The organism is Tumidithrix helvetica PCC 7403 (assembly GCF_965232925.1).
GTDB classification, from domain to species: Bacteria; Cyanobacteriota; Cyanobacteriia; order Pseudanabaenales; family Pseudanabaenaceae; genus Tumidithrix; species Tumidithrix helvetica.
This window is the reverse complement of sequence record NZ_CBDDRA010000007.1, coordinates 1-113,886: the sequence shown is the minus strand read 5'-3', so window position 1 is coordinate 113,886 and position 113,886 is coordinate 1. Positions and strand designations below refer to the sequence as shown.

The 113,886-nt window shown below is 45.4% G+C and carries 113 protein-coding genes, 2 tRNA genes and 3 pseudogenes; 55 read left to right on the top strand and 63 right to left on the bottom strand.

The genetic code is table 11. From position 1 onward, the window contains the following. Positions 1–3: 3 nt before the first annotated feature. The 4 genes from ACP2WE_RS08795 to ACP2WE_RS08780 all read right to left on the bottom strand — a co-directional run bounded on the left by ACP2WE_RS08795 (position 4) and on the right by ACP2WE_RS08780 (position 4,212). A complete protein-coding gene (locus tag ACP2WE_RS08795; protein WP_425215176.1) occupies positions 4–522 on the bottom strand; it encodes a hypothetical protein in 519 nt (172 codons plus the stop codon). A 63-nt stretch (positions 523–585) separates the two neighbouring features. Continuing rightward, complete coding sequence (locus ACP2WE_RS08790; RefSeq protein WP_425215175.1) at positions 586–2,211, bottom strand: FAD-dependent thymidylate synthase; 1,626 nt, start codon at positions 2,209–2,211, stop codon at positions 586–588. A gap of 122 nt (positions 2,212–2,333) precedes the next feature. Continuing rightward, positions 2,334–3,566, bottom strand: a complete 1,233-nt coding sequence (trpB, locus tag ACP2WE_RS08785) for a tryptophan synthase subunit beta (RefSeq protein ID WP_425215174.1) — start codon at positions 3,564–3,566, stop codon at positions 2,334–2,336. A 94-nt stretch (positions 3,567–3,660) separates the two neighbouring features. Next, positions 3,661–4,212 carry a type IV pilin-like G/H family protein gene (locus tag ACP2WE_RS08780; RefSeq protein ID WP_425215173.1) on the bottom strand — a complete coding sequence of 184 codons (552 nt, stop codon included), beginning with the start codon at positions 4,210–4,212 and terminating at the stop codon, positions 3,661–3,663. A gap of 275 nt (positions 4,213–4,487) precedes the next feature. Between ACP2WE_RS08780 and ACP2WE_RS08775 the strand changes: the two genes are divergently transcribed. From ACP2WE_RS08775 to ACP2WE_RS08700, 16 genes are all read left to right on the top strand, one after another. Continuing rightward, positions 4,488–6,461, top strand: a complete 1,974-nt coding sequence (locus ACP2WE_RS08775) for a cation:proton antiporter (protein ID WP_425215172.1) — start codon at positions 4,488–4,490, stop codon at positions 6,459–6,461. A 434-nt stretch (positions 6,462–6,895) separates the two neighbouring features. Next, positions 6,896–8,125, top strand: a complete 1,230-nt coding sequence (locus tag ACP2WE_RS08770) for an ABC transporter substrate-binding protein (RefSeq protein ID WP_425215171.1) — start codon at positions 6,896–6,898, stop codon at positions 8,123–8,125. Between the two features lie 15 nt (positions 8,126–8,140). Beyond that, positions 8,141–9,631 carry a phenylacetate--CoA ligase family protein gene (locus tag ACP2WE_RS08765; RefSeq protein WP_425215170.1) on the top strand — a complete coding sequence of 497 codons (1,491 nt, stop codon included), beginning with the start codon at positions 8,141–8,143 and terminating at the stop codon, positions 9,629–9,631. A 289-nt stretch (positions 9,632–9,920) separates the two neighbouring features. Continuing rightward, positions 9,921–11,558 (top strand): hybrid sensor histidine kinase/response regulator, encoded by a 1,638-nt coding sequence (locus tag ACP2WE_RS08760; protein WP_425215169.1) that lies wholly within the window; start codon positions 9,921–9,923, stop codon positions 11,556–11,558. 10 nt (positions 11,559–11,568) lie between these two features. After that, positions 11,569–12,717, top strand: coding sequence for an FIST signal transduction protein (locus ACP2WE_RS08755; protein ID WP_425215168.1), 1,149 nt, complete (start codon positions 11,569–11,571; stop codon positions 12,715–12,717). A 6-nt stretch (positions 12,718–12,723) separates the two neighbouring features. After that, on the top strand, positions 12,724–13,713 hold the full coding sequence (locus ACP2WE_RS08750; protein WP_425215167.1) for a sensor histidine kinase: 990 nt from the start codon (positions 12,724–12,726) through the stop codon (positions 13,711–13,713). Between the two features lie 255 nt (positions 13,714–13,968). Then, positions 13,969–15,204: a diguanylate cyclase domain-containing protein gene (locus ACP2WE_RS08745; protein ID WP_425215166.1), complete on the top strand. Its 1,236-nt coding sequence runs from the start codon at positions 13,969–13,971 to the stop codon at positions 15,202–15,204. Positions 15,205–15,315: 111 nt separating this feature from the next. Further along, the gene (locus ACP2WE_RS08740; RefSeq protein ID WP_425215165.1) at positions 15,316–16,392 is read left to right on the top strand and encodes a diguanylate cyclase domain-containing protein; all 1,077 of its coding nucleotides are present in this window, start codon (positions 15,316–15,318) and stop codon (positions 16,390–16,392) included. Between the two features lie 364 nt (positions 16,393–16,756). Continuing rightward, positions 16,757–17,104: a hypothetical protein gene (locus ACP2WE_RS08735; RefSeq protein ID WP_425215164.1), complete on the top strand. Its 348-nt coding sequence runs from the start codon at positions 16,757–16,759 to the stop codon at positions 17,102–17,104. 526 nt (positions 17,105–17,630) lie between these two features. Beyond that, positions 17,631–18,131 carry a DUF2231 domain-containing protein gene (locus ACP2WE_RS08730; protein WP_425215272.1) on the top strand — a complete coding sequence of 167 codons (501 nt, stop codon included), beginning with the start codon at positions 17,631–17,633 and terminating at the stop codon, positions 18,129–18,131. After that, the gene (locus ACP2WE_RS08725) at positions 18,128–18,733 is read left to right on the top strand and encodes a DUF2231 domain-containing protein (RefSeq protein WP_425215163.1); all 606 of its coding nucleotides are present in this window, start codon (positions 18,128–18,130) and stop codon (positions 18,731–18,733) included. Before ACP2WE_RS08730 ends, ACP2WE_RS08725 begins: the two co-directional genes overlap by 4 nt. Before the next feature lie 8 nt (positions 18,734–18,741). Further along, a complete protein-coding gene (locus tag ACP2WE_RS08720; protein ID WP_425215162.1) occupies positions 18,742–19,659 on the top strand; it encodes a cytochrome c oxidase subunit II in 918 nt (305 codons plus the stop codon). Continuing rightward, entirely contained in the window at positions 19,656–21,338 is a 1,683-nt protein-coding gene (gene ctaD, locus ACP2WE_RS08715; protein WP_425215161.1) for a cytochrome c oxidase subunit I, read from the top strand. Before ACP2WE_RS08720 ends, ctaD begins: the two co-directional genes overlap by 4 nt. Continuing rightward, on the top strand, positions 21,325–21,948 hold the full coding sequence (locus tag ACP2WE_RS08710; RefSeq protein WP_425215160.1) for a cytochrome c oxidase subunit 3: 624 nt from the start codon (positions 21,325–21,327) through the stop codon (positions 21,946–21,948). The genes ctaD and ACP2WE_RS08710 overlap by 14 nt, the downstream gene beginning before the upstream one ends. Before the next feature lie 273 nt (positions 21,949–22,221). Beyond that, positions 22,222–23,733 carry a GMC oxidoreductase gene (locus ACP2WE_RS08705; RefSeq protein ID WP_425215159.1) on the top strand — a complete coding sequence of 504 codons (1,512 nt, stop codon included), beginning with the start codon at positions 22,222–22,224 and terminating at the stop codon, positions 23,731–23,733. Positions 23,734–23,846: 113 nt separating this feature from the next. Then, the gene (locus ACP2WE_RS08700) at positions 23,847–24,104 is read left to right on the top strand and encodes a SinI family restriction endonuclease (protein ID WP_425215158.1); all 258 of its coding nucleotides are present in this window, start codon (positions 23,847–23,849) and stop codon (positions 24,102–24,104) included. 216 nt (positions 24,105–24,320) lie between these two features. Here the strand turns inward: ACP2WE_RS08700 and ACP2WE_RS08695 are convergent, their stop codons facing one another. Continuing rightward, on the bottom strand, positions 24,321–24,962 hold the full coding sequence (locus ACP2WE_RS08695) for a restriction endonuclease subunit R (protein WP_425215157.1): 642 nt from the start codon (positions 24,960–24,962) through the stop codon (positions 24,321–24,323). A 236-nt stretch (positions 24,963–25,198) separates the two neighbouring features. Here ACP2WE_RS08695 and ACP2WE_RS08690 point away from each other — a divergent pair, with 236 nt between their 5' ends. The 6 genes from ACP2WE_RS08690 (at position 25,199) to ACP2WE_RS08665 (ending at position 29,659) form a co-directional block, all read left to right on the top strand. Then, positions 25,199–25,459 carry a RelB antitoxin-like protein gene (locus ACP2WE_RS08690; protein ID WP_425215156.1) on the top strand — a complete coding sequence of 87 codons (261 nt, stop codon included), beginning with the start codon at positions 25,199–25,201 and terminating at the stop codon, positions 25,457–25,459. Then, positions 25,456–25,734 carry a type II toxin-antitoxin system RelE family toxin gene (locus ACP2WE_RS08685; protein ID WP_425215155.1) on the top strand — a complete coding sequence of 93 codons (279 nt, stop codon included), beginning with the start codon at positions 25,456–25,458 and terminating at the stop codon, positions 25,732–25,734. The genes ACP2WE_RS08690 and ACP2WE_RS08685 overlap by 4 nt, the downstream gene beginning before the upstream one ends. 328 nt (positions 25,735–26,062) lie before the next feature. After that, positions 26,063–26,869 carry a nitrate ABC transporter permease gene (gene ntrB, locus ACP2WE_RS08680; RefSeq protein ID WP_425215271.1) on the top strand — a complete coding sequence of 269 codons (807 nt, stop codon included), beginning with the start codon at positions 26,063–26,065 and terminating at the stop codon, positions 26,867–26,869. 15 nt (positions 26,870–26,884) lie between these two features. After that, positions 26,885–28,285, top strand: coding sequence for a CmpA/NrtA family ABC transporter substrate-binding protein (locus ACP2WE_RS08675; protein WP_425215154.1), 1,401 nt, complete (start codon positions 26,885–26,887; stop codon positions 28,283–28,285). A gap of 20 nt (positions 28,286–28,305) precedes the next feature. Further along, positions 28,306–29,124: an ABC transporter ATP-binding protein gene (locus tag ACP2WE_RS08670; RefSeq protein WP_425215153.1), complete on the top strand. Its 819-nt coding sequence runs from the start codon at positions 28,306–28,308 to the stop codon at positions 29,122–29,124. 88 nt (positions 29,125–29,212) lie between these two features. Beyond that, a complete protein-coding gene (locus ACP2WE_RS08665; RefSeq protein WP_425215152.1) occupies positions 29,213–29,659 on the top strand; it encodes a hypothetical protein in 447 nt (148 codons plus the stop codon). Between the two features lie 294 nt (positions 29,660–29,953). Here the strand turns inward: ACP2WE_RS08665 and ACP2WE_RS08660 are convergent, their stop codons facing one another. The 3 genes from ACP2WE_RS08660 to ACP2WE_RS08650 are packed head-to-tail and all read right to left on the bottom strand — an operon-like array spanning position 29,954 to position 30,616. Further along, positions 29,954–30,250: a hypothetical protein gene (locus ACP2WE_RS08660; protein ID WP_425215151.1), complete on the bottom strand. Its 297-nt coding sequence runs from the start codon at positions 30,248–30,250 to the stop codon at positions 29,954–29,956. 3 nt (positions 30,251–30,253) lie between these two features. Further along, positions 30,254–30,460 (bottom strand): hypothetical protein, encoded by a 207-nt coding sequence (locus ACP2WE_RS08655; RefSeq protein WP_425215150.1) that lies wholly within the window; start codon positions 30,458–30,460, stop codon positions 30,254–30,256. 9 nt (positions 30,461–30,469) lie between these two features. Next, entirely contained in the window at positions 30,470–30,616 is a 147-nt protein-coding gene (locus tag ACP2WE_RS08650; RefSeq protein WP_425215149.1) for a hypothetical protein, read from the bottom strand. A 102-nt stretch (positions 30,617–30,718) separates the two neighbouring features. On the opposite strand from ACP2WE_RS08650, the gene gor reads away from it, so the two are divergent. Continuing rightward, positions 30,719–32,074, top strand: a complete 1,356-nt coding sequence (gene gor, locus ACP2WE_RS08645) for a glutathione-disulfide reductase (RefSeq protein WP_425215148.1) — start codon at positions 30,719–30,721, stop codon at positions 32,072–32,074. A 37-nt stretch (positions 32,075–32,111) separates the two neighbouring features. Here the strand turns inward: gor and ACP2WE_RS08640 are convergent, their stop codons facing one another. Together ACP2WE_RS08640 and tsf are read right to left on the bottom strand one after the other, a co-directional pair. Next, positions 32,112–32,702: a hypothetical protein gene (locus ACP2WE_RS08640; RefSeq protein ID WP_425215147.1), complete on the bottom strand. Its 591-nt coding sequence runs from the start codon at positions 32,700–32,702 to the stop codon at positions 32,112–32,114. Positions 32,703–32,738: 36 nt separating this feature from the next. Next, a complete protein-coding gene (gene tsf, locus ACP2WE_RS08635; protein ID WP_425215146.1) occupies positions 32,739–33,368 on the bottom strand; it encodes a translation elongation factor Ts in 630 nt (209 codons plus the stop codon). A gap of 329 nt (positions 33,369–33,697) precedes the next feature. Between tsf and ACP2WE_RS08630 the strand changes: the two genes are divergently transcribed. Next, positions 33,698–34,231 (top strand): CAP domain-containing protein, encoded by a 534-nt coding sequence (locus ACP2WE_RS08630; RefSeq protein ID WP_425215145.1) that lies wholly within the window; start codon positions 33,698–33,700, stop codon positions 34,229–34,231. 131 nt (positions 34,232–34,362) lie between these two features. Then, complete coding sequence (gene rpsN / locus ACP2WE_RS08625) at positions 34,363–34,668, top strand: 30S ribosomal protein S14 (RefSeq protein WP_330483521.1); 306 nt, start codon at positions 34,363–34,365, stop codon at positions 34,666–34,668. A gap of 416 nt (positions 34,669–35,084) precedes the next feature. On the opposite strand, the gene ACP2WE_RS08620 is transcribed toward rpsN, so the two are convergent. Both ACP2WE_RS08620 and ACP2WE_RS08615 read right to left on the bottom strand, forming a co-directional pair. Then, complete coding sequence (locus tag ACP2WE_RS08620) at positions 35,085–35,417, bottom strand: hypothetical protein (RefSeq protein WP_425215144.1); 333 nt, start codon at positions 35,415–35,417, stop codon at positions 35,085–35,087. A gap of 23 nt (positions 35,418–35,440) precedes the next feature. Further along, positions 35,441–35,815: a hypothetical protein gene (locus ACP2WE_RS08615; protein ID WP_425215143.1), complete on the bottom strand. Its 375-nt coding sequence runs from the start codon at positions 35,813–35,815 to the stop codon at positions 35,441–35,443. Between the two features lie 484 nt (positions 35,816–36,299). Between ACP2WE_RS08615 and ACP2WE_RS08610 the strand changes: the two genes are divergently transcribed. Further along, positions 36,300–36,437 carry a hypothetical protein gene (locus tag ACP2WE_RS08610; RefSeq protein WP_425215142.1) on the top strand — a complete coding sequence of 46 codons (138 nt, stop codon included), beginning with the start codon at positions 36,300–36,302 and terminating at the stop codon, positions 36,435–36,437. A 69-nt stretch (positions 36,438–36,506) separates the two neighbouring features. Here the strand turns inward: ACP2WE_RS08610 and ACP2WE_RS08605 are convergent. Beyond that, a tRNA-Leu gene (locus tag ACP2WE_RS08605) sits at positions 36,507–36,587 on the bottom strand. A gap of 175 nt (positions 36,588–36,762) precedes the next feature. Between ACP2WE_RS08605 and ACP2WE_RS08600 the strand changes: the two genes are divergently transcribed. Continuing rightward, positions 36,763–37,179: a hypothetical protein gene (locus ACP2WE_RS08600; protein WP_425215141.1), complete on the top strand. Its 417-nt coding sequence runs from the start codon at positions 36,763–36,765 to the stop codon at positions 37,177–37,179. A 43-nt stretch (positions 37,180–37,222) separates the two neighbouring features. Next, on the top strand, positions 37,223–38,518 hold the full coding sequence (locus ACP2WE_RS08595; RefSeq protein ID WP_425215140.1) for an aldehyde dehydrogenase family protein: 1,296 nt from the start codon (positions 37,223–37,225) through the stop codon (positions 38,516–38,518). Positions 38,519–38,585: 67 nt separating this feature from the next. Here ACP2WE_RS08595 and ACP2WE_RS08590 read toward each other — a convergent pair whose 3' ends face one another. After that, a complete protein-coding gene (locus tag ACP2WE_RS08590) occupies positions 38,586–38,864 on the bottom strand; it encodes a glutaredoxin family protein (protein ID WP_425215139.1) in 279 nt (92 codons plus the stop codon). A 360-nt stretch (positions 38,865–39,224) separates the two neighbouring features. Here ACP2WE_RS08590 and ACP2WE_RS08585 point away from each other — a divergent pair, with 360 nt between their 5' ends. Continuing rightward, positions 39,225–40,103 carry a M23 family metallopeptidase gene (locus ACP2WE_RS08585; RefSeq protein ID WP_425215138.1) on the top strand — a complete coding sequence of 293 codons (879 nt, stop codon included), beginning with the start codon at positions 39,225–39,227 and terminating at the stop codon, positions 40,101–40,103. A gap of 95 nt (positions 40,104–40,198) precedes the next feature. After that, complete coding sequence (locus ACP2WE_RS08580; protein ID WP_425215137.1) at positions 40,199–40,804, top strand: Uma2 family endonuclease; 606 nt, start codon at positions 40,199–40,201, stop codon at positions 40,802–40,804. A gap of 81 nt (positions 40,805–40,885) precedes the next feature. On the opposite strand, the gene ACP2WE_RS08575 is transcribed toward ACP2WE_RS08580, so the two are convergent. The 4 genes from ACP2WE_RS08575 to ACP2WE_RS08560 form a co-directional block, all read right to left on the bottom strand. Further along, positions 40,886–41,272: an ASCH domain-containing protein gene (locus ACP2WE_RS08575; RefSeq protein ID WP_425215136.1), complete on the bottom strand. Its 387-nt coding sequence runs from the start codon at positions 41,270–41,272 to the stop codon at positions 40,886–40,888. Positions 41,273–41,283: 11 nt separating this feature from the next. Further along, positions 41,284–41,847, bottom strand: coding sequence for an OsmC family protein (locus tag ACP2WE_RS08570; protein ID WP_425215135.1), 564 nt, complete (start codon positions 41,845–41,847; stop codon positions 41,284–41,286). A gap of 133 nt (positions 41,848–41,980) precedes the next feature. Beyond that, positions 41,981–42,940 carry a hypothetical protein gene (locus tag ACP2WE_RS08565; protein ID WP_425215134.1) on the bottom strand — a complete coding sequence of 320 codons (960 nt, stop codon included), beginning with the start codon at positions 42,938–42,940 and terminating at the stop codon, positions 41,981–41,983. Between the two features lie 52 nt (positions 42,941–42,992). Next, on the bottom strand, positions 42,993–43,988 hold the full coding sequence (locus tag ACP2WE_RS08560) for a homocysteine S-methyltransferase family protein (RefSeq protein WP_425215133.1): 996 nt from the start codon (positions 43,986–43,988) through the stop codon (positions 42,993–42,995). 16 nt (positions 43,989–44,004) lie between these two features. Between ACP2WE_RS08560 and ACP2WE_RS08555 the strand changes: the two genes are divergently transcribed. Next, entirely contained in the window at positions 44,005–44,220 is a 216-nt protein-coding gene (locus ACP2WE_RS08555) for a hypothetical protein (RefSeq protein ID WP_425215132.1), read from the top strand. Here ACP2WE_RS08555 and ACP2WE_RS08550 read toward each other — a convergent pair. From ACP2WE_RS08550 to ACP2WE_RS08535, 4 genes are all read right to left on the bottom strand, one after another. Further along, positions 44,165–44,830 carry a GNAT family N-acetyltransferase gene (locus ACP2WE_RS08550; RefSeq protein WP_425215131.1) on the bottom strand — a complete coding sequence of 222 codons (666 nt, stop codon included), beginning with the start codon at positions 44,828–44,830 and terminating at the stop codon, positions 44,165–44,167. The genes ACP2WE_RS08555 and ACP2WE_RS08550 overlap by 56 nt on opposite strands. A gap of 145 nt (positions 44,831–44,975) precedes the next feature. Continuing rightward, positions 44,976–45,503, bottom strand: coding sequence for a DUF4242 domain-containing protein (locus ACP2WE_RS08545; protein ID WP_425215130.1), 528 nt, complete (start codon positions 45,501–45,503; stop codon positions 44,976–44,978). A 19-nt stretch (positions 45,504–45,522) separates the two neighbouring features. Beyond that, positions 45,523–48,792 carry an ATP-binding protein gene (locus tag ACP2WE_RS08540; RefSeq protein WP_425215129.1) on the bottom strand — a complete coding sequence of 1,090 codons (3,270 nt, stop codon included), beginning with the start codon at positions 48,790–48,792 and terminating at the stop codon, positions 45,523–45,525. 100 nt (positions 48,793–48,892) lie between these two features. Beyond that, entirely contained in the window at positions 48,893–49,051 is a 159-nt protein-coding gene (locus ACP2WE_RS08535; protein ID WP_425215128.1) for a DUF1016 N-terminal domain-containing protein, read from the bottom strand. A gap of 105 nt (positions 49,052–49,156) precedes the next feature. Here ACP2WE_RS08535 and ACP2WE_RS08530 point away from each other — a divergent pair. Further along, positions 49,157–49,276: pseudogene (locus ACP2WE_RS08530) on the top strand (IS4 family transposase); the annotation flags it as partial. A gap of 76 nt (positions 49,277–49,352) precedes the next feature. Here the strand turns inward: ACP2WE_RS08530 and ACP2WE_RS08525 are convergent. Both ACP2WE_RS08525 and ACP2WE_RS08520 read right to left on the bottom strand, forming a co-directional pair. Then, a complete protein-coding gene (locus ACP2WE_RS08525) occupies positions 49,353–49,853 on the bottom strand; it encodes a GNAT family N-acetyltransferase (RefSeq protein WP_425215127.1) in 501 nt (166 codons plus the stop codon). 321 nt (positions 49,854–50,174) lie between these two features. Continuing rightward, positions 50,175–51,137, bottom strand: coding sequence for an NAD-dependent epimerase/dehydratase family protein (locus ACP2WE_RS08520; RefSeq protein WP_425215126.1), 963 nt, complete (start codon positions 51,135–51,137; stop codon positions 50,175–50,177). 134 nt (positions 51,138–51,271) lie between these two features. Between ACP2WE_RS08520 and ACP2WE_RS08515 the strand changes: the two genes are divergently transcribed. Next, entirely contained in the window at positions 51,272–51,811 is a 540-nt protein-coding gene (locus tag ACP2WE_RS08515; protein WP_425215270.1) for a PadR family transcriptional regulator, read from the top strand. A gap of 72 nt (positions 51,812–51,883) precedes the next feature. After that, complete coding sequence (locus ACP2WE_RS08510; RefSeq protein ID WP_425215125.1) at positions 51,884–52,441, top strand: TetR/AcrR family transcriptional regulator; 558 nt, start codon at positions 51,884–51,886, stop codon at positions 52,439–52,441. 58 nt (positions 52,442–52,499) lie between these two features. On the opposite strand, the gene ACP2WE_RS08505 is transcribed toward ACP2WE_RS08510, so the two are convergent. The 8 genes from ACP2WE_RS08505 to ACP2WE_RS08470 form a co-directional block, all read right to left on the bottom strand. After that, the gene (locus ACP2WE_RS08505) at positions 52,500–53,372 is read right to left on the bottom strand and encodes a DUF4388 domain-containing protein (protein ID WP_425215124.1); all 873 of its coding nucleotides are present in this window, start codon (positions 53,370–53,372) and stop codon (positions 52,500–52,502) included. 80 nt (positions 53,373–53,452) lie between these two features. Next, entirely contained in the window at positions 53,453–53,995 is a 543-nt protein-coding gene (locus tag ACP2WE_RS08500; RefSeq protein ID WP_425215123.1) for a GTP-binding protein, read from the bottom strand. A gap of 188 nt (positions 53,996–54,183) precedes the next feature. Beyond that, positions 54,184–54,555: a roadblock/LC7 domain-containing protein gene (locus tag ACP2WE_RS08495; protein WP_425215122.1), complete on the bottom strand. Its 372-nt coding sequence runs from the start codon at positions 54,553–54,555 to the stop codon at positions 54,184–54,186. A gap of 139 nt (positions 54,556–54,694) precedes the next feature. Next, a complete protein-coding gene (locus ACP2WE_RS08490) occupies positions 54,695–55,150 on the bottom strand; it encodes a hypothetical protein (protein ID WP_425215121.1) in 456 nt (151 codons plus the stop codon). 371 nt (positions 55,151–55,521) lie between these two features. After that, positions 55,522–56,208, bottom strand: a complete 687-nt coding sequence (locus ACP2WE_RS08485) for an esterase/lipase family protein (protein ID WP_425215120.1) — start codon at positions 56,206–56,208, stop codon at positions 55,522–55,524. Between the two features lie 17 nt (positions 56,209–56,225). Next, complete coding sequence (locus ACP2WE_RS08480; RefSeq protein WP_425215119.1) at positions 56,226–57,767, bottom strand: diguanylate cyclase; 1,542 nt, start codon at positions 57,765–57,767, stop codon at positions 56,226–56,228. 225 nt (positions 57,768–57,992) lie between these two features. Next, positions 57,993–58,874 carry a hypothetical protein gene (locus tag ACP2WE_RS08475; protein ID WP_425215118.1) on the bottom strand — a complete coding sequence of 294 codons (882 nt, stop codon included), beginning with the start codon at positions 58,872–58,874 and terminating at the stop codon, positions 57,993–57,995. A 187-nt stretch (positions 58,875–59,061) separates the two neighbouring features. Further along, complete coding sequence (locus ACP2WE_RS08470; RefSeq protein ID WP_425215117.1) at positions 59,062–59,517, bottom strand: SRPBCC family protein; 456 nt, start codon at positions 59,515–59,517, stop codon at positions 59,062–59,064. A 110-nt stretch (positions 59,518–59,627) separates the two neighbouring features. Between ACP2WE_RS08470 and ACP2WE_RS08465 the strand changes: the two genes are divergently transcribed. Together ACP2WE_RS08465 and ACP2WE_RS08460 are read left to right on the top strand one after the other, a co-directional pair. Continuing rightward, the gene (locus ACP2WE_RS08465) at positions 59,628–61,232 is read left to right on the top strand and encodes a DUF2157 domain-containing protein (RefSeq protein ID WP_425215116.1); all 1,605 of its coding nucleotides are present in this window, start codon (positions 59,628–59,630) and stop codon (positions 61,230–61,232) included. Continuing rightward, positions 61,229–61,921 (top strand): GDYXXLXY domain-containing protein, encoded by a 693-nt coding sequence (locus ACP2WE_RS08460; RefSeq protein WP_425215115.1) that lies wholly within the window; start codon positions 61,229–61,231, stop codon positions 61,919–61,921. The genes ACP2WE_RS08465 and ACP2WE_RS08460 overlap by 4 nt, the downstream gene beginning before the upstream one ends. Before the next feature lie 5 nt (positions 61,922–61,926). Here the strand turns inward: ACP2WE_RS08460 and ACP2WE_RS08455 are convergent, their stop codons facing one another. The 3 genes from ACP2WE_RS08455 to ACP2WE_RS08445 all read right to left on the bottom strand — a co-directional run bounded on the left by ACP2WE_RS08455 (position 61,927) and on the right by ACP2WE_RS08445 (position 66,071). Next, the gene (locus ACP2WE_RS08455) at positions 61,927–62,331 is read right to left on the bottom strand and encodes an MAPEG family protein (RefSeq protein WP_425215114.1); all 405 of its coding nucleotides are present in this window, start codon (positions 62,329–62,331) and stop codon (positions 61,927–61,929) included. A gap of 99 nt (positions 62,332–62,430) precedes the next feature. Next, positions 62,431–64,560 carry an NAD(P)/FAD-dependent oxidoreductase gene (locus ACP2WE_RS08450; RefSeq protein WP_425215113.1) on the bottom strand — a complete coding sequence of 710 codons (2,130 nt, stop codon included), beginning with the start codon at positions 64,558–64,560 and terminating at the stop codon, positions 62,431–62,433. Between the two features lie 80 nt (positions 64,561–64,640). After that, positions 64,641–66,071 (bottom strand): class I SAM-dependent methyltransferase, encoded by a 1,431-nt coding sequence (locus tag ACP2WE_RS08445; RefSeq protein ID WP_425215112.1) that lies wholly within the window; start codon positions 66,069–66,071, stop codon positions 64,641–64,643. 61 nt (positions 66,072–66,132) lie between these two features. Here ACP2WE_RS08445 and ACP2WE_RS08440 point away from each other — a divergent pair, with 61 nt between their 5' ends. Then, on the top strand, positions 66,133–67,281 hold the full coding sequence (locus ACP2WE_RS08440; protein ID WP_425215111.1) for an endonuclease NucS domain-containing protein: 1,149 nt from the start codon (positions 66,133–66,135) through the stop codon (positions 67,279–67,281). A 47-nt stretch (positions 67,282–67,328) separates the two neighbouring features. Here the strand turns inward: ACP2WE_RS08440 and ACP2WE_RS08435 are convergent, their stop codons facing one another. The 3 genes from ACP2WE_RS08435 to ACP2WE_RS08425 form a co-directional block, all read right to left on the bottom strand. After that, on the bottom strand, positions 67,329–67,955 hold the full coding sequence (locus ACP2WE_RS08435) for a Uma2 family endonuclease (protein ID WP_425215110.1): 627 nt from the start codon (positions 67,953–67,955) through the stop codon (positions 67,329–67,331). Between the two features lie 164 nt (positions 67,956–68,119). Further along, positions 68,120–68,875, bottom strand: a complete 756-nt coding sequence (locus tag ACP2WE_RS08430) for an ABC transporter ATP-binding protein (RefSeq protein WP_425215109.1) — start codon at positions 68,873–68,875, stop codon at positions 68,120–68,122. A gap of 98 nt (positions 68,876–68,973) precedes the next feature. Next, on the bottom strand, positions 68,974–70,257 hold the full coding sequence (locus ACP2WE_RS08425; protein WP_425215108.1) for an ABC transporter permease: 1,284 nt from the start codon (positions 70,255–70,257) through the stop codon (positions 68,974–68,976). A gap of 575 nt (positions 70,258–70,832) precedes the next feature. Here ACP2WE_RS08425 and ACP2WE_RS08420 point away from each other — a divergent pair. Further along, entirely contained in the window at positions 70,833–71,393 is a 561-nt protein-coding gene (locus tag ACP2WE_RS08420) for a hypothetical protein (RefSeq protein WP_425215107.1), read from the top strand. Then, positions 71,387–72,253, top strand: a complete 867-nt coding sequence (locus tag ACP2WE_RS08415) for a carbohydrate ABC transporter permease (RefSeq protein ID WP_425215106.1) — start codon at positions 71,387–71,389, stop codon at positions 72,251–72,253. The genes ACP2WE_RS08420 and ACP2WE_RS08415 overlap by 7 nt, the downstream gene beginning before the upstream one ends. A gap of 17 nt (positions 72,254–72,270) precedes the next feature. Here the strand turns inward: ACP2WE_RS08415 and ACP2WE_RS08410 are convergent, their stop codons facing one another. Then, positions 72,271–74,097, bottom strand: coding sequence for a R3H domain-containing nucleic acid-binding protein (locus tag ACP2WE_RS08410; RefSeq protein WP_425215105.1), 1,827 nt, complete (start codon positions 74,095–74,097; stop codon positions 72,271–72,273). 111 nt (positions 74,098–74,208) lie between these two features. Then, complete coding sequence (locus ACP2WE_RS08405; protein ID WP_425215104.1) at positions 74,209–75,327, bottom strand: Light dependent period protein LdpA domain-containing protein; 1,119 nt, start codon at positions 75,325–75,327, stop codon at positions 74,209–74,211. A gap of 75 nt (positions 75,328–75,402) precedes the next feature. Between ACP2WE_RS08405 and ACP2WE_RS08400 the strand changes: the two genes are divergently transcribed. Continuing rightward, positions 75,403–76,248 (top strand): 3'(2'),5'-bisphosphate nucleotidase CysQ family protein, encoded by an 846-nt coding sequence (locus tag ACP2WE_RS08400; protein ID WP_425215103.1) that lies wholly within the window; start codon positions 75,403–75,405, stop codon positions 76,246–76,248. 19 nt (positions 76,249–76,267) lie between these two features. Here ACP2WE_RS08400 and ACP2WE_RS08395 read toward each other — a convergent pair whose 3' ends face one another. The 3 genes from ACP2WE_RS08395 to ACP2WE_RS08385 form a co-directional block, all read right to left on the bottom strand. Next, the gene (locus tag ACP2WE_RS08395) at positions 76,268–76,888 is read right to left on the bottom strand and encodes a hypothetical protein (RefSeq protein ID WP_425215102.1); all 621 of its coding nucleotides are present in this window, start codon (positions 76,886–76,888) and stop codon (positions 76,268–76,270) included. Between the two features lie 66 nt (positions 76,889–76,954). After that, positions 76,955–78,892 carry a DNA topoisomerase (ATP-hydrolyzing) subunit B gene (gene gyrB, locus ACP2WE_RS08390; RefSeq protein ID WP_425215101.1) on the bottom strand — a complete coding sequence of 646 codons (1,938 nt, stop codon included), beginning with the start codon at positions 78,890–78,892 and terminating at the stop codon, positions 76,955–76,957. An 85-nt stretch (positions 78,893–78,977) separates the two neighbouring features. Continuing rightward, positions 78,978–79,154 (bottom strand): hypothetical protein, encoded by a 177-nt coding sequence (locus ACP2WE_RS08385; RefSeq protein WP_425215100.1) that lies wholly within the window; start codon positions 79,152–79,154, stop codon positions 78,978–78,980. Here ACP2WE_RS08385 and ACP2WE_RS08380 point away from each other — a divergent pair. After that, the gene (locus tag ACP2WE_RS08380; protein ID WP_425215099.1) at positions 79,153–79,389 is read left to right on the top strand and encodes a methyltransferase domain-containing protein; all 237 of its coding nucleotides are present in this window, start codon (positions 79,153–79,155) and stop codon (positions 79,387–79,389) included. The genes ACP2WE_RS08385 and ACP2WE_RS08380 overlap by 2 nt on opposite strands. Here the strand turns inward: ACP2WE_RS08380 and ilvC are convergent. Beyond that, a complete protein-coding gene (gene ilvC / locus ACP2WE_RS08375; protein ID WP_425215098.1) occupies positions 79,386–80,381 on the bottom strand; it encodes a ketol-acid reductoisomerase in 996 nt (331 codons plus the stop codon). The two genes, ACP2WE_RS08380 and ilvC, sit on opposite strands and share 4 nt — an antisense overlap. Positions 80,382–80,600: 219 nt before the next feature. Between ilvC and ACP2WE_RS08370 the strand changes: the two genes are divergently transcribed. Both ACP2WE_RS08370 and ACP2WE_RS08365 read left to right on the top strand, forming a co-directional pair. After that, positions 80,601–81,023 (top strand): cupin domain-containing protein, encoded by a 423-nt coding sequence (locus ACP2WE_RS08370; protein ID WP_425215097.1) that lies wholly within the window; start codon positions 80,601–80,603, stop codon positions 81,021–81,023. Between the two features lie 200 nt (positions 81,024–81,223). Next, the gene (locus tag ACP2WE_RS08365) at positions 81,224–82,351 is read left to right on the top strand and encodes a DegT/DnrJ/EryC1/StrS family aminotransferase (protein ID WP_425215096.1); all 1,128 of its coding nucleotides are present in this window, start codon (positions 81,224–81,226) and stop codon (positions 82,349–82,351) included. A 42-nt stretch (positions 82,352–82,393) separates the two neighbouring features. Here the strand turns inward: ACP2WE_RS08365 and ACP2WE_RS08360 are convergent, their stop codons facing one another. The 9 genes from ACP2WE_RS08360 to trxA all read right to left on the bottom strand — a co-directional run bounded on the left by ACP2WE_RS08360 (position 82,394) and on the right by trxA (position 93,092). Beyond that, positions 82,394–85,915 (bottom strand): CHASE4 domain-containing protein, encoded by a 3,522-nt coding sequence (locus tag ACP2WE_RS08360; RefSeq protein ID WP_425215095.1) that lies wholly within the window; start codon positions 85,913–85,915, stop codon positions 82,394–82,396. A 243-nt stretch (positions 85,916–86,158) separates the two neighbouring features. Then, positions 86,159–87,040 carry a 6-carboxytetrahydropterin synthase gene (locus ACP2WE_RS08355; RefSeq protein ID WP_425215094.1) on the bottom strand — a complete coding sequence of 294 codons (882 nt, stop codon included), beginning with the start codon at positions 87,038–87,040 and terminating at the stop codon, positions 86,159–86,161. Between the two features lie 108 nt (positions 87,041–87,148). Further along, complete coding sequence (gene ccmN, locus ACP2WE_RS08350; protein WP_425215093.1) at positions 87,149–87,973, bottom strand: beta-carboxysome scaffolding protein CcmN; 825 nt, start codon at positions 87,971–87,973, stop codon at positions 87,149–87,151. A 48-nt stretch (positions 87,974–88,021) separates the two neighbouring features. Further along, positions 88,022–90,082, bottom strand: coding sequence for a beta-carboxysome scaffolding protein CcmM (ccmM, locus tag ACP2WE_RS08345; protein ID WP_425215092.1), 2,061 nt, complete (start codon positions 90,080–90,082; stop codon positions 88,022–88,024). 344 nt (positions 90,083–90,426) lie between these two features. Then, a complete protein-coding gene (gene ccmL / locus ACP2WE_RS08340) occupies positions 90,427–90,729 on the bottom strand; it encodes a beta-carboxysome shell vertex protein CcmL (protein ID WP_425215091.1) in 303 nt (100 codons plus the stop codon). Positions 90,730–90,860: 131 nt separating this feature from the next. Then, positions 90,861–91,202: a carbon dioxide-concentrating mechanism protein CcmK gene (locus ACP2WE_RS08335; protein ID WP_330483802.1), complete on the bottom strand. Its 342-nt coding sequence runs from the start codon at positions 91,200–91,202 to the stop codon at positions 90,861–90,863. Between the two features lie 124 nt (positions 91,203–91,326). After that, positions 91,327–91,635 carry a carbon dioxide-concentrating mechanism protein CcmK gene (locus tag ACP2WE_RS08330; protein ID WP_330483803.1) on the bottom strand — a complete coding sequence of 103 codons (309 nt, stop codon included), beginning with the start codon at positions 91,633–91,635 and terminating at the stop codon, positions 91,327–91,329. A gap of 518 nt (positions 91,636–92,153) precedes the next feature. Then, the gene (gene pyrR / locus ACP2WE_RS08325; protein ID WP_425215090.1) at positions 92,154–92,702 is read right to left on the bottom strand and encodes a bifunctional pyr operon transcriptional regulator/uracil phosphoribosyltransferase PyrR; all 549 of its coding nucleotides are present in this window, start codon (positions 92,700–92,702) and stop codon (positions 92,154–92,156) included. Between the two features lie 66 nt (positions 92,703–92,768). Then, positions 92,769–93,092: a thioredoxin gene (gene trxA, locus ACP2WE_RS08320; RefSeq protein WP_330483805.1), complete on the bottom strand. Its 324-nt coding sequence runs from the start codon at positions 93,090–93,092 to the stop codon at positions 92,769–92,771. 471 nt (positions 93,093–93,563) lie between these two features. Here trxA and ACP2WE_RS08315 point away from each other — a divergent pair, with 471 nt between their 5' ends. From ACP2WE_RS08315 to ACP2WE_RS08305, 3 genes are all read left to right on the top strand, one after another. Beyond that, complete coding sequence (locus ACP2WE_RS08315; RefSeq protein ID WP_425215089.1) at positions 93,564–94,886, top strand: AmpG family muropeptide MFS transporter; 1,323 nt, start codon at positions 93,564–93,566, stop codon at positions 94,884–94,886. Positions 94,887–94,983: 97 nt separating this feature from the next. After that, positions 94,984–95,748: an ABC transporter ATP-binding protein gene (locus tag ACP2WE_RS08310; protein ID WP_425215088.1), complete on the top strand. Its 765-nt coding sequence runs from the start codon at positions 94,984–94,986 to the stop codon at positions 95,746–95,748. A 75-nt stretch (positions 95,749–95,823) separates the two neighbouring features. Continuing rightward, entirely contained in the window at positions 95,824–96,102 is a 279-nt protein-coding gene (locus ACP2WE_RS08305; RefSeq protein WP_425215087.1) for a peptidase, read from the top strand. Positions 96,103–96,232: 130 nt separating this feature from the next. On the opposite strand, the gene ACP2WE_RS08300 is transcribed toward ACP2WE_RS08305, so the two are convergent. After that, positions 96,233–97,324 carry a glycerate kinase gene (locus ACP2WE_RS08300; RefSeq protein ID WP_425215086.1) on the bottom strand — a complete coding sequence of 364 codons (1,092 nt, stop codon included), beginning with the start codon at positions 97,322–97,324 and terminating at the stop codon, positions 96,233–96,235. A gap of 62 nt (positions 97,325–97,386) precedes the next feature. Here ACP2WE_RS08300 and ACP2WE_RS08295 point away from each other — a divergent pair, with 62 nt between their 5' ends. Next, on the top strand, positions 97,387–97,848 hold the full coding sequence (locus tag ACP2WE_RS08295; RefSeq protein WP_425215085.1) for a hypothetical protein: 462 nt from the start codon (positions 97,387–97,389) through the stop codon (positions 97,846–97,848). A gap of 34 nt (positions 97,849–97,882) precedes the next feature. On the opposite strand, the gene ACP2WE_RS08290 is transcribed toward ACP2WE_RS08295, so the two are convergent. After that, positions 97,883–98,506: a TetR/AcrR family transcriptional regulator gene (locus ACP2WE_RS08290; protein ID WP_425215084.1), complete on the bottom strand. Its 624-nt coding sequence runs from the start codon at positions 98,504–98,506 to the stop codon at positions 97,883–97,885. A gap of 318 nt (positions 98,507–98,824) precedes the next feature. On the opposite strand from ACP2WE_RS08290, the gene ACP2WE_RS08285 reads away from it, so the two are divergent. Then, entirely contained in the window at positions 98,825–99,196 is a 372-nt protein-coding gene (locus ACP2WE_RS08285) for a nuclear transport factor 2 family protein (RefSeq protein WP_425215083.1), read from the top strand. Here ACP2WE_RS08285 and ACP2WE_RS08280 read toward each other — a convergent pair. Beyond that, positions 99,193–99,597, bottom strand: coding sequence for a Fur family transcriptional regulator (locus tag ACP2WE_RS08280; RefSeq protein ID WP_425215082.1), 405 nt, complete (start codon positions 99,595–99,597; stop codon positions 99,193–99,195). The genes ACP2WE_RS08285 and ACP2WE_RS08280 overlap by 4 nt on opposite strands. Before the next feature lie 310 nt (positions 99,598–99,907). Here ACP2WE_RS08280 and ACP2WE_RS08275 point away from each other — a divergent pair, with 310 nt between their 5' ends. Continuing rightward, positions 99,908–100,204, top strand: coding sequence for a transposase (locus tag ACP2WE_RS08275; protein WP_425215269.1), 297 nt, complete (start codon positions 99,908–99,910; stop codon positions 100,202–100,204). After that, complete coding sequence (locus ACP2WE_RS08270; RefSeq protein WP_425215081.1) at positions 100,197–100,511, top strand: transposase; 315 nt, start codon at positions 100,197–100,199, stop codon at positions 100,509–100,511. The genes ACP2WE_RS08275 and ACP2WE_RS08270 overlap by 8 nt, the downstream gene beginning before the upstream one ends. Before the next feature lie 29 nt (positions 100,512–100,540). Here ACP2WE_RS08270 and ACP2WE_RS08265 read toward each other — a convergent pair whose 3' ends face one another. Both ACP2WE_RS08265 and cax read right to left on the bottom strand, forming a co-directional pair. Next, positions 100,541–101,773, bottom strand: coding sequence for a DUF2252 domain-containing protein (locus ACP2WE_RS08265; protein ID WP_425215080.1), 1,233 nt, complete (start codon positions 101,771–101,773; stop codon positions 100,541–100,543). A gap of 56 nt (positions 101,774–101,829) precedes the next feature. Further along, positions 101,830–102,918, bottom strand: coding sequence for a calcium/proton exchanger (gene cax, locus ACP2WE_RS08260; protein WP_425215079.1), 1,089 nt, complete (start codon positions 102,916–102,918; stop codon positions 101,830–101,832). A gap of 249 nt (positions 102,919–103,167) precedes the next feature. Between cax and trpA the strand changes: the two genes are divergently transcribed. The 3 genes from trpA to ACP2WE_RS08245 all read left to right on the top strand — a co-directional run bounded on the left by trpA (position 103,168) and on the right by ACP2WE_RS08245 (position 105,291). Beyond that, entirely contained in the window at positions 103,168–103,959 is a 792-nt protein-coding gene (gene trpA, locus ACP2WE_RS08255) for a tryptophan synthase subunit alpha (protein WP_425215078.1), read from the top strand. Positions 103,960–103,961: 2 nt separating this feature from the next. Further along, a complete protein-coding gene (locus ACP2WE_RS08250) occupies positions 103,962–105,149 on the top strand; it encodes a F420-0:Gamma-glutamyl ligase (protein ID WP_425215077.1) in 1,188 nt (395 codons plus the stop codon). Between the two features lie 70 nt (positions 105,150–105,219). Beyond that, a tRNA-Met gene (locus tag ACP2WE_RS08245) sits at positions 105,220–105,291 on the top strand. Positions 105,292–105,335: 44 nt separating this feature from the next. Here ACP2WE_RS08245 and ACP2WE_RS08240 read toward each other — a convergent pair. The 5 genes and pseudogenes from ACP2WE_RS08240 to ACP2WE_RS08220 all read right to left on the bottom strand — a co-directional run. Beyond that, on the bottom strand, positions 105,336–106,409 hold the full coding sequence (locus ACP2WE_RS08240; RefSeq protein WP_425215076.1) for a cupin-like domain-containing protein: 1,074 nt from the start codon (positions 106,407–106,409) through the stop codon (positions 105,336–105,338). Between the two features lie 335 nt (positions 106,410–106,744). Then, positions 106,745–108,595 (bottom strand): mechanosensitive ion channel family protein, encoded by a 1,851-nt coding sequence (locus tag ACP2WE_RS08235; protein WP_425215075.1) that lies wholly within the window; start codon positions 108,593–108,595, stop codon positions 106,745–106,747. A gap of 63 nt (positions 108,596–108,658) precedes the next feature. Then, entirely contained in the window at positions 108,659–111,379 is a 2,721-nt protein-coding gene (locus ACP2WE_RS08230; RefSeq protein WP_425215074.1) for an MGH1-like glycoside hydrolase domain-containing protein, read from the bottom strand. A gap of 163 nt (positions 111,380–111,542) precedes the next feature. Further along, positions 111,543–112,106 carry an NADPH-dependent FMN reductase gene (locus ACP2WE_RS08225; protein ID WP_425215073.1) on the bottom strand — a complete coding sequence of 188 codons (564 nt, stop codon included), beginning with the start codon at positions 112,104–112,106 and terminating at the stop codon, positions 111,543–111,545. A gap of 180 nt (positions 112,107–112,286) precedes the next feature. Next, positions 112,287–112,532 (bottom strand): annotated as a pseudogene (locus tag ACP2WE_RS08220) (VOC family protein); the annotation flags it as partial. A gap of 218 nt (positions 112,533–112,750) precedes the next feature. Between ACP2WE_RS08220 and ACP2WE_RS08215 the strand changes: the two are divergent. Further along, on the top strand, positions 112,751–113,056 hold the full coding sequence (locus ACP2WE_RS08215; RefSeq protein ID WP_425215072.1) for a helix-turn-helix domain-containing protein: 306 nt from the start codon (positions 112,751–112,753) through the stop codon (positions 113,054–113,056). Continuing rightward, positions 113,053–113,579 (top strand): annotated as a pseudogene (locus ACP2WE_RS08210) (transposase); the annotation flags it as partial. The gene ACP2WE_RS08215 and the pseudogene ACP2WE_RS08210, both read left to right, overlap by 4 nt. Between the last annotated feature and the right edge of the window lie 307 nt (positions 113,580–113,886).

The window sequence follows — 113,886 nt, the reverse complement described above, 5'->3', positions numbered from 1 at the left end:
GCCTCAATCCCACCAATAGGAAATAATCACAGCATCCCTGTCCTTGCCATGTTTAACATCTTCACCCCATAGCGCTCCCTGCAATCGCAGCGATATGTAGTTACGAAATTTCCTGTCAGCATCTTCATGACTCCCATCGCAAATATCCACCGCATCGGCGCGCCATTTTTTCCCAAGGTCTAGCAACTGAGACACAATCGTATCTTGGTTTTCAGCCAAAACATATAACGTGTCCGCTGGGTAAGGGATGAAATGAATCATACTCGTTTCGGGCATGGGGCGATAGTTTGCCATTGCCAACAGTGTGTCCAGTACGCCATGAAAGCTTAGACCATTTTTATCCGTCGCGTAGATGGGTTTGGAGAACAAAAAGCTATGCCATAAGTTAGGATGACTCGCTAGGTCAGCAATCACTTCCTGTCCGTCAAACTCATTAAATTGACGCTGCCACACCAGTGCGGCAATCAGCTCTTGAGGAGCGTAAGACTGTGCGAGAAGTCCAATTTTTTCTAGGTCAAGCATGGGATTTTGTCCTGCCTATTTTTCTCAAATCCGCGATCGCAAGCAATATGCTTACGTCCCATCTTAACTCTGCAAAATCCCCAATTTTGTATCAAGGCGTTGCTCGGATGCTAAGCGCTCTAGATCGTAGTCATTCAGATCTACAAAGCTCATATTTACCACCAATGTGGGATGTACAGCCAAAATTTGGCGATACATCTCTTGAGCAACAGTTCGATAGGTAGAATGCCCTTGCCGCGCACTGCGTAACTCAATCAGGTGGTAGGCTTCGCGCAGATTTAATCTGATCCGCCACCGCACCCGAAACGCTAAAGGCACAACATACTGTGCGGCTTCGGGCAAACTTGCGCGAATTAACTCCGTTGTCTCGGCTGCATACTCTAGTGCTTTGCGATAGGGCTCTGCTAGCTGGGATTCCTCTAACTCAGGGGGAACGATATAGCCATGACGAACGGTGTAATCTTGACGCTCTTGCGTGAGCACGCGATGGCGATGCAGATCGCGGTAAGAACCCAGATCGGCTAATAGGTCGAAGGTATAGTAGGTTTCCTCAAAGGCACGCCCAGGACGATGGAACCGCGAACTGCGATCGCCTACATAGCCTTGAATGATTTCTACTCGTTCTGCCACTGACAGGTTTGCTACATATTCGTTAATCTGCGCCAAGGTCAAATCCGTATGGGGATAGAGGATCGCAGCAACGGTCTTTACCTCTGCCGCTGGATCGTATTCCACCAGTTGAACCGTAGAGGATTCAGCCGTCTCAGTTTGTTTGGGGAGTTTTTGGGCGAGTTGAGCAGTCTGTTGGCGATTTGTGGATAAATAATGGGCATACTTTGCGCCGCGTTCCGTTTTAGAGCGTTTGACAAAAGAGGGGATCACGCAATCTAGCTCTTGCTGCATCGCGCTTCCAAGCTGGCGAACCTCTGCACGGGGCGAGGCAGACATCTTTGTGAGTAGGTATTCAAAGGAACGTCCGTTCCCAAACAGACCCACGTTTGTCAATGTCGCCATCGGGAGTAATCCGCGCAACAAATCTAAGGCTTTTGCCCTTGTCGCACTGTTGTAAGCCCGCTCTGAAGTCGCCTCATCCTTGGGCGTACAGGATTTCACCCAAACCACCAACGGATCGATCAGCGCAGTGTAGGTATCAAATAAATGGTCTAATGTCGCTTCATACCGCTCGGCATGGGGCGATGCCATAATCGATGGTTCGCGATAATAGCGATAGCGATCGTTCACTTTGCGGTTAAATGGAACGTACCTCGTCGATTTCTCTAAGGGAGAAATTCCTAAGCGGCTATCTTCGATCGCTTTGGCAGCAATATTACTAATTCCTTCGCAGGCAATATGTGCCCCGCCCAGTTCAGCAACGGAGTCATCACCGTAACCTATGAGAACGCGTTCGTAAAAAGCCTCTGCTTGTTGAATCGCCACCAATTGATCGTTGTTTTTTTCTCCAATTCCACCCACAATGCGATCGAAGCTCGACTCATCGGCATGAATAAACTCATCTAGCAAGATCCGCCGCAAGCTTTTATCGGTGCGACTGTAACGCGAGAATAAGGCTCCTTTGACGACTTCGGGTAAGTTGCGCAAACAGAAAACAGGCTTGTCTGTATTCGTGACAAAGGGTTGTAGTAAAGAGCTTTCTTGCTCGGTTAGTCGGGTTTCCCAAAATTCGGTCATATCAACTTAATTTTTTTACTTACCATTTATCAAGGATGAGAATGTAGAGTTTGCCAGCATTGGTATTAAAGAACCGATCGCACAATTTCACGAAGATGTTCCATTCGATCGTTGATGCCGATTTATTCCAACTTTAAGTGCTGAATCACTGTATTAACATCCTTATCGCCGCGTCCAGAGCAGTTGAGCACAATGCGCTTGTCGGCAGTGAGTTGAGGGCAGAGCGTTTCTAGATAAGCGATCGCATGGGCAGTCTCTAGGGCAGGGATAATTCCTTCTAGCTGAGATAGACGTTGGAAAGCGGCTAAGGCTTCGGCATCGGTGACGCTATAGTACTCGGCTCTGCCAGCATCCTTGAGATAGCTATGTTCTGGACCAACACCTGGATAATCTAAGCCCGCACTAATAGAATGGGCTTCTTGCACTTGACCGTCGCTATCTTGGAGTAAATAGCTCATGGCTCCATGCAAAACTCCGACTCTACCGTGGGTCAAGGTGGCAGCATGTTTCTCGGTATCTACCCCCTCTCCTGCGGCTTCAACTCCAATCAAGCGCACTGTCTTTTCATCTACGAACTCATGGAACAAGCCCATGGCATTAGAACCACCGCCAACGCAGGCAAGTAGAATATCTGGCAATCCACCCCATTTTTCTAGGCATTGCTTTCTAGTTTCGCGACCGATCACGGCATGAAAATCGCGCACCAGCATGGGATAGGGATGAGGGCCTGCTACGGAACCGAGGATATAGTGGGTTGTTTCTACATTCGTCACCCAGTCGCGAATGGCTTCTGAGGTGGCATCCTTAAGCGTAGCTGTGCCAGACGAGACAGGACGAACTTCAGCACCCATCAAACGCATCCGAAATACGTTCAAGGCTTGACGCTCCATATCTTGTACGCCCATGTAAATGACGCAATCGAGTCCAAATCTGGCGCAAACCGTAGCCGTGGCAACCCCATGTTGACCTGCGCCCGTTTCGGCAATAATGCGTTTTTTACCCATGCGGCAAGCCAATAATGCTTGCGCCAAGGCGTTGTTAATTTTATGAGCGCCAGTATGGTTTAAATCTTCACGCTTCAGATAAATTTGGGCAGTACCATAGTGAGCCGTGAGCCGTTCGGCAAAATATAAAGGGCTAGGCCTGCCCACATAATCGCGCAAATAACCATCTAGCTCTTGTGTAAAACTCGCATCATTTTGGTAAAACTTCGCCGCTGTTTCCAGTTCGCTCAGCGCACTCATGAGGGTCTCTGGTACGTATTTCCCACCAAAAACACCAAATCGCCCTAGCGCATCGGGACGGCTAGCAAGGGAGTTGGGCTGAGCATTGGTTTTGAGTGGTGTCTGAGTCATGGAAGTTTAGCGCGAGGTATTTATGAGATGTGACTGTAGCTAGGATAGCAAATAGAGCAATCGAAAAAATCTACCCTAGACGATTGTCATCAGCCTAATTTGCTACAGATGAGCCAGCAGGGCAAGTCAGTACATCTGTGGCTGATTTAGGGGTAGGAGAAACTTCAGGTGGGGTTTGAGAGGGCTGATCGGTTTCACAGACAATGCCGATTGACACCTCGTTAGCAGCTTCTCCAACCACAAATACCGAAGCTGTAAAACTTTTTAGATCGGGCTTTTTGGCAGTTGCAGTGATTTTGACCTGTTTGGGTTTGACCTCAGCGATCTCATACTTATAGCGCTCAGAATCTTTAATACCTAACCCAATCTCATCTACTCTACTGGCAAACTTATTTTTTTCAAGAAAAACGGCTTGTTGTCCTCGCATTATGGACTTGGTGTAAGTCTTGCCCTCAGATTCGATCGCTTTCTTGGCAAGATTTGGTACTTCATCTGGTTTAGTTGCAGAGGTAGTGGATGCTGTGGCTGGACTAGATGCTGTGGTTGGACTAGATGTGGAGGTGGTCGTAGTTGTAGGAGTACAAGCGGTGGATAGCGCGAGCGCTGCGATCGCTAGTAAGCTCATTCTAAAGTAATTTTTATGCATAGATTTTACGTAATTCACTGTAAAAATATTGTGAATTATAGACGGAAATCTTTGCGTTCATTAAAATCTCACAATCAATTGAGGATTTCGCCACTTCTGCGCGCAACCTTAGAAAGTTGGCAAAATGAATCGCAATCAGATATGTTAAGGCTACATAACTCGACCAAGTTCGCCCGTCTAAGTTAGTCTCGCCATAACAACCATCCCTAAAATTGTTTTTTTAATGAATTGATTGACTGCCTCAGCCTAATGACCAAATACCTACGCACAGACTGATGGAAGGGTCTTTTGCTCTCACATTGCTAATTATCACCTCAATTGGGGCTGGTGTTTTAGCACAGGTGGTGGCTAACTTTTTTAGAGTGCCAAGCATTGTATTTTTGCTGATTTTTGGCGTGGCTTTGGGGGGGAATGGCTTAAATATCATTCATCCTCGCTTGCTGGGCGATGGGCTTGAAGTCATTGTCTCGCTCTCGGTCGCGCTGATTTTATTTGAGGGGGGACTAAATTTACAACTGCGAGAACTGAGCAAGGTCTCGGCAAGTCTCCGCAATCTGGTTACGGTGGGGGCTTTAATTACCCTGGTGGGGGGTGGCGTTGCCGCCCATTGGTTGAGCGAATTTCCTTGGCCGATCGCGTTTTTATATGCGGCTTTGGTGGTGGTTACGGGACCAACTGTGATCAACCCAATTTTACAAGAGGTGGGGCTCGAACGACGACTCGCCACGATTCTTGAGGGTGAGGGGGTGCTGATCGATGCCCTTGGTGCTGTGCTTGCCGTGGTGGTCTTAGATGTGGTCCTGAATGTTGACGCCAATGCTTCAGAGGTGGTGCGAGGCTTGGTGGTGCGGCTTGGCATTGGTGGTGCGATCGGCGGAGCAGGGGGATGGTTTCTGAGCCAGTTTTTAAAGCGATCGCAGTTTCTTGCCGAAGATACCAAAAGTTCGGTCGTAGTTGCCGCTGTCTTGGGGCTATTTGGGTTAGCGCAAATGATTCAAAGCGAATCGGGGCTGTTAACGGCGGTACTTGCAGGAATTGTTGTCCGAGCCTCTGCGATTCCCGATCAGAGGCTGTTGTTAAAGTTTAAAAGTCAGTTAACCGTACTGACCGTATCCGTTCTATTCGTGCTGTTGGCAGCTAATCTCTCGATTCCGAGTTTATTTGCGCTGGGATGGGGTGGCGTACAGACGGTGTTGCTGATGATGTTGGTAGTTCGACCGCTGAATATTTTGGTCTGCACTTGGAATAGCAGTTTTAGTTGGCGGCAAAAAGCGTTCATGGCTTGGTGCGCGCCTAGAGGGATTGTGGCAGCTTCGGTAGCTTCTTTATTTGCGATTTTGCTAACCGATCGCGGCGTTAATGGCGGAGACTCGATCAAAGCACTGGTGTTTCTCACGATCGCCATGACCGTGTTTTTGCAAGGCTTAACGGCAAAATGGATCGCCAAGTTATTGCGACTGAGCGAACTGGAGACTACAGGATTGGTGATTGTTGGCAGTAACCCGATTGGAGTTTTGGTGGCGCGACTCTTTCAAAATAACGGACAGCGGGTAGCGCTGGTCGATACCAGTGCCGAATCCTGTAAATTGGCGATCGCCCAGAATATTCCTGCCTTTGTCAGTAACGGTTTCGATGCCAAAGCCTTGGCAGAGGCAGGGCTAGATTCGGTCGGAACTTTCTTGGCTTTGACGGTGAATACCGATATCAATTTGGTGATTTCGCAGTTGGTTGTGGAAGAATTTCGTCCGCCTAAGGTTTTTGCTGTCTATGTGAAAGATGGGGATAAAAAGGAAGTCAATGGTTCCGAGATTCAGCAGGCATTTGGCAACCGCGTTCCGATCAAGACTTGGAACCAGTATGTCAGCCAAAGAGAAATTCGCATCGGTGAAGTTACGCTTGAAATAGAAGAACTCGATCGACAACTCAGCCGCTTTAACCAACTATTTAACACTGGAACCATACTCCCTCTCTTGTTTGAACGAAAGGAACGCCTGCAAATCGTCCCTGCAAATATTACTTGGGAAAATGGCGATCGGATTATCTATCTAATGCATACCCCTAGAGTTCTTCTCCCGACTAATTCCGAACCTTCTAGTCTTGAGCCCGAGCAATTGACAGAACTAGAGAATAACGAAGTCACGATAGAAGTTAAACCCGAAGCGATACCTTTAGTACCTAAGACCCTCGATTTAAATCGCGATCGCGACTATCTAAATATGGCAAGAGAGGTTCTAAAAAAGTTAAAATAACGCTATGCCTTCTATCGTGACCTCCAAATTTCTATTGCAAAATTAGTTCGCGATGCTGTCGCAGTTTGCTTCGCAAACTGCGACAGCATCGCGAAGCCTTAGAAGCATATATTGAAGCATCGTTAATTTCCGATCTCATATAGCAGTCCTAAATGATTTGAGCGTAGGGGCAATTCATGAATTGCCCCTACGCTCAATGCAGAGGNAAGAATCTTTTAATAGCGATCCTAAATCATATGTGATTTAGGATCGCTATATAGTAGCCGTCAGGTAAATTTGGACATCTACATGTGGATAATTACCTTGCGTAGCAAGGCTTTCAAAAAAGCTAATCGCTAATCGCTGAATGCTAACTGCTATAATTTAAAGCCTTGCAGCCAGAGCATCCTAAAATAATCTTTTACGCTTGGTGAAAATAACCTAGTGCATAAAAGATGTCTCGCTTTGTAATCTCAGCCTACCGACGTTTTCAATATTTTTGTCTTGCCTTCCTGATGGTTGTGGCGATCGCCGCTTGCGGTCAAAACTCATCCCAGCCGATTGCTTCTGATGCGCTTCCAGATTTCAAGCAGGGCGTTCCCATTGGTATTGCCTTTGCTCAAACTAGTAATATGGCTCTGCTCGGTCAGGAATCGGTCAATGGCGCGAAGATAGCTGACACCTACTTCAACGGTAAAGGTGGCATCGATGGCATGCCTGTAAAGCTAATTTTTCAAGATGTCGGTGGTGATGAGGTAGGGGCGATCAATGCATTTCAGACGCTGATTGTCAAAGAGAAAGTCGTCGGTATAGTGGGACCTTCGTCATCGCAGCAAGCCTTTAGCGCTGACCCGATCGCCGAACGGGCCAAGGTTCCTACGATCGGAGCCTCGAATACGGCCAAGGGAATTCCACAGATTGGAGAATATATAGCCCGCGTTTCTGCACCGATTTCTGTCGTCGCTCCCACTGCGGTTAAAGCCGCCCTCAAGATCGATCCGCAGATTCGTAGGGTGGCAGTTTTTTATGCCCAAAATGACGCTTTCACCACTTCCGAAACAGGGATTTTTCAGGAAGCGGTGAAAGCAAATGGTTTGGAATTGGTCACCGTTCAGAAGTTTCAAACCACCGATACAGATTTTCAAACGCAAGCAAGTAATGCGCTTAATTTAAATCCCGATTTGGCAATTATTTCGGGACTGGCGGCAGATGGGGGCAACCTTGTGCGGCAAATTCGCGAACTGGGCTATAAAGGGCTGATTATCGGTGGAAATGGCTTGAATACTTCCAATATCTTCTCGGTTTGTAAAGCCCTTTGCGATCGCCTATTGATTGCCCAAGCCTATAGTCCTAGTTTCGCAAGCGATATCAACCGTACTTTTCGTACCCTCTATCAAAACCAATACAAAAAAGATCCGCCGCAATTTAGCGCCCAAGCCTTTACCGCCATACAGGTTTTTGTGGAAGCTTTACAAGAACTCAATCGTACCCATAAAATCGCACAGATGCCGCTACCCGAATTGCGTAGGTTGCTCAACCAGCAAATCCTTGCGGGCAAATACAACACGCCGTTAGGGGAAATTGGCTTTACGTCAGAAGGCGAGATCGTTCAAAAAAGTTTCTATGTGGCGCAAATTAAAATGGAAAGTGGCGATCGCGGCAAATTTGTGTTCTTAGCAGAGTAGAAAACAGGAGAAAGTATGGTGACGACGAAATCTCAAAGGGCATTGGCTGGATTGCAAACCTTTTTAACCACACCCCTTGACGAGTTGTTGCAGTCCATTGACGAAGTTGCCAAACCAGTGCTGGATTTATTCCATGCTGCTGCTTCGGAAGTTCCCGCCTATCGAGAATTTTTAGCCGCCCACCATATCGATCGCAGTAAGATTACAGATCTAGAGTCATTTCGCACCCTACCCTTGATGACAAAGGATAACTATCTCAGATGTTATCCCCTCGATCGCCTGTGCTATGGTGGCAGCCTCGATCGCTGTGATATGGTAGCGGTTTCTTCGGGTTCCACGGGTAAACCTTCCTTCTTCCCTCGCTTTGTCACCGATGAATTGCAGGTTGCTACGCGGTTCGAGCAGATTTTTCACGATAGTTTCGCGGCGGATCGGAAAAGTACGCTTGCCGTGATTTGCTTTACCTTAGGGAATTGGGTGGGAGGTATGTATACCACTGCCTGTTGTCGTCATCTCGCGAGTAAAAACTATCCGATTACCGTCGTGACGCCCGGGAATCACAAGGATGAAATCTTTCGCGTCGTCCAAGAGCTAGGCGACTATTTCGAGCAGGTCGTACTCCTCGGCTATCCACCCTTTCTCAAAGACATTATCGACACGGGGATTGCCCAAGGGATCGCATGGCAGAAGTATCAGATCAAGTTCGTACTTGCAGGGGAAGTATTTAGCGAAGAATGGCGCAATTTAGTGGGAGAACGGAGCGGAGCGATTAATCCTTGCTATGACTTCTCTTCTATGTTCGGTACAGCCGATGCAGGCGTGTTAGGGAACGAAACGCCTTTAAGTATCTGCATTCGCAGGTTCCTCGCCGAGCATCCCGATGCTGCTCGTACTCTGTTTGGCGAATCGCGCTTGCCCACCCTCGTACAGTACGATCCGCGCGATCGCTATTTTGAGACTGTGGATGGCACCTTGTTATTTTCGGGGAATAATGGCATTCCCTTATTGCGCTATCACATTGCCGATGAGGGCGGCGTTATTCCCTATGCCGATATGCAACGGTTTCTAGCTGAGTGGGGATTCGATCCTGCACTCCATCTACAGGATCGCGGTATGCGTCCCTTGCCCTTTGTCTATGTGTTTGGGCGATCGCACTTTACCGTCTCTTATTTCGGCGCGAATATTTATCCTGAGAATGTCACGGTCGGCTTAGAGCAACCTGCGATCGAAGATTGGGTAACTGGAAAGTTTGTTTTGCAGGTGAAACAAGATCGCGATCGCAATCCTTTTTTACAAATCGTAGTAGAGATGGCTCCGAGTATTGAGGCTAGTGCTGAAAAGGAAAAAGCGATCGCAAAGGCAATTCAAACTCAATTATTGCGATTAAATAGCGAATTTGCGAATTACGTTCCACTCAACCAGCAAACACCTCATATTATTCTCGCTTCTACTGGCGATCCTGAATATTTTCCTAGTGGGGTAAAGCATCGATATACCCGTCGTTAGGCAGTTTAGTCTAATCGAAATTATGAGCAATTTTTTGATGTTTCTATTATATAGATTCATGTCAGGCAGATGTTACAATAAAACACACAAATTTATTGTAAAACAAGATGTTTGGCTTGAAATGGTTGAGTGAATTCAAGATGGCTGTTAATAAATTCGATATAGAAGCTAATGAATTCAATATAAAAGCTGTAGACTTAAAATGTTAAGCGACTTCAATTGTCCCTCAACTTCTTCTGCCAAAACTGATTTCCCCAGGCTTGCCAAGGATAATTTTTTCAATTTCAGTTTGTCTCAGTCCAACCCTATGCTCGCCAATATTTTGATTGTTGATGATTCTGAAATAGATCGGCATACTTACTGTCGATATCTGATCCGCGATCGAGATGAAACCTATCAAATTTTAGAAGCAAAAACTCTCAGTGAAGCAAAGATATTGTGTGAGACCGAAAAAATTGATGCCGTTTTATTAGGGTTTCAGCAACAAGATGGAAATGGAGTGGAATTTCTCAATTGGATGCAGCATCAGGAAAAAACCTCAGCATTACCTGCGATCTTACTGATCGAGCAAGAGGAGGAACGTTTCGTCGCTAAGGTAATCAAAAGCGGAGTGCATGACTATCTTATAAAAGACAACCTTATTCCACATAGGTTGCAGCGATCGCTAGATATTTTGTTAGAGAGAAAGTTTCTGATTAACTCAATTTTTGACTTACTTAACCTACGCAAACGGTCTGATGAAGCAAAAGCAGAGAGTGAAGACAAATTCCGTCGTTTAGTAGAATGCACGGACGACTTAGTCTGGTCGAGTAACTTAGAGGGGAGGTTTACTTTTCTCTCACCCCAATTTAAAGAGTTATTTGGTTGGGAGCCTGTCGAATGTTTGGGAAAATTGATGCTCGATTTGGTCTATCCAGACGATCGCGATCGTTTTAAAACAGATTTTGACGAGATCCTCACATCGGGCAAGAAAGGCACCATGACGCTCGAGTTTCGCCATCTTCAACAAGACGGCAGTTATGTCTGGGTCTCATCGAACATGACTCCAGTCAAAAACCATGCAGGATTGGTAATTGCCGTGCAGGGGATTTTACGAGACATCACCGATCGTATTGCACTGGCTCATGCGATTAGCGATCTCAGGCAGACCGAAATGGAACTAGAAGAGACGAACAAAAGACTATCGTTTGTCAATCACAAGTTAGTTTGTGCCGCTCAGCACAAAGACAGATTTCTGTCTACGATGAGCCATGAGTTTCGCACGCCTCTTAACGCTGTTATGGGAATATCAGAAGTTTTGCAAGAAGAATTATATGGGTCAATTAATCATAAACAGAAAGAAGCGTTGAACATAATTCTGAAGAGCGGACAGGATTTATTAGGCTTAATCGATAATATTCTTGATTTTTCTGGAATTGAAACTGGGCATATACATCTCAATCGCAAACTAATTTCAATCGCGCAGCTTTGTCAATCTTGTCTGGCATTTATCAAACCGCAAGCTTCCCAAAAAGATATTCAACTCGATCTAGAGATTCCACCAAATCTACCCAATGCGTTATTAGACGAACGACGCATTCGTCAAGTGCTGATTAATTTGCTCGACAATGCCGTAAAATTTACATCAAAAGGCGGACAGGTGAAATTAGTCGCAGACCTCACTACCAAAATAGATGAAAATAAAGAGAATAAATCTTTTGTTCGAATTAAGGTGACTGATACTGGCATTGGCATTGCTCCAGAAAACATTAAAAAAATTTTTCAGCCATTTTTTCAACTGGATAGCGAACTCAATCGTCAGTATGAAGGTACTGGTTTAGGTCTGGCGGTTGTCAAACAGATCGTCGAATCTCATGGTGGCAGAGTGGATGTCAGCAGTGAAATTGGTGTGGGGAGTAGTTTTTCGATTGAGTTACCTACAAGTTAATCGCGAGAAAATGTTAAAGATAGCCGTTGGTCATAGCAACGATCCTGATTCGCTCGAAGCTGTCAATGAAGTCTTGGAGCAATGCCAAGTTTCTCTAGCAGGAGAGAAACCAAAAGCTGGTCTTCTTTTCGCTGCTCTTGACTTCGATCGTCTATCGATTTTACAAAGAATCAATGAAGTGTTTCCAAATATTGAATTAATCGGCGGTACTACGGACGGCGAAGTATCCTCCGTCTTAGAATTTCAGCAAGATTCTCTAACCTTGATGCTCTTTTGCTCTGATGAGATGGAAATTCGAGCGGCGGTTGGTAGAGATGTTTCTCAAAATCCCTGTGGGATCGCACAGCGAACGGTTGAAGAAGCCAAAAGTCGTCTTACACTTGCCCCTAAACTCTGCATCGCCATACCTGAAAGTTTGACAACGAGCGTATCGACAATCGTAAGGGGATTGCAGCTTGGCTTGGGGGATATCCCGATTTGTGGCGGTGCCACAGCCGATCAATTACGCGTTAAGCAAACTTACCAATTTTTCAAGACAGAGGTTCTGAGCGATTCAGTGCCAATTTTGTTATTTGCTGGGAATTTGTTATTCTCTCATGGCATTGCGAGTGGTTGGCGTCCGATTGGCAAGCGCAGTCTGGTCACAAAGGTAGAAGCAAATACGATTTATGAAATCGATGGCAAACCTGCTTTGGACTTTTATAGCTACTATCTCAATGACTTTACCCCTGATGTTGCCTATCCCCTCGCATTTTTCCCACCAGACGAAACCCAATATATCTTAAGGGGATCCGTAAGTCACGATCCAGTTTTGGGAAGTATTACACTTCTGGGAGATGTGCCAGAGCATTCAACGGTTCAAATTACCGATGCATCCCTCGAAGATATTATTCTTGCTTCTCAAACCTCCTATGTCGATGCCTTGAGTTCCTATCCTGGGAAAGAACCAGTCGCGGCGCTCTTCTTTTCCTGTGCTTGGCGCAGAATCGTTATGGGAACGCGAACCCATGAGGAATACAGCGCGATCGCTCAAAACTCGAAGGTTCCCATCGTAAACTGTGGCTTTTACACTTATGGGGAAATAGCTCCCCTTGAAATGTCTGGACAAACTTTCTTTCACAATACAACGTTTGTAACCGTTCTGCTTGGCAGTCGATAATGCTCTATGCTTCCAAAGGATTACGATGCTGAAATTAAGCAGTTCAACAAAGAAATTCGGATCCTCAAAAAGAAGCTAGAGCGATCGGAAGCGGATCGGGTCAGGCTAGAGGAAACCAATCGCAATAAAGAATCTCTCCTGAGACGCATCATTTCCGAATTGGAGGAATATCAGGGCATTCTAGAGAAAAAAAGCTTCGATCTGGAGCAGGCATTTAATGATTTAACTTTGATGCAGGACAAACTTGTTGAAGTTGAGACAATGGCAGCCTTGGGTGGTCTGGTAGCAGGGGTTGCCCATGAAATTAATACACCTGTGGGTACGAGTATTACGCTAGCTTCCACATTGATGGATGTAACGCAAGCATTACTGCAAGCGATCGCTTTAGGGCAACTAAGGCGATCGCATCTAGCGGATTATCTAGAAACAGCCAGTGAAAGTACGCGATTAATCTTAAGTAACTTAATGCGGGCTGGGGAGTTGGTACAAAGCTTTAAACAAGTTGCGGTCGATCGATCCGGTTTGGAGAAACGTTTATTTAATGTCAAACAGTATTTAGAGGAGGTGATCGTCAGTCTTTCGCCTCAATTTAAACAAACCTTGCATCGCATCACGGTTGAGGGCGATCGCGACCTAGAAATTCAAAGTTATCCTGGTGCTTTAGCCCAAGTGGCAACCAACTTGGTGACAAACTCACTCACCCATGCTTACTTACCCCAAGAAAAAGGCCATCTAAAGTTTGACGTTCGGCAACGAAACGATCGGGCGATCGTTTGTTACAGCGACGATGGCTGCGGTATGTCTGCAGAGGTTTTGAGCAAGGTTTTCGAGCCTTTTTTTACCACAACTCGCGAAAAAGGCGGTACTGGATTAGGACTGCATATTGCCTATAACTTAGTAACCCAGAAATTACAAGGGCGAATTGACGTGCAAAGTGAAATCGCTCAAGGCACTCAGTTCACGATCGCCCTTCCCATTGATGTGGGATCTGAATAGGGTTTTAAATCTTTGTCTGGAGGCTGTGATTTCTTCCGATCGAGTAACCCTTTCAGGTGATGTTTTCCTTGCTAGGCTTAGCCTATGATTGTGAAATCGTGTATTTACACAGTGTTTTTATTGGGGATAACTTGACATTTTAGATCTCTTTCATACTGTTTCAAGGGGGAACCTCTGAAGTAAGTCTAGTATGTAAGTCTCGTGCCATCGAGATATTCTGATTTTTGTGCGAAAATACGAGAATTAAACTGATTTTTGATTGAAAAATTGATGCCTGAAATATTCATCTCTAACCCCAAAAAAGCAACTGTATCCAATACGGATAAAGAGGTTTCTCTTGATGTTTTGGAGGATCGGATTTGCTTTCGTGACGAAGATGAAGACAGTTCTGAGGATCTTTTTGATACAGACACAGGGGCGACGAGTGCATGGAAAGTGATTGTTGTAGACGACGAACCCGATGTCCATCATGCAACGAAGCTAGCGCTCAAAAGATTTAGGTTTGAGAACAAACCGTTAGTGTTTATTTCGGCATACTCTGGGGAGGAATGCAAACACTTACTCCAGTACGAGCATCCAGATGCGGCTTTGATTTTACTGGATGTCGTGATGGAGACGAATGATGCTGGTCTAAACGTCGTGAAATTTATTCGAGAAGCCCTTAACAATCAGAAAGTGCGAATTATTTTGCGCACAGGGCATCCTGGTGAGGCCCCAGAAGAGGCAGTCATCCTAAAATACGATATTAATGACTATAAGCTCAAAGTGGAACTGACGCGCCAAAGGCTTTTAACAGTGGCGATCGCTGCCCTTCGTTCCTATCGAGACATTATCACCATCGAACGACAAAAAATTGAGCTAGACCAGACCCTAAGCCACTTGCAACGCACCCAGTCTCAACTTGAAGAACATATGCAAACGCTCGAAACCAAGATTGCCGAGCGAACAGCTGAATTAGAAGCTGCCAACAGAAAATTGCACGGACTGGCAACGATGGATGGTTTAACCTCTGTTGCCAATCGTCGTCGCTTTGATGAATATTGGCAGCAACAATGGCAAATATTGGCACAACAACAGAAACCTTTATCTTTAATTTTGGCTGATGTCGATTACTTTAAGCTCTATAACGACTGCTACGGTCATCTTTTGGGCGATGAATGTTTGCGTCAGGTCGCTCAGTGTATGAGTCTTGTCGTAAACCGTCCCACCGATCTAGTGGCACGTTATGGGGGTGAAGAGTTTGCTTTGGTTTTACCCTATACATCTATGGAAGGAGCGATTAAAGTTGCGGAGGCGATCGCCGAGGCGATCCACAACCTTGCCTTACCCCATGCCACATCGACCGTCAGCGATCGCATCACCCTCAGTTTGGGAATCTCTTGCATCGTGCCACAATACACAACTTCTTTGCAAACCCCAATCTCAAGTGCAGATAAAGCTTTATATCAAGCGAAGCAAGCGGGACGAAATCAATACTGTATTTCTGGATAGCTCAATTACAAAGATAACTGGTAAGGTAATAGACCATTCAGAAATTATGTTCAATGGCATTGCGATCCCCAGTGCCGTAAATTAAGACGAATTTACTCCCCAAAAAAGATCGTGATCGCTACCTCAGAAACCGAAGCTACCATTCTGATCGTTGATGATAATCCTATCAATCTTGAAGTCCTTTATCGAGCTTTGAGTGATAAAGGATACGAAGTGAGGGTTGAAGTTGATGGCATCAATGCGATCGCGCAGATTCACCTTCAAGCTCCCGATCTAATTTTACTAGATGTGAGGTTGCCAGGAATTGATGGATTTGAGGTGTGCCGTCAACTCAAGGAAGACGAGCAAACAATGGATATTCCTATCATCTTTATGTCAGCTTTAGCAGATACTGAAGATAAGCTCATCGCACTGGACTTAGGTGCTGTGGATTACATCACAAAACCATTCCAGAAGGAAGAGGTTTTGGCTCGCGTTCGACTCCATTTAAAGCTCAGACAGTTAACGCAAGCATTAGAGGCACAAAACCAAGAACTCAATCAATTAACCGAAGAATTAGAAGAACGTGTCAGAGAGAGAACCTTGGCTTTGCAGCATCAGAATGCTGCTTTAGAGATCGCCCGCAAAGAAGCCGAACAAGCTGCGATCGAGTTAGAAGTTGCCAACAAAAAATTGTATGAGCTAGCAACGATGGATGGTTTAACTACAATTGCCAATCGTCGTCGCTTTGACGAATATTGGCAGCAACAATGGCAAATGTTAGCGCAGCAACAACAACCTTTATCCCTGATTTTGGCTGATGTCGATCACTTTAAGCTCTATAACGACTGCTACGGTCACATTCTAGGCGATGAATGTTTGCAGCAAGTCGCTCATAGTATACGTCTGCTCTTAAAACGCCCTACCGATCTAGTCGCCCGTTACGGTGGCGAAGAGTTTGCAGTTATACTTCCCTATACATCCATTGAAGGAGCGAGTCGGGTTGCTGAAGCGATCGCCGCTCAAATTTACGATCTTGCTTTACCCCATGCCAAATCTCCTATAAGCGATCGCATTACCCTCAGTTTGGGAATTTCTTGCATCGTGCCGCAATATACGACTTCTTTACAAGACCCAATCTCAAGCGCAGACAAAGCTCTCTACCAAGCAAAACAATCTGGAAGAAATCGCTACTGTATTTCTGGGTAACCTGATTGCACGATCGCCTAGAAGCGAGCCGCGTTGCGATCGCTAAAAATAGCTATGGGGAAAAGCATTCTATACAAATTCTATGCCAAGAGATCGCACCTAGCATGAGTAAACCTCCAGCACCTATTTTGCAAAATGATCGGCTTGTTTGTGCAGGGGTACGGAAGAACGTGGGAATTGACAGAAAGTTTTTATTCTTTCCACTCTTGAAGCTCCTATTTTCCGAATCATATTGAGCCATTTGTAGTAACATTTTCAAAAAACAATGCGTCGTCTTTTGAAAGTCTGTGCGGAGAGCGGAACGCAAATTAGGAGCTGTTGCAAATTTAAGTGAAATTGGCATAACCAAGATATAAAAGATTTTATGAATGCTTTTTTGTTGGCGATCGCACTGATAACCCAACTGATTTTTCTTGTGGGCGAAATTCCTGCGGCGGGCTATTTATATAAGCATGGCTTTAGCATAGAAATGATTGGTCATCCTTGGTTTTGGGTATTTACGATCACGCGCTTTGTCGGAATTGCAGGACAGATTTATTTATGGAGTTCCACAGAGATTGGCAGAGTTGCGGCGGTTATGGGTTCCTGTGGTCTTATCCTCAGTAACGTGCTTGGCACATTCTTCCTTCAGCAAAAGTCACTTTCTATAAATGGTTATATTGGTCTCGTGTTCGCGATGCTCGCGATCGCTTTACTTGCAAGTGAGAAATAGCTTTCACTTCAAACAGGTCAAAAAGTTGCTAGAGACTTAACCCCACTTCTCAGATTTTTGGCAATGACTTCGCCTAAGTTGTTTTCAATAAGAGGGCTTCTTGCGAATAATGGCTATGGCGATCGCGGCAATTCTCAATTCCTTGGTTGTAATTTATTTTACCGCTTTAAAGATTTAAAAAAGAGAATATAGGTTTATATAGTTTAACAATTATATAATTTGGCAATAGGTCTGTTGAGCGCCATGTGATCGCGACAGCGGTTTACCAAAAAGCAAACAGACATAGAGCTAAATACGAAACACCATGTCTATACTTCACTTTTGTTACAATCTGTGCTTTAAAGATATGCTTGGAGCCGATATGATTTCCTCCATTACGGAATTATATGGATAAAGTCTGAGTGGCAGTCCTAAGTCTGGATTTGCCTCCAAACGTGAATTTTACTGGGCTTTGACTGAGCATAATGCCGTTGGGTTAGCCCAACAGCGGATCGGAAAATCAATCATCTCATTACGCACTGAAAATATGCTGGAATACCTTCCACCGTTAAACGACCATAACTTACCCTATCCCGATACAATTCACCCGATCGTGGTTCATTTTGTCATTGCGATGGTATTGTTTGCCGTACTATGCGATGCGATCGGCTACTTCACGCGCAATCCTCGCCTGTATGAAGTGAGTTGGTGGAATTTCTTTTTTGCCACCATTTCTATCTTTATTGCGATTATTTTTGGGCAAATCGAAGCGGGATTGGCAGAACCCTATGCCTCCGTGGAAAAGACATTGAATTTACATTCTTTACTAGGATGGGCACTGTCGGGCATCATTACTGCCATTACAGGATGGCGTTACGTGGTGCGGCTCCGCGACCCCAAAGAGTTACCTGTCGCCTTCTTGGGTGTGGGCGTATTGTTAACAGGACTGGTCTTCTTTCAAGTCTATCTTGGCGATTTACTGGTCTGGGTTTATGGATTGCACACAGTTCCAGTTGTGGAAGCATTTAGAGAGGGTGGTTTGCAATGAGTGTAGTTTCGATTGAGCAATTAATCGCTCAACTAGGTGCGAATGGTTTACCCTACGTAATTCCCATTCATCCCAATTTAGTTCACATGACCTTGGGCTTATTTATTGTGGCGATCGGGTTTGATATTGTCGGAGCCCTATTCCCTTTAGAAAAGTCTGTATTCAAATTTCTGGCGATTCCAGCCACACGTTCCAACTTTTTTGATGTCGGTTGGTACAACATGGTGGGAGCCGCAGTCATCACCTTCTTTACGGTGGGCGCAGGGTTCTATGAAATCTTGCTGGCTTCCCCAGATGAGAATGTGAAGAGCGCTTGGGGCTTGCATCCAATGGAAACCATGCTCTGGCACGGTGTAGGTGGTGTTGCACTCCTAGCCCTAATTGTTGCCATGACTGTATGGCGAGGGTTTCAAAGGTTTCTCTGGCGCAAAGATATGGCGCGTCAAGTGGAGTGGAGCTATTTGTTAGCAGGATTGGGAATTTTTGCGATCATGTTCGTGCATGGAACCTTGGGCGCACAGCTTGCCTCTGATTTTGGCGTCCATATCACTGCCGATCGCTTGTTACGCATGGGTAAAGATCTAAGTCTGCTGGGGCAATAAGGAGATCTATGGAAATTCGCACGATTTTAATTTTGGTGGTTTTGGCGATCGTGAATGCTTTGATTAGTTTGTGGATGGGGCAACAAGCCTATACATGGTTTCCGCCCCAAGCCTCGGCTGAATCAATTTTGATTGACGATCTGTTCAGCTTTTTAGTCACCCTAGGAACTTTCATATTTGTAGGTGTCATTGGCACGTTAAGCTATTCGATCTTATTTCAACGGGCAGGTAAATATGATTCTAGTGACGGTCCTCCCATTGAGGGAAATATCAAGCTAGAAATCGTCTGGACAGCAATTCCGATCGCTTTAGTGATTTGGATTGCCGGCTATAGCTACCAAATCTACGACCGAATGTCGATATTGGGACCTATGGAACACGTGCATATGATGGCAGCTGCCCATGCTGCCCCATTAGAAACAGAGAAGAATGCTGAAACCCCTGAAAATATTGAGGTTTTTGCAAGGCAATGGTCGTGGGAATTCCGTTATCGCAATGGGACTGGTGGCAATGTAACGAGTACGGAGCTACATATCCCGAACAATCGGCGGATCAAGCTAGCACTCCATTCTGAAGATGTGCTGCATGGATTGTTTATTCCTGCTTTTCGCGTTAAGCAAGATGTAATCCCTGGACGTGATATTGATTTTGAATTCACACCGATTCGCGAAGGGAAATATCGTCTGCGCGATTCTCAATATAGCGGGACTTATTTTGCGTCAATGCAAACGGATGTGGTGGTGGAGTCGCCCGAAGCCTATCAGCAATGGCTAGCGGATGCCGCTAAGCAAACTCCTGTAGCTGCTTACAATCCTGCATCTGCTGAATACAATAACCGCAGCAGCAATAACTGGCAGACCGTCGAACCTGCGGCTCCCCCAGTGGTCAACTATTCAAGTTCTAATTCTCAAGCGAGTGACTCATGACGAATATTTCTGTTGATGCGATCGAGGGCGTGCAACAGCCACTCCCCGGCAAACCCGAAGACTGGAAGCGGTTCTTTGGTTTCAGCACCGATCATAAGGTGATTGGAATTCAGTATTTGGTCACTTCCTTCTTTTTCTTTTTAGTGGGTGGCATTTTCGCCATGATCATTCGTGGCGAACTGATTACCCCAGAAGCCGATCTGCTCGATCGCACGGTTTACAACGCCATGTTTACCATGCACGGCACGGTGATGCTGTTTCTCTGGACATTCCCCTCCCTACTAGGACTGTCTAACTATCTCGTGCCTTTGATGATCGGCGCTCGCGATATGGCATTCCCACGTTTAAATGCAGTTGCCTTTTGGATGGTTCCCGTATTTGGCATTATCCTCATGGCAAGCTTTTTTATACCCGGTGGGCCCTCTCAGTCGGGGTGGTGGGCTTATCCTCCCGTTAGTCTTCAGAATCCCACGGGTAACCTCATTAACGGTCAGTTTCTCTGGTTGTTAGCCGTTGCGCTTTCAGGGATCTCTTCGATTATGGGTGGAATTAACTTTGTTACCACCATTTTTAGAATGCGCGCCCCAGGGATGGATTTTTTTAAGATGCCTGTGTTTGTCTGGACGGTTCTTGCCGCACAGATTATTCAATTGTTTGGTTTACCTGCCCTGACCGCAGGAGCTGTCATGCTTTTATCCGATCTCACCTTCGGTACGAGCTTCTTCGATCCGACGAAAGGCGGCGATCCCGTTCTGTTTCAACACTTTTTCTGGTTCTATTCTCACCCTGCTGTTTATGTAATCATTCTGCCGATCTTTGGGGCTTTTTCCGAAATTTTCCCCGTCTATGCCCGCAAGCCGCTGTTTGGCTACAAGGTTGTGGCGGTTTCATCGTTGGTGATCACAGGTTTAAGCGGGATCGTTTGGGTGCATCACATGTATGCCAGCGGCACCCCAAGTTGGATGCGCATGATCTTCATGGCAACCACGATGATGATCTCCGTGCCAACGGGGATTAAGGTGTTCGCATGGGTGGCAACGATCTGGGGCGGTAAACTTAAGCTAACGACAGCGATGCTGTTTGCCCTCGGCGGTTTAACCATGTTTGTGTTTGCAGGAATCACGGGCATTATGCTTGCCTCCGTTCCTGTGGATATTCACGTTAACAATACCTACTTTGTGGTCGGACATTTCCACTATGTGATTTATGGCGCAGTGGTTATGGGCATGTATGCTGCAATCTACCATTGGTTCCCCAAAATGACCGGACGCATGTATTCCGAAGGTTTAGGGAAACTACATTTTGTGCTCACGTTTATCGGTACGAATGCCTGCTTTTTCCCCATGCATCCCTTAGGTTTGCAGGGAATGCCCCGCCGCGTTGCTTCCTACGATCCTGAGTTTGCCTTTTGGAATGTGATTGCTAGTTTGGGAGGCTTTCTCTTGGGCATATCTACCTTGCCTTTTCTACTGAATATGGTTGGTTCTTGGGTACAGGGAGAAAAAGCTCCCAAAAATCCTTGGCGGGCGATCGGTTTGGAATGGCTAGTTTCGTCACCTCCATCCCATGAGAACTTTGAAGAGCTTCCCATTGTGGTTTCCGAACCCTACGGCTACGGCAAAGATGAACCCTTAGTTTCTAATTCTGATGCATTGGAGGTCGCTCATGCAACCAATTGATACTTCTCTGAATACTTCTGGCGTAGCGATCGCTGCGTCAACTCTTGATCATGGGTCAGCGCATGAGGAACATGACAACCGCATGTTTGGCTTTGTGGTGTTCCTACTTTCGGAAAGCGTAATCTTCCTCAGCTTTTTTGCAGGATATATCGTTTACAAAACCACTGCCTTAGATTGGCTCCCCGTCGGTGTGACAGGTTTAGAAATCCGCGAACCTGCGATTAATACGGTGGTTCTCGTATCGAGTAGCTTCACAATCTATCTCGCTGAAAAATTCCTCCACAAAAAGAATCTCTGGGGCTTTCGCGCTTTCTGGTTGCTAACGATCGCGATGGGGAGTTACTTCCTTTACGGTCAAGCCGTGGAATGGAGTGGATTGCCCTTTGGCTTTGGCGATGGCGTATTTGGCGGCACATTCTATCTGCTGACAGGATTTCACGGTCTACACGTACTTACGGGCGTGCTGTTGCAGTTAATTATGCTAGGGCGATCGTTCCTTCCCAATAATTATGCTAAAGGAGAGTTTGGTGTTGCCTCAACTTCCCTCTTCTGGCACTTTGTCGATGTAATTTGGATTGTTTTGTTTACACTGATTTACGTTTGGCAATAACTTCGATCCCCGTACATAAATGCCGTACATAGATCCCCGACTTTTTTATGGACTAGTAAGTCTCTTTTGATTGAGTAGAGAGTGTTTGAGAAGTCTAGTATCTCGTATAAATTTCTACTTTTACCCCCCTTAATCCCCCCTTAGTAAGGGGGAAACTTAAATCCTCCCCCTTACTAAGGGGGAGCTAGAGGGGGTAAAAAATTTCTCAAACACGCTCTTAGAAAAAGTCGGGGATCTCAATACACTTAAATTCTTTTACTCAAAGGCAAAACGATGATTATTGACGACCATTATTACGATGTAATTATTGTGGGAACTGGTGCTGGCGGTGGAACCCTTGCTTATAAGCTGGCGGCGACAGGAAAGAAGATTCTCATCCTCGAACGTGGCGATTTTATGCCCCTCGAAGAACAGAACCGTAGCAATATCGACATCTTTAAACGCGAACGCTATCACGCCCCCGAACAGTGGTACGACATTTCAGGCGAACCGTTTTCACCGCAGATGAATTATGCGATCGGGGGTAACACCAAAATCTATGGTGCAGCTCTGCTACGCCTACGAGAACGCGACTTTGAGGAAGTACCCCATCAAGCGGGAATTTCCCCCGAATGGTGTTTGAAATATGCTGACTTTGAACCCTACTACACCGAAGCTGGGAATTTGTATAAGGTGCATGGCTCAACGAATGGCGATCTCACCGAGCCAACCCACAGTTCCGAATATTCCTATCCTGCGGTAAGTCACGAGCCTGACATTCAAAAGATTTACGATGCGATCGCAAACCTTGGTTTGCATCCATCCACGATTCCTCTAGGCTTGACCCGTCAAGAGGATGACCCCACCAATGATTCGGAAGTCAGCGGCATCGTCCCTGCTTTGAAGTATGAAAATGTTACCTTAAAAACCCAAGCCAAGGTCATCAGTTTACATACCAATCCGACTGGGCGAGTGGTTAAAGGTGTAGAAGCGGAAGTTGCAGGTCAATCCTATCTCTTTTTGGCAGATATCGTCGTACTTGCCTGTGGTGCAGTCAACTCAGCAGCTCTGCTATTGAAATCCGCCAGCGATCAACATCCCAAAGGACTCGCTAATAGTTCCGATCGAGTGGGACGAAATTTGATGAAAAGTTTGTTGTCAACGGTGGTACAACTCAGTACGAAACCAAATTCAGGCTCGTTCCAAAAGACAATTTATGTGAATGATTTCTATTGGGGTGATGCGGATTTTCCCTATCCCATGGGACACATCCAAAATTCGGGCGGGCTGCTCACCGATATCATTTTTGCGGAATCGCCACCTGTCTTTTCTGTTGTTGCCAAGTTAATGCCGGGGTTTGGACTGAAGCAGTTGGCTACCCATTCCATCGGCTGGTGGGCGCAAACGGAAGATTTGCCAGACCCAAATAATCGCGTTCGGGTAGAAAACAACAAGATCTATATCGATTACACGCCTAATAATTCCGAAGCCCACGATCGCTTGATTTATCGCTGGACTGATGTATTAAAGAATATCGAAAAATCCCTAGATGGCTTCCATAGCGGTTTCCTACATCCCCGTGGAGAAGTTCCCTTGCAAGTAATGGCAAATCAATGCGGAACCTGCCGCTTTGGCGACGATCCGAAAACCTCCGTTTTAGACCGCGATTGCCGCACCCACGATCTCGATAATCTCTATGTTGTCGATGGTAGCTTCTTCCCATCTAATGCTGGGGTTAGCCCTGCTTTGACGATTATTGCGAATGCTCTAAGAGTAGGCGATCGGTTGATCGAGCGATTGAGGTAGGTAGCAGTTTGCTTGGTCTTTATAACCGAATAGGGTGTTTGGCATAAAATAAATATTTTCCTGACTAAATACCCTATGTCAGCCTAACTTGAAAGCAAAAATATAGCTACTAATTGAGGAATTTGATCTTGACGTTTAACATAGCGCTAGCTAGACAAGTTGCTTCTACATATTGCAATAATAAAAATTCTGAAAATGGTCTTGTTGAGTCATTTTCTCTAATCTGCAATTTTCTAGCAGATAACCCAGATCGCATATCATGGAGAGGAAAAAATATCCCATCAGTTGATACAGAAAATGGGTTAAAAATATTTACTGAACGTTATTTTTCTTGGAAGCATCTCAGCTTGGTGCTGAGTATAAATGCTTAGGAGAATAGAATAGACCATTGAGATAAGCACAACGATGTTTCAAGAAAGTGTTAGATATTCCTTTACCGCGTCCAAGCGATCGCCATGAATTTAGAGAATCTAAAAAGTATTACGAATTACGCTATCAAGCCTTAGATTTTCTGGAACGATATCAATAGGCTGCTGATTGTATGGAGCGATCGCCTAAAAATCAAGACTCACAGTACTAGCGATCGCCTAACTCCTCAAATCGCCAATATAAGAACCAATTTGTTTAAGTCCCTGCAAAACCTGAACACGTTCCATTGTGTTTTCGAGTAATCGATAAGTATGCGATCGCGTATATTGAGGGACATTTTGGAGGCGATCGCATTTCAAAAACAATACTTCTCTTCCATTTGTAACCATTCCATAACAACTTGACTGTAAGTTGGGAGCGCTCAACAAATAAGTAAGTGCTTGGGGAATTCCCGCCGTAACGTCTAGCCTTGCAGGTTTTGATTCGATTACCAAAATCCAAAAACTGTCTTGGATTACCAAAATATCAATTCTGCCTTGAACCACCATAGCATTAGCTTCGTCAGCAACTTCGATATTGGTACTTACTTCTGCTTTTACCAAAAAAGGAAACTGATAGAAACCTGCCAAATCTAGCAAGGGAGATACTACAACAAGCTTAACAATTTCTTCGAGAGGTGGTTCTTCTTGACTGAGATAGGTATAGTTTCGAGTGAGGCGATCTAGTCCTTGTAGTTCCGCTTCGGTTAGAGTCGGCGCATGATTTAACCATTCATCAAAAAAGCGATCGCTAGAGTCGAATCTCAAGCCAAAGGTTTGACGGAGAGAGCTAAGGGTAAGGCTACTAGCATTTGTAATCACAGTTAAATCCTTGTAGTAATTACATGAAGTTTAGAAGTCTAGACATTTGATCTAGGTTCCAATACCTAATATACGATATATGTAAGAGAATAAAGAACGATCGCCTAAAAATTACGACTCACAGTAATAGCGATCGCTATCATCCGATAGTAGATTTTTGACCTTGCCACCCAGACATCATCGCTAAAATCGAATTATGCTAATCTGAAAATACTTTGCATTCAGGAATGATAAAGATGTCAACCAATATCCCAAGCATATTTGCGGAAGAACTAGCCAAAGAGCTAAACAAAATCCCTGAGCAATATTGGTCAAACCTCCTGCAAATCATTCGTCTATTTCGCGAAAGCGTTACACCAGTTTCAGAAAGTCATTCTCAAGAACCTGAAATTGTCGAAGCGATCGAAGATTTAGGTCTTGTCCATGCCATGCTAGAAGTCAAAGACGAAAAGCCTCTTAGCCTCCAAGAAGCACTTGCCGAAATGGAAAAGGTATGAACGTTAATTACCTTCCCAGCTTTATTAAAGAACTTAAAGCTCTCAAAAGTACACCTTACTTCAAACCCATAAACACACTTGTATTTGAAGAGATTCCTAAACTTGAGGGATTAGCAGACCTCCAAAACCTCAAAAAGTTACAGGGTTATGAAAATGCTTATCGAATCAAAGTAGGAGATTATCGAATTGGAGTGACTTGTCAAGATGGAACTATTACCTTTTGTCGAGTCCTGCATCGCAAAGAAATTTATCGTTACTTCCCACCCAAAAACTAAAAGATTACCACTCAACAGCAATACAAAACCAACAAAATAGAAACAATCATTAAAAGCGATCGCCTAAAAATTACGACTCACGGTAATAGCGATCGCCTTGAGGAGATAGATTGTTGATGCGATCTCCTAGAACCCACGACTTACAGTACTAGCGATTGCCCTCAGCAAATCTTTAGCACATAGGTAATTGAGGCGATCGCAATTGACTTACGATCGTGATTTGCGGTAACTTATCCTTGACTGAATAGAGACTACAAAAGACTTCATCTAAAACAAGCTACTGTCGCGCGAGGTTTTAATGAGTTTAGCCACTAATGCCCGCACTTTTATGAGTGCATTGATAACTTGGTTCTTTCGCAGTCTCTTGCGAGCTAATGTCATCTTACCGATCGCTGGCTTTGCAGGAGTCATCGCCCTATGGTGGGCAATCGCGTTATTTCGACATGAAATGATGCCCACGCCGCCAGAAGCATTGGTCAAGAATTTAGATTTTATTTTAAATCCATTTTATCGGCGCGGGCCGGGGGATATCGGCATTGGCTGGTTACTGCTGGCTAGCCTACGTCGAGTTTGTATTGGATTTTCCTTGGGTGCTGTGGTTGCCATTCCCGTTGGCGTTTGGATTGGATTATCTCGTCATGCTTGGTTAGCGATTAACCCGATTATTCAGGTGTTTAAGCCTGTTTCTCCGCTCGTGTGGTTGCCGATCGCCCTTGCAATTTTTAATGCTGCGGAGCCATCCGCAATTTTCGTGATTTTTATTACCTCGCTTTGGTCAACAATTATCAATACTGCCGAAGGAGTCAGTAACGTTCCCAAAGACTATTTGGAAGTTGCCCAAGTTCTAGAAATGCCCCGATGGAAGCAGTTAATTAAGGTGATTTTACCCGCTAGTTTGCCCTATATCTTTACAGGTTTACGCATCAGCTTAGGGATTGCATGGCTAGTAATTGTGGCTGTGGAAATGCTCACGGGGGGCATTGGCATTGGCTTTTTTGTTTGGGATGAATGGAATCGATTGAATGTAAGTTCAGTATTCTTGGCGGTCTTTGTGATTGGAGTAACAGGGCTAATTTTGGACTATGCTCTCGCCAAATTGCAAGCGATCGTGACTCGTCGTCCTGTACAACCATAGACTTGGGAGATTTCCATGTACACACCGCGTACAAGAAGAGAATTCCTCAAGGGAATGACCGCCACTGCTTCAGCGATCGCCTTTTCCGCTTGCGTCCAAGAACAAGGACGAAATCCCACTGGACTATCGGAAACATCCCTTGCGGTCGAACCAATTATTAACCCCACCAGTCTCGAAAAGCCCAACTTAACTGTTGGCTTTGTTCCCGTTAACGATTGCGCTCCCTTTGCGATCGCTTGGGAAAAGGGATTCTTTCGGAAGTATGGCTTGAATGTGACACTCAGTCGTGAAGCAAGCTGGGCTAATTCCCGTGACGGGATTATTTTTGGGCGCTTAGATGCCTCGCCCGTCGTATCGGGTGCTGTCACTAATGCGAGAACTGGTGCAGAAGGCGCAAGACATTTTCCTCTTTGTGCGGCGATGACTATTCATCGACATGGCAACGCGATTACCTTCAATCGCAATCTGTGGGAGGCAGGTATTCGCCCCTTATCTACCTATAACGGAGACTTAGAGAGATTCGGCAAAGATTTGCGAAGCTATTGGCAAACTGCACCCATCGATGAGCGCGTCTGGGCAACAGTTTTGAGTTCTTCCATTTATGAATATTTTATTCGCTATTTGCTCTCGGCGGCTGGCATCAATCCCGTTGCTGAGTTACGCTCCATTATCACCCCACCGCCCCAGATGGTGAGCAATATGCGAATGGAAACGATTCAAGCCTATATGGTCGCAGAGCCTTGGAATACAAGAGCGATCGCAGGCAATGAAGGCGTGGGATTTACCTTTGCCCAAGGGCGAGAAATTTGGCATGGTCATCCCGATCGCCTGTTAGCCGTGCGCGAATCTTTCATTCGGGACTATCCTAAAACCTACCGATCGCTAGTAAAGGCGATGATCGAAGCCTGTCAGTATTGCAGCGAATCAGCCAATCGTGAAGAAGTTGCTAAAATTATTTCTCAGCGCTCCTTTACAGGTGCAAATGTGAAATATACTCGACCTGCCATTGTTGGAAATTATAACTATGGTGGCTTTGATAATCAATCACGCATTACCAATAGTTTAGAGACAACGCTATTCTTTGAAATGCCTACTTCTGTTTCTGAAGTTGCCCATGACCATTCCACTTTTCTCTGGCAATCCCAAAGCCTATGGTTGATGACCCAATCAACCCGTTGGGGGCAAATCCTAGAATTCCCTAAGAATGCTGAAGCAATCGCCCGTCAAGCATGGCGAACTGATTTGTATCGGGAAATTGCCGCCGAAATGGGAATTAAATGTCCATCGGATGATTATAAAGTGGAACCTGCCTCAGCTTTTATCGATCGCAAATCCTTTGACCCTAGCAACCCCATCAGCTATCTGAACAGCTTTGAAATTCGGACCAATGCGCCCAAATCCTTTTTCCTTGCGTAATTTTTCCTTGCATAATATTTATGACTACCCCACCATCGCTCAATTCCAATAATTCTCCCCACTCCAAGCCGTTTTTGATAATCGAGAATATCGTCAAGGCTTTTCGCAAACCTGATGGTAGTCAATTTGTGGTGCTAGATGGCATTGACCTCGCGATTGCTGAGCAGGAATATGTCTCAGTTATCGGTCACTCAGGCTGCGGCAAATCAACCCTAGTCAGGATTGTGGCAGGTTTAGAGAAACCGACTTCAGGTTCAGTCACCTTAGAAGGCAAGCTGATTCGCAAACCAGGAGCAGAGCGGATGATGGTCTTTCAGGGCTATTCGTTGTTACCTTGGCTGACGGTAAGAGAAAACATTCGCATGGCGGTAGATGAAGTGTCCAAAACCGCCAGTCGTGCTGAAAAAATCGCGGTAGTAAATGAACATATTGAAATGGTGAATCTGACTGCTGCCGCCGATAAATATCCCGACGAACTTTCAGGCGGTATGAAACAGAGGGTTGGGGTTGCGCGAGCCTTGGCAACTCGCCCTAAAATGCTGCTGTTAGATGAACCCTTTGGAGCGCTAGATGCCTTGACCAGACCCAAGCTCCAGCAACAAGTCTTAGATATTTGGGAAAATCATCGCCAAGCGGTGATGATGATTACTCATGATGTCGATGAGGCAATTTTTATGTCCGATCGCGTTGTAATGATGACAAATAGCCCCAAAGCGACAATTGGGAAAGTGTTAGATATTCCTTTACCGCGTCCACGCGATCGCCATGAATTGAGAGAGTCTAAAGAGTATTACGAATTACGCAATCAGGCTTTAGATTTTCTGGAGCGCTATCAATAGGCTGCTGATTGTTTAGATGGAGATCGCCTAGAAATCACGACTGACAGTTATAGAGATCTCCAGCATCTACGATTTCCTAGATATTGCAATGGTCACGCCCCTCTCTCCCCCCCAGCAGTCAGTTGCTCCACTCTCTTGGCATCCAGTTTCTGAGGAAATCCAACGGTTACTATTGTCAGTTTCTAAGCATTGGCATACACCAGAAATTGCCGATCGATATATACAGCAGGCGATCGCGCTAGCAGGCGATCGCCCAGATGTTTTAGTCTCCGCCTATCGCTACTTTTTTTACACGCACAATAATCAATTAGTTTTGCAAGTTACCAAGAAAGTTCTGGCTATGGTGCAAAAGAGTGAAGATTTGCCTACGGAATGGGTACAACTCAAACCGATTCTGAGGGAACGGCTTGATGAACCAAATATTCGGCTGTATATCAATGCCTATGCTGCTTCTGGATTAATTATCGCCATCAGTCCCTGCATCAATGAGTCCCGTGGTAATTGTGCGATTATCAGGCGTGCTCTTGGCAGTTAGGGTAATCTTGCCAGCATTTCCTCGCTTAGAATTTGCTGCCACTGCATTTTGTCCAAAGTTGATATTCCCTTCGGTACTCGTTATACCAATTTCTTTTAAATTTGCAACAGATCGAATTTGGGGTTCCGCGCCGAGCGCGGTCTTTTCAAAAAATGATGCAACGCATCATTTTTTGAAAATGGTATTACTTCGATGCTTCCAGCGTTCTTAAAGAAAGAATCCGCAGTGGTTGCCCCCATTGTAATATCTTGACCAGCATCGAGAATGATTTTGCCTGCGTTACCTGCGTTGCTTCTAGTCGAGATTGAGTTCGTAATAGCCTTGTGTGTCGATCGCTTCGTGGAGAATATTGTCTCTGCTATCTCCTTGAATCGAAAGTATTCCAGTTAAGGGGTCGAAGCGAACAGGAGCGTTAGGATTGAAGGATGTGTCTGGGTGGAGAAGTTCGGGATTTGAGTCAGTCCCTAATGGAATCGATGGAGAGGCTATGTAGGAGTCTTGACCCAAAATAGATTTTTGAAAAACTAAGACTGGCAAGGGGTTGCGATCGGATTTCGGATTGAGGGCTTGAAATGGAATCTTGAGATTCAAAAGTTAATGGGGGAGGTAGAGTGAGGCTGCGCCTTGGTTGTGGGTTTGACTATTACTTAAAGGTGAGGGAGTATTGAAATCAAAGGGGTTTGAAGTTGCGGCGGAACGCATCCTGAAAGGAATCGCTTGTGAAGTCAGTCCATCAATACTGCCCTCTGTATACATAAATCTTGGTTTTGTAATATTTTTTGCTTTTGTGAAGATTAACATAAAGACACACTAACGTAAAGCCATCTTTAACAAAAGACCAAAAAGATTTGGAAGCGATCGCTGAGGTAATGGCTGAGACTGTGTCCTTTCTACTGCGCCTTGTCGCGATCGCTTCCAATAGCTCAGCAACATGAATAGGTTTCGTAAGATAATCATTCGCACCACGAGCCATGCAAGTAAATCAAAGGGCTGATACTCGAACAACCCTAGGTATGATTAAGAAAGTAAGATCTAAGCTACAGGATCGAGTTATAAACTATGACATTTGATTATGACCTGTTTGTGATTGGTGCGGGTTCGGGTGGTTTAGCCGCTTCCAAACGAGCTGCTACCTATGGTGCAAAAGTAGCGATCGCTGAAGCCGACTTAGTTGGTGGTACCTGTGTGATTCGGGGCTGCGTACCCAAAAAGTTGATGGTCTATGCCTCACAGTTTTCGCATCTCTATCACGATGCAGAGGGCTATGGTTGGTCTGCCGTAAAACCAGAATTTGATTGGAAAAAGTTGGTACAGACAATCAATCAGGAAGTGTTACGCCTGAGCAACCTGCATATTAACTTCTTAGAAAAGAATCATGTGGAGTTAATCCCTAGCTTTGCCAAGTTCCTCGATGCACATACCCTAGAGGTAGGCGTTCGCAAAGTTACTGCGGAGCGTATTCTCATTGCTGTCGGTGGCGAAGCAATCAAGCCTGACCTCGTGGGAATCGAACATGCAGTTACCTCCCGTGAGATGTTTCACCTGCCACAGTTTCCTAAACGCTTTGCTGTGATTGGTGGTGGCTATATCGGCGTGGAATTTGCGGGTATTATGAATGGCTTAGGTGCGAAAGTTACTCAAATTATTCGTGACACCCATATTTTGAGAGGCTTCGATCTAGATATTCGCAACAGTATTCAAACGGGGATGACCAACCATGGCATTCATTTTCATACTGGGATCGATGCACCTTCTCTTCAAATCACTAAGGGTGAGGATGGCTTGAAAATCGCATTTTTAGACAGCGATCGTAACCCGCAGAATCTTATAGTAGATACAGTTCTCGCTGCAACGGGACGCAAACCTAACCTTGACAAACTGAATTTAGAAACTGTCGGTGTGGAAGTTGTAAAGGGCGCGATCGCAGTTAAACCCGATAGCAGCACCAGTCAGCCCCATATCTATGCGGTTGGTGACTGTACCGATCGGATCAATCTCACGCCTGTGGCGATCGCGGAAGGACGCGCCTTTGCGGATACTGTCTTTGGTCATACTCCTCGCCTCATGAGCCATCGGGGTGTTGCTTCCGCAGTTTTCTCACAGCCAGAGGCAGCAACGGTGGGTTTAACTGAGTCGGAGGCATTGGAACAATACGGAGATTCCGTTAAAGTTTATCGTTCTCAGTTCCGCCCGATGTTCCATAGCCTCACAAGTGCAGATGAGAAGACCCTGATGAAGCTGGTGGTTGTAGGCGAGGAAGAACGTCTCTTAGGCATTCACATGGTAGGTAAAGACGCCGCAGAAATCATTCAAGGAATGGCGATCGTTCTGAATATGGGAGGTAAGAAGAAAGATCTTGATGCCACAATCGGCATACATCCCTCCGCAGCAGAGGAGTTTGTGACGATGCGGTGAGGGCGCTAAATTCAGAAGACAGAAGCAATACAGAGAACTATTGTTCCTGCCAAGTGGAACGCCAGGCTTGCTCAGCCTCAGCAACAATTTTTGCCTGCCGTTTTTTCTCTAGTTCGCTATGTAACTGATGCCATTTTGCGGATAACACGCGCAGCTCACCACGATAGGACATCACATCACGGCTAGTAAACTCTATTTCGGATGGACGCAGATGAACTTTTTTACTGGATTCAGAATCGATTGCCGTTAAAACTTTTGCTTTTAGCAGTAACTGATTGACTGAGTGGGAAACTTCCAATAAAGCCGTTGTCAAAGCATGATCGACTATTTCTTGGTCAGTCAGACTCGATGGATCGGACTGACTTAGGACTTGGTTCACATTTTCAACAGCAGATTTGGCAAGTATTTGCACATCTCGCTGTAACTTTTGGCGATCGCTCAGAGACAAGGACAAAAAAGCCTCTGGGCGATCGTGCGTACATAGCTGAAAAACCGCCAAGATCAATTGCTGCTGCACCGTTTGAGCTACAGCTTGAGTATAGTTAAGAAAAACTGATTCAAGCTTCGCCTTTAAGACCGCGATCGCTATCTCAATCTCCTCAATTTCTTGCTCAATCCGCCGCAGCATAGATTAATTTTTCTTTTAGAGTTTGCTTTTTAGGCTTTATGAATTTTCTTCCGTCTCTTTTTGTGAATCTTCACCCACAACAAATCTAACAAACCTTCTGACTTTGATGTTCTCATTGAGTCTCGCGGTCGTCTGTTTGACAAGTTCGTCAACGGTAATCGTCTGTTCCTTGATGAAAGGCTGATCTAATAAGCTCAATTCTTTCAACCGCTTATCAATTCTACCCTGAACGATCTTGTCGCGAATTGCGGCAGGCTTGCTGGCAAGGTCATCTTTCCCAGATTCGATCGCCCTTTCCTTCTCAACAAACTCGGCAGGCACATCCGCTGTACTCACATATTCAACATTGGGGCAAGCAGCAATTTGCTTAGCTACGTTATCGGCAAGTTCCTTTAGTTCTTCACGACGAGCCACAAAATCTGTTTCACAGTTAATTTCCACCAGCACACCGATGCGGCTACCAAAGTGAATATAGCTATGTACGATGCCCTCAGTGGCTGCACGGCTAGCTTTTTTGACTGCTGATGCTAATCCTTTTTGTCTAAGATACTCAGTCGCTTTGGTTGCATCACCATCTGATTCTTGCAAAGCTTTTTTACAATCTTTAATACCAGCCCCAGTTCTGGCGCGTAATTCTTGTACTTGTTGGGTCGTTATTTCTGCCATAGTAATTTTTTGCTTATCTTGATAGATTTAGTATACGAATTTGGATGAGTCGGCAAATCAGAGCGAATCAGCTAATTGCGTAGAATGTTTGCAGTAGTCCATTCTAACTTCATTTTGTAACTGTTTGTAACACAGTCTCTAGTTGGTTATCGGCGATTGGTTATGGGGAGTAGCTCTCAGCCTTCATCATTCAGTTTTTGCCGATATCGCATCGAGCATGACTTATAAGCTATTTTTCTCTGCCTAGAATCGTAGGCGTAATTCATGAATTTCCTCTATATAAGCGTCTAAAAACATAAGCGTCCAAAAACATGGAGCATATTTAATTTATGTTTAAAGTTAATCACCCTACTTCTTGGTTATTTACAGGGGCAACAACGATTAGCATCCTACTTTCAGCGACCTTACCCCTTGGTTCAGTACAAGCCCAAAGTAGTGGGGTGAAGCAAGCAGAGATTTTAAACGCCCACAATCTTTATCGCAGGGAGCTCAACTTGCCAGCATTGACTTGGTCAAACAATCTCGCTAAATCAGCGCAGCAATGGGCAGATCGGCTAGCCATAACAAATAGTTTTGAACATAGTGGGACGAACAATGGTGAAAATATCTGGAAAGGCAGTGCTAAAGGGTTTAGCCAAATCCAGATGGTAGAAAGTTGGGGCAGTGAGAAACAAAATTTTGTTCTTGGAATTTTCCCAAATATTTCAAGGACGGGTCAATGGTTTGACGTCGGTCATTACACTCAAATTATCTGGAGAAACACAACTGAAGTGGGATGTGGATTAGCCACTGATGGCATCAATGATATTTTTGTTTGCCAGTACCACCCACCTGGAAATTATCAAGGAGAAAAGGTTTATTAAACTTAGATCTATCGAGTACATCTGTCCCCGATCCTTCAAAAAGTAAATTAAATTTGCACATAGCTAGCTAAATTGGTTATTATAGATAGCTGTCATAAATTGAACACTGCACTTCCAAACATAAAATCCCAATGGCTAAAAAGAGCATGATTGAGCGCGAGAAAAAGCGCGAAAAGCTAGTAGAAAAGTATGCTGAAAAGCGTGATGCTATTAAAGATCAACTCGCTGACGCTTCTTTGACACAGCAACAAAGAGTCAACCTACACCGCCAACTGCAACAATTTCCTCGTAATGCATGCCCCACCAGATTGCGCAATCGCTGTTGGCTGACGGGTAGATCTCGCGGTTATTACAGTGACTTTGGTCTATCTCGCCACGTTTTCCGTGAAATGGCTCACGAAGGTTTGTTGCCAGGCGTAACCAAATCAAGCTGGTAGAAAAAATTTCATTTTCGAGATTTTTCTTTACTCGATGCAAAGAGGTAGTTGATTAATTACCTCTGTTTTTTTGTTTTTGCCTATTGGTCGCACTTCAACGTCGAACCCTCGGAACCCTCTCGTATCCTATAATAATTCTTCAAGCTTGCTTACAGTTGTTCCGCATATTTCAATATCCTCAAAACAAAGACTTCCATTAAAAAATCGATTTTGTCAAGCTTATAATTATTCTCGTATTCGTAATAGATTCTTAGGCTGCAACCTGTTCCTCCAATGTTTAAGGGATTAAATCTAGAAGTTTCGGAATTAACATTGAAGCTTGTCGAATAAGGTACAGGTTCTCATACGAAACTGAGAGGTGAGCAAAGTCAAACCCCTCAGTTTTAAAGATCTTGATGAAATAGCGATTGGTTTCGCTAGCGACAAACCGTAGTAGAACTATGGCTATATACCGAGTTTCCACCATCATTATTTTTATAGGTATAGCTATCATTACGACAGTTATTGGAATTGTTCGTACTATAAGTACGAGTTCCCCTAGAGAAATTAGATGGATTGTCGGTTGGTAATGGTGTTGACTGGAAGTCAATGGTAGAAGGATCGGTCTCTATATAGACATTGCCATCATCATCAACGATGGTGCGCGTGTTCCCAGTTTTAATATCGACTTGCTGCGAATTGGCGATCGCAGGGAACAACAAAAGAAAAGAGAGAACTGCGCATGAAAAGAAAAACTTCTTATGCTGCATAAATATAGCCTCTATGAAGAAAATTAATCATCCTTCTTGTGACCTCTATGACCGCGCTCGTGGTCGCGATCGCGATGTCCTTCTCTACTCACATTTACCTGTTGGGCATTCATGCGAATTTTATTGTGATTGCCCTGCACATTGGCTGATTGATTGAGCTCTTGGTAGGTATCAGTATTACCTCGATTACCTCGATTACCTGGCTTGTCTTTACGGTTATTTGATTGAGTTTGCACGTTAGTTTGGACAGCAGATTGGTTGATCGTGTTTCCGTTCCCAACGACATTAATCTCTTGATTGATGATCTGCGTGACAGTCTTGTCAGCATAGGCAGGTAGAGAAACAAAGCCCAATGAAGTTGCGATCGTGAGTAGCGATAGGAAATAAGTTTTCTTCATACGTATATACATCCTCAAACTAGATTTTTACACACCTAATAGATATTCCTCTGTGAAATATCCAAAGCCATCCATGTAACGAGAACATCATTCGATTAAATATCGGCATAGCAAAAAGGAGCCTATATCTGCTGAGTCAAAACTCAGCAAGCATGGGTTCAATCTCGATCGCTATGTTTTAAAATGCTCTGTTCGTTAACGGGCGAACTTGGACTAATAAGACAACAAATGACTTTATGTTGTTCCCGCATTTCAAAAAAGAATTTTTTAACCGAATCTCAGCAATATCTTGCTCAGACTTTAGCAACGAGAATATGGATCGCCTATAAAAAGATAGATAGGGGGATACAGCGATCGCCAACCACAATAATTTGACATATTTGTTTAATGCAATCTAGGCGATCGGATGGGTAAGCTATAGATCGAGTTTAAATTAGGGCTTATAGCAATTAACACTGTTATTGCTGGCGCTACACAAAACCCTGTGAACGATTACCAAAAATCGACCATCCTCCGCGCTGAAGGCGAACGACAACAGCGCACGATTCCTGCTACCATCGAAGGCGTCAAGTCTATTATTGGAGATATGTCCCACGAGCCATATTTCCCCGAAGATAAGTAGGTTATATAGAAAAAGGCTTCTGGCGTTATGAAACATCTGAAACCTTTTTCTTGTGGGTATTTAATTAAGTGCGGATGAAAAGACTCGAACTTTCACGTCAAAGACACTAGAACCTAAATCTAGCGCGTCTACCAATTCCGCCACATCCGCAAATTGATGCAGTATTAGTGCAACAGTTTTTGATTGTAGCAAATTAGTGCAATTGTAAACAATTTAATTTATCCCCAAAAATCTTCGCTATTTCACCTAATGCATCAGTTAAGATCTCGTAATTACCACTAGTTTTGTAACTTTTGACGCGCTCCATCACGATCGTAGGTTTCAAGTGCACATATCTAAAGCTCAAAAGATCGATCAACAGCAAAGCTATCCCTGTCCATGTCCGCGCAAACGCGGCAAACTACAACCGATTACGCTCACAGATGCATTGGGGTGCGATCGCTGCTCCTTAATCTTTGTGGTTGAAGATAATGGGTTTAGTCTGGTACAACTAGGCGGAATAGATCCCTATCGTCGTGCTTGGCAATGGCTGGGCTCTAAATGGCAGCCAAGTCGTAGTTCATCCACAAAGCATCCCCTAGACCCACCTGTGTCTATGATGCTTGCGTCTATGGGGTTATTAGTGATTTTGTTAGCGGTAAACACAGGTTCTCCGCCCAGCCTATTGGTCATCAGCATACTTGTTATCCTCCTAATTTTGATAACATGGTGGGTGCTAGTGTTGCGCCGTCGCGACTCCTAATTTTTTAGATACCTTAGTTTCTTAGAGATATGAGAGCTTGAGTATGCCACCAGAAGACCTGACAGGCTTTGTTTATCAATCCCATGCTGCCGCAACTCAACTAGCTCAGGTAAAGTCCAAAGATAGAAATCAGTTAATCCTAGATATTGCTAAAGCCGTCAAGTTAGAGAAAGATCGTATTCTTGAGGCAAACACACTCGATCTCGAAGCTAGTCGGGACATGGCGATTCCAGACTTGGTTTTGGAATGGCTGAAACTCACGCCCGAACGCTTACAACATACGATCGAATGCCTCACCCATCTGGCGGCAATGGTCGATCCCCTTGCCATTCACATGAACTATGAAGGCTATCGACGCGTTCCAATCGGAACTGTTGCCTTTGTGTATGAGGGATTTCCCCAGTTAGGGCTGATCGCCGCTTGCATGTGCTTTAAAGTTGGAAATAGCATTATTCTCAAGGGAGGTATTGAAGGCAGTCACTCCCACACCGCGATCGCGCAGTTGGTGAAAACGGTACTCCGCGATCGCGGCTTGTCAGAATCAAGTTTGACCCATGTACCTCAAGGTAGCTCGATCAAGGATTTAGTTACCCAAGAAAAATACCTACGCCTCGTGATCCCCTATGGTCGCCCTAGCTTTGTGCAGCAGGTCTCTAAACAATCGACCATTGCCCTACTCCCAACCGTCATGGGCAACTGCTACATGTACATTTCGCCATCGGGCGATCTCAACTTGGCCCAAGAGATTATTCTCAACAGCCGCAAAGGTGAGCCCGACCCTGTCAACGCGATCGAAAAAATCATCGTCCATCGTTCGTGGCTCGACAAAGGCTTAGCCGAATGGATCGACAAGTTACAGAAGCAAGGCTTGGTCGTGCGCGGATGCGATACTACGGCAGTTTATTACTACCGCTATACCGAACTGCTGAACGAACAGTACAATGAAGCCGATCGCATCAAGTTACCCCCAAATCATGGTGAAATTCCCTCTGAAGGCCAATGGGGACTAGCTTACTTAGATAACACGATCGCCATTAAAGTGGTGGACTCGATCGATGAAGCGATCGCTTGGATCAATCAATATAGCAGCGGTCACGCCGATGTGATTTTGACCGACTCTTTACCCGAACGCCATAAATTTTCCAGTTTGGTAAATAGCAGTACGCTCTACATCAATGCCCATAATCGCTTTTATCGGTTTGGCACCATTGGCGAAAGCGGTATGTTGCGCATTGCCCTGGGGATGTCGAGTCTAAAGTCTAGGGGTGCTTCACGTTACCCAGGCATGATCGATTTATATGCGCTAACGACCACAAAGCATATTATTACGGGCAACTAGGCTGCAGTTCAGTTTGACTCCGTTCGCTGACCTAAGATTTGCCAACTTTGGCTGAGCGGAGTCGAAGTCATGATTCGTATCGCTGCAATAATTGTTCCAGCTTTGATACAGGCGATCTCGGCGGAAATCGAGGTAGCTGTTGTTCTTGGGGTGGATCTAGTTTCTCATTCCACAGACAAAGCACGGGCACTTCGTATTCGTATTTGTCAAACCAGTTGAGGTTGCTGGTAATTTCTCTAACTTCTAAGTCAAACTGTACGCGATTTAGCTTGAGGACTTCTTGCAACTTTTCCAGCAAACTCTGGCATAGGCAACAGTCGGGCTTACTGTACAAGATTAACTTCATAACTGGGTTTACACTGCCGTTAATTTTTCTAATTCCTAAATTATAGAAGTCACCGAGTTATATGCGTTGACTTCAGTGCGATCGTGATTTTTTGGGAATGCTGAAATCTTTACGCCATAAGTGTTTTAATCTACTAAAAATTAACAGGGCATTCCTATTTGCTATAAGCCTTTTATCGTAAGGGGCTTGCCAAGGGAACAGTTTGCGTGAAAACTACTTCTTAAAGAAAAATTCAGAATAAGTAGGTCATTTTCTTTGATTTAGTGTAAAATCTCGCACGTTCCTTTCATCGCTTCGGGGAATCAAGAGTTAATCCCTCTAGCTCCTGTTTTTTGTTGCTCACTCACACCATAAATGCTGATGTTTAATTCCAAAGAATCTAACGCTGGAAACAGATTGGGCTATTTATTTGCTGGCTGTGTCGGTACAGTCCTTTGTATGGCTCCACAATCTGCACAGGCAAATCGTTTGGAGACATTTGTGTATGATTCGACCCAAAATCGCATTGAGTTTTCCTTAGAAAATGACATTGAGCCTAAAGGGGTAGTCATTGCCAATCCGACGCGGGTTGTGATCGATTTACCTGGTATTACCTACAAAGGACCCACAGTTAGGCGTAGAGTGGGAAATGGGGTGCAGTCTGTCAGAGTTGGTCAGGTGGATGCTGGAACAGCACGACTCGTGGTTGAATTTGCCCCAGATGTCAACTTTGACCCCAAACAACTCAAGCTCAAATCAAAAACCCCTGGTCGCTGGACGATGCAGTTACCTGATTCTGTGGCGTCCGCCGACCTAAATGGTGGTACGAAACAATTTACTTGGCCTGTAACTGGCGCAATTACCGCAGGGTTTGGCTGGCGCGTTCATCCGATTGATGGGGTGCGACGTTTGCATAAAGGCATTGATATTGCTGCTCCGATGGGGGCTCCTATGTTTGCCGCAGGGGATGGCATTGTCAGTGATGCGGGTTGGGATGCTGGTGGTTATGGCAATTTCGTCGAAATTAAACATGTGGATGGCAGCAAGACTTTTTATGCCCATGCCAATCGCCTTTTAGTGGGAAAAGGACAACAGGTTGCAAAGGGACAGGCGATCGCTGAGGTAGGCAGCACAGGTAGGAGTACGGGCCCTCATCTGCATTTTGAAGTTTTACCTGATGGTAAAACCGTTGTCGATCCGATTGATTTCCTCCCGATTCGCAAAATTGTTTTAGACCTTGCCTCTAACTTCAAAGATTAGGGGTAACGACGATCTCGGCGTTCTGTTAAGCACGCCAGAGTGTATTTCTCATTTTTGTTAAAATACTAGATAACCAAGCTTTGAGCAGGACTGTCATGCAAGCAAGAGTCATTGGTGCAGAAATAGAGGAAGAACTCGAACCGCAAATCCATCTCTGGTCGATCGCTGCCTATCACCAGATGATTGAGGCTGGAGTTTTGGACAAGGACGATCGCGTAGAACTCTTGGAAGGCAAAATTGTTTGTATGAGTCCGCAAAGACCGTTTCATGCTTCTAGCGTGCAGCGTAGTAGTAAGTTGCTGTTTAGATTGCTAGGCGATCGCGCTGAAATTCGCGTTCAGTTGCCTGTCACACTAGGGAATGATTCCGAGCCAGAGCCAGACATTGCAGTCGTGCGTCTTGATGCGAACGAATATTCTTTGAGACATCCTGAAGCTGCCGATATTTACCTGCTGATAGAAGTGGCAGATTCCACTATCTCTAAAGATCGCAAGCAAAAAGCAGGTATTTATGCCAAAAACCAAGTTTTAGAATATTGGATTCTCGATCTAAAAAGCCAACAAGTTTACATCTTCCGTCAGCCAGAGAATGGAATCTATCGCGAAGAATTTGTTCTGACCAGAAGTGACAGCATCGCAATGCAAGCTTTTCCTGATGTAGCGATCGCTTTAGATGCAATGTTTCCTATTGCACCGAATTAACGACGAGCGTCATCGGCGGCAATGACACTCAAACGAAGCCAAGGGTCACCAATCCGCGATGTATGCGATGGTTAGCAGGCTTTACGTCATCTCTTTCACCATTAAGATAGCATCACCTGAATGGTGAATTAGTGAACGATCGCCCTCTCCTTCATCGTAAGCAAACTGGTCATCCATCTGACTGAAGGCTTGGATCGTGATTCCCATGATTTCAATGATGCAGAGGGGGTGATGGTTGCCATCCAATACAATGGTTTTTAATCCCATTTTGGGGAGGACACTCCCCTCTGCTTCCCATTCCCATAGAGATGAACAAGTGGCAGTTTTAATTCCTGCCAGAACCAACTGAGCCAGAGCATCCGCTAACTGAGGACGATCGCCAAACTGGTTTACCAAATAGGCTGCGGCTTCATCCGATCGCGTTGCCAAATAGACTTGCCAGTAAGCTTCTACGGCTTGCTTGTTCATCGCTCAAAGAATCACCGTTCTACTTGCAATTCAGATTTGATACTAACAGGCTGTGCCAAGTTCCAGACGTTGGGCGATGCCTTGAGGGCAGCCTCATATACTTGTTGAAATTGTTCGGCTGTGGCGTTCCCCTTCACGGTTAAGATCCAGTGCAGATCTTGATAGCCGGAGGGAACTGTTGTATCAAGTTGAAAGAAGCCACGCAAATCCAGCTTACCGTTGCTGGTAATTTCTACCTTTTCTAAGGCGATGCCTTGCATGGAACATAAAGCGACAAAAGTTGCCAAAAGGCAGGCGTTCAATGCGGAGAGCAGCACTTCTTGCGGGTTAGGCCCCATATTCGTGCCCCCCAATTCCTCAGGCTCGTCGATGGTTAAGGTGAAGTCACGGGTATAGGACTGTCCAGCCCACTCAAAGGATTTGATGTGGGTTTCGGAGCGAGTCCCATCTACCCAAGCTGTAGTTGCCTGGAATGCCAGTTGCCCTTGAGTGGCATCCTGTGAGACCGCTTCGACTAACTCCCGCAATTCGCTGGGAGCAACACCGTTGATGGTTTGTAATTGTTGCGTAGTCATAATTAAACTCCTTGATTGAGTTGATAAAAAGACAATTGAATCGACTGCATCGCATGGGTTACATGGATGCAGTTGGTCGTTTTTTCCGTTAGCTGTAGCGTTAGGAAAACTTGTTAGCGATGCAAGCTAGCACTCAGGCTAGCGCCAACGCTGCAATGCGGGCAGTCCCAGTGGTGCTCAATGCCTGTACGCTTTGCACAAAGTTGGGGTGAGTCATGCCAGCATCGAGAAATGTTTGCTGATACGATAACTCCTGAACTTGCTGGATTTCATCGCGTTCTGTTGTGGTCAAGGATCGCCCAATCGCCTGTTCTAAAGCAGCAAGATCGAGTTGCGCTTGGGCTTTCAAGCCATCATTGAGGTATTGAATGATAGCGATATAGTCATCGATCGCTGCCTCGATTGCCGCAGTATTCAGCGTTTGCGCCAGATCCTGCACCATCAAAGTATCTAGACGGGCGTGCTGGGCTTCTTCTTGCCAGTGATGCTTGAGCAAACTGCAAAACCGTGGATCGAGTGGTTCGCCCTGGTGATGGCGAACGCTATCGAGAAAATGACGTTGCGTCATCCACTCAATGTGCAGCGTGACCAATGCCACGCCCAGGGGGGGGTGCTGGAGGACAAAATCGGCGATCGCGCTAGGTGACCCAATCACCTCACACCGAAACCCAAACCCGGTGGTAAAGGCAGCGGTAAACTGGCGAAACAGGTGAATGTGCTTGCTCTCTTCTTGCGCGAAACAGAGGTAAGCCTGCGTTGCCTCAATATTCGCACAGCCAAGGGATTGGACATGATTTATCACTAGGGGCAGAATGAATTCCTCCACCAGACCAAATAAATGGAGGTAACTGTTTGAGCGAATGTGATTGAGGGTGAGTTGTTCTTTTGGGGTGAGGCAGGAAATTGCTTGGGTGTGGGCGATCGCCTCTGGCAAAAAGGGCTTGCTGAAATCTAATGGTTTATCATCTCCGATCAAATCCTGCACCTGCCAGGTTACCTTGGCCGCATCCTTCAGAATGGATGCGTAGCTATATTGGGGAATTGGAATTGGACCTGGACTTGGGTTTGTAATTGTAATTGTGCTTGAAGCCATAGAGCCTCCTTTTGTAGTACTGATGGGGTGATGTGGGTTGGGCGGAGAGCATTCAACTTACTGCCGCTACATGAAATCGGCTGCTGCTGGAAAGGTGTGCCCAAGCGACGGGCAAGCAGGCATTGCAGATTGCTGCGATATGGCGATCGTCGGTGCCGCAGCAGCCACCCAGCACGTTGATCTGGGGAAACTTGTCTAGCAACTTGTGGTACTGATTGCCGAGTTCAGCGGGATTGCCATCATCCAATGTTTCCGATTCATTCAATTCCGCGTGGCTTTTGGTAGAGGCATTGGCGCGGATGCCTCGAATTCGCTCTAGCCAAGATTCACCCCCTACCAATGTGCCTGCAAAGTGTGTGGGGTGGGCGCAGTTAAGCATGTAGTAGGCAGGATATTGCTGGGTGGCGGCATCGACTTGGGCGATCGCCTCCCGCAAGGTTTGTCCCGTAGGCAACTTGCCATCCGTTTCCACCGTGAAGGAAATCACCACGGGCATTCTCATAGTTTGGGCGGCACGGGTGATGCCGATCGCTTCTTCCACATAGTTCATCGTAATGGCTGTCACCAGGTCAGCATCAGCATCCCGGAAGGTTTCAATTTGAGGTTGGTGATAGCGTTGTGCCTCATCCTCTGTCATGGCATCGGTGGGAATGTAGCCATCCCCACGGGGACCCACGCAGCCACTAATCACCATCCGAGATGCTTCAGTTTCAGCTTCCCGACGAATGTCATGCAAGAGGGCGATCGCTTGGCGATTTATTGCCGCTAATGCTGCACTCGAATAGCCCAGCTTTTTACCCCAATCAGGATTTGCCCGCCAGGTTGCGCTTTCTAGAATGAATCCAACTTGATTTTCAGTGGCGATTCTGACATAGGTGCGGAAGTATTGTTGAATGGCTCGATAACCAGCGTCATGCTTCAACAAATCAAAGGCGGCAAAATCTGGTAAATCCAGTCCTTCTCGAAAAATGAGCGTGGTTTCCAAGCCACCATCGGTGAGGAATAAGTCATTCGATAATTGGGGCAAATTGTTTCTGTAGCGTGCCATAGGGTTTCTCCTGTGATTGAGTTTACTGAGCAATTCCGTTTACAAATTACAAATTCCACTTCTAACGTTTCTCCAATGGCTAACGGTTGCCATTACGGTTGCCATAGTTGTGAGCTTTTCTGAAGCCGCGATCGCACCCGTGGCAAATCCCGAACGGTCAGGATCCCCTCTGATCGTTATTGGGGAAGACGCAGCATGGGAAAAATTTGCGGCGATGCCCCAGCCTGAATAGTGCCGAGTACCTGAAACCCATGCCGTTCATAAAAAAGAATATTGGCTGGTTTAGAGGCTTCGAGGTAGGCAGGGAGGCGATCGCGATCGCACAGCATCAGCACATGCCCCATCAAGGCTGAACCATAGCCCTTACCTTGTTGCGTCGGTTCTATGCCAATCATTGGCAAGTACCAATGGGGCGACTGGGGATGGTAGTGCTCCATCTGTTCCAAGACGGCAAAGACATCCGCTTGCTCCGACTCGAACAGGCTTTGCTGCAAGAGTTCAATCAGGGGTTCCACATTCGGCTCCACGCTCGGCGGAAACCATAGGGCGGCACCAGCATACCCGTCAATACAGTAGGCGGTTGACTGAGCAAAGGCTTTGCCGCCAAATGCCTGCACAAAGTGCGGAAAATGGGTGAGATATTGATAGGGATCGGGATACATCCACCGCGCTGCTGGATCGTTGCTAAACGCCAACACCATTCCGGCAATGATGTATTTTTGTTCGGCGATCGCGGCTGTTCTGATTTGGGCTATCGGGTGTCCAGTCCCAGGATTGAACTCTTGTTGCGGTGTGCTGGCAACGTTGTTTGCCAAGACGATCGTGTGTTGAGAGATGGTCATAGGTTCCTCCGATGCTGCATCTTTTCTATGCATCTGAACCTACGATAACGAGCACAGCGATCCGCAACCGTTCCAAAAACGATCCAGCAACGTGACTATAGCCAGCCGAAAGAAAGTATGCGTGTTGTCAGGCTGGTAGATGCTCCTATGGCTTGATGAGTAGGGCTGACCAGACTCGATCGCAGGGAACGCCAGCCTTACGATGGGCTTCGCGGATCGCCTCAGCATCGGGCGCATTGAGTTCGCAAACAACGCGGGTACGATCGCGCGATACATAGGATTGTACCCATTCAACACCGCGTTCGGCGTAGCATGGGAGAACATGTCGATTGGCTTCGTCCCACTGTTCCTGGGTTAAACCTTCCGAAAAGGTAACCTCAAATATTTTCAGGCTAGTGTCGTCGTGCAGCGGTGGATCGCTCTCTGGAAGCATCAATTCTCCAGACCAGATATGACTGAAGAAACCGCCCCCTTTGCGATAGGATTCTCGTACCGATTCCGCATCGGGAGCTTCAAAAGTGCAGATCATCCGATGGCGATCGCTCGACAATAGCGAATACCGCCAAGTTGCATTCCGTTCTGCCAAACACTTCAACACAAGACTGTGCGGATCGGTCAACTCTTCGAGGATCAGTGGCGAGTCCGAAAGGGTTTCAACAATTACAAGAGACATAAGCACCTCAATTTGATGTTTAAGGTTGTTTGGGTGACTTACACTGAGACGCGACACCCGCCTGCATTTGCTGGATCGCTCGCTTGACAGCGGACTGAGCTAGGATGCTCAGATCGTCGTGTTTTATGGTCTGTTGAAGCAGTTCAAGTCGATCGGTCGCTTGTTGCTGTTCTCCCAATGTTAACAATCCCTGAATCAGAACCGCCCAACTCAGCGCAATTTCACTGGGATGATTGACGATCTGAGCATTTTTAAGCGCTACTTCAGCACGATTTACGGCTAACGTTGGGCGATCGCGCTCTAAATCGACTGCTGCAGCCCCGGTCAGCACATAAGCGAGCATTCGTTTCGCATCGACCTGTTGGAGCGTGGCAATCGTCTCAGTTAATGCTATCTCGGCATTGGGTTGCCCCAGCCGATATCGAGCGAGTGCCGCTAGGGCAGATGCCACCGCCGCTTCACTCCCCTCCCCTTGAATTTTGGCGGCGATCGACGATATTTCATCACAGTAAGACAAGGCTGCGACCAGATCCCCCGTCTCCAATTCAATTTTGGCTAAGTATCTGAGAACGTTACACTCGCGCCAGTGATCTTGTTGGGCTTGGGTGAGTCGCAAGGCTTGTTTTAGTTGCGATCGCGCCTCCTCATAGCGACCATGATGACGATGAACACACCCCAAACCAGCGAAAATATCACAAAGCTCCAGTCCTACCCGACTGGCAAGCGACTGTGCCTCTAACAGTAACGCCTCCGCCCGAATCAGGTTTCTGCCAATTTCTGCTAGACAAGAACCGCTATACGCTAACACTCGCGCGGTCACGGATGGACTGGTCATCTGGCTGGCTTCTAGAGCACGCAGCGTCTGCTGATGAACCCCAGCAAAATCGCTGCGATCGAATTGCAAAATTATCAGGGCTTCAATGGCGATCACTTCTGCCTCGTTTATTCCCAGCGACTTGGATTCACGAATCAATTGCTGTCCTTCGTGCTCTATTTGAGTGGCGCGATCGCCTGTCACCCCCGCCAGTGCCTGCACCCGAAGCAAGCTGGCATGGAAGAGAATGCGGTTGGGCGGATCGAGAAACTGACATTGCTGGATGCCTTGCTGAGCTAGCTCTAAGGCTTCGGCATAGGCAAATAATTTCAGGCAGCGCTGAGCAGCAGATAAAGCAGCAGATGTGGCTAACGCGCGATCGCCCCCCCGTGCAGCATGATAGGCAATATCGCTGGCTAAAGCTTGGTCTGGGGTCGCCTGTTCGTGCAGTTTGCTGGCAATCTGGCGATGGAGCAACTGTCGACGGGGTTCGGAAATCTGCTGGTAGACGACCTGCCGCACGATGTCGTGGGCAAAGTCATACCCTATTTCATCATCTAGAGCGGTGCTAGAACGAATGATTGCCTGTCGCTCAAGTTGGGCGATCGCCGTTATCAACTGGGTCACAGGATAGTCTGCTACTTTGGCAACTGTTGAGGCTTTGAAGCTTCGCCCCAACGCGGCGGCCCAGGCTAGAACCTCACGAGTTGCATCGTCCAATTGGTGCAGGCGATCGCCAATCAGCGCTTCGACCGTATTGGCATGGCTGGGTTGATGCTGCCCACGCGATCGGGCAATTTCTAGGGCAAAAAGAGGATTGCCACCACTGTCAATAAAGACCTGATTCACGACGGCTAAGGATAACTCTGACGGTGCGATCGCGTGGGTGCTGCGAATTAAATCTGCCGTTTGTTCGCGATCGAGCGCTGGCAATTCTAGAGTCTGCAACCGCTGCTCTCGTCTGAGGGCGTGCACCACCCGCGAAATTGCCGCATTCTCCGTTAGTTCTTGGGCACGAGCCGCCAGCGCAAACAAAACGGGTAAAGGACGTAGCAAGCGCATCGCATAGTGCAGCATGGCAGACGAGGCTTCATCGATCCATTGGATATCATCGAGTAGGATCAGCAACGGCGCTTGATTAGCCCATTGCATCAGCAGTTGCACCACACCATCAAATAAATGACTCAGATCGGGTGGTGGTGGGGACAGTTGCCCCAATTCGGGCAGCAAGAATCCTAAGGCTGAAGGGAAATTGACGGTTGAAGCGATGTCCTTTAGCCCCTGCGGGACGGCTGTGCCAACAACCAACGCACCAGGAAGCTGTGCTTTGACCATCGCAGCCGACCGCAACGCATCAGTCCAAATACCATAGGGACGCATCATTTCAGATGCAAAGCCCCTTCCCCATAGTATTTGGGTGCGATTGGACTGGGCAAATGCTTGTAATTCTTCTAGTAAACGGGTTTTGCCAATTCCAGGTTCTCCCACCAGCAACAGCACCGTGAATTCAGCATCTATTGCCGCATTCCCCATAGTCGCTCGGTGCTCCTGACGCAGCACCGCATTTGCCCACCGTTGAATGGATGCCCACGCTTGCTCGCGTCCCACTAAGGGGGATTGTGCTAAATGGGCTGGTGAGGGCGGCGGCGATAAACGTGACCAAAAGGACGATCTGTGATTGGCATCGCGGCGCGAACGCTCATCGGTCACATCGTCTTCTTGCAACAATTGTTCATACAGTTTGCGAGTGCTGGTACTGGGATCGATGCCCAATTCTTCCCGTAACATCGTCATGCACTGATGGTAAACCTGCAATGCCTTGGCGCGATCGCCATTTAACCCATGTAATCGCATTAATGTGACATAAGCGGCTTCATTCAGATCGTTCACTCGCAACAGATGCTGGGCATAGGTCAAGGCAGTTTGGTAATCTTGCTGTTCTTTTAACAGGGCAATCAGTCGTTCTAATGCTCGAATGTGAATCTGGTGCAGCCGTTCCCGTTCGGCAACCACCCACTCATCGTCTAGATCGGGTAATAAGTCACCGCGATATAACTCCAGTGCTTGGGTTAACTGAGTTTGGATGGCATTTTTATCCGTGGCTGGGTCTGCTACTTTCACACCAGCTTCAAACTTAGCCACATCCAACGTAAAGTTTCCATTGGGTAACCATTGCAGCGTTTTGGTGTCTACCCGCAGAAATTCATCTGGGTTGGGCAAGGCATGGCGCAGCCGACTTAACTCTTTACGCAGGTTAGCCCGCGCCTGCTCATCAGTCGATTCTGACCAGAGGTGAAAGGCAATCCGCTGACGAGGTTGGGGAGTGTGGCGATGCAACACCAAGTATGACAACAGAGCTTGCGATCGCGGTAGGAGCACTGGCGGTGGTTGCCCACTGGCGATTTCTGCCACCGGGCAATCTCCATAGGTCAGGGAAAATCCCCCTAGTAGCGTGATGCTCAAAGTTGGAGACATAACACTTTGCGATCGCAATACAGCGAACTGACTCTTCTCAGGTGTGTTTAGATCCTCATTTTAATCCCTCATCGTGAGATAAGTAATGATGATTCCAGCTTCATTGTGTCCGCACTGCGGTCGTAATTTGTGAATCGGGATAGGTTTCGTAAAACTGACGCATTCTTTCGAGGTCACGCTTTTCAAATCCTTTGAGACCAGGTTCCTGAGTTTGGATAAAGGCTGCAAGTTGTTGGAACTCAACAACGAAGCGAATCATTTCTACTTGCCTAATCTCAGATAGAAACCTTAGTACAGGACAAAACCTTGCAATAAAGACAGAAGAGGGGTTTCATAGGAAATAACAACAGAACCAAGAAACCCCATGGAACCAATTATCCTACTAAGAGAAGCATTACGTCCATACCTGGGATGGCATGGTGCAAGACTAGCATTTGTAGCAACCTTTTTGATTGCATTATTTCGGGTGAAAACGGTCAATATCTAGATTTCAGAGTTTACACAGTTTACTTGACACTCTCGCTAAACACCCTTCTCCACCCGATTGGGCTGTGTTTCTACTACAACTTTTCAAGTCTAAAGATCACTATAGGACTCCCATTCACAACTTTTTCTTCTATCTTCTTCATTCCCAGTCTTTCCACTACTTTTTGCGACTCAATGTTTGGTCGATCGCAGCTTGCTACAAGATACTCATAACCAAGTTCATCAAAGCAATACTCTATTATTTTGTTTGCAGCTTCAGTAGCGTAGCCTTTTTTGAGCGCTTTAGGGAGCAAGGCATAGATTAACTGGGGCTGTTCTTCATCAAAGAAATACCACAAGCCAGCAAATCCAAGAACTTCACTTTCATTATTTATCTTGATAAACCAAAGACCAAATTTTTCTTCCTCAAAATGCTTTATGCTCTGTTTGAGCATTTCTTCAACCTGTTGCAAAGAAAAGACTTGATCGTCACACAGGTACTTCCTGACGTAGGAATCAGTAAAAATCATATGGAGGGTGCTAAGCTCACTCTCCAAAATCGGTCTCAAAACCAACTGCTGCGTTTTAAGTATCATATGTAAGCTGCACTACCTATATCAATATCTTCTTTTTCAGACAATCGGTTACAGATGACTTTAAATAGCAACTTAATCTCTGACCCCAACAGATAGCTTTACTGTACCGCCCCCACCACAATAATTAAGCGGCTCAACTTTATATTGTACGAAAGCTTTCCGTATATCTACTCTTTACAGGCTGACTATGCAGAAAGTTTTGGAATAACACAACTATTTGGCATAATATCCCGAATTTTTCTGTATAACCAACCTAATATGGGGTGTTATGCAGAAAGAACTTGAATTAGGAAGGCGATCGCAAGTGAATTTAAAATAGAATCATCGTTCTGCTTGTGACTGTAGATATTGGCGATACCATGCGATCGTATGACGAATTGCCTCGCGATGAGGTGTGGCAAGATCGCCAAAAGCCTTGACAAATTTAGAGCTGTCAACAACAAATGGATGCTCAAATTGATACATCATCTCAACCGATTCTGCGGCTTCGGGAATGAAGAATCCACCGATTTGCATCATTAATTTGCCCATGCCATTCATTTTGGCTGGTAGTTCCAACTCTTCAAAGAGTAGATTGAGCATTTCCCTTGTTGAGATGGTTTTGGCATTGGGAACGTGCCAGACTTGCCCGATCGCTTCTTCTCGCTCTCCTAAAACAATCATCGCCTTAGCAAAATCGCCAATGTACGTGTAGGTATGAGGGAGATCCAAATTTCCAATCGCTTCCGCCGTCTTGCCTTGAATCGCTGGAATAAATACACGTTCGCCAAATACTGAGTTGAGAACGCCTTCGCCATAGAAATCGGAAGCTCTGGCGATCGCCACCTTCGCTTTGCCTGCGCGACTTGCTGCCATCAAAGTCTCGGCAAGTTGAGCGCGCATCTTGCCCTTATGGGTGGTTGCGGCATAGGGTAAATCTTCACGCATAGGTTCCTTGACTTTGCCATAGCCATAAAGACTATCGCCATAGATTAACTTCGCACCACTCGCGATCGCACCTGCGAGAATACCTTGCTGCAATGGGGGAAATTCTTTAGCCCAAGCTTTAAAGTTGTACTTTGGTCCAGCACAGTGATAGATCGCCTGTGCGCTTTGGCAAACTGCCTGTGTAAAGCGCGGATCGGTAGCATCACCCTTCACAAATTCCACCCCTTTAGGCAGCACGCTAGCACTGCGGCTAACCATTTGCACCTGTTTGCCTCGTATCAACAGTTGATGGGCGATCGCCATGCCCAAAGCACCTGTACCAAATACAACGTGAAGTTCTTTCTGAGCGGCGTTCATCGTTTTGCCTCCTATAAGTGAGTGGGTGTTTGTGTATATTCAACTTAGTTAGTATGCACTTATTTGAATATATTGGATAATGTATACTCAATTAAGTGCATATGTTAACCCTAGTTTTAGCAAATTCCAAAAATATGTCCCTCGCTTACGCCCTCTTGGTTGCATTGATCCACAAACCCAAAAGTGGTTATGACCTCGCCAAGCAATTTGATGGCTCCGTTGGATTTTTTTGGCAAGCTACGCACCAACAGATCTATCGAGAGTTAACAAAACTAGAGCAGCATAACTTGATCGCCGCCGAAGCGATCGCCCAGGAGGGACGACCAGATAAAAAGATATTCTCAGTCACTAATTTGGGGCAATCTCATCTAAAAACATGGCTGTTGCAATCCAGCGATATTGCGCCAAGTAAAGACGAATTTTTAGTCAAAATTTATGCGGGGTATCTCATTCCTGAGGAAGCGATCGTCCAGAAAATCAAAGACCATCATCAGTTACATCAGCAGCAACTTGAAATTTATCAAGCGATCGAACGCAGCTTTTTTGGATCGCCCCAAGACTGTGAGATCGGGGCGCGCTTTGCCTACCTGACGTTACGTCGAGGCATTAGCTTCGAGCAAGGATGGATTGACTGGTGCAATGAAGCACTCGACCTTCTAAAAAGCTGGCAATAGTATCTTTTTGAAGGCAAAGTTTTATACCGTTCGTTCGGTATAATATTCATGGATGAATGTATCTTCGCGCTTATGTCTAAACAAACCCATGTTCCTTCTTTACTCAAACTGTTTCGCCAATTTGGCTATGAAGGTGTAACCCTCTCAAAAATTTCCCATGAAACTGGTTTGGGGAAAGCGAGCCTCTATCATCATTTCCCAGGGGGCAAGGCAGAGATGGCGGAGGCGGCGCTCTCTCAAGTCAATCAATGGTTGGAAACCAGTATTTTAGGAATTTTGGAACGGCAAGAAAAGCCGATCGCGAAGTTTCAGGCTATGTGTGAGGAGACAAATCGATTTTTTAATCAGGGGCAAAATTCCTGTCTTTGGGCAGTGCTGGTAATGGAACAATCTAGTGACGATTTGTTTCACACCAAAATTAGCTGGGCATTTTCGCAATGGATTGAAGCGATCGCCAAGGTTCTAATCGCAGCAGGACTGGATGCAACTCAGGCAAAACAACGCGGCGAAGATGCCATGATCGCGATTCAGGGTGCATTGATTTTGTCCCACGGGTTGCGCGATTTTGCACCGTTCCAACGGGCGATCGCACAATTACCGCAACAACTCTGTCAGGATATAGAAAGCTAATGGTTAGGCGATCGTGCCACAGTGACCCGCAACAATATGCCAAGTTCCCTAGAATCATTTACCATGGCTTTTTTTGTTGCAAAAATCCTAATAGGTTTTGCAAGTACGAAGTACTAATTTCAGTTTGCACTGACGAGCTAGTCACCTGCCCGTTTGTGTCATCATCCATTTCAATCACGTCATCAGAATTAGTCGCTACGTTCGCATCAATATCAGGGACTTCTTCGACTAAACACACCACAATCAAGCGAAATGCGATTTGCTGGATTTTTTGGATAGGAATATCAAATTTCTCTGACATCCTTGTTAACTTAACAGAACCATTGGCAAGTTCCAATACCTGAGTCTCACTTGCATCCAAACGCAAATGTGGATGACCTGGAATAATCCTAAATAATGTTGAGTTAGGTTCGGGAAGCTTGCTTTCTAAAACCTTCCAGTCTTTAAGACTGCGCAATCCCATCAGTGTAGTCTCGGTTGCAGGCAGACTTAATCCTGTCATTTCTGCTTTAGGTAAGTCTATCTTTCCATCAAATCGGAATATTCCTGTTTCTACTTGAAAGAGGGCGCAAACTTCTCGGATAACCTGTATGCCAAATAATAATTTGAGTTGATCGGGTTGCAATATTCCCAATGCTTTTAGATTTAGTCCTAGAGGTGCATTTTCTCGGATTAATCGTTCAAATTCTGGACGAATTGCATCGGTAACCCATCCTCTTTGTTCGATCAAGCGTGCCAATCCTCGATTGTCCAATTGATTGCCCGCAGCTACAACCCGTCCATTGTGAAACCAAATATGTCGTGCAAATGCCTTTCCTGTTTGCAAGTCTTGCATATCTCTGATGCTCAACAATCCAGTTTTTTGCCCCTGATCCAAAAACTGGAATATCTCTGGAAGAGAAAATTCGGATAAAGAACCTTTAATTGCCATAACTGTGAACCAGAGGGTAAACGACCTAATTTATGATTTTGGAAATAGCTACAATTTTTTTATAATGTTAACCTAGGAAATTAAGCTACAGAAGTACTTTGAATGTAATATTGCACGAGAGCGACGATCGCTTGAATCACGCTATCTTGCTCGTTAGCATTCAAAACAACCACTGGTGGTTGGCTTTTTTCGTCCACAAGCCCCAGAGCCAACTTAATATTCTCGCTTGACCATGCGCCCTCACAATCCATGTGGGTAATGCCAATAATGTAAGGAATTTGAACGCGGCGATTCATATAGCTGAGAATGCGCCTTGCATAACGGAACTCATGCGGTCGATGGGCTGCCACCAATAAAATAAAAGCATGGGCTCTACGGATCAGAATATCCCACATAAAGTCAAAGCGTTGTTGCCCTGGTGTTCCATAAATATGTAGAGCCATATTCGGACCAAATGTTAATCGTCCAAAGTCCATTGCCACAGTAGTTTTATGTTTTATTTCTGCTGTTTCGTCCGTTGCGCGGCGATCGGTATCGACCACATCAATTTCACTTACAGTCCGAATAAAAGTTGACTTCCCTGCTCCAACTGTCCCAGCCACAACCAACCGCATGATTTCCATAAATTTCTTCTATCTCTTCCCTTCATCATTAAACCCGATGTGTGGGCAAAGCTCTCATAATTGCCCAAAAGTCTCAGGAAAAATGATAGAAAGATTTTCCTTACCCCAAACTTCAATATAGGGGTTCTTAGTCGTATAGAGGAGTTTTTCGATCGAATCCGAAAAACCCGCTCTATACGTCAAAATTTCTAGGAGAGAGCTGACTTGATCTCACTCGCGACCCGTTTGATCTCTAACATCAGTACGCCTTGTTTTGCAGCTTTGCTTGCTAGAACTAGCAAGACAGCTTCTTCTCCGCAGCTAGTCAAGATGCCATAGCCTTTGTCACCTTCCACATATAGGCGATCGATCGCTCCTCTAGATAGCTCGCTACCGATACGCTCGCCGAGGGAAAGCATCGCGGCTGACATTGCCGAAACCCTTTCTTCATCCATTCCACTTGGCAATGTCGATGCTAGAGGTAGACCATCTGGCGATACGAGTGCTGCCCCCTGCACGTCACTAGTACCAGTCACCAAATTTTGCAAAATACCTTCCAGCTTCGCAACATTAATACCCATATTTTCCTCCTTAAATTTTGAATTGTCTTTTGTTTGAATGGGTCTTGAAACATAAAGCCAGAAACCTTAGTCTTATTTTCAATAAGACTCACAGCGATTCTAAATCGCGAATCCCCAAAACCTTGAACGAAGGATGAAACTAACCAATTACTTCATATTCAACGACGTCATGAGAACCACCTCGCAAAACTGACTCTATTTGCTTTCCACGCAGGCGTTTTCCTGTAACTGACTCTAAAACACCTTGAATGGCTCCTAGGGTGAAGGACAACTTACGGGGCGATCCCATGGGTTCGCCAGCAGAACAAACTGTTTCTCGGCAGTAAGCTTTGATCGATTCATCGGTATGTTCGATCTTATCGATAATGCAAAGCCTAGTACCGTCTTTACCCAATGCTTTCTGGAGCAGGAGGACAACTTCCCCATTACTGCCTTTCCCGACAATACCAAGCTCTTCGGCAAGATGCTTGCCACGAGCACGTCCAGCCGCAATCAAGGCGATCGCCGCTGCTTTTTCCCCCAATGCTTCTTCAGTTCCAGTAACTACAGCTTTGAAACAAACAATGCTGTTAAAATCACCAAGCTCAGTCCGCATAAATACCTCAAAAACGAAATAATGGTCTTTAGAAATCAAAAAATTTCTTACAGAACTTAAGTTACCCAAAAATTGCTTTTTCCAGATCTAGAAATTACAATTTCCCCAAAATAAGCGCTAGAAATTGCAAGAAGTTTAGTAGGCAATTATTTTTATTGCATCTTTTTAAGATATCGCATTTTTTAGGTTTTAAATACAATTCAAATTATAAATATTTTAGATTCACAGCTCGTAGTATTTTAGAGTTCCCAATCAGTATTCAAAAATACAAAACAAGACTGATAAACATCAATTCTCAAGATATTTACGATTATTTTTCAAGATATTTGCGATCGAGTGTCTGCTGTGGCATGTGTTCGCAAACACATACGTTAATGTTTTGAAAGGAAGAGCCCGAACTTACGTTTGGGTAGATTGTGAAATGCTCCCTTCTTTAAAAAATGAATGGTCTGAAGAATTGCTTCTTGATTGGTCATTAGAAAAGGATGGGCAGCATGGATCGTAATATGGTCGCTCATACCCTCGATCTTGGTTCGTTCGACCGATACCTTTCCATCGTTAGAGCCTTTGATTAAAATACTGTTGATCCAATTGATAGAGAGATCGCCTGCGATTACGCCCAATTTGAAGTTAACCGAGCCGAGTATATTTGGAGTGCTGTGCGGATCGGTGCTCAGTTCTCGACCTGCTGGACCATTGAGTAAATCAAAAAGACGAAGTGAGCCAAGCTTATCGACGACTTCACTGCCTTGATTGGGTGGGCTGAGCATTACGACACTTCCTAATTTCGGTAATGAGTAATTCTTCAAGAAGCTTCGCACCAAGATTCCACCCATTGAGTGCGTAACAAAATGGATGCGTGATGCGCGATCGCAAGTTGGGTCTGCGATGATACGACTAAAAACTTCCAAAGCGAGGTCGTTGATGCTGCGCGTACGAGATGGATAGTTCAAATTTACGACATCAAACCCTTCCGACTTTAGTCGATTTGCCATTGGTTCCATCGACTTGCTCGTCCTACACAATCCATGAAGAAGAACTACAGTTTCTTTTGTCATTATTAAGATGTCTTCTATTAGAACCTTATCTGATTGCGTCCGCTTTTTTTGGCTTCACGCACCTTGTCACTGGCACGTTGCAACAGAGCAACAGGATCTATGTCTTCAGCTATGAGTTCGACAACTCCAATACTGGCAGTGACTTGAAAGAGCTGACCGTTGTAGGCAGTTACTGTCTCCTCTTCTAAAGCTAAGCGAATTCGTTCAGCGACCTGACATCCTTCTCTCAGCTCAGTGTCAGGCATGACAATACAGAACTCCTCCCCACCGTAGCGTGCTACCCAGTCTACAACCCTTACACTCTGTTGAAGTACCTTTGTAGCTGCCTTGAGAGCGCGATCGCCCGTAGGGAAGCCATAGGTTCTATTGACTTCACCAAAATGATCTAGATCGAGGAGCGCAACAGTTAAGTGTCGATGATGCTTCTGTGACTTTTCTAACTCTCGCAGCAGTAAACGATCTAGATAGCGGCGATTGAAAACTCCAGTTAATCCATCGCGATCTGCCTCTGCTCGATACTGTTTGTAGAGCTTACGGGCTTTTAACACCATATAGCTTGCCATTCTTGCCGCCGCCACATGAATGCGATTTTCAAAATCGGCAAGCAGTCCATCTTGTCCATCAGCATCAGCGATCGCATCAAATTCGCTAGCGGTCACGACACAGTTACGCCCTTTTCCCTTGGCAGCATAGAGACACTGATCGGCTTCCTCCATGAGTTCCTCAAACGAAGAATGTCCGCTAAAAGAAGCGACGCCAAAGGAAGCCGTGACTCGAATCGTACCAAATTCGTGGGCTTCAATCTGAGTCCTTAAGAATTCTGCAAAGGCTCTTCCCTGTTCAAGGCTACCACGCATACAAACTACAAATTCCTCCCCACCAATTCGAGCGACAAGGTCAGAACCAAGGGCATATTGTCGCAACAGTTCTCCAATCTTTTGGAGGAGATTGTCGCCTGCACTGTGTCCGAAGGTATCGTTGACAACCTTAAAATAATCTAGATCTAAGAGGATAAGGCACAGAAGTTCCTCTGTATCATTGGATTCAAGCAGTGCGATCGCATAGTCTTGAAACCTTTGTCGATTGGCGACACCTGTCAGACTATCAAGTGTCCCTGAATACTTTTGCTGTCTGTGCCAATCACAACGTCGCAAACGGAAGCCTATTTGCTGTTCGATCGCGTCCCGTCTACATATCTCGTCTTCTGGATCCAACCAACTGAGAACCGATGACTCTTGTTCGACTCCATCTACCAAGACGACCGTTGTGAGTCCGAGGTGAGTCTTAATGGTTTTGAGATCTTCCAGAGTTTGAAAAAATCTAATATCAAGCACAAGTAGATCGAACTTGGGTGATTTCTCGAAAACAATATACCGCTTAAATCGACGCAGCCAATTATAAGCATTACTGGTATTTTCATTGTCAGAAATCACCATGCTTTGGCTGAGGATTAGTGGATCGATGTGATAAAGCTCAAAATCTGGGAACAAGTCTTTTGATTTTGGCAAATCCATGGGACTGCACCAAGCAACTCGAACCACAATAGCCTGCTCATCCATCAGATTTACTTCATATCGCCCAAAAATCCTAGGGTAAGCTTATCAAACAACTAAGCCCCACCACCTAAAAGTCTAATACCAATTTCTAAAGTTAATCATAGCTTAACGTCAGTTTCCAATAGAGGCAGTGAATAGATCCCCAAATTCATCCACATCAAAACCCTTGTTTCGACGAAGTGTGTCAAGTATGAGGCACTACTGAAATTGATGTTTTCTAGCCAATGTTTATAGACAGACCTGTTGTCCCCAACGAATTTTTTGCGTGGAGATAGGCGGATCGATGCACTCGAACTCCTCAACTTTGGGTCTTCCTAAATCCCCATAGGTTCTTACCCAGTCGGTTTCGGCTATACTAAATCGTACAAGACTAACTTGAGGACAGGCTTCGATAATCTTCTGACTAACTGATGCTAGTAGTTGATTAGAACTCATTACAGTATCTACCCCAGACCCCCTGAGGCGAAAGTTGTAACTGAATGGACGAAGTTGAGGATAGCCATCAAACTGGTTAGAAATATCGTTTTTATAAACCTCAGCGATCGCATTTCTGCCCAATTCGAGTTGGGATTGAACGGTTTGCAATGCTGTCATGCAGGCTCGGTTGTTTTCAGCGTTTCGCTGGGCGATCGCAAATCCACTCCGAAATTCCCTTTGCTTGGTGGAGCTTATGCTCGTCGATCGCGCCTGTTCGTAGGGAATAAATTCTCCTCTGGGCAAATCTAGCCAGAGAATATCTGAGGCGTTTACCACGCGAAAGCGATCGATTTGGGGGGAGGTATTGGGGTCACCAGGACAGGAGCCGCCATGTTTCTCACGAACTGCCACACTGACAAAATTTGCCTCGACTCCTTCAACTTGGAATATGAGACACTCGGGTCTAAATCGCCCTTGATAGAAACCGTCGCGGCGAATGCGATCGCTAAGAATGGCGATCGCTTGCCCAGCTTGCGAATTTGATGTATTTAAGGAAGTGACAAAAGAACTTACAAAAGAATTTTGAGGGCTAGATTGTGCTACTGCTTGAGAGGTAGCGTCAAAGAAACTAAACCCGCCCATGCCAAGCATGACCGAGGAAATTAACCCAATCGTTCTAATGCGATCGCCCATAATTGTCTAACCTTCCTACTGACTACAATCAAAATCAAAAAATACCCCACGATCGATGTGACGGATCTTTTGTTTGGTGCTATTCGTATTCTTTAGACGTAAAAACCACAATTTTGTTCCGCGTTAGCTTGCATAAGGCATCGGAAGGTCTAGGAGGGTTATTTTAAAAGCGTAAGAGTATTTTTAGCTAAGCCTGTAACTTTTGTTTTAGCGCCTGATAGGCTCTATCCATTGTGGCATTGTGGTTCCTTTCAGTAATGGCTTTGAACCAAGGGAATTTGACAAATAGAGCAAAAAAGGGGTTGGCAACTGTCACATCCCAAAAATATGTGGCGGCTGTACCTTGGTCTTGCGATCGCAAGACCCATTTCCCTCGACCGATCAAGTTACCTGTTGCTTCCAGTTCTAGCAGATGAGGAGGCTCTACCTTAATGACATGCATCGTAAAGCGAAAGGTATAGGGAAGATCGCCACGGTACTCGACATCAATATCGACACTGCGATGCTCTCCTGTCTGTAAGCTGCGCGGTGAAACCTTGCGAAAATCTCGTAACCATCCAGAGATGTTTGAGGTATCCTCAATCTCTTTCCATACGTGCTCAATCGGAGCGTTGAAATACCAGTGAGTAATGAAGTGGTACATAACTTATGCTTAGATGATGTGCCAGTTGGAACAGTGTCACAAGCGGTCAAGTAATCTAACTCAGTCTTATGGCATAGTCCTGATTACATTTAACAGTCAGGGGCAAATTTATGCTCACAGAAAAATTTCGACGGCAGTTACGCCAAGAAGCCGATCGCTGGCAGGCAGAAGCCTTGATCGCACCAGAGCAATATCAGCAACTCGCAGAACGTTATGGGTTTAATGCCCTAGATGCCAATGCTTCTAGCCGATTTACGATGATTCTGATCGGGCTGGGTAGCATTTTACTTGGGCTGGGAGCGATCGCATTCGTAGCCTCCAATTGGCAGGAGATGTCACGGGAATTCCGCGCAATTTTGTTGCTCAGTGCCTTAATTGGCTCTAATTGGTTGGGGTTTCATCTCTGGCAGAAAACTACACGCTGGCAGCGGCTCGGACAGGGATTCTTGATTTTAGGAGCGCTGATTTTGGGTGCAAATATTGCCCTAATGGGACAGATTTTCCACATTAATGGCGAACTGTTCGGACTTTTCTTGCTCTGGGGCTTTGGTGTGCTGGCAATGGCCTATGGATTGCGTTTTACCCCCCTTGGGATTATGGCGATTCTGCTGATTGGTTTAGGCTATCTGTTCCATTGGGGAAATCACTGGAGCCGACTGGCTACGGATGAAGATGTTTTGGTGAAACTAATCGCGCAGCAGATGTTAGCGATCGCGGTCTTCGTACTCGTCCCACTGGCTTATTGGTGTCGATCCCGCGCGATCGGCATTCTTGCGATTGTGCTCACCGTGCTGGTGTACTTGAATAGTCTATCGATTCAGGAAGGGAACTTTCTGGTCTGGACAATTCGGGAATATATGCCAATTGTGGCTGCCTTTCTATTTATCCCACTGGCTTATTGGTGTCGATCTCGTTCCATCTTTTTATTTGCGTTACTTGCGACCGTTGCAGGCTTGCTCCGCAGCGTGTATGGCTTAAATAATTTTGCCGTTCCAGGACAGGTGATTTGGGCGATCGCGCTGACCTTTCCTCCAGCAATTTTATGGGCCTATGACGACTTTCTGTGGCGGCAGCGATTCCTCTCAGGACGCTTTCTGCCGCGATCGAGTCCCTCCTTTGCCTATTTAGCGCATGGGTTTTCCCTAGTCCTCTTGAGCGCAATCTGTTACTTTCAATCTTTTTGGGGAGCATGGAGTTGGCGGAGTCAAGATATTGTTTTTGTGGAAACCCATCCCTTTACAGAATGGTCTAGCTTGGTGAATCTGCTACTATTCGGAAGTGTTGCCGCATTTGCTTGGTGGCGGCTTTTACAGGACTCCGAAAGAGGTGTTGTAACGAAGATAGTGGGTGGCTTTATGGCGGTGGAGATCGCGATCGTTCTCTGGCACGGAAGCCTGATGCCAATTCCAGAAATTGCCACATTTACCTACAACGCATTGCTATTTCTGATTTCCATGGGCTTGATTCGCATCTCCTTAGAAAAATCGCAGCGAATTCCATTTTGGTCAGGAATTTTCTTGGTTGCTCTACAGGTTATCAGTCGTCTATTTGAATACAATACTGGGCTGTTATTGAAGTCCTTTATCTTCGCCCTCTGCGGTACAGCCGTAATCCTAGCGGGACTCTGGTTTGAACGTCATCTCAAGCCGATCGCTGTTGGTTCCGCAAGTTCATCTCAAGCAATCCTACCTAGTTCTTTTGAGGAAAGACCATGACTAGCATTCCCCTTTCTCCTGAAAACAGCGGCGGAACCCATCCCGAGGAGAACCGTCCTGCACTGCAACCACCAGAAAAGTTAAAAAGTTGGCGATTTTGGGTTCCTTTAGCACTTCAATCTCTATTGGTGATATCGATCGCAATTCCACCCCTATTAACTGAACAAACTGGCAAAACCGTCGTTCTTCAAACTGCGCCTGTCGATCCCTATGATGTCATGCGCGGCTATTCTCAAACTCTCAGCTACGATATCTCAAGAATGGATACGCTGAAAAAGCTGCCAGGATGGAAGGATTTGCCCAAGCAAGCCTATGGCGATTACCCGCAAGACAATACCAATTTTTATGTGATTATGCAGGCTCCTAATGCGAATGGTGCGATCGCGGAAACACCTAAGCCTTGGCAACCGATTGCGATTAAACCCCTGACTCCAAATTCTAATCGCGGCACTTTCCGCCCTGAGACCCTACCGCCTAACCAAGTTGCGATCAGGGGTAGAACAAAGTACGCTTCGGTTGAATACGGTCTGGAAGCCTATTTCATGCCTGAAGAGTTACGCGATCGCGTCAATCAAGAGGCTTCCCAAGCCAGCTTCAACAAAACCAGTTTCGTTGAAATTAAAGTCAATGCTGAGGGTCGTGCCGTTCCAATTAGACTCTGGCTTGGGAATAAGAACTATCGCTTTTAGAGGCTCTAACGAAACAGAATCTTACTGACGATACCTATACCCGAACCGATCAGCAAAGCAAGGGTGGCGAGAGAGGAGATGGCAAAACCCAAGGATCTTTTTTCCGCTGCTGCGTAATAGCCCCAAGCATAGACAATACGACCTAGAATCCAAATTCCACCGATCGCTGCGCCCCATGTTGGACTTATATAAAAGCTAAACAACCAGAGGATAGGCAAAAAGATGGCAAGTTGCTCGAGGGTGTTTTGATGAACCCTAAAGGTGCGCTCAAAGTTCTCATCGCCTGTAATTTGGGGGGCTGGCACTTTATATTTAGCACGAGCAATACCAACGCCAATGCCCAATCCATAATAGAGCATTACTGCTAGCAGCGTAACGAGAGATGGCAATGCGAATAAACTTAAATCCATATGTTGATTGAGAAGTTGAATGCAATCTAATCATGACATATGCAATCCTAGAAATCGTAGGGGCAATTCATGAATTGCCCCTACGATGCTCTTTTACTTTTAGTTCTTAGCGATCGGATTGCCAATCGAATAGTTGAGCGCGTAGCTCCAACTAAGTAGACGCAGCCAAAGGCGGGGGTATTTGGGTTCTAGCCACGATTGTGCCTTGGCGAGCGTTTTGGGTAGCCAACTTGCAAAGAGAGCATTGGCGATCGCGCCTTGCGTAAACGACCCATAACTCTTGAGCCAGCGCAGCATATCCTTTGAGCCAGCCATCTCCCAGATCCAAAGCACGAGTTTGGGGTTTTTGAGTGCCGCCGCGATCGCAAGACGATTAAACATCAGCCAACCGAGGCGATCTTTGATGAAGCGATCGCTGACAATGGGTGGTTGCTCGGCAAGCAGACCAAAAAAGGTATTTAGCATGGAATTCACCCGTTCGGGAGGCAAATGTACGCCCGTAGGAACCATCATGCCCTTAGAGAATAGCCAAGTTACTGCCACATTGCTTTGATATGCCGAAATTTGTTCTAGATCGTCAGCAGTAAGCAGATCGTGTTTGAGCGCAGTATCTAGCAAAATCGTGAGCCGAGGTAGATTGCGCACCAGTGAGCCAAAGCCCGTAAAGACGAGTGGGGACTGCAAAGCCGCCGCATCGCCAATGGCAAGTAAGCGATCGAATGCCGATAGACGCGATCGCGCGGTTAAACTAAAGTGACCGGGAATATAGCCAAAGGTGGCTTTTTTGAACACCAACTTATCCATGTCGCAGCGACGATATTCAGGCAAAATCGCAAAAAAGTCCTCATACATATCCAAGAGAGAACCAGGGTTTTCAGGATGAACTTGGTGATAGTGAAACAGATAAATCGCCATTTCTTCACCCACACCAGGAAAGAGTTCCCAAATCAATTGCCGACCTCTAGAAATATCGCCATGACTAAAGAGAACATCGCCATAGGTATAGTCCCACACGCCGCGATCGAAGCCTTCCACCACTGCCCCTACGGTAGGGCAGACGCTATCAAAGGCTCTGCCCGCATTGATTTGTTGCGCGATCGCACTAGCAGAACCCATGGCATCAATGACTAATCGTCCTGCGATCGCCTTGGAACTTCCATGCGCTCCCTCTGCTAAAGACTTCACCATTACGGTAACGGATTCCTTCTCTACAATTACCTGCTCAAACTCAGTTTGGTCGATAATTTCACCACCAAAAGCCAGTAATTTCTCGCCACAAATTCGCAGCAATTTGCCAGAGTCCAGCGCCACATTCAGAACGGTAGGTGTATGCAGGACTTGTGCTTTTAAGTGAGGCGGGTTATTCCCATCAAAGAATTTGTTGAAACCATCCACGTACTCGCAGGTGATGATGCTTTCAAATTCAGCTTGGGTAAATAGACCGAATTCCACAAGACCTTCAAACTCAGCTCTAGAGATATTCCATTCGCGGTTCATGCGACCAAAGGGCAGGCGTTCGATCAGACAGACACGATAACCCAGTTTTGCCATCATGGCAGCATGAATCACACCCAAAGCTCCGCCTAGATAGATCAGATCGTATTTTGGTGGATTTGAATCGGATGAGGCTTCACTACGCTCTTTCGTAGAATGTGAAGCTATATTCTCTAAACTCAGTTGCGTTCCATTTTGACTGCTCGATCGCTTGTCAAAGATTACTTGCTTGGGGGCTAGAGGATTTTTGACACTTTCGCGCCAACGTTTTTCCCACCAATAGACGCGATTCAGATCGTATTCACCATTGGGAATGCGTTGAAAATATTTGACCGTTAGGGGATATTTCTCAGCCAATGATTGAAAGATCGACTCCCCTGAAGCGATCGCGGGAAGTTGGGGATATTCATAGGGAAATTTGCGGCGAATTTGCTGGGTAAGATCCGCTAAAACCTGCTTCTCGGCTTTTGTTTGGGTTTGGGGTATGGAGGCTTTCGGTGATGACCAGCGAAATACTTTTAAATAGGTCGTGCGTTGCAATGTCCAGACAAAGGCGCACAGATCGTCGGGGGCGTTTTGAAGATCTGGGTTGTCAGGCTTGGAGTCAAACTTTAGGGTAAACCCATCAGCAGTACCTGTTTTTTTGCCGACGGGCGGCAAATACGCTTGACGCAGCCATGCCCGCACTGCTTCGGTATTTGGCGTCGGAATTTCTAAGTAGAGTAGTTGCTGCATGATTGAGAAAACCAGATTTGCTCTTCTAATTTCGCATTTCTTGAGGGCTATTGCCAAATCAATTTATGCGGCAATTGGATCTAAGCTGCAATTTTTTCCAAAATCACTTGGTTTGCTTTATGAATGAGCTTCACCTTATGGCAAAAGCAATTGACAAACGCATCCACCGCAATTCCTGTGTTTTGCTCGGGTGTTTGCGCAAAATTGTAGTCATAGTCGTCAAAAATAATTGTGCCTCCAACCTTTACCAAACTCCAAGTTAAAACTGCATCGGTCAAAACATCGACAGCTAGATGCGAACCGTCAATGTAAGCCAAATCGAATGTGTTGAGCGGCAAATTTCTGAGGACATCCTGTGAATTTCCCACGATTTTCGTTACAGTTGCCTGCGATCGCGTTTGGGCTACATTAAAATCAAATCTTGCCTCGATCGATCGCAGATAGTTTTGTTCGAGATTTAAGTAATCTTCACCGGCAAAGGTGTCAATGCAGGTAATCGCATGCGTAGGCTCTGTCAGTACATTTTCTAGTAGCCAACAGGTAGCTCTGCCTTCCCAACAACCCACTTCCAAAAAATTGAGGTGAGGGATCTTCTTAAATTTGCTGAAATAAACCTCCCAAGTCGGAATATTCCAGCTAAACCAGTCTTGGGTAAATTGATAGCCCGCGATCGCCATATGCACTTCATACTTTGCTTTTGACAGTTGTTGCTGGGCTGATGTCAGATTGGGATTGGAGGTAAGTGCTGCTTGGAAAAAAGCGATCGCATCCTCAAATTTTTTCAGTTTGGCTAGGGTTACACCGCAATTAAAATTCAAGTCAGCTCGATGAGGTTCCGTGAGATCGACGGGGAGTTCTAGAACCTTTTGAAAGCTTCTAAAGGCTGGTGCAAATTGTTGTTGCTGATATTGACTCGTGCCAAGTTGGTAGTAGGTGGAAGAGAGTTGCTTGCGAATCTCTAAAAGCTCTGTCTGGCATTCAGAAACTCCCTCAAACTTCTCAATCACCAGTTCGATTAAACCATGAAACGGATGGATGCCCAACAATTTACTGGCGATATCCACAAGGATCTGACTTGCCTCAAGCATATCTTCAATATCCGCAGATAAGACGATTTGTGTGAGCGTCAATAAATAAGCCTTGACTTCTGACGAAAAGATATCTAATTCCAAGGACAGCCAAACCAAACTACATAGGTTGTCAAAGCGATCGCTTGAGAATTCGTAAATATACTGACGGATGACTCTGGCAAGTGGAAAATCCTTGGTAGCTTCGCGAGCGATTGCTTCAGTATCTAAAATCCTAACAAGTTCCTCTGTCCAAACTTCAATCTGCTCTGGCTCTGCCATTGCCATCACTGACATCCAAGTAAACTGTGCCTCAGATTCTTGACCTTGCAGAAGTTGCTGCAAACCAAGCTGCAAAGCTTCAGAAATTTCTGCGGGGATTTCGTCAGATAATGCCAAATTTTCGCGATCGGATATATTCACAAGAGATATTTGAGCTGCCACATGAGCTACTTGCTAATTCATAATAATCATAACGTAAGCATAAATTTAAATTTTATCCTTAATGACAACTGATCAACAAAACTTGATTTTACCTAGATTCCGAGTTTACGGTAATATTGCAGAATTTGAGACCGAACGACATCTGGAGTGGTTCTTTTGGCACACAGTTCTTACTAAACTAGGACTCAAACCTCTTGCAAGTCAATACAGTTGCAGAGAAGGAATCTGTGATATTTTAGCCAGAGGGATTGACGATCGGCTCATAATCATTGAGCTAAAAAATACGCAGGATTCTCATGTTATAGAACAAATTACTGCATATTTTGATGCACTTCATCTAGAAAAACCTTTTAGTGAAGAGGTTGATTATAGTAAACCAATTACGCTCTATACAGTTTGCCCAAGCTACAGTAGCCGAACTGTAAGTATCTTGAAGTATCATAAGCTTGACTTTACTGTTCTTGCCTACATTGTTAAAAGTTGCGATCAAGTCTTCAGATTTACCTTATGGGACTGGTTTACGAATGAAGAAATCGTCCAGATTGAGATCCCAAGCGCTACGGAGATTCCCACAGATTTTAACCTTCCCGATCCTCCAAAGTCATATGTTGACCTTCTGAGAAAATGCTCTGACGATCAGAAACATTGGGCAATTCAGACTCGCGACCAAATTTATCAGTTTGCTCAAAGTTCTAACTTTAAAATATCTGAAACCCCAGATGGTAAATCAACCCGATTTGAACGAACCAAACTATATCCAATTGTTGAGATGGATTGGGACAACAAAAGAGATACTCTCGCAATTTATCTATGGCTTCCCTTTACAACGGTTAATGGAAGAATAAATATGATGAGAGAAACATACAAAAAGACTTCCATGATGAGACTTTGGATAGTCGATGGCGAGGTAGAGTTTCTTGCCTATGTGGAAAATAAACGCAAAAGTTGGTTGGTTTTTACAAAAGACGAATTAGAAAACCAAAAATTCCCTAGACCCACTAAAATGAGAGGCAGGAGATATGGTGAAATTCATTATTGGGAAGGGTTAGCAATGCCGACTCAATTTTACTTAGAAACTATGGGGATGATTGATAAGTCACACTCCTTAAGCGACTTTGTAGCCTTGGCACTCGACCATGCACTGAAAAGGTATACAAAGAGTCAGAGTAGCCGAAAAACAGAAAATATAACCAAAACTGTTGAGCCTTAGAAAGACCTCTATCCGTTTACAAAACGTGTCCTAAATCATTAGGAAGGCTATGCTTCTAAAATTTGGTTAACAGTTAGGGTTAGCTCTGGAAAAGTTGTCGAAGTGATGCGATCTTCACCTCGGAATTGCTGAGCTTGATAAATTCCCTCTGCATTAAGCCAATGCACAAATACACTCGGTTGCTTGGGATTGCCCAAATAACTACGACTGGCGATCGCTAAGTAATCAATCACCCAATATTCTGTAATTCCTAATCGTTGGTATTCAGCTAGTTTGTCCACATAGTCATCTTCCCAGTTCGTTGAGACTACTTCAACAGCTAATTGCAAAGGTTCGGTTGCGATTGGGTAATACGCGGAACGATTAGCTCTCCATGCATCGCGGTTAACCACGCTTACGTCTGGATGTCGCACATTTTCTGTCCCATCTGTCCCAGTAGTGATAATCGCAATCCTTCCCGATATGCGATAGTTGAGACTTAGGCGATCGACCTCGCGATCGAAAATCTTAGCGATGAAATCAGCAATATCCTCATGATGCCTTGTTGCTAAAATTCTGACCATTTCACCATTGATTAGTTCATATCGCCCATCGTCAGGATAGCTATCTAAGAAGGCTTCAACGGATAGCTTGGGGCTAATTTTTGAGGATACAGATGGTTGTGCGAGCGTCATACATCACACTCCTTTTATAGGCTTGCTAATTCATTAATATAAAACAGATATAAGCACTTAAAGCTTCTATTGTATTATGCCCTTCAGTTTTTTCTTTAGCTCTGAATGCAAATTGCTACGAGCTCAAAACTATACATTTGAATGACTTTATTGTGGCATTTTCCTTATAGAACATGTCCTAAATCTTGAGGGCTGAGATTGGCATGAATCACCTGCCCATCTTGGAACCAAACAACGCGGCGACTGTGACGAGCGACTTCAGATTCGTGGGTGACGATTACCACTGTAATGCCACTGGCATTCAGTTCGCCAAACAGATCGATCACTTCTTGAGTCGTGCGGGAATCTAACGCACCCGTAGGCTCATCTGCTAGTAACATCACAGGTCGATTTACGATCGCTCTGGCAATGGCTACCCTTTGCTGCTGTCCGCCCGACATTTGATTGGGTTTGTTATTGAGCCGATGTCCCATGCCCACACGGATCAAGGCTTCCGCAGCGCGATCGCGTTGTTCTTTATTTTTCACATTCGCATAAGCCATGGGCAGCATCACATTTTCCAGGGCTGAGAGTTGTTGCAAGAGGTGATATTGCTGGAATACAAAACCAATTTTGAGATTGCGGGTTTTCGCCAACTGATCTTCTGACAAGTCGGAAACATCTTGCCCATCCAGAAAATAATGTCCCGAAGAAGGTCGATCTAAACAGCCAATGATATTCATCACCGTAGATTTGCCCGAACCCGATGCGCCCATGATCGCACAGTACTCGCCTTCAACCACCAGTAAATTGACGCGATCCAAAGCCTTCACTAATGTATCCCCAGCACCATACAGTTTGCTGACATCCTCCAGCCTAATAATTTCATGTTGGGGATTGGGAACTTCCGCGATCGCAGTTTGTTGAGAATTGGGAATCATTTTTTTGTAATGGGTGACTGGTAATTTGGTTGTCGGTTATCAGTATTCTTGGGATTGATTACAGAAGCCTGATACAGAAGACCGATAACTGAAAACTATTAAATACTTCTCAATGCCACAATTGGATCGAGTTTGGCGGCTTGCTGGGCGGGGACAACACCAAAAAATAGACCGATCGCTCCTGAGACTCCAACTGCTAACAGAATTGCACCACCTGAAACCCCTGCTTGCAAAGGCGTGAAAGCTGCGACTAATAAAATTCCGCCGACACCAATCCCTGTACCAAACAAGCCCCCAGCTACAGAGAGAATCACTGCCTCGATAATGAACTGCACCAAAATATCACTTTGCGAAGCCCCGATCGCTTTCCGCAGCCCGATTTCTTGGGTACGTTCTGTTACCGATACCAACATGATATTCATAATGCCAATGCCGCCGACCAGCAGCGAAATACTCGCGATCGCAGCCAGCATGATCGTCAGCGCACCTGTAATATTTCCGACGATTTCCAGCGCATCTTTTTGACTGCGGATCGTAAAAGTCTCTTCCGCTTTATCATCGAGAGATTTATGACGCAGTTTCAAGAGGTTAGTGATTTGAAACTCTGCGGCATCAACGGCATCATTGCTCTTAGCCGAAACATTAATTACAGTGACAGCAATTCCGTAAGGTGATGTACGTCCGACAATATTTCCAACAATAGTCGTGAAAGGCATAAACAGCGTGTCATCTTGGTTAGTTCCTAGCGAAGCCCCTTTGGCATCCATGATGCCGATAATTTCGTAGCTAGCACCGCGAATTCTGACTTGCTGACCGATGGGGCTACCTCCTACTGGCTTGCATGCATCCACTTTTTCTTTTGAGTCTTTGGGCTCTGGGTAATAGCTCTTAAATAACTTCTTAGCCATCTCCGCGCCAATGGTGACAACGCGAGCATTACGCTTGAGGTCGTCCTTTGTAAAAAATCGCCCGAGACAAGTTGGGGCATTTCTCACGGTTTGATATTCGGGGACAGTCCCGATGAGCGTGGCACGTTCGGTAGATTGAGCCGACACAGCTAGTTCTGAACTGCTGATTTGCGGCGCAACTTCACGGACAGTTGGGACTTGAGATGCGATCGCATCAGCATCAGCGAGAACGAGGCGATTGGGCGGACTGATCGCATTGCGGCGGGCATTATCCGAACCAGGGATGATAAAAATTACATCCGTACCAAGCGTCTGAAACTGTTGGGAGGCATACTTTTTGGCTCCTTCGCCCACTCCAACCATGATAATCACAGAGGCATTACCAATGATAATCCCCAGCATGGTTAACCCACTTCGCAATCGATTGGTGGCAAGGGTTTTACCCGCCATGCTCAAGCTTTCTAGAATATTCATGAATATTTTTGATACTTAACTATTACTTAATATTTAGAGAAATGCTTGTTTTTAGACTATCGCTTTGCTAGAGAGAAACTTGAGTCACATAGCAATCCTATTTGATTTATATATAGGGAAATTCATAAATTACCTCACGATCCTAGACAGAGAAAAAATTGTTGATGAATCATGACTAATTGCTCAAGCAATTCAACCAATTCAATCAATTCAATCGATGAATTTAATCAATTCAATCGATCGATTGAAGTTTTGGACTGGAGTAAAGCACTTAAATACAAATTCTGCAATCAGTAAAAACTCGTGCCTCCTATGCTTTGTTGACATAAAGAAACATGCAATTTTCCTGTCAATTCCATTTTACTTACTTGCCAAATAATTAAATCCTGATTAAGACAGACATCTGGAGTAATGGCATTAAATAGTAATTAAGTTGTAAGAAGCGATTATAAATGACAAATCATGACGTAACATCCATGTCTCTGTTCAGTTTTAAGCGTAATTTTAACGACTAATCATGCTATTCGTGATATTCTTGTGGTTGATGTAGATTAGGTGTTGGGGTCTATTAATCCATGAAAAAAATTCATATTGGTTCGTTAATTCTTGCTGCTGTTGCTGTTACTGCAGTACCTGCGATCGCTCAAGCAGAAGAAGTGTTTATGGACAGTACTGTTCCTCAAGTTATTCAAAAAATCTCTCCTGGAAATGTAGTTACATTTAAGAATGACAAAGGAGAATCGAATGACTATTACGTTCCCGAATGGATGTTCTCTAAGTACGACCTCAAGGTTGGTACAACTGCATTTCTTTTTAACCGTAATGTGATCCAGGGCAAACTCGGCTCTGGATATGTTGATACGGATAATAAAAATGTTTTGGGGCTAGATGATTTTGCCTATGGTCAAACCCGTGTTGGTTGCTCTGCCGTAGAGAGCCCTGCTAGTCGCGGTTTGCGTGGGGGGTCGCGTCTTTGGTACAAAGACATTTGCTGTTTCTCTACCCTTCCTGTAGTTGGCTCGATGTCCTTCTATCAGAAAAAGGACATCGTAGTTGAGAAATCAGAAGTCCCAACCATTCCTCCTGCTTCGACTACACCTGCAAAATATGATGAACCTGTGCGTGGTCTGTGGTAAAGCTGAGTAATTGGCTCGATAAAGAGTCCAATTCTGCTTGGTTATTTCTTGCACCCAGTTTGTTACTACTGGGTGCATTTGTTCTGTTTCCAATTCTGTATCTGTTTTATCTCAGCGTTACGGCAGGGCATTTTACGCTAGCGGGTGTGCGCTGGGTTGGGCTAAACAATTATCTGCGTCTAGTGCAAAGCCCCGACTTTTGGCAGGTTCTGGGAAATACTGTCTACTTCACGATCGCAACGGCAATTCCTAGTGTGGTTGTGCCTTTGGTGTTAGCCGTATTCCTCGATCGCAGTTTTGTCGGACGGGGCGTATTGCGATCGCTTTACTTTTTGCCCTCAGTGGTTTCGATCGTGGCGGCGGGTTTAGGCTGGCGTTGGTTATTTCAACCTGATGGTGCGATCGATGGCTTGCTGGGACTAAAGCCACCCCTTGCTTGGTTTAACAACCCTAGCTTGGCAATGCTGGTTTTAATTTTATTGAGTATTTGGAAGCAATTGGGCTTCAATATGGTGGTGTTTTTGGCGGGATTGCAAGCGATTCCCCAAAACCGCTACGAAGCCGCCGAGCTGGATGGGGCAAATCCAGTGGCAAAGTTTTGGTACATTACTCTCCCTGGATTGCGCCCCACTACGGTCTTTGTGGCGATCTCAACCCTAATTTTTACGTTTCGTAGTTTTGAGCAGGTTTATGTGGTCACGGGTGGGGGACCGCTCAATGCCACCAATATTTTGGTGTACTACGTTTACGAGCAGGCTTTTGGTCTATTTGACTTTGGCTATGCTGCTGCCGCTGCGATCGTTTTACTACTTGGTGTGTTAGCGCTGGTCTTTTGGCAACTTCAAGCTTGGAAAACTTAAAGATTCGCTTTAAAGCTTTAATTGGGATAAATGCGAAGGCGACGATTGGGTTCGTTGCCAAAGCTGGATGATTTGAGATGGTAATGTTCTACGAGTTCGTGTTGCATGCGACGAATGACCGAAGAACGCGGGAGTAATTCTACGGGTTGTCCCTTGGGAATCACGATCTGTTCCACTGCCAAACGGGCTTCTTCGAGGGCTTCCATCTCGTCCTCTGAGTCTCCGTAAGCAAAAAGACTCAGATCGCCGATCGCGGAAGTTCCCGCTGGACTCTCATCAATATGCAAAATCCGTCGCAAAGCACGGGTAATTTGCGGAATCGTGCTGCTCTTTATCACGTGAATTGGCAACTGACGGGCTTCGGCAATATGGCGTAATTTAGAATGGCTGCGCACCTGCGATCGCAGCGCCAAAATCACATCGGCATTCTCAGCCTCTTTGGTAATTACAATCGGCAGATTTAGCGCCTCGATTACCTGCTCGGTTTGATGGCGGCTGACGGCATAGAGATAGACATAGGTGGCATCAATGTCAGGGTCGGCATTGGCAGGATATTTGATCGAGGTCTCGTCCAGATCGTCAATGACCCGATCTTCACGATCGCCATCCCCCTCGAAGTCATCACTCCAGTCCCCACCATAGAGGCGATCGGTTAGACGTTCGACTTGGCGTTCGATATGACGTTCAGCTTGGCGCTCGATTTGGCGTTCAGAGCGGCGATCGCCGATATTCGTTACCGTAGCCGTATCGAGCGGCACGGGCTTCATCCTTCCCGACGCCCGCCAACCCTTAGCATTAGGATTTTTGATCATCTCTTGCGCAGGGGGAGCCTCCTCGGTAATTGCCACACTGCCTGCCTCAGTCACCGCCCGAATCTGCTGACCGGGGTTGCGATCGCGTAATAGAGCATCAATGGTTTCGGCAACATTTTTATGGACGACCCAGCGGTAGCGTTCTAGCATTTCGATCGCAATCTCAAAGGTAGGCTGGGCCTTGCGCTCTAGGATGCTTTTTTGCGGCAATCCTCGGCGGCGCATCTCTTCATCGCCCAAGGTTACCGACTGAATGCCGCCGACAAGATCCGACAGGGTGGGATTTTTAATCAAATTTGCCAACTGATTGCCGTGCGCCGTACCGACCAATTGCACGCCTCGTTCGGCGATCGTTCTTGCCGCCAAAGCTTCTAGCTCCGTACCAATTTCATCGATCACGATCACTTCGGGCATATGGTTTTCCACAGCTTCAATCATCACCTGATGTTGCAGTTCGGGCTTTGCCACTTGCATCCGTCGCGCCCGACCGATCGCAGGGTGCGGAATGTCTCCATCGCCAGCTACCTCATTGGACGTGTCGATAATTACAACCCGTTTGGTCATTTCATCCGCCAAAACACGGGCAATTTCTCGCAATGCCGTGGTTTTACCCATTCCCGGTTTGCCCAGCAGCAAAATGGATTTTCCCGTCTCGACCAAATCCCTGATCATTTCCACTGTGCCATAGACGGCTCGCCCAACGCGGCAAGTCAGTCCAATAATCATGCCCTTACGATTGCGCATGGCACTAATTCGATGCAGGGTGCGTTCGATGCCAGCGCGATTGTCGCCGCTAAATTCGCCTACCCTTTGCACGCATTCATCCAGTTCCGCCTGTGTAATTGGTGCATCGGATAGATAGTGGGTCAGGTCAAAATAACGCGCTTCTGGGGGGCGTCCCAGATCCATCACAACTTCAACGAGGCGATCGAGTTGTCCAAAAGCTTCTAGGCTTTGTCGAATGTCAGGAGGCAAGATTGCCAAGAGCTGATCGAGATTGTCTGTAACTTGCTTGCGGAATACGTCCGACATAAATTAAGTGATTCTTAGTGAATATATGAAAGGGTTTCTTAAGGCAGATTCGGAATACAGAGTTGGAATGTAGAGTCCTAGCGCAGATTCGAAAGGCAGTTGTAGTTTAAATCATGGCTTTAAGGGAATCGATGAGAAGGTTGATGGAGCATCTTGCAGGTCACTTGCAGATTGGGAATGCTTAATCTGTCCGACCAGACACTTTGCTTTGGAAACCGCTTGTTGTAGGAGTAGGGAATCGGCTTCTAGATAATTGCTCGACGATCGCTCTAGAATATCTGCCACCAATTTACGTGCATAGCTACCATAGGCAATTCCCGCAGGTCGAACGTTAGCTGCCTGTAGTTTAGCAACGGTACTTGCATTTGTACCACCTGCAACCTGCACAAAACCAAAGGGTAATTGCATCCCTACGACTTTTTTTGCCAGCAAAACTGCCGCACGCGTCGCGCCATCACCAATATCGCCACTCATCGGTCGTCCATCTGCCTGCCAGATCAGTTGCTGCGGTAGCGGGTGCATACAGGCAAGCAGTGCGGTTAGATAGTCACGCAAGTCTTCGCAGTCTGGAAAACTCACCGCCACCAACTTAAGCTGGGGAATTAGCCCACCTAGACGCTGCCAAAGCTGACCAAATTCTCGGACGCGCCCAGGTTGGGTATGAATTTCGATCGCATCAATTGGTTCCCTATGAATGGTTTCAGGAGCGTAAACTTGCTCGCGGGTGTGAATAATTTGCACTGGGCATAGAGGTAAACATCGACCGCAGCCGTAGCAGAGGCTGTCAACGATCCCATTGTAACCATTCTCCATAGGACTATGAATGTTGCGATCGCTACCACCACGAAACTGAATCGCTTGGGTTGGGCAAATATCCATACAGGGGCGATCGCAACCAGAAAGGCAATCTTGCGGCTCAAATAGGGCTTTGCGAAAATGCGGATCTTCGCCATCATTAAAGCTCACCATCACCCAAGGGGCAGCATAGGTAATATTTTCAGGAGAGCGATCGGCAAGACCCATAAAGCGATGGGCGACGGCAATTCCCTCTCTTGCGGCTCTAATCACAGCAGGATCGGCAGCCATATCAATGCAGTCGGCTCCAGCCAAGGTATAGACTAGGGCTAGGTTACGAATACTGGGCAGATGCTGATAGCTAGCACCGCAGATCAATTTAAACCATTGCTGCGATCGCAGTGCGTCTAAGGGAGAATTTGATAACTGATTCATTTCCTCTATGCTAATACTTGAGCGCTAATACTTGAGCCGTAAAACTAGTAACTGATAACCGACAACCAAACCACCATGATGCAAGATCTCAACCAGTTACTAGAAATCGTACGTCCGATCGCTTGGGGCGCGTCGGATATTATCATGACCTACTATCGATCGCCCAAAAGCATAGAAATTACTAGCAAAGGTGGCGATGAAGGCAAAGTTACTTCTGCGGATTTTGCCGCTAACGATTACATCCTGCATCAGCTCAAATATCAACTGGGCACTCACGATTTTGCCTATCTTAGCGAAGAAGCTGAGGACGATGCTAGTCGCCTCGAGCACGATTGGGTTTGGATCATCGACCCCCTAGATGGCACCAGTGGTTTTATCAAACACACGGGAGAATTTGCCGTGCATATTGGTTTAGCCTATCAACAACGCCCCGTTCTTGGCTTGGTGGCTTGCCCCTCTCAAGGCAAATTATTCTCCGCGATCGCGAACCAAGGCACCCATTTAGAAACCCAAGATGGGCAAAAACGGCGGATAGAGGTTTCTAACAAAAAAGAAGTGCAGGATATGGTGGCGATCGCCAGTCGCACCCATCGCACTGCCGAGCTAGATTTTATTCTCAGTCGTTTGCCAAATATCCAAGAGCGAGCAGTAGGCAGTATTGGCGGAAAATTTGGTGCGATCGTCGAAGCCCAAGCCGATTTTTATATTGCACTGTCAGGGCGATCGGCTCCCAAAGATTGGGACTACTGTGCCCCTGAAATTATCCTGACTGAGGCAGGGGGGAAATTGACGCGCTTTGATGGCAGTCCGCTTTTATACAACAACCTCGACATCAGACAGTGGGGCAATTTGATTGCCAGCAACGGTCATTGCCACGAGCAGCTATGCCAACTCAGTCAAACCGCCCTCGCGGAGATGTAAGCCACTCGTTTTCTTTGCTTCAAACAGGCATGGGTTGACATACCGATCTCAAGGGTTCTAGGAGAATTCCTAAAATCTTATCCACTTCGTTAATGTAATATTCGATCGCATCAATCCTGACTAAATTTCCTTCTAGGGTGATGAATCGCCAGTTTGTACCACTCGTCACCGCACCATAAATGCGCGGAATCTCGTTATGCCGTTGTGCGTTAAATATTTGCGCCGCCACCATGGCTGCGATACATTGACCGACACCACCGATAATATCTTCGCGTTTTGCCTCAATAATAATCACCACTGGTTCCGTAATTTCCAACTGTTCTTCAGAACGGCTTAACAGAAAGTCGCAAAATCCTGTCAGTCCCCGATCGCGATCGACCGTAAACTCCGAACCAGAGAACAGCGAAATCTTGAAATCAAGCTGGCGACGAACTTCACCGAGCACCTGAGCAATAATAAACTCCGATCGTGCTTTTTCAGTGCCGACCGCGATCGCAAAAGCTAAATTCTCTTGCAGTAGTGTCCTGAGAATTGGCGAAGGTTGGGCTTTAGAAGTGTTAGCAAAGAGATCTGTTTTTTCGTCAATCGTAAGCTGAAAAGACTCTCTGACCTTGCTAAATGTGAAATCACTGTATGCCATATCAATTCACATACTTCCTTCAAGTTTTAACCCAACCTAATGACCCTTCCCGAATTCACATAAACGCTAAATGTCCAAATCCGTGAGATTCATCTTAGGCCCATAGGTTTCGATAAATTCCCGTCGAGGAGCAACCTTATCGCCCATCAAGATTGTGAAAATGCGATCGGCTTCTGCGGCATCTTCGATCGTGATTTGCTTGAGCGATCGCGTTGCAGGATTCATCGTGGTTTCCCAGAGCTGCGTGGGCATCATTTCACCCAACCCTTTAAACCGTTGGATGTTGTAATTGGCATTGGCAGGGAAACTGGAGAGAAGTACCTGTAAATCGCGATCGGTATAGCAATACTGGGCATTTTTGCCGCGTTCCACTTTATACAGAGGAGGACAACCAATATAGATATAGCCCTGATCGACAAGCTGTCTTTGATAGCGATAAAAGAAGGTTAACAGGAGGGTGCGAATGTGCGCTCCATCCACGTCCGCATCAGCCAGCAGAATAATCTTGTGATAGCGCAGTTGGGAGAGATTAAACTCTTCGCCCTTAATGCCCAACCCCAACCCTGTAATCAGCGATTGGATTTCGTTGTTCTTATAAATCTTGCTATCTTCGGCTTTCTCGATATTCAGCACCTTACCGCGCAAAGGCAAGATCGCTTGAAAGTGGCGATCGCGTCCTTGCTTAGCACTTCCACCTGCGGAGTCACCTTCCACCAAAAAGATTTCTGATTCTCTAGGATCTCGAGAACTACAGTCAGCTAACTTTCCAGGCAGGGTAGAAGACTCTAGCGCAGATTTGCGGCGTACCAGTTCGCGCGCACGTCGAGCCGCCTCAGCTGCATTAAAGGCTTGAATTGCCTTGTCTAAAATAGAAATGGCAACAGCAGGATGGAACTCCAAATATTCGTTCAGAACTTCGCCCACGAAAGAATCGACGATGCCGCGAACTTCCATATTTCCCAGCTTCGTCTTGGTTTGCCCTTCAAACTCTGGATTGGGAACCTTGACCGAAATCACGGCGGTTAGTCCTTCTCGGACGTTCTCCCCCGCCAGATTAGAATCGCCTTCTTTGAGCTTCTTTAACTTGCGCGCGATGACATTAAGACTTCGAGTTAGGACTGTTTTCAATCCTTCTAAGTGCGTACCGCCATCGATCGTGCGGATGTTATTGGCAAATCCGAGAATGTTGTCGTTATAGGCATCCACACACCATTGCAGCGCAACTTCTACTTGTACGTTATCGCGCTCGCCTTGCACGTAGATAATGTCAGGGTGAATCGGTTCCTTTTCGCGGGTCATGTAAGCGACATATTCGCGAATGCCACCGTCATAGTGATAGGTTTCGATTCTTGGTTCTTCTTCGCGGCGATCGGTAAACTGAATTTTTACGCCTGCATTTAGATAGGCTAGCTCTTTTAACCTTCCTGCTAAGGTTGTGAAGTCAAAAACGGTATCGGTTTGAAAGATTTGGGCATCGGGCTTAAACCTGACTTGAGTACCGCGACTGGGCGACTCAGCAATGCTCGTCTTCATATCGCCTAGGGGGACACCACGCTCAAAGCGATGCTCGTACACGTTGCTCTGCCGCCAGACCTTCACTTCTACCCATTCTGATAGGGCATTGACCACAGAAATACCCACGCCATGCAGACCACCAGAGACTTTATAACCGCTTTCCCCGCCAAATTTTCCACCTGCCCCCAGCTTTGTCATGACGGTTTCTAGGGCAGATTTACCCGTTTTGGGGTGAATATCAACGGGAATTCCTCGCCCATTATCAGAAACCGTCACAGAACCATCGGCTAAAAGTTCTACGAGAATCAGGTTACAATGTCCGCCTAATGCTTCGTCAACGCTATTATCTACGACTTCAAAAACAAGGTGGTGTAAACCTTTAGGTCCTGTAGAGCCAATGTACATACCCGGACGTTTACGAACATGCTCTATCCCTTCCAGGACTTGAATTTGGTTGGCATTATAAGTCTCGGCGATCGTTTCAAGCATGAACTAGACAACTCCAAATAAGGCTTCTAGGGTTAATTTTGACTTTAAATATCAAAATGCTACGCCATTATAGCTTAAATCGTTCCTAGGTGGGAATAACTGGCTTGTGAATGTATTTTTTGACCAAGATATAAGATACATGAGTTTGCGGTTTTCTGAGATTGCCACCCAATTCATCTTTTCGCTCTGGGGCAAAGATAAGGACAAAGAACTGCAATCGCTGCGTTTTGAATGGTGAGTCCTTACCTATGCTCGATGGCATGTTTGATAGTGTAGTCAGTGCTTGGACGCTGTGCAGTATTGCTAAAGTCGATCGCGCCTTATCAGAAATCCATTGCGTGTTCAAGCCCAAAGGCAAGTTCTTTTTCTACTTACAGGGTAGTGGCAACGAAAATATAGCGATCGACATTCAGCGATCGGCATTTCTAGAAGCAGACAAACGCAGGGCAATTCATGAATTGCCCTGCGTTTGTCTAAATAGTTTGCCTAAATACTAGACTTTCTTGAGCCAGCTAAACATAGCCCTTAAGTCTTTGCCAACTTCCTCGATTGGGTGCTCGGCTTCACGGCGACGCATAGCGGTAAAACCTGCTTTGCCAGATAGATTTTCTAAAACAAACTCGCGGGCAAATTGTCCAGATTGAATTTCAGACAAAATCCGCTTCATTTCAGCACGGGTGTCATCGGTGATGATTCGAGGTCCACGGGTATAGTCGCCATACTCAGCCGTATTTGAGATACTGTGGCGCATTTTTGCCAAACCACCTTCAACGACAAGATCCACGATCAACTTAACTTCATGCAAACATTCAAAGTAAGCTAATTCGGGTTGGTAGCCAGCATTGACAAGGGTTTCAAAACCTGCCTTGATCAGTTCGCTCAAGCCACCGCAAAGAACGACCTGCTCGCCAAACAAATCGGTTTCAGTTTCTTCGCGAAACGTGGTTTCTAAAATACCTGCACGAGTAGCACCAATACCCCGTGCATAAGCCATAGCGCGATCGCGGGCTTGTCCAGAAGCATCTTGATGAACGGCAAACAAGCCAGGTACGCCTTGTCCTTGGGTAAACACGCGACGCACCAAATGCCCAGGACCTTTGGGTGCGACCATCACGACATCGACATGGGCAGGGGGGACGACTTGAGCGAAATTAATATTAAAGCCATGGGCAAAGGCAAGCACATCCCCTGGCTTTAGGTTAGGGGCAATTTCTTTGTTGAAGATTTCTTTTTGCGTTTCGTCTGGCAACAAGATCATAATAAAGTCGGCGGCAGCAGCGGCATCGGCAACTTTTTTAACAGTTAACCCTTCGGAGGTTGCCTTTTCCCAAGATGGGCTGCCTTCATATAAGCCCACAATCACATCTAAGCCACTATCTTTGAGGTTAAGGGCATGGGCGTGACCTTGAGATCCATAACCAATGATGGCGATCTTCTTATTGGCTAAAAAATCAAGATTAGCGTCCGTGTCGTAGTACATGCGAGCCATAGTATTTAGGTATCTCCGAGGCGATCGATGAGTGATTTATAGAATATGCAAAGTTAATGCGATCTACTAGTTTAGCCAAAATCTGCCCCTATTTTGTGGTTCCTGCCTGTAGAAATTGGGAATAGCTTACGGAGCTTTTGCTCGTCCTGCTAGTGACTCACCTTAATCAAACTGATATGCTTAATAAGTAGTAATCCTCACCTTCTGATTAAAATCACTATGCTACAGGTAGAAGAAACTGTTCAGTCGATCCCATCTCTCAATGGCGATGGTCAAAACTCAGTGGCGACACAAAGACCTTGGGGCTCTTTTACAGTATTAGAGGAAGGGCGAGGTTATAAAATAAAGCGCATTGAGGTCAGACCCGGACATCGACTGAGCTTACAGATGCACCATCATCGCAGCGAACACTGGATTGTGGTATCTGGTACTGCGAGAGTTGTCTGTGGAGAAAATGAAATTATGGTGCATACAAACCAGTCTACCTATGTGCCCCAATGTACGGCTCACCGTTTAGAAAACCCTGGGGTTATTCCGCTGATTTTGATTGAGGTGCAAAATGGCGAATATCTTGGGGAAGACGATATTATTCGCTTCCAAGATGACTATTCAAGGCATGAAAAGAAGGAAGTCAAGTCCTAGATTGGCAATTTTAGATAAAATCTAAGATTTATGGCTACAAAATTTTATAGCTATATTAGAGCCGACCTATAGCAATCAGGCATGATTCATAAGAATCGCAGGGGCAATTCATGAATTGCCCTGAAATACTGGCGATCGCTAAATTTTGATGGCTAAAATTCTATCCCCCTACCTAAATCCACTCAATCCTTAACTAAAGCGTGATCAAGATTCCTCCTTTTGATGTAACCAAGCAATTTGAACTAATTGGTGAAGAATTAAACAAAACGGTTACAGCCGTCTTAGCCTCAGGTCATTATGTCGGTGGCGAGCATGTCACCCAATTTGAGTCTGAGTTTGCGCAATATATTGGCACAGAATTTGGTGTGGCTTGCAATTCAGGCACTGATGCTCTGTATCTCGCTTTACGATCGCTGGACATTGGTGCAGGGGATGAGGTGATTACGACGCCTTTTACGTTTTTCTCAAGCGCAGAAGTAATCGACATGGTGGGGGCAAAACCTGTATTTGTCGATATTGAGGCCCATAGCTTTAACCTTGACCTCGCTTTGGTCGAGCAAGCAATTACAGAACGAACCCGTGCGATTTTACCCGTACATTTGTTTGGTCGTCCCGTCGATATGACCCAACTGATGGCGATCGCCCGCAAACATAATTTATATGTCATCGAGGATTGCGCTCAATCCACAGGGGCGACTTGGGCAGATCGTAAAGTCGGCAGCATCGGTGATATCGGTTGCTTTAGCTATTACCCTACGAAAAATTTGGGTTGTTGCGGGGATGGTGGACTGGTAACGACGAAGGATGCTGCGATCGCACAGAAAATTCGGGTTTTGCGCGAGCATGGCAGCCCCCAACGGTATTATCACGACTACATCGGCATGAACTCTCGCCTAGATGCGATTCAAGCCGCGATTTTACGAGTAAAGCTTCCCTATCTGGATAAGTGGAATTTTTTAAGAAAAGTGATCGCCGCTCGCTATCAGCAGTCGCTGCAATATCTTGAGGGCATTGTATTACCTGCGGATTGTGCAGGCAGTGTTTGGAATCAATACACGATTCAGATTTGTAACCGCGGCGGGACGCATCCCGAAGGGAATCGCAACGCGATCCAAGCAAAGCTCAAGGAATTGGGCGTAATTTCCATGATTTACTATCCCTTGCCTTTGCACTTGCAAAAGGTTTATGACTATTTAGGTCATGGGAAAGGTAGTTTTCCCGTTACGGAAGCCGTAAGCGATCGCGTCCTTTCGTTGCCCATGTTTCCCGAACTATCAGAGGAACAACAAGATATTGTGGTCGATGCATTGAAACAATGCCTGATTTAATTGGCTGGGGTAAAAACCTAACTGCCCGCTAATTGCCAAACACTAATGGCTATGAATCTTTGCCCCCCAATGATTTAGAGCTGCTTTGAGCGTTTCTAAACGGATGGGTTTGCTAACGTAATCATTCATGCCAGCGGCAAGACAGCGATCGCGATCTTCGTGCATGGCTCCTGCTGTCATGGCGATAATAATCGGACGCTCTTGGGGCTGCCATTTCTGGCAAATTTGTTGCGTTGCCTCTAAACCATCCATTTCAGGCATTTGCACGTCCATCAAGATGATGTCGTAGGTGCTTTGGTGCAAACAGGTCAAGACTTCTAAGCCATTGTTAGCAACAGCCGCATCATAGCCAAGCTTACCCAGCATTCTTAGGGCCACGATTTGATTGACGGGGTTATCTTCAGCTAAAAGGATGCGTAAAGTCGTTGAAGTCTTAGCTTCTCGATCTGCTTCTACTGAGTCGTCCTGAGCTACAGCCCGATCGACGAGCTTGGCGAGAATATCAAACCGAAACACAGTGCCCTGCCCTAAAACGCTGGTGAAGGTAATATCTCCCCCCATCAAGCGTACAATCTCACGGCTAATTGGCAAACCTAAGCCCGTTCCCTCATTGGATTTAACACCTGATTCAGTTTGGGCAAAGATTTCAAACACGCAATCGCTTTCTTCCGTGGCAATCCCAACGCCAGTGTCTTCCACTTCAAACTTTAAATTCACGGTCGATGAGGAACGATCGATCGCTCCTGTTGAGGCGCGTAAAATAACAGATCCCCTGTGCGTAAATTTGATCGCATTGGTGAGCAAATTAATCATCACTTGCCGCAATTTAATTTCATCGGTTTCAATATGTTGAGGCAGTGACTGCGTGCGTTCAAAGATCAGTTGCAAGCCTTTCGTCTCAGCCCTTTGACGTAACATATCTTGGATGCCATCCAGGAGGGCATAGAGATCGAAATGATTGGCATTTAAACTGATTTTGCCTAACTCAATTTTGGACATTTCCAAAACATCATTGATCAAAGCCAATAAATGTTCGCCACTGTTGTTGATGATGCGAAGATTTTCTCTTTGCTCTTGGGTGAGGGCTAGATCGCTCACCATGAGTTGTGTAAAGCCAAGAATGGCATTGAGGGGCGTGCGTAACTCATGACTCATTTTGGCAAGAAAACTGGTTTTAGCTTTGTTCGCAGCATCTGCATCTTCTTTAGCTTGCTGTAGTTCCAGTTCAGAGGCTTTGCGATCGCTAATATCTCTTGCTACCCAGATCACAGAGTCATCGGCGATCGGCGAAACACTTGCCGAAAACCAAATTGGCTTACCGTTGATTTCCAGTAGGTACTCGGTATTTAGGGTTTGCTGGGTGTTAAGCACCTGCCAAATCTGATGCATAAATTGCTCTGCCTGCGATCGCTCGAACACTTGATATAGCGTCTTACCCACAAGTTCCTCGGCAGGTCTGACCAAAAGCGCATCATTCGTAGGCGTAACCTTGAGGTAATATCCTTGCGAATCGATCACCATAATCACATCAGTCATTGCCCTAAATAAGGCTCGCAATTCGGCAGCAGTGCGCTTTTGTTGAATTGCAGCGCCCAATTGTTCGGCTACATCTGAAATTAATTTAACCGAGCGGCGATCGTGTTCCCGAATTTTAACTGTACAAAAAACTAGAATCGCTAAGACCTGACTTTGAGAACTGGTCGGCTCATCTTTAATCAAAATCGGGATGCCCAACAAGGAATTTAAATCTGCTGCCGTGGCTAAACTCGTTCTCAAGAAACTTTGAGGATATGAGTCAAGGTCTTGAATCCACTCCACCTGCTGACTAGCCCAAACACGACCGACTAGATCCTCATTCGGTAAAAAAGAAAATCCCTCTGAAAACGTGCGAAATTCTTGCAGAGCTGCTGCCATCTTTTCATCGTCAAGCGGCTTACAGTAACGGGAAGGCCGACATTCGAGCACAAGCCCATCTGCACTGACCGACCAAGCTTCCCCATAGTACCAACCTGTGGCTTCGCAAACCCCTTGGAGCAACGCTTGCAAGGCTGCATCAAAATCAGGCGCTTCATTAATTGCTTGATTGAGACTGAGCAATAACTGAGTCTCCCGATCTGCCCGCTTGCGATCGCTAATGTCTCGCACGATCATCAAAACTTCATCTTCACCACTCACAGCAATGCGACCTTCATAGTCGAGGATCTCACCATCGATCGACAACTGGTAGTCAAAAATTTGAACTTTACCCGTTAAAAGAGCTTGTTCTATATGGTGCATCCGCTGTTGATAGACGTCAGGTGGCAGGAAATCTGCAATATTTTTGTGAATGGTTGTCTCAATGGGATAGAGCGTTTTTACATCTTTCCCTGGCTTCATATCTAGATAGGTACCATCTCGATTTAACCGAATCATTAAATCTGGAAACGCCGATACGATCGCTTGATTGCGGTTTTCGCTCTGCCGTAAGGCAATGGCTGACTGACTTTGTTGGCGATCGCGCTGCTCCAGCACTTGCAGCAATTGATTCATCGAATTTGTGAAATTTCCCAGCTCATCGTCGTCAGTTAAACCGAAACGAGCAGATAGATCGCCAGTCGCACTAATCTCAGTAATGCATCTATCCAGGCGTGAAATCCGCGAGAGCACCAGTTTTTCTAAACTGAGTAAGGTGACAATACCAAAGATAGTGCCTGTTCCTATCATCAAACACATCAGTTGAATCACCGCCTGCTGCGCATTTTGGAAAGTTGTACGATTTCGATCGATCCGCAACAGTAAATCGGGATTGCCCTCAAGATCTTTGATGACTGTATAGGTCGAAAGCACCGAATCGCTGAGTGGTTCTATAAAAACTGGTATTGGCTCAGAGGGTAGGTGGATCGGATTGCTTCCCAAGGCGATTTTTGCTTTTTGCCATTCTAGAGGCAAATTTTGCTCGTTATAGGTAAGTACTTTAATATTCAGCCCCGATACTTGAACTAGGGTGTTTAGATAACTACTGTCCAAATAACGACCGAAAATCACAGTGCCACGCACAGGTCCTATAGCTTCGCTGGTTAAAATTGGATGGGCCGTAATCAACATCGGCGCTTGGGGCATCATTACTAGCCTAGTCAAAGGCTGCTGAGGTTTTTGCCTGCTCAATAGGCTTCCAGTCTTTATGTCTTGCTCGATCTGTTCGGGAAGGGGCGATCGCTGCTTTTTTTGCCAATCAAATCCTGTGCTGTAAACGATTTGTCCCTTAAGATCGACATAAGCGATCGCATTAATTTTTAGATTTGCTAACTGTTGATCGCCTAAATTTGAGGAGATATAGGTCTGATTGCGATTCTCAATAAATGCGTAGGTATCATCCCATTGACTCCAGTCATTCCAACGCTCTTGAAACAATAGGCGATCGTTGAGGAGAATATTGACGGTTTCTTTAATGTTTTGATGCGCATTAACTTTCTCTTCCTCGAGCGCATTTCTCACTAAAATCGATGATGACACGACATATAGTGCAGCATTAAGACCAATTAGGGTTGCAGCGATCGCGAAAAGGGTCTTTTTCCGCAGTGTCATAGAACGATTTGTCCACAGGATTTAGAAAATCATTACCATTGCGTAGGCATTGCTGAATCGTGGCATAAAACCATATGGGTAGCTTACCCTGTTAACTGTCCTTACAAAAGCTATGTAGTAAAAAACTATGTAGTGATTCATAGAGAACAAACTACCGTGGGCTCGATCGCAAATCTAGGGCAATAGAGTTCATAATGCCCCTATTACCCTAACTAAATAATACGTCCAAGTCAAAATTTCAAGCTATGCGATCGCCATAGGCTCTGGAATCGCTTCCGCCAAAGACTGCTCGACTTGCAACAGCAGATCGGGACTGTACACCTCACAAGAATTATTTGGACTTTCGATCAATTTTACGCAGTACAGCTCAGCACCCAATTCGCGAATGGGCAGGGTTAAGACAGTCTGAATGTAAATCGCGATATTCTCTGCCGTAGGCACGACATCGGCAAAGTAAGGAATGTCCTTATTTAAAAAGGTATGATCCATTGGATCGAGCACATACTCAGCGATCGCCTGTTGCACTTTTCCTAAGTCGGCAATCATGCCCGTACGCGGATGGATCTCACCACGAATCGTCACTTCTAGATGATAGTTATGACCATGCCCATTTACACGAGCGCATTTGCCATAAATTTCTGAGTTTTCATCGAAACTGAGATGATCGAGCGCCAAACGATGAGCTGCCGAAAAGTGCGTACTAACTGTGAGATTTGCGTGCATAGCTTTACCTTGATAATCTGCCCAGAGTTCGGGATGTTCAAATAGTCGAATTTTAACCAATGGCAAATGGGGGGCCAGACGTTGCCATATAACGCGGGCAATATTTTCAGTTGTTGGCAAGGTTTGCTCAAACTCAGCCCAAGCATGATTTAGATAGCTAAAATTTAGCTGAGAGGTGACTTCTTTAGCAATAATATGCTTCACCTGAGATAGGTTTAGCACCATGCCAGTGTCATTAATCTCTCCCAACATCGAAACAAACAAAACATAGTTATGACCGTGCCCAGGAAAGTTAGAGCAACCGCCAAATTTGATTTGGTTGTCACGATCTGAGAGTTCGGGTAGCCAATAACGATGACTTGCCGAAAATTCAGCACGTCGGTTAATTACGCATTTAGGCATCAGATATAAGGGCTTTGGCGATTGTAAAGTTTCTTTTAATAAGGTAGCACTGCTATAGGATGCATGGGAAAGGTTCCATCTCCATATCTCTAAAACCTATCTTTGGGCTTATGCTGGTGGGTTAGGAGGTTGAAGGGGCTGAATGAGATTATTTTGTCTGTGAGCAAAGAGTTTGCCCATTAGTTGATTGAGCTGCGTTTGCCCGTAAGTTTGCTGTGCAGTGATATTTGTTGGTATTTGGGCATCTGAGATTTGAACTTCTGAGATCTGTGACTCTACCTCAGCCATTTCTGGGGTCAGGGAAGCTCGAGCGGGAATGGCACTGATAGGCTGACTGATAGGCTGATTGAAAGGCTGGTTTAGCAATGGTGGTGGGACAAAAGGAGTTGCTGGAAAAGGCGAACTCACAGAAATCAGTTCGGGTGGTTTATAGGGTGATGGATCGACAAACGTGGATATGGGTTCAGTTGAAAGCGTTTCTGTCGGTTTCTCTATGGTTACTGGCACTGGAGGTGTGGGTATTGGAGGCGTGGGAACCTCTGATATCGTCGGTATAGCTGGCGCGATCGCTTCACTAGGGGGAGCTATGGTTTCATAAAGCAAAGATCCAGGTGCAATTAAAGCCCTTGCCGCGATCGCATAGTTCACAATCGAACTAGACGAGCCCACACAGGCATTTTCGCCAACTTTGCTCTTACCGAAGATGAGAACCCCAGCGCCGAGATTTACCCCTGCGCCGATTTCAATCCAGCCATCTTGAGCGTGTAAAACGGTGCCCATACCAATGCAGACCCCAGCCGCAATTGTAATTTTGCTGCCAGGATCTGCTTGGATTAATACTCCTGGTGCGATCGCCGCACTAGGATGAATTGTGACATCGCCACTTATGTAGGTGTGAAAATCACCAATTGGTTCCAGAGGTGGCAAATGCATTGACTTATTTGGTTGACTTACTCGATTGACGCTCTAAAGCAGAGCAGATTAAGGACGTTGAATAATTCCTTCAAATACACGACGCTTTGCCTTGGGATCGATTCCAAGGAGACGAACATAGTCACCACTGTGTTCGTTCATACAGGCTTCGAGTGCTGCAATCACAGATGCTTCCGTTGTTGCTTCTAGAGGAGCGCAGCTATGCCAAGAACTAATGCGGAAGCGACGCTCATCGGTATGCTCTGTGCCAATGCGATAGCCCTGTGACAGCAACTGACGCACGCGATTCACAATATCAGCACTGAGCTTACCTAAATAGGCTTGGGCTGTACCTTGGGCTTTGCCACTTGAAGCGGCAGAACTAGCACTTGGAGCAGCATTACCACTTGGGTTACCACCTGGGCGATGAATGATGGTTTCCACAACCCGACGTTTGGCTTTTGGATCGACACCCACTAAGCGAATATACTCACCAGAAAATTCCTGTAAATAAGATTGCAAGGTAGCCATGACCCCTGATTCGTGTGTGGCAGTAATTGGAGCGCAGGGAACCCATGCGCTGGTTCGCATGCGGCGATCGTCAGCATGTTCGACCGTAATGCGATTGCCTTGGCTCAACAAATTTCTGACTTGACTTGCCAAATCTGCACCAACACCAGCCGAGCTAACGCCAGTTCGCGACGAAGAACCAGAAGCCTGTGAAGAAGAACTACTTGCTGAGATTGGTGCTTGACCTGGACGATGCACGATCGCTTCAAAAATGCGACGTTTGGCTTTTGGATCGACGCCCACCAAGCGCACATATTCATTACTATGTTCTGCAACATAAGATGACAAAGCTGAAACTACCCCTGCTTCGTTGGAGGCATCAAAAGCAACCCCTGTTTGCCAAGCACTCGCCTTGAGACGTCGCTCATCGGCAAACTCGGTGCTCACACGGTGACCTTGAGCTAGTGCCTGTCTGAGCTGACTGAGCAAATCTTGGGACAAACCACTTCCATTGCCGCCACTGTTTGAAGGGCTATGAGTCGCTCCCACATTGGAACTAGCGCTGTAGGAAGATGGAGAAGAACTCGCACCTGTCGAAGCAGCCACAGGTTGGTCGTCAGGACGCTGCACGATAATTTCTTGAACCCGACGTTTTGCTTTTTGATCGATACCAACCAGACGGACATATTCACCCGTATGTTCTTGCAAGCAAGTTTGGATTGCAGAAATCACAGTTGATTCGCTGCTAGATTGTGGCAAGGTAAAACTCTGCCAAGAACTCGTACGAAAACGCCGCTCATCCGCATACTCTGCGCCGACCCGAAGTCCTTGAGCTAAAAGTTGGCGAACTTGACCTGCAAGATCCTGTTTGTGTTGTCCGTTCTGTGACTGCATATTCGTGAGGTTTTGATTAGTAGATTTTGATTCAGTCGTTGCTTTCGCTGCTTTTGCTGCTTTCGCTCCATTCGCTTTAGAGGACTGTTTGGCGGGCTTGCGCAAATTATCACGAATAGGGGCGATACATTCAATATTATCGGCACAGCGATAGCCCATTCGCAATGCATTATTTACACCAATCACATGACTGGCAAATTTTTGTTCGTCTTCATGAACATCAGGCAAGCGGTCGGCTTGCTGTTGCGTTGTAATTACAGATCCAGAGGGCACATACTTACCTTCTGGAATCTCTACATCTTCTACAAGTACGTGCATTCCTATAATGCAGCCATCTCCCACAATAGCGTTAAAGACTGTAGAGCGAAAGCCAATAAAGCAGTTATCTCCAACATAAGCAGGTCCATGGATTAATGCCATGTGGGTAATCGAAGAGTTATTACCAATCCAAACAGAGTATTGTTTGTCATCATCCCCAGTTACTCGCCCTTGTTCGAGTCCATGAATGACAACGCCATCTTGAATATTCGTGTTATCACCGATGCGAAATGGGTTGCCCTCATCAGCACGAATAGAAGTTCCAGGTGCAACGAGAACATTCGCTCCAATCCGAACATCACCTATGATGTTAGAAAAGGAATGAACATAGGCAGATGAGTCAATTGTTGGCTCAGCTAAATTTTTAGACCAAGGGGTGGGGGGAGCAGCAAAGCTACGAACTACCATACTCTTAAACGTGCCATAAAACTTCCTTGATTACCGCGATCGCGGTGACATCGGTGAGCTAAAAGCGCACTCTCCAAATAACGATTACTAATGATAAAAAATGAATTTAGAAGTGTCCGTAAATCCGTTAACTAAATAGCTTACTTAGCTATCCTACTGACCGAACACGCAAAGGCGAGAGGATGTGAATTCTAAATATAGATGCTTGATAAATCTGGAATAAATCTTCGGACTGCGAGACATCACAAAACCGATAAGATTCTCTCTAAATAATTTTCTCACGAATTGATTAGCCTTGAATATTTTTGGATCGAAATAAAATATTTGGATCGAATTAGTAAGGGTTATCTTCCTTCAGATTTTTTGCTGTAAAGAAGGTAATTATCAAGGCTAACTGTATCAATGATTGCTATCACAGCAGCGTCAATGGGACGTTTTTCACTATCTCGTACAAGACGTGCACCACTACCACGACTTACGAGTACCCACTCTTCTACACCTGCTCCTACCGTATCGGCTGCCACTTCATAGTCTAACGAGAGTTGTCCTTCAATATCAATGAGTTGCAACATCAAAAACTTTGTTCCTGATAGATTGTCCTCTTTGTATGTACTGACAACTGTGCCGACAACTTTAGCGATTTGCATGATTCTATGGAGAGGTGAAAAAGAGTCGCGAAGTTTGAATTGAGATCGCAATAGCGATCGCTGAGTTCATAATTCTTGACTCGCAGTCATTTCGTGGCTGATGACCCTATAGGGCTACATTAAGCGCCTATCTATGGTCTGTTTAGAGGACGGATGGCGTTAACATTATCGCGGAATTGTTCGACTTCTTCGGTGTAGCGAATCGGTAGAACGTATTCTAAGTTTTCATGAGGACGAGCAATGATGTGGGTAGATAGCACTTGTCCACCATTGACTCTTTTTACAGACTCAGTACCAGCAGCAACTGAAGCTTGTACTTCAGAGACATCCCCTCTAACGATAACGGTTACACGACCACTACCAATCTTTTCGTAACCAACAAGGGTGACACGGGCGGCCTTGACCATAGCATCTGCGGCTTCGACTACGGCTGGGAAGCCTAGTGTTTCGATCATGCCAACTGCGATCGCCATAAAATATACTCTCCTTAAAAGTTCAGTGATAGATATCAGTCTTTTACAATTTCTAGAACATTGATGTTTTAGAAATTAGTCATTCATAATTCAGAATCGATCGGATCGATATTGTTCGCGTTACTCAAAAAGCGAATTGTTCTACTTCACGCGTATAGCGAATAGGTAAGACATATTCGAGGTTTTCATGAGGTCTGGCAATAATGTGGGTAGATACAACCTCACCACCATTGACTCGCTTCGCCGACTCAACGCCTGCTGATACGGAGGCTTGCACCTCAGACACGTCACCTCTAACGATGACGGTTACACGCCCGCTACCAATCTTTTCGTAACCGACAAGAGTGACACGAGCGGCTTTGACCATAGCATCTGCTGCTTCGACAATAGCAGGAAAGCCTCTGGTCTCAATCATTCCAACTGCAATGGGCATATTATGTTGATATCCTATGGCTTTATATAGAGGCTGATGACAGCCATAAAGCAATTTGTACTTCAAGAAATGCGATGAGACAGAGTAAAAATACTTAGTTTTTCATCTAGTGAATTGATTCCAAATTGCTAAGCTCTAGGCAAGAATTAACCTGAGCGCAACTTTAAATTTTAGCTAGAATTGTGGACATATTTGCTATTAATTTTTAATGATTAATACAACGCAATATTCTTCAATTGCTAAGTTCACAAAACAACCAAAAAGTTAATCGGAATTTGCTACGAGGATAGCCACGATCGAAATTGAAATTTGATAACGGACTATTCAAGTTTGATTACCTATATATCAGCATAAGCAGTGGCTTTGCATTTTGCAACATAAGTTACGATGATTAATCTAAATGCCTGACATAATAGGTGGTTATACTTAATGTCAGTTTGAGGTTCCTTGCCCATACCAAAGCATCTCAGAAATCATGAAGATTCTCAGGAGTAAGACTTCTGCCTAGCTAATCAGTTCTACTCAGCGATCGGCTTGATCAGCACGACCCCATCTCGTTGGTCAAGATCTTGGAGAAAAACTTTTATCTGCTCGTCTTTGGCAGTGGGTAGAGTCTTCCCAACAAAATCGGGATGAATCGGTAGCTCCCTATGCCCTCGATCCACTAAAACCAGCAGCCTAACTATTTTAGGTCTGCCATAGTCATGGATTGCACTCAACGCCGCACCAATCGTACGACCGCTGAAAATAACATCGTCCACGAGAACGACTAGCTTGCCGTTAATATCAAACGGGATTTCTGTTTTACCAGGCGCACGCAAACCAATCCGATCTAAATCGTCTCGGTAAAACGTAATATCGATCGCACCTACAGGTACAGATACCCCTTCTAAGAGCAGAATCTGTTTGGCAATTAGTTCGCCTAAAGGGACACCTCTGGTACGAATCCCCAATAAGGCAATCTCTGACAGACTACCACTACCCTCAATTACCTGAGATGCCAATCGATTTACAGTACGACGTAATTCATCAGCAGAAAGAATCTCAACCGTTTTTTGCTTAGGCACACAAATTAGGTTCTCTAGCTAGATAGGCTTGAATATATGCTTACTGGCAAAGACGCAGAGAGATATTTAGAGATATTTCTCAATCGTTCCTGCGAGCGTAGCCTTTGGAACAGCACCAACAACTACATCGACCCTTTGACCTGCCTTGAACAGCATGAGTGTAGGGATGCTCCGAATGCCATATTGACTGGCAACGTTAGGGTTCTCATCGGTGTTGAGCTTCACAACTTTGATTTTGCCTTCATATTGCTCGGCAATTTCATCAACCACAGGAGCTACCATGCGACAAGGACCACACCAAGGTGCCCAGAAATCAACCAGAACAGGCACTTCGCTGTTTATTACGTCCTGCTCAAAGCTAGAATCTGTGACTGCAACCGCTGATGACATGTTCTGTTAACTCCCTATGGTAATAAGTGGACAGCTTTTAAGGCAAATAACTTTGTAGCTAGTATAACAGTTAAGTGCAGTAACACAAATAAACGATTTCCTTATGCATTTCGCCGTCAAGCACTGAGTTATTACAATAGACAGTTGAAAGAAATTTTGAAGTCTCGCAATCTTTGGGTTAGCTAAGTTTAAGATTTAAGTAAGTAAAACTGCTTATTGAAAAGAATATCCATAAGAAACCGCCTAGACAAAATGCCTAGGCGGAATGTGGTGTGAGGAGTGAACGGAAACTTTCGTCTCCGCTTATCTATATATTGTAATCTAATCTCAAGAATTGTTATTAGCTACATGGAATGTCTTCAGAATTGTGTAGAAATTTTGTCAATTTATGTGTTCTTCTTAACCAATGCAAGCAACTGTTAACCAATGAGAGCAACTGAATCTTTGCTGAAAGTATTTCGAAGTCGGAAGATGGCTGCTCTGCTATTTTTAGGTTTTTCGTCAGGACTTCCCTATGCATTAATAGATGACGCTTTTAAAGCATGGATGACAAAGGCTCAACTAGATTTAAGCACTATTGGGTTTCTTGTTGGTTGGGTCAAATTGCCCTACTCTCTAAAATTTCTTTGGTCACCGTTTGTCGATCGCTTTGTACCCCCTTTTTTAGGAAGGCGACGTGGGTGGATGGCGATCTCGCAGGTGGGCTTAGTATTGGCGATTTTGCTAATTTCTACGCAAATATCAATAGTAATAAGCTTAACTGGTGAAGCTCGATCGATTGCACTCAATCTTTCGATATTTGCTGCTTTTGCGATCGCGTTTCTGAGTGCGACACAAGACATTGTGATTGATGCCTATCGTACTGATGTCTTGGAAGAGAGGGAATTCGGTGCAGGCGTGGGCACTTATGTAACTGGGTATCGCATAGCACTGATCTTGACAGGTGTTATTGGATTTGTACTTGCCGATCGGATCGGCTGGGCTTGGGTTTATGCTTTGATGGCGGTTTTAATGGGATTAAGTATATTTACTGCAATCTGGTCGCCTGAACCTGTTCGACCTGTTACCCCACCAGAAACGCTCGATCAAGCTGTGATTAGACCGTTTTTTGAATTTCTGAGCAGACTGGGCTGGAAGCAAGTTGTACTAGCGTTGATGTTTATCATCCTTTATCGTTTGGGCGATAACATGGTCAACACCATGGCAGTATCTTTTTTGGGTGGTAAAGGACTGGAATTTAGTGACGCAGAGATCGGTTATTACAGGAATGGCTTAGGTTGGATTGCTACGATTGTCGGGACTTTGGCTGGTGGAGCGATTCTCAGTCAAATTGGTGTGAACCGATCGCTTTGGATTTTTGGGATTTTGCAAGGCGTGAGCAATTTGGGCTATTTTGCTTTGGCGATCGCAGGGAAAAATCTCTATTGGCTAATTGCCGCAATTAACGTCGAGAACTTTTGTGGTGGTTTGGGCAATGCTGCTTTTTTGGGTTTTTTGATGAGTCTATGCAATCCTAGTTTTTCAGCAACACAGTTTGCTTTGTTTTCTAGTCTTTTTGCTGTAGGTCGCGATCTGTTGGCTTCTCCTGCTGCTGGCGAAATCGCACAACGGTTGCAACAGTATGTTCCTACACAACCTGCACTCAGCGAAGTGATTTATTTAGCAGGAAGCGATCGCAAAGGGTGGCCTTTATTCTTTTTGATTACGTTGATTGCTGCAATCCCAGGACTGCTGCTTTTACCCTTTTTTGCACCTTGGAATGCTAAACATAATGTGAATCTTGATGATGGATAGAATTCAGTTGTCAGTTGTCAATTGTCAGTTAACAGTTGTCGGTTCAAAAGCCAAAAGCTTTTTTTCTTAAAATTCGCGATTAGAAGGAGGTAAAAACTTGGAAGAAAGTTGTTTGGATGTCAGGTCAATTACCCGTCGCTTTGGTGGCTTGGTCGCAGTCAATCAAGTCTCTTTTTCAGTGAATCGAAATGAGATTTTTGGCTTGATTGGTCCAAACGGAGCGGGAAAAACGACCCTATTCAATATGATTACGGGTTTATTACCTCCCTCTAGCGGCAAACTGGTTTATGAAGGGCGAGACATTACCAAATTGCGACCTCATCGAATTGCGGCTTGCGGGATTGCGCGGACATTCCAAAATATTCGGCTCTTTGGTGAATTGTCGGCATTAGAAAATGTAGCGATCGCCCACCATATTCATACCAAAACAGGCATCTTTCGCGGCATTTTAGGTTTGCCACCGACAGCCAGAGAGGAACGTCACACCCGCAATAACGCTCTTTCGCTTCTCGATTTGGTTGGTTTAATTGAGAAATCCGATCAAAAAGCCAAAAACTTTGCCTATGGCGATCAGCGCCGCCTTGAAATCGCCCGTGCTTTGGCTTTACAGCCCCAAGTTCTGTTATTGGACGAACCCGCCGCAGGCATGAATCCCAATGAAAAGAAACAGTTGAGCGAGTTCATTCGCCAGATTCGCGACCAGTTTAACTTGACGGTGCTGTTGATCGAACACCACGTTCCGTTGGTGATGGGGCTATGCGATCGCATTGCGGTTTTAGACTTTGGTCAATTGATTGCGTTGGGCGAACCTGAAGTGGTTAAAAACGATCCTGCGGTAATTGAAGCCTATTTGGGAGATTGAGCCGATCTAAATGTGCGAAGATCTATCGTATTGCTTATAGGTTATCTTTCCACAAAAAATCATAGGAACAAACGAATGATGAAATTTTTCCTTTTTCGCAAGTTGCACCGTTATATAGCCCTGACTGTTTGCCTTCCGCTCTTTCTAACGCTAGTTACAGGAATATTGATCACGGTTGTCCAAGAATGGCAGCTAAATATTGGCGTGAAATCTAACCTACTCATACAGATTCATACTGGTGAGATCTTCCATTTGCAGGCTTTTTATCCAATTCTCAATGGATTGGGACTCATCGGTTTGATTGTGACTGGCTTGAGCATATCGGGTATCTTTAGGAAACCGCAGCGATCGTAATTGCCGTCTGGATATCCCGCGAGGCACTGTATTTTTTCAATAATCTCCTTTATTGGATTCGCTATAACTGGATTCCTGTCTTGGGGGCAATGCTCCTTGGCGCGATCGCCTATAAAGTTTTCAGCAAATCTTAATCGGGACGATAGATTGCACAGGGAAGATGATGGGCATCGATCGCTACGACAAGATCGATCGCGAGGTTCCAAACTTTGGAACTTTGGGTTAGCGGTGTCATAAACAGGTCTGGTGGTAGCGATCGCCAAAAATATTGCACGAATTCGAGAATTTCAGCATCGCTCATGCCAGCTTTACCCTGAGAAATGCGTTTGTGTTCTGCTTCCTGTCGCCATTGCAGACTGAATTCGTAGCTCAGTGGTTTGAGCACAATTAGACTATCTAATCGCTGCCACAAGGGAATGTAATCGTAGAGTCTGGCATTGCACTCCAAGGCGAATTCTCGATCTGCTTCAGAGACTAGTGGTGGCGTATATTTGGAGAATTTGGAAATTGGCAAAGGATGCACGCCAACAAACCAACCTTCAAACCAAACCATATCCGCACCCTGATGCTGTAATGGCAAAGTGCGATCGCCTGCGCCATCATGGAGTGATTTATCAAAATGGGGAATCTCTATGCTAGTCGAGCGATCGCGCAATCGCTCCAAGGTTTCAATCCCAAGCTCAACATCATGAGTACCTGGTGGACCGCGCCAGATCAAACGCGGATCGCGTTCTCTCAATTGTTGGCGATCGGCATAGGTCTTATAGAGGTCATCCAAAGAGATACTGACGCAACTTTTACCTAACAGCCTCAAGATTCTCTCTAGAATGTCTCCGAGTGTCGTTTTGCCTGTGCCCTGCCCCCCTAAAACTCCTTGGATAAACGGACGATCTAATTGCTGTTGGCGATCGGCGAGACGTATGGCTAAGGGGAGCCACAGATGCCATAAAGTTTCTAAAAAAGTAGAATCTTGCTTAAAGTCAGGCAAATCTTGACGTAGTAAATCGCATACAGGCTGGGCTAGGCGCGATCGCTGCTCTACCTCATGTTCGACATTATGCTGGGTAATATCAAAGGCTCTGGCTCTAGCATCGTCCCGCAAAATATCAGCTTCTAATTGCTTTTGCTGCTGACTTGTCAGATCGTCACCCATAGAGAGATGATGGAGAATTTCTAAGATCGTACTGGTTGGGCTTTTAGGGGAGGTATCTCCTGCGTTCATGCGGTTTATGCAAAACTTGGCTATATGTTTAAATTGTAGAGGATAGAAGCGATCGTGATGTAATGAGTGATTGGATTCAAGTCAAGGGAATTATAAAAAAAGGACATGGTGTGGCTTCAGGGAAGTCAGGCGATCCGCGATTCCCAAAAGGAACGATCGCTATGCAGAAACCTTTGTTTGCAGAGAAGGGACTGGATATTTCTGGATACTTCCTCGGAACGATCAATGTTTCCATTTATCCTTATCTGTACGCGATCGAAAAATCCAAATATACATTTAGGGATGTCAAATGGGCTGATAGCGAACCTGCTGAGGACTTTTCCTTTTTTGACTGTCGCGTTATCCTGAATAGCGGCAAAAAGTTCGAGGGACTGATTTATTACCCCCATCCTGAGACAAAGCCTGAACATTTTCAAGCACCAGAAATCCTTGAGCTTCTGATGCCATCGATCCGAAATCTGAACTATGGAGACGAGGTGGTTTTGGAATTAGATCGGGGTCAAATTGAAATTCATGGGAATTAATTCGCATGAGACTCGAGATTGCCCTTGTAATTCTCTACTTTTCTGTCTCTATTTTTTGGAGCGTTGCTTGAACGATATAGGTAACAGCTGACTCGATACGTTGCCAACCTTCAGGAGATTGCAAATCTACGCCCAAAAAACAGTTGTTGGTTTTTGATTTGAGTAATAAAAATACCAATCCCGCCCCCAACACAGCACTAATTGCTGGTAAATCGACTTCTTCGGCGATCGCTTCTTGGCTTTGCAGAATATCTAAAAGCGATTTCCCCAGATCTTCTCTTACTTTGTGTAATTCATCGGTTAGTTCGTTTTGCTCCAATAGCTCCCAACGCATAATTTCTTGGGTTACGGGTCGCTTTTGCAAACCATGCAAAAATCGCAGCAGCATACTGGTCATTTTGTTGGCAAAAGGAATTTTTTCGTCAGCCAGCATTTCGCGATCGACGACTTCATCTAATGTCAACCAAAAGTCGCTGCTGCACCCATAGGCTCCCAACAATGAGGCAAGATTCTCAAAGTAACGGTAGATCAGTACTTTATCGACCCCAGCTTCTTTGGCGATCGCATTGACTCCCACCTTTTGAAACCCCGATCTTGCGAGTACAGAACCAACGGCAGCAAGGATTCTAGCTTTTGTCTCCTCTTTATTGCGAATCATGTGTTACAAATTGTTAAGTTGCTGGGCTTTGCATCTTGTCACCCATGAGTGACTATTGTATTGTTTAATATGTCACTACCTAGTGACTCTTGCGAAAAGTTGCGAAAGGTTTTGGCAATTGTAACAAAGTTACATTAAAAACTCAGTTTGGTTTCCATACAGTATCAGGGATTTGTCGATCGCAAGCAAGACAATGTCATGATTCCTCTCAAATGGAAGATGTAAATTTTTCGCAATCAATCGTAAGTTAAATTAATTCAATCTGTTTGTATTTAAACTTTCTTAAGCAAACGCGGAATAGGGGAAAGGTAGAAAATTATGACGACTGTTCTCGATCAATATTTCCAGTTAACCGATCGCGCTAACTTTGATGAAGCGGCTTTTGATGAACTCGTCGATCTATTTGCCGAGCAAGCCGAAGTCCAGCCTGCGGGTGGCTCTAAAGTTAAGGGGAAGCAAGCGATTACACAGCTTTATCGCATGTTTTTTCAGATGTACTCAGCCATGCAGCATGTCTGGACAACCCAATTGACGGACAATGGCGTCCAAGCTGCTTGGGCGATTGCGGGGCGACGACAAGATGGTGAGATGTTCGCGATGCAAGGGATTCACGTAGTTGAGCTGGATGCCCATGGCAAGATTCAAGCTTTAGAAGTGCGCGTTAATGATTCTGAGTCTGATTCTCACTAGCTGACTTTGGGCGCTAGCAGTTCAGTTTGGCACTGACTACAAAGACCAAAAAACTCTAGGGTGTGATAAAAAACCTTGAAGTCATAGGTCTGATTTAACTCCGCCCCCAAGTTATGCAGGGGACAACTGTGGATCGGTTCGGATTTTCCGCAATTCAAACAATTGAGGTGATGCTTATCTGTGGGCATGACACTGTAAACCGTTTCGCCAGTTGAAAGCGTTAGCGCCCTCACTAAGCCTTGCAATTTGAGCGTATCGAGCGAACGATAGACTGTGGCTAAACCCACACTGCGATCGCTATTCCGCAGCTCAGAATAGATGCTTTGGGCTGAAACTGCCTTGCTAAGCTGTTGCAACAAATTTAAGACCCGTTCTTGACTGCGTGTGAGTTTTACCTTCATGACCTACCCTTATCCCTATATCTCTATCATCCATTATCTAAGATTTATAGAGTATAGGACTTACGCATTGACAGAAAAGCAGAAATATGATGATTGTAAGCTAACCCTTTATCGGATGGCATCGGTGTGAGAAAACAGTCGAAACCCTCAACTGCTAAGTGTAATTGCAACCTTTACACTCTATTTTTACTAAACGATGCTACCTTAGCAGAAATCGCCACACAATTAGCAGAACATACGGGAGTATTAGTCAGTGTGCCCACAATGAGTCGAGCAATTAACAAAATGGGGTTCAGTCGAAAAAAAAACTCTGCACGCAGATAAACGAGATACAGAAGCCGTAAGACAATTACGTCTGGAATATCACCTCCTGTTCTGGGCGATCGAAACCGATAACCTGATCTTTATCGACGAAGCAGGGGTAAATCAGAGCATGACACGTACCCATGCACGTTCAGAGAAAGGGCAACGGGCTCATGGCAGCAAGCCCTATCGCCGAGGTGAAAATTTGACGATGATTGCAGCACTCGCAATGTCTGGCATCATTGCCACAATGACTTTTTTCGGTAGCAACGATATCTTGACTTTACTTGTTCTATGTGACTGAGGTATTGGTACCGCAATTGTGGGCAGGTGCAGTGGTGATTATGGATAATCTAAACCTCCATGTTACCGATGCGGTACGTGAAGCAATTGAGGAGGCGGGAGCCACCTTAATCTTCCTGCCAACTTATTCACCTGAGTTATCGCCAATTGAATTGTTTTGGTCTAAGGTCAAGGCTATCCTGCGTTCTATAGCTCCTAGGACTAAAGATGAACTTCATGCTGCGATTACTGAGGCATTTAATGCTGCTTCTCGTTCTGATATCTCTGGTTGGTTTGCGGAGTGCGATGCCCGTACTGTTCTCATTTGAAAACCGCTATGCAATTTACACAATCTAATTTACAGCCTCTTTAAATCTTCCAAAAGTCGATCGCAGCCTTTTTTAAATTCCTGCCAGTCCGCTTGAACTTGATGGCTATATTCCCTAGCATAGGTGAGTAACGTATCTCTCCACTTGTCAATTCCAGCAAAATCAATTAGTTGGTCGGCGATCGCTGAGTATTGTCTGCCACCGCTGCGAAGTTGCGCCCATGCCACAGTCTGTCCCAGAGACTCCATCAATTCCCCTACTTCCTTGAGTTTGTCATCCCATTTCTCTAACTTGAGGCGATCTGTAGGACTTTGCGTAGATTGAAGTTCTCGTAAAATATAGGATTTCCCATCGATCGCTACGGCATCAAGAAATGCGATCGGAACTGCTTGCATTCTTGTTTGCACGCCAAACACTCTCTCAGCCTCTGTTCCCCATATTGGCTGTTCCCAAACCGCATAGGGCTGTAGAGCAGAACTAACCGATGCTTTTAAATCTAAAAGATAATTGAGATCGGGAGAGCCATTACCTTCGACAAGGAGAATATACCGCTCGATGCCTAGGCTACCCGTGCCAGCAATGCGCTGTGCCGCATCCAGTAAATTAAAAAATTGAGGGTTGGCTTGCTTACGGGCAAACGCTTCCATCCATTTCTCCAGTTTTTTTTGTTGTGCTGCTGAAATGGGAAGCGATCGCTTTGGATCGTTTTTGATTTTTCGTTGCCCTTTAATCACCTCTGTACGCCTTTCGAGTAAATCGATGCGCTTCTCTTGATTTTTGCGTTCCAAAAGACTTGCGACCATTCCCTCGGCAGTATCTTTCCCGACCCAGTAGGCTTTTCCTGTAGCTAAGGCTTTGGTATAAGCCGCTAAAAACTGCTGACACAACAATTCAGCATCTTGCTCGCGAATATTTACGGATGAAGCTGCCACAAAAATACTGGTAAGAAAGCGAGAAACTTCCCAAGTACAGGGTGCTAAAATTGCTTCGTCAAAGTCATTAATATCAAAGTAAAGATTGCGGCGATCGCTTTTATAGCTACCAAAATTTTCGATATGGAGATCGCCGCAGATCCAAACCAGAGGGGCTTTTTTAAACCAAGACTTTACAGGGAGATCTTGGTAAAACAGATGACAAGTCCCGCGCAAAAATACAAAAGCATCAGAGCGCATGGCTTCATATTTTTGTGCCAATAAGGTGCAATCGCGATTTTGGCTGAGATTAAATGACTGAATGCGATCGCAGATATTACGTTTTGCCATATTTAAAACCCCTATTCTATTTCATCTGTGGGGAATCTTCTTAAAGCTAGATGCCTTTAAACAGGATGGAAATAGAACGCGAAGCCCAAAATCGCGTAGGTAGCCAGTAAGAGTGTACCTTCAAGCCAGTTAGAACGACCATCGGAACTGATGGAATTGGCAATCAAAATTGCCACCACTACGGCTACCAATTCAAAGGGATTGAAATTTAAATCCATGGGTTGCCCGAGAAACCAACCTGCAATTACCAGTACGGGTGCAACAAATAACGCGATCTGCAAGCTGGAACCCACGGCAACTGATACCGATAGTTCCATTTTGTTTTTCATTGCCACGGTTACGGCTGTTGTATGTTCGGCGGCATTGCCAATAATCGGCAGCAAAATTACCCCCGTAAACAGTTGGGATAGACCCAGTTGAGAAGTCGCTTCTTCCAGCGTTCCAACCAAAAGTTCTGACTCGATCGCCACAAAAATCGTTACGCCCAACAATACCCCCACCCATAACCACAGGTTGATTTCGTGGGGCGGATCGTTGGGATGCTCGGCGGCATCGGATTCAAACTCTGATACACCAACATCATAAAGATAGGCATGGGTTTTCATGGAAAACAGGAGCGTCAAGCCATAGACCAACATCAGCACAATTGCCACTGCGATCGACAGTCCTTGGAGCGTACCTTGACTGATCCCCACTGAAGTATAGTTAACCGCTGTCGGCAGCAAAATCGCAATTACCGCTAGATTCATGGCAGAGGCATTTACCCTTGCCAAGGTGGGCTGAAATTCCTGCTCCTTGTAACGCAATCCTCCCAGCAGCATCGCCAGACCCATCACTAGCAATAGATTTCCAATAATCGAGCCAGTAATACTGGCTTTGACTACACCCACCAGACCTGCATTCAAAGCTACCAGCGCAATAATCAGTTCCGTCGCATTTCCAAAGGTGGCATTGAGTAAACCACCCCAAGATGGGCCTAGTACCACCGCAATTTCTTCGGTTGCCGTACTCAACCATGAGGCAAGAGGCAAAATCGCTAGCGCAGCAGTAACAAATACGATTAAAGGACTCAAATTTAGAAAATGGGCGGCGATCGAAATGGGTACGAACACGAGCAGTCCAATCGAAATAATTTTTTTGACCATACCTGTAGGGCAGCTTGAGACGATAAGTTGAGGGTTTGTTCTGTCAAAGTATATTGGCAAAATCCAATTTCGGCTAACAGGCATAGGGTTTTGCTATTTATGCAGCATTTCCCCAAAATCCTTGCCCTGGGAGGATTTCCCATCCCGATCGATCGTAAATACCCTTGAAATTGGTATGGATTGCTAAAAGTATGTCAAGAATTGGTATTACTATGGGTTGGACTAAATTTTTTGGGGATAAGTATCAGCATGGTGTCGGTTTCTGCTCGATTAGAGGAATTGCGAGCTAAGGGGCAAGCAGCCTTGATCCCCTTTATTACTGCGGGCGATCCAGATCTTGAAACAACGATCGCTGCCCTACGATTACTCGATCGCAACGGAGCCGATCTGATTGAGTTGGGCATCCCCTACTCCGATCCCTTGGCGGATGGGCCTGTGATTCAAGCTGCCGCAACGAGGGCATTGCAAACGGGGACAACCTTGGCAAAGGTCTTAGAGGTGGTGCGCACCGTTAGCCCTGAACTGCGATCGCCGATTATTTTATTTTCTTACTACAACCCCATCCTCAATTTGGGGGTCGAGCAGTTTTTGCAACAAATCTATGATGCGGGCGCAAGAGGCTTGGTCGTGCCAGATTTGCCCCTCGAAGAATCCCATGTCTTGCTCGAACCTGCTGCCGCAGTTGGGATTGAAGTAATTCTACTAGTAGCACCCACAAGTCCACCCGAACGCCTCGCCGCGATCGCGGCAAAGTCTCAAGGCTTTATTTATGTGGTTAGCTCCACAGGCGTGACGGGTGTGCGCGCAAAGGTTGCCTTAAATGTAAAATCTATGATCGAAAATCTGCGCAGAGTCACCGACAAACCGATTGGTGTTGGTTTTGGTATTTCTCAAGCCGAACATGCGCGGCTGGTGGTTGATTGGGGGGCAGATGCTGCGATCGTCGGTAGTGCCATGGTAAAACGGTTAGCAGAACCTCATGGTTTAGCTGAGATCGCCGATTTATGTAGTAGTCTAAAGCGGGCAATTCTGAGGGACTAGACATGAATATTCTGGTCGGTTTAGCAATAGGTAGTGCGGTAGCGATCGCACTGATCTTACTTTTATGGTTACTATTTGAACTCCAATTTGCCAGTCGTCAGGGCAACTTATTAGAGCTAGACTCAGGTACTTGGGAATTTACAGCCTACGAACCCAACTTTTATCAGCTCCAACTCACATTCACCGCAACGAACTACACAGATCGCCTCGATGTATTTTTGACTGAGGTCAGACCAGAGGTTACCTTACTGTCTAGCGGCAGCCTCGATCGCGTTATTCAGACAGTCAAGCTTAGAGCCGACCATGAGAATGTACCCAGTCGCACTGATAACTATTGGGAAGCTTACATTGTCAAACCAGGCGAACAGACAAAGCTAGAAATTCAGCTTGACCTTCAAGGCGAAGAGCTAGAATCGCTCAAGACAGCCTGGTTGCGCATTCACTATGTTGCCTACGGACCTGAAGGGCGCACCCAGAAACTCAGGCATTGCATTGTACCCCTGCAATTTCCCGATACGCAACAACGAGAAAGATGGCGACCCACTAAGGATGCTGACGTATTGCCGATTCGCACCCATATTTTGTCTGTCCTCGACACCCCTGTTGAAGCGATCCAGCGCTATGTCACCGACCATGCCCAAGCAGGCGATATCGTCACGATCGCCGAAACCCCCGTGGCTATTATGCAGGGACGTTGGCGACATCCCAGCGATGTCAAACCTGGCTGGCTGGCAAAACGCTTGTGTTATTACTTTCAGTCCACCTCGAGTTTGGCAACCGCTTGCGGTTTGCAAGTTCTGGTTGACGAGTCTGGGGCATGGCGCGTCGCGATCGCATTCATTTTGGGTGCATTTGCCAAGGCAATTTTTCGCTTTCCCGGATTGTTTTACATTTTGGCAGGAGAGCAGGCGCGTTTGATCGATGATGTCACGGGTACGCTACCCCCCTACGATCAATTTATCGTGCTAGGTCCAGACCGTCCCCAATCTGTGGTTGACCAAATTAAGGCAGAAACTGGTTTAGAAGCAGCGATCGTCGATGTTAACGATCTCAAACGAGTTAAAGTGTTAGCAGCAACTGGAGGCGTCTCCGAGAAGTTACTCAACCAAGCCCTCTTGCTCAATCCTGCTGGCAATGCTTCCGAGCAAACGCCAATCGTATTAATTCGACCAAATGTTATCGGACTATAGAGCGATCGCCTATAATATTTAGACAAAATCTTAAGTTACGCAATTCCTTATTTTAGGATGCGTACCACTGCCTGGGTTGGCTGATTGGTAAAGCAAACGACTCATAATCGTTGATATGTCAGTTCAATTCTGACACCCAGGATTCAGAAGACACAATAGAGAGTAGCTTGGTTGTTGCCTATGCATCTATCGCCTAATATCAGGAAAATTCCATTGGTATTGATTGGGAAATATAAAATTGGTAAACGAAAGTGAAATGCTGATGTCCAGCGATCGCACGTAATGCCACCAAGCAACGGGTATAAAAATCACTTCCCCTGGTTCTACTACCACATCGATAGTTTTTACCTGTTTGAACAATGGATGGCGATCGTAATCAGGGTTGTCTAAATTGACTTCGCTAAAAACGCCCCTGTAGTTATAGATTAAATGGTTGTAATAGGGGGGGATCATCTTCCAGTGCTTGCGGCCGTAAACCTGTGCCATAAATATATTTGCAGTATCTTGATGCAATGGTGTAATCGTGCCAGCAGGACCAAGCCAAAAGAAAAAATTGCCTTCTGTATTATGAGGATCTAGATATTCAGGGAAGAATTCGATCTGGTCAACGAGACTTTTCATGCCTTCGCGTTCGATATTGCGATTATTGGCAACCATGTAAAAATCATTCGTAGGATCGCTGTTAACAATCAAGTCAACATAGTCGCGCATGAGAAATTTTGTGCGGTGTAGATCGACGTTAATTTCATGGATTGGATCTGAATTTCTGCCAGTCTGTACTTCAATTTCAACCTCGCCATAATTAGCCTTTAAATATTCAGGGCTCCATAGAGATAAAGCTGGCCAATTTTCCATCATCCCAGTCAAAATCACTGGGGTGCTAGTGGCATAATAATTTTCTAAAAACTCCTGTTGCGTCAGCTTTTCTCTGCGTTCTATTTGTTGTTGTTTTGGTGATAGCTCTGCCAGTTTAATACTGATATTGGCATGAGATTCAAGTTTTTTGAGAGCATCGGTAAAGTTTCTACCTGCTTGAAAATAGGGATGAGATCTAACAATTTGTAACTCTCTACGTGCCGCATTCGCATCAATGCCATGCTGAACTAGCGTTTGAACGAGCGAATCATCATCTGCACCTAATAGTTTATTCTCAGCAATCCATCGTTTCCAGTCATCGGTGAGAGGTTTAGAGGTAACGACAAAAGGATTATATTTGAGGGGACTAAATTCTTGAGGACTCAATTGATTGAAATAAGTCATCGTCTTTCACTCGGTTCTGTTGTAAAAAAATTGAGTAGCAATAAACCTCCTCAGAGGAAGTCATGTCACCACTTAAAGAGAAGCGCTTGAGTTGCATTGAGAGAACGTAGAAGAGAAAAAATCCCAGATTCTAAATCTTTAGAAAAAAATCAAAAAGACAAATTCATTCTTCCTTAAATTCCTATCTTCCACAAGGTGGTTACCGAATGGATAGTATGGTGGCTCAAAGTAAAGCATTGCGATTAATTCTGGGTTTGAGACATTTATAAAGAAATGAAATGTTGTGTAGGTAAAGAAATGTGTTCCTATTGCAAAAAATACTCCCAATGTTGATTTTACATTTTCGCAATGGGGCGTTTTGAAAGCTCATCCCTTGGCTCCTCTGATACTTCAGAGTGGTTCATATTAATAACCGTCGATACATGAGTTGCTAATTTAATTCCTGCAAGATCGAAGGCTAGCTTCATGCGTTTCCGATACTCGCGGATCACCTTACGATAAACTCCTGGCTTAGTTTCAAAGCGCACGCCAATCTTAAATCCACCTGCATCAATATCCTCTATGCCCCTGACTTCTGCCTCAATGATTTGAGCGCCCCAAAACTCATCCGCTTTGAGTTGATCGATCGCTTGTTGGATTACAAAAGTGGCATCATCGATGTCCGTATTGTAATCAATGTAAATTAATAATTTAGTTCTAGCCCAATCTTTAGAGAGATTTTGGACAACTCTGATATCGCTATTGGGTGTGATAATTATCGTTCCTTGGCGATTGCGAAGGGAGGTGATTCGTAAATTCATCTTTTCGACTCTGCCAAAATTTTCATTGAGAAGTACGAAATCACCGATCGCGTACTGATCCTCAATTAAAATCAATGCGCCGCAAATCAGATCTTTGATCAGTGTTTGTGCGCCGAGAGAGATCGCAAAGCCCAAAATCCCCGCTCCAGCCAACACAGGAGTCAGCGGAATCCCAAAGCTATACAACACGTAAAAAAGCGCTAAGCCCACCAAAACAATGGCAACTCCCACTTTGAGAATGGGAGAAAAACTACTAATTCTTAGAACCCAGCGTTGAGTTGCTTCGGGCGTAAGCGATTCTCTAGTTGCCCACTTTGCTAACAAGCGATCGATCGAGACATCACTATATTTAATCGCCAGATTTGTACCTAGAAAAACTCCAAGCAGGATTGGTTGTTGGATCGCAAACACCTGCAACCAGCGCGTATAAGGAAAGAGTCCGACAATCCAAGCAATCCCAATCAACCACACCAATACATGTCCTAATTGGAGCAAATGTCTATAGAGGTCGTAACGATTGAGGATTCTCTCAAAATCCATTTGCTGTGACATCATCACATTAGCAAAAGTGGAGGAATCGCAATCTTCGTCTTCTGCATCAACTAAATTTTTTGCAGACATGAGTTTTTGTGTTTCCTCTTCTTGTCTGGCTTTCAGCGATCGCCACCGTAGCATCAATCGTTTTTGAAAGAAACGCAAAACCAAACTAATCAAAATCGCTGCAAAAAGAATTCCTGCGGAGACTAACCCCTGATACCAGAGATAGTCTGCCTGACGTTGAATTTGGGCGCGAATTAAAGCTTTATAGATAATGTAAGCCACATAACCCGATGCTTCCTGAAGCGTATACCCACTAATTCGCGCGTCCATTTCGGTATAGACCAGCAGGCTAAAATTATCGTATTCCCTCCCGTCAGACAAGAGAATGTCAGCATATTTGTTCTCTATTTTGGTTGAAACCTTCAGCCTATCGGCATCAAAACCGCGATTGATTGTTTTATACAGCGATTTTTCGATCGCCTGTGCCCTCGTCTCAATGGGTGTCATACTTCCCTGTGACATGCCCTGCCCGCTTGAGGCTTCCGCTGACACCAAAAATAGGATATGACCATCCAGTTTAACTGGGGCATAAACCATATTGTTGTTATGGTTTGCAGGAAGAAAAGGATTGATGTCACTGCTTAGTGAAGGTGTTGTTTCCGCCCACAATGGGTTCACAATTAGCAAAAAAGCAAGGCAACAAGTAAGGATAGAGGCAACCAAGCTCTTTGTTCTAAGCTTATTTGTGAAATTCTTAAATCCGATCATCATGTATTTACCTAAATTCGCGATCGCACAAATTAGAGCATAGTGGGTAGACCTGCCATGAATCAACAAGTTCCACATTTAACTATTCGTATTCGAGAGTTTCGCGATCCGAGCGAAGTCGAAACCCTCGAACGTCTTTAACTACTTTGGCATAGATGCCTCTAACAAATTATCAGCTAGAGCAAGATTTGGCGTCGATCTACCATACTCGCTAGACTGTTGAATCAACTTTGCAACTAGACCCGTCCATCCCGTCTGATGACTCGCACCGATGCCAGCACCATTATCACCATGAAAATACTCATAGAACAAAACTAAATCTTTCCAGTTAGGATCGGTTTGAAATTGAGCCTGTCCGCCATAAACTGGACGGTTTCCCGTAGGATTTTTTAAGAAAATATCGATCAGTCGACGTGAGAGTTCTACAGATACTTCCCAAAGCGTGAGCATTTTCCCCGAGCCAGTGGGATACTCGACTTTAAAGTCATCGCCAAAGTAATGATGGAATTTTTGCAGGGATTCGATAATTAGGAAATTAACGGGCATCCATACGGGACCGCGCCAGTTAGAATTGCCACCAAACAGACCACTCGTAGACTCGGCAGGTTCGTAATCAACGCGATATTGATTGCCATTGGTTTCCCAAATATAGGGGTGAGAACTGTGGAACTTAGAAATCGCCCGAATGCCATAGTCTCCTAAAAATTCGCTTTCATCCAGCATTTTCTTGAGGATACGCTCTAATTTTTGGCGATCGCAGATTGCCAATAACCGTCTGGCTTTCATTCCCTCTGCTTCTATACAGGCGACATTATGGGCGAGATCGGGACGGTGCTGGATAAACCACTCAACTCTGCGTTTAAAATCTGGTAGTTGATTTAGCAAATCTGGCTCTAAGGTCTGAATCGCAAACAGGGGAATCAGTCCCACCATCGATCGCACCTTGAGCTTTAGCTGCTCGCCATTGGGTAGATGCAATACGTCATAAAAGAAGCCATCGGCTTCGTCCCATAGTTCTGTATGGTTGTCGCCGACTTTATTCATGGCATCGGCAATATAGAGGAAGTGCTCGAAAAACTTGGTGGCAATATCCTCATAGACCGAATTCTCTTTGGCTAACTCCAAAGCGATCGCCAATAGATTCAGACAATACATGCCCATCCAGCTCGTACCATCTGCCTGCTCGATGTAGCCCCCCGTAGGCAATTCGGCACTGCGATCGAACACGCCGATATTATCCAATCCCAAAAAGCCACCTTCAAACACATTTTTGCCTTCTCTATCCTTGCGATTGACCCACCAAGTAAAGTTCAGCAAGAGCTTTTGAAATACCCTTTCTAAGAATTGGCGATCGCTACGTCCGTAGAGTTTTTGCTCTATTTTATAAACGCGCCAAGTTGCCCATGCATGGACGGGTGGGTTGACATCGCCAAACGCCCACTCGTAGGCTGGAATCTGACCGTTGGGGTGCATGTACCATTCTCTCGTAATCAAATCCAGTTGGCTCTTAGCAAAATCGGGATCGAGCATCGCTAAAGGAATGGCATGAAAGGCTAGATCCCAAGCGGCAAACCAAGGATATTCCCAAGTGTCGGGCATGGAAAGAATATCTTCGGTTTCCAAATGGAACCACTGCGAATTCCTGCCCTGTTGGCGATCGCGTGGAGGCTTTGGCAAAGCAGGATCGCCATCTAACCAATCTTTGATGGAATAATTGTAATATTGTTTGCTCCACAACATGCCTGCAAAAGCTTGTCGCTGCACGTTGCGCATATCTTCGCTCATCTCAAAGGGAGAAATGCGCTGATAGAATTCATCGGCTTCATGGAGGCGTTTCGAGAAGATTTCTTCGACACTGGCTTGAGGAAAACTGCCACCTTGCGTAAATTGATTGGGAGGAATTTCGCTCAATTGTAGCGTTACTACCTTGGTCTCACCCGCAGCAATCGTCAGTAAATAGTGGGCTGCGGCTTTCGTACCCTTTTGTTCTGGATTTACCGCCTCGGTTTTCCCATTGACAATGCGATCGTTGATACCATCCTTGACATAGGGAGAAGCATTTTCTATGCCAAAAATACGTTGATAGTTAGTCTCGTTTTCAGTAAATAGTAACTCTTGGCTATTTGGGCAATACAACCACATTTTTCCCAAATCGGGACTATCCGCAGCAATGACATTCAGAGAATTATTAACTTGTAATGCTAATAGCTGGGGCTTAGGTGTATCGTCTTTCCAAGACCAGGTATTGCGGAACCAGAGAGAAGGTAAAAGATGTAGCGTTTTTGGCTCTGCCGCATGATTGGTAATGCTTATTTTAATCGCAATATCTTGAGGAGCGTTTTTCGCATATTCCACTTGCACGTCAAAGTAGCGATTCTCTTCAAATACGCCTGTTTCGAGTAACTCAAATTCTGGTTCTCTCCGACCTCGGCGTTTGTTCTCATTCACAAGCTCGGCGTAGGGAAAGGTAGCTTGCGGATATTTATACAGATACTTCATATAGGAATGCGTCGGCGTATTATCTAGATAAAAGTAATACTCCTTCACATCCTCGCCATGATTGCCTTCGCTACCTGTCAAGCCAAATAAGCGCTCTTTAAGAATCGGATCTTCGCCGTTCCACAACGCGATCGCAAAACAAAGCAACTGGCGATCGTCTGAAATTCCAGCAATGCCATCTTCGCCCCAGCGGTAGGCACGCGATCGCGACTGGTCGTGCGAAAAATAATCCCACGCCGTACCATTGGCGCTGTAATCTTCTCGCACGGTTCCCCATTGACGCTCGCTCAGAAAGGAACCCCATTTTTTCCAAGGTGTTCCTTTTCTCGTTTCTGCTAATCTAATTTCTTCTGCGGTTGTCACGATCGTACTCCTATGAATGGCTAATTTGCTACGTTTAAAGATTTAGATCCCCCTGAATCCCTTTAATAAGAGGGGAGTAGAATCAGATTCGATCCCGTAGGGGCAATTCATGAATTGTTCCTACGATTCTAAATAGGCTGTTTTTATGGAGCGAAAAACTTTATTATTCCAGCGCTACATTCTCACGCCCGTAGCGCAGTACCTTTGACATCCAGATCAATTCTTTTAAAAACTTATCCATGCGGCGAATATAGGCTTCTTCTAGCAGGTTTCCACTCTCATCAAAGATATTTTGCACACTAGAGAAATTTCCGTCCCAAAAGATCGTCACTAAACCCAACTCGCGCATCACAGGCAAGAGATTTTGAATTACCCTCGTCCCGCCAAACGGCCCTGCCGAAACTCCGCAGATTCCCACGGCTTTATGGATATATTCCTTTAAATTTGTATCGAGGACATGCTTGAGCAAACCTGGGTAGCCGTGATTGTATTCAGGCACGACGATAATCAGCCCATCAGCACGGTCGATTGTCTCAGAGAACCCTTTATCCTTAATATTCTCACCCTCATCGAGCGTGGAAAGTGGAATATTGCGAATATCGATCAGCTCAGTCTCAACGCCTTGTTGTTTGGCAACTTCTTGCATGACAAACTGAGCAACATGTTCGCTCTTACGCCCTTGGCGGACGGTTCCTAAAATTACGGGGATAAATAGCGATCGCTCCATAGATTTCTTCCTAAGATTCTTTCCTAACATAGAGTGCTACTGATTGCATTATGCGCTCTTTCTCTAAAGCTAAGCTGAAGCGAAACTGAGAATAACTTCATATAGCGCTCCTATTTGATGCATGAGGAATTCTTTCCTTTACATAGAGCGTAGGGGCAATTCATGAATTGCCCCTACTTAAGGGAAAGGTTTGCCATCGCTTGGCGCGAGGTATTCCAGAAATTCTACGCCCAAGCCTGTAGTCGCTCTCAATCCACTAATATGGAGTTTTGCCCCAAATACGTTATTGAGGTGCTCTTGCTCCGTCCCAAAGTTTTCACTCGTACCTGCAAGGCGCATTCCCAAAAGATCGCGATAAAATTTTAGACTTGTCTCTGTATTGCCGACTGCAATAGCCGTATGGTCGATGCCCAAAAAGATGCGATCGCCCCTAATCTCAATCACAAAGCGATCGCCTAAAATATCCACACTTCCACCACATAAGCGATCGCCCCCAGCATAATCAACAACATCAAAACAGCGATCGCCCCTAATCTCAATCACAAAGCGATCGCCTAAAATATCCATACTTTCACGAACAAGCGATCGCAAATATGCCAAATAAGGTATATTAGGCATAACACAACAAATCAAAAAACAAACAAATGACACAGAATCAAGTTCCTGAAGTTATTCAAGGTGGAGCGAATGTATTTGAGGATTTGGGTTTCGCACCTGAAGAAGCTCTTAATCTCAAAATTCGGGCTGACTTGATGTTGAATATTAAGCGGTTTATTCAGTCTCAAGGATGGACTCAAAAGCAAGCTGCTTTGTTTTTTGGTGAAACTCAACCTCGGATTAGCGATTTAATCAATGGTGATATTGAGAGGTTTAGTATTGATAAATTGGTGATGATGTTGGTGCGTGCGGGTATGGATGTGAGGTTTGAAGTAAATGTGAAAGCGGCTTGATAATTTCATTTGTCCATGTTTGCTTTGTCAGATTGTCGATATTGCAACATTTGCTGATAACGCTTTTGTCCAATTTCTATGTAAACCGCTTTTTGTTACGGGAGAATTACACACCCAAAGACTTATTTGACGAAGTCAAAGGGGAAAAAATTTTTGAAGGAGGGACAGCCAGTATCGATGATAGCGTAGTGGATAAACCCTATCGTGACCTGAGTAAAACAGAGTTATTGGGTTACTTTTGGTCTGGCAAACACAAACGAACGGTGAAGGGACTGAAAACGAAGCCCGATATTACATCCTGCACCTGCAAGATTTAGAGGCACTCAAGCAACTCAGTCGGCATGAATTCAAATAAGTCCACGATCAACACTGGCAAATTGAATGTTTTCACAGAGTCATCAAGCAAGTCTGTAATATTGAGCGGTTCCAAGTCAGAGATACACAAGCGATTCGCAACCATTTCTTCTGTTCGCTCAGAGCTTTTGCCAAGTTGCAAACGATGCGAACAAAGGGATTAATCGACAACCTATATCAAGTATAGCGGTGTTCAAATGAGAAGAGTATAGTTGAAAGCCTGCTATAGAAAGCTTTGACCCTATATCTCTTGCTTGTTCCGAAGTGAAAAACGCTATATCGAGGCAATTATTTATCCCAGTCATTCGTCAGTTCATCTTAGAAAATCTCTCAGTACCTGTCTCAGGTTAACTACCTGGACTTTGGACTAGAAAAAGAAAAAAAGGCAGCAGGTGCTTGGCACAAACTGCCAAAAGAGCAATGATCAATTAACCAAAATTGACATTGACAATAATGATTTTCCAGAAACTCCAAGA

Excerpts from the sequence above, each read along its gene's own strand:
- ACP2WE_RS08795 (WP_425215176.1), bottom strand. The coding sequence starts at position 522 with ATGCTTGACCTAGAAAAAATTGGACTTCTCGCACAGTCTTACGCTCCT.
- ACP2WE_RS08790 (WP_425215175.1), bottom strand. The coding sequence starts at position 2,211 with ATGACCGAATTTTGGGAAACCCGACTAACCGAGCAAGAAAGCTCTTTA.
- trpB (WP_425215174.1), bottom strand. The coding sequence starts at position 3,566 with ATGACTCAGACACCACTCAAAACCAATGCTCAGCCCAACTCCCTTGCT.
- ACP2WE_RS08780 (WP_425215173.1), bottom strand. The coding sequence starts at position 4,212 with ATGCATAAAAATTACTTTAGAATGAGCTTACTAGCGATCGCAGCGCTC.
- ACP2WE_RS08775 (WP_425215172.1), top strand. The coding sequence starts at position 4,488 with ATGGAAGGGTCTTTTGCTCTCACATTGCTAATTATCACCTCAATTGGG.
- ACP2WE_RS08770 (WP_425215171.1), top strand. The coding sequence starts at position 6,896 with ATGTCTCGCTTTGTAATCTCAGCCTACCGACGTTTTCAATATTTTTGT.
- ACP2WE_RS08765 (WP_425215170.1), top strand. The coding sequence starts at position 8,141 with ATGGTGACGACGAAATCTCAAAGGGCATTGGCTGGATTGCAAACCTTT.
- ACP2WE_RS08755 (WP_425215168.1), top strand. The coding sequence starts at position 11,569 with ATGTTAAAGATAGCCGTTGGTCATAGCAACGATCCTGATTCGCTCGAA.
- ACP2WE_RS08750 (WP_425215167.1), top strand. The coding sequence starts at position 12,724 with ATGCTTCCAAAGGATTACGATGCTGAAATTAAGCAGTTCAACAAAGAA.
- ACP2WE_RS08735 (WP_425215164.1), top strand. The coding sequence starts at position 16,757 with ATGAATGCTTTTTTGTTGGCGATCGCACTGATAACCCAACTGATTTTT.
- ACP2WE_RS08730 (WP_425215272.1), top strand. The coding sequence starts at position 17,631 with ATGCTGGAATACCTTCCACCGTTAAACGACCATAACTTACCCTATCCC.
- ACP2WE_RS08725 (WP_425215163.1), top strand. The coding sequence starts at position 18,128 with ATGAGTGTAGTTTCGATTGAGCAATTAATCGCTCAACTAGGTGCGAAT.
- ACP2WE_RS08720 (WP_425215162.1), top strand. The coding sequence starts at position 18,742 with ATGGAAATTCGCACGATTTTAATTTTGGTGGTTTTGGCGATCGTGAAT.
- ctaD (WP_425215161.1), top strand. The coding sequence starts at position 19,656 with ATGACGAATATTTCTGTTGATGCGATCGAGGGCGTGCAACAGCCACTC.
- ACP2WE_RS08710 (WP_425215160.1), top strand. The coding sequence starts at position 21,325 with ATGCAACCAATTGATACTTCTCTGAATACTTCTGGCGTAGCGATCGCT.
- ACP2WE_RS08705 (WP_425215159.1), top strand. The coding sequence starts at position 22,222 with ATGATTATTGACGACCATTATTACGATGTAATTATTGTGGGAACTGGT.
- ACP2WE_RS08690 (WP_425215156.1), top strand. The coding sequence starts at position 25,199 with ATGTCAACCAATATCCCAAGCATATTTGCGGAAGAACTAGCCAAAGAG.
- ACP2WE_RS08685 (WP_425215155.1), top strand. The coding sequence starts at position 25,456 with ATGAACGTTAATTACCTTCCCAGCTTTATTAAAGAACTTAAAGCTCTC.
- ntrB (WP_425215271.1), top strand. The coding sequence starts at position 26,063 with ATGAGTGCATTGATAACTTGGTTCTTTCGCAGTCTCTTGCGAGCTAAT.
- ACP2WE_RS08675 (WP_425215154.1), top strand. The coding sequence starts at position 26,885 with ATGTACACACCGCGTACAAGAAGAGAATTCCTCAAGGGAATGACCGCC.
- ACP2WE_RS08670 (WP_425215153.1), top strand. The coding sequence starts at position 28,306 with ATGACTACCCCACCATCGCTCAATTCCAATAATTCTCCCCACTCCAAG.
- ACP2WE_RS08665 (WP_425215152.1), top strand. The coding sequence starts at position 29,213 with ATGGTCACGCCCCTCTCTCCCCCCCAGCAGTCAGTTGCTCCACTCTCT.
- ACP2WE_RS08655 (WP_425215150.1), bottom strand. The coding sequence starts at position 30,460 with ATGTTAATCTTCACAAAAGCAAAAAATATTACAAAACCAAGATTTATG.
- ACP2WE_RS08650 (WP_425215149.1), bottom strand. The coding sequence starts at position 30,616 with ATGATTATCTTACGAAACCTATTCATGTTGCTGAGCTATTGGAAGCGA.
- gor (WP_425215148.1), top strand. The coding sequence starts at position 30,719 with ATGACATTTGATTATGACCTGTTTGTGATTGGTGCGGGTTCGGGTGGT.
- ACP2WE_RS08640 (WP_425215147.1), bottom strand. The coding sequence starts at position 32,702 with ATGCTGCGGCGGATTGAGCAAGAAATTGAGGAGATTGAGATAGCGATC.
- tsf (WP_425215146.1), bottom strand. The coding sequence starts at position 33,368 with ATGGCAGAAATAACGACCCAACAAGTACAAGAATTACGCGCCAGAACT.
- ACP2WE_RS08630 (WP_425215145.1), top strand. The coding sequence starts at position 33,698 with ATGTTTAAAGTTAATCACCCTACTTCTTGGTTATTTACAGGGGCAACA.
- rpsN (WP_330483521.1), top strand. The coding sequence starts at position 34,363 with ATGGCTAAAAAGAGCATGATTGAGCGCGAGAAAAAGCGCGAAAAGCTA.
- ACP2WE_RS08620 (WP_425215144.1), bottom strand. The coding sequence starts at position 35,417 with ATGCAGCATAAGAAGTTTTTCTTTTCATGCGCAGTTCTCTCTTTTCTT.
- ACP2WE_RS08615 (WP_425215143.1), bottom strand. The coding sequence starts at position 35,815 with ATGAAGAAAACTTATTTCCTATCGCTACTCACGATCGCAACTTCATTG.
- ACP2WE_RS08595 (WP_425215140.1), top strand. The coding sequence starts at position 37,223 with ATGCCACCAGAAGACCTGACAGGCTTTGTTTATCAATCCCATGCTGCC.
- ACP2WE_RS08590 (WP_425215139.1), bottom strand. The coding sequence starts at position 38,864 with ATGAAGTTAATCTTGTACAGTAAGCCCGACTGTTGCCTATGCCAGAGT.
- ACP2WE_RS08585 (WP_425215138.1), top strand. The coding sequence starts at position 39,225 with ATGTTTAATTCCAAAGAATCTAACGCTGGAAACAGATTGGGCTATTTA.
- ACP2WE_RS08580 (WP_425215137.1), top strand. The coding sequence starts at position 40,199 with ATGCAAGCAAGAGTCATTGGTGCAGAAATAGAGGAAGAACTCGAACCG.
- ACP2WE_RS08575 (WP_425215136.1), bottom strand. The coding sequence starts at position 41,272 with ATGAACAAGCAAGCCGTAGAAGCTTACTGGCAAGTCTATTTGGCAACG.
- ACP2WE_RS08570 (WP_425215135.1), bottom strand. The coding sequence starts at position 41,847 with ATGACTACGCAACAATTACAAACCATCAACGGTGTTGCTCCCAGCGAA.
- ACP2WE_RS08565 (WP_425215134.1), bottom strand. The coding sequence starts at position 42,940 with ATGGCTTCAAGCACAATTACAATTACAAACCCAAGTCCAGGTCCAATT.
- ACP2WE_RS08560 (WP_425215133.1), bottom strand. The coding sequence starts at position 43,988 with ATGGCACGCTACAGAAACAATTTGCCCCAATTATCGAATGACTTATTC.
- ACP2WE_RS08550 (WP_425215131.1), bottom strand. The coding sequence starts at position 44,830 with ATGACCATCTCTCAACACACGATCGTCTTGGCAAACAACGTTGCCAGC.
- ACP2WE_RS08545 (WP_425215130.1), bottom strand. The coding sequence starts at position 45,503 with ATGTCTCTTGTAATTGTTGAAACCCTTTCGGACTCGCCACTGATCCTC.
- ACP2WE_RS08540 (WP_425215129.1), bottom strand. The coding sequence starts at position 48,792 with ATGTCTCCAACTTTGAGCATCACGCTACTAGGGGGATTTTCCCTGACC.
- ACP2WE_RS08535 (WP_425215128.1), bottom strand. The coding sequence starts at position 49,051 with ATGATTCGCTTCGTTGTTGAGTTCCAACAACTTGCAGCCTTTATCCAA.
- ACP2WE_RS08525 (WP_425215127.1), bottom strand. The coding sequence starts at position 49,853 with ATGATACTTAAAACGCAGCAGTTGGTTTTGAGACCGATTTTGGAGAGT.
- ACP2WE_RS08520 (WP_425215126.1), bottom strand. The coding sequence starts at position 51,137 with ATGAACGCCGCTCAGAAAGAACTTCACGTTGTATTTGGTACAGGTGCT.
- ACP2WE_RS08515 (WP_425215270.1), top strand. The coding sequence starts at position 51,272 with ATGTCCCTCGCTTACGCCCTCTTGGTTGCATTGATCCACAAACCCAAA.
- ACP2WE_RS08510 (WP_425215125.1), top strand. The coding sequence starts at position 51,884 with ATGTCTAAACAAACCCATGTTCCTTCTTTACTCAAACTGTTTCGCCAA.
- ACP2WE_RS08505 (WP_425215124.1), bottom strand. The coding sequence starts at position 53,372 with ATGGCAATTAAAGGTTCTTTATCCGAATTTTCTCTTCCAGAGATATTC.
- ACP2WE_RS08500 (WP_425215123.1), bottom strand. The coding sequence starts at position 53,995 with ATGGAAATCATGCGGTTGGTTGTGGCTGGGACAGTTGGAGCAGGGAAG.
- ACP2WE_RS08495 (WP_425215122.1), bottom strand. The coding sequence starts at position 54,555 with ATGGGTATTAATGTTGCGAAGCTGGAAGGTATTTTGCAAAATTTGGTG.
- ACP2WE_RS08490 (WP_425215121.1), bottom strand. The coding sequence starts at position 55,150 with ATGCGGACTGAGCTTGGTGATTTTAACAGCATTGTTTGTTTCAAAGCT.
- ACP2WE_RS08485 (WP_425215120.1), bottom strand. The coding sequence starts at position 56,208 with ATGACAAAAGAAACTGTAGTTCTTCTTCATGGATTGTGTAGGACGAGC.
- ACP2WE_RS08480 (WP_425215119.1), bottom strand. The coding sequence starts at position 57,767 with ATGGATGAGCAGGCTATTGTGGTTCGAGTTGCTTGGTGCAGTCCCATG.
- ACP2WE_RS08475 (WP_425215118.1), bottom strand. The coding sequence starts at position 58,874 with ATGGGCGATCGCATTAGAACGATTGGGTTAATTTCCTCGGTCATGCTT.
- ACP2WE_RS08470 (WP_425215117.1), bottom strand. The coding sequence starts at position 59,517 with ATGTACCACTTCATTACTCACTGGTATTTCAACGCTCCGATTGAGCAC.
- ACP2WE_RS08465 (WP_425215116.1), top strand. The coding sequence starts at position 59,628 with ATGCTCACAGAAAAATTTCGACGGCAGTTACGCCAAGAAGCCGATCGC.
- ACP2WE_RS08460 (WP_425215115.1), top strand. The coding sequence starts at position 61,229 with ATGACTAGCATTCCCCTTTCTCCTGAAAACAGCGGCGGAACCCATCCC.
- ACP2WE_RS08455 (WP_425215114.1), bottom strand. The coding sequence starts at position 62,331 with ATGGATTTAAGTTTATTCGCATTGCCATCTCTCGTTACGCTGCTAGCA.
- ACP2WE_RS08450 (WP_425215113.1), bottom strand. The coding sequence starts at position 64,560 with ATGCAGCAACTACTCTACTTAGAAATTCCGACGCCAAATACCGAAGCA.
- ACP2WE_RS08440 (WP_425215111.1), top strand. The coding sequence starts at position 66,133 with ATGACAACTGATCAACAAAACTTGATTTTACCTAGATTCCGAGTTTAC.
- ACP2WE_RS08435 (WP_425215110.1), bottom strand. The coding sequence starts at position 67,955 with ATGACGCTCGCACAACCATCTGTATCCTCAAAAATTAGCCCCAAGCTA.
- ACP2WE_RS08430 (WP_425215109.1), bottom strand. The coding sequence starts at position 68,875 with ATGATTCCCAATTCTCAACAAACTGCGATCGCGGAAGTTCCCAATCCC.
- ACP2WE_RS08425 (WP_425215108.1), bottom strand. The coding sequence starts at position 70,257 with ATGAATATTCTAGAAAGCTTGAGCATGGCGGGTAAAACCCTTGCCACC.
- ACP2WE_RS08420 (WP_425215107.1), top strand. The coding sequence starts at position 70,833 with ATGAAAAAAATTCATATTGGTTCGTTAATTCTTGCTGCTGTTGCTGTT.
- ACP2WE_RS08410 (WP_425215105.1), bottom strand. The coding sequence starts at position 74,097 with ATGTCGGACGTATTCCGCAAGCAAGTTACAGACAATCTCGATCAGCTC.
- ACP2WE_RS08405 (WP_425215104.1), bottom strand. The coding sequence starts at position 75,327 with ATGAATCAGTTATCAAATTCTCCCTTAGACGCACTGCGATCGCAGCAA.
- ACP2WE_RS08400 (WP_425215103.1), top strand. The coding sequence starts at position 75,403 with ATGATGCAAGATCTCAACCAGTTACTAGAAATCGTACGTCCGATCGCT.
- ACP2WE_RS08395 (WP_425215102.1), bottom strand. The coding sequence starts at position 76,888 with ATGGCATACAGTGATTTCACATTTAGCAAGGTCAGAGAGTCTTTTCAG.
- gyrB (WP_425215101.1), bottom strand. The coding sequence starts at position 78,892 with ATGCTTGAAACGATCGCCGAGACTTATAATGCCAACCAAATTCAAGTC.
- ACP2WE_RS08380 (WP_425215099.1), top strand. The coding sequence starts at position 79,153 with ATGTTTGATAGTGTAGTCAGTGCTTGGACGCTGTGCAGTATTGCTAAA.
- ACP2WE_RS08385 (WP_425215100.1), bottom strand. The coding sequence starts at position 79,154 with ATGCCATCGAGCATAGGTAAGGACTCACCATTCAAAACGCAGCGATTG.
- ilvC (WP_425215098.1), bottom strand. The coding sequence starts at position 80,381 with ATGGCTCGCATGTACTACGACACGGACGCTAATCTTGATTTTTTAGCC.
- ACP2WE_RS08370 (WP_425215097.1), top strand. The coding sequence starts at position 80,601 with ATGCTACAGGTAGAAGAAACTGTTCAGTCGATCCCATCTCTCAATGGC.
- ACP2WE_RS08360 (WP_425215095.1), bottom strand. The coding sequence starts at position 85,915 with ATGACACTGCGGAAAAAGACCCTTTTCGCGATCGCTGCAACCCTAATT.
- ACP2WE_RS08355 (WP_425215094.1), bottom strand. The coding sequence starts at position 87,040 with ATGCCTAAATGCGTAATTAACCGACGTGCTGAATTTTCGGCAAGTCAT.
- ccmN (WP_425215093.1), bottom strand. The coding sequence starts at position 87,973 with ATGCATTTGCCACCTCTGGAACCAATTGGTGATTTTCACACCTACATA.
- ccmM (WP_425215092.1), bottom strand. The coding sequence starts at position 90,082 with ATGGTAGTTCGTAGCTTTGCTGCTCCCCCCACCCCTTGGTCTAAAAAT.
- ccmL (WP_425215091.1), bottom strand. The coding sequence starts at position 90,729 with ATGCAAATCGCTAAAGTTGTCGGCACAGTTGTCAGTACATACAAAGAG.
- ACP2WE_RS08335 (WP_330483802.1), bottom strand. The coding sequence starts at position 91,202 with ATGGCGATCGCAGTTGGCATGATCGAAACACTAGGCTTCCCAGCCGTA.
- ACP2WE_RS08330 (WP_330483803.1), bottom strand. The coding sequence starts at position 91,635 with ATGCCCATTGCAGTTGGAATGATTGAGACCAGAGGCTTTCCTGCTATT.
- trxA (WP_330483805.1), bottom strand. The coding sequence starts at position 93,092 with ATGTCATCAGCGGTTGCAGTCACAGATTCTAGCTTTGAGCAGGACGTA.
- ACP2WE_RS08315 (WP_425215089.1), top strand. The coding sequence starts at position 93,564 with ATGGCTGCTCTGCTATTTTTAGGTTTTTCGTCAGGACTTCCCTATGCA.
- ACP2WE_RS08305 (WP_425215087.1), top strand. The coding sequence starts at position 95,824 with ATGATGAAATTTTTCCTTTTTCGCAAGTTGCACCGTTATATAGCCCTG.
- ACP2WE_RS08300 (WP_425215086.1), bottom strand. The coding sequence starts at position 97,324 with ATGAACGCAGGAGATACCTCCCCTAAAAGCCCAACCAGTACGATCTTA.
- ACP2WE_RS08295 (WP_425215085.1), top strand. The coding sequence starts at position 97,387 with ATGAGTGATTGGATTCAAGTCAAGGGAATTATAAAAAAAGGACATGGT.
- ACP2WE_RS08290 (WP_425215084.1), bottom strand. The coding sequence starts at position 98,506 with ATGATTCGCAATAAAGAGGAGACAAAAGCTAGAATCCTTGCTGCCGTT.
- ACP2WE_RS08285 (WP_425215083.1), top strand. The coding sequence starts at position 98,825 with ATGACGACTGTTCTCGATCAATATTTCCAGTTAACCGATCGCGCTAAC.
- ACP2WE_RS08280 (WP_425215082.1), bottom strand. The coding sequence starts at position 99,597 with ATGAAGGTAAAACTCACACGCAGTCAAGAACGGGTCTTAAATTTGTTG.
- ACP2WE_RS08265 (WP_425215080.1), bottom strand. The coding sequence starts at position 101,773 with ATGGCAAAACGTAATATCTGCGATCGCATTCAGTCATTTAATCTCAGC.
- cax (WP_425215079.1), bottom strand. The coding sequence starts at position 102,918 with ATGGTCAAAAAAATTATTTCGATTGGACTGCTCGTGTTCGTACCCATT.
- trpA (WP_425215078.1), top strand. The coding sequence starts at position 103,168 with ATGGTGTCGGTTTCTGCTCGATTAGAGGAATTGCGAGCTAAGGGGCAA.
- ACP2WE_RS08250 (WP_425215077.1), top strand. The coding sequence starts at position 103,962 with ATGAATATTCTGGTCGGTTTAGCAATAGGTAGTGCGGTAGCGATCGCA.
- ACP2WE_RS08240 (WP_425215076.1), bottom strand. The coding sequence starts at position 106,409 with ATGACTTATTTCAATCAATTGAGTCCTCAAGAATTTAGTCCCCTCAAA.
- ACP2WE_RS08235 (WP_425215075.1), bottom strand. The coding sequence starts at position 108,595 with ATGTGGAACTTGTTGATTCATGGCAGGTCTACCCACTATGCTCTAATT.
- ACP2WE_RS08225 (WP_425215073.1), bottom strand. The coding sequence starts at position 112,106 with ATGGAGCGATCGCTATTTATCCCCGTAATTTTAGGAACCGTCCGCCAA.
- ACP2WE_RS08215 (WP_425215072.1), top strand. The coding sequence starts at position 112,751 with ATGACACAGAATCAAGTTCCTGAAGTTATTCAAGGTGGAGCGAATGTA.